Annotated in this window: 102 protein-coding genes, 4 tRNA genes and 1 pseudogene (2 of these 107 only partly in view); 57 read left to right on the top strand and 50 right to left on the bottom strand. The window is 70.7% G+C overall.

Going from position 1 to position 115,343, the window contains the following annotated elements; translation table 11 throughout:
- From UA74_RS22200 to UA74_RS22190, 3 genes are all read right to left on the bottom strand, one after another.
- Positions 1-819, bottom strand: the 5' portion of a protein-coding gene (locus tag UA74_RS22200; RefSeq protein WP_075765368.1) for an MFS transporter. It extends 399 nt beyond the left edge of the window; only the first 819 of its 1,218 coding nucleotides appear in the window; it begins with the start codon at positions 817-819; its stop codon lies off the left edge, out of view.
- Positions 820-1,164: 345 nt separating this feature from the next.
- Positions 1,165-1,635, bottom strand: coding sequence for a DIP1984 family protein (locus UA74_RS22195; protein WP_075741974.1), 471 nt, complete (start codon positions 1,633-1,635; stop codon positions 1,165-1,167).
- 212 nt (positions 1,636-1,847) lie between these two features.
- The gene (locus UA74_RS22190; protein ID WP_232237369.1) at positions 1,848-3,380 is read right to left on the bottom strand and encodes an MFS transporter; all 1,533 of its coding nucleotides are present in this window, start codon (positions 3,378-3,380) and stop codon (positions 1,848-1,850) included.
- Between UA74_RS22190 and UA74_RS22185 the strand changes: the two genes are divergently transcribed.
- Positions 3,276-3,842, top strand: a complete 567-nt coding sequence (locus tag UA74_RS22185; RefSeq protein ID WP_075741972.1) for a TetR/AcrR family transcriptional regulator — start codon at positions 3,276-3,278, stop codon at positions 3,840-3,842. The genes UA74_RS22190 and UA74_RS22185 overlap by 105 nt on opposite strands.
- 227 nt (positions 3,843-4,069) lie before the next feature.
- Here the strand turns inward: UA74_RS22185 and UA74_RS32320 are convergent, their stop codons facing one another.
- On the bottom strand, positions 4,070-4,261 hold the full coding sequence (locus UA74_RS32320) for a hypothetical protein (RefSeq protein ID WP_157434378.1): 192 nt from the start codon (positions 4,259-4,261) through the stop codon (positions 4,070-4,072).
- Between the two features lie 23 nt (positions 4,262-4,284).
- Between UA74_RS32320 and UA74_RS34205 the strand changes: the two genes are divergently transcribed.
- The 4 genes from UA74_RS34205 to UA74_RS22160 all read left to right on the top strand — a co-directional run bounded on the left by UA74_RS34205 (position 4,285) and on the right by UA74_RS22160 (position 10,342).
- Positions 4,285-5,895 carry a DUF4185 domain-containing protein gene (locus tag UA74_RS34205; RefSeq protein WP_318533264.1) on the top strand — a complete coding sequence of 537 codons (1,611 nt, stop codon included), beginning with the start codon at positions 4,285-4,287 and terminating at the stop codon, positions 5,893-5,895.
- Positions 5,896-6,171: 276 nt separating this feature from the next.
- Positions 6,172-7,875, top strand: a complete 1,704-nt coding sequence (locus UA74_RS22170; protein WP_075765362.1) for a hypothetical protein — start codon at positions 6,172-6,174, stop codon at positions 7,873-7,875.
- A gap of 38 nt (positions 7,876-7,913) precedes the next feature.
- On the top strand, positions 7,914-9,602 hold the full coding sequence (locus UA74_RS22165) for a hypothetical protein (RefSeq protein ID WP_157434375.1): 1,689 nt from the start codon (positions 7,914-7,916) through the stop codon (positions 9,600-9,602).
- A gap of 164 nt (positions 9,603-9,766) precedes the next feature.
- On the top strand, positions 9,767-10,342 hold the full coding sequence (locus tag UA74_RS22160; protein ID WP_075741967.1) for a GNAT family N-acetyltransferase: 576 nt from the start codon (positions 9,767-9,769) through the stop codon (positions 10,340-10,342).
- Between the two features lie 519 nt (positions 10,343-10,861).
- Here the strand turns inward: UA74_RS22160 and UA74_RS22150 are convergent.
- The 5 genes from UA74_RS22150 to UA74_RS22125 form a co-directional block, all read right to left on the bottom strand.
- Complete coding sequence (locus UA74_RS22150; RefSeq protein WP_075741966.1) at positions 10,862-11,236, bottom strand: DUF2255 family protein; 375 nt, start codon at positions 11,234-11,236, stop codon at positions 10,862-10,864.
- Between the two features lie 62 nt (positions 11,237-11,298).
- Positions 11,299-12,276, bottom strand: a complete 978-nt coding sequence (locus UA74_RS22145) for an aldo/keto reductase (protein WP_075766288.1) — start codon at positions 12,274-12,276, stop codon at positions 11,299-11,301.
- A 354-nt stretch (positions 12,277-12,630) separates the two neighbouring features.
- Positions 12,631-13,167 carry a hypothetical protein gene (locus UA74_RS22140; RefSeq protein ID WP_075765358.1) on the bottom strand — a complete coding sequence of 179 codons (537 nt, stop codon included), beginning with the start codon at positions 13,165-13,167 and terminating at the stop codon, positions 12,631-12,633.
- Positions 13,168-13,968: 801 nt separating this feature from the next.
- Positions 13,969-14,289, bottom strand: coding sequence for a TauD/TfdA family dioxygenase (locus UA74_RS22130; protein WP_157434374.1), 321 nt, complete (start codon positions 14,287-14,289; stop codon positions 13,969-13,971).
- Positions 14,290-14,340: 51 nt separating this feature from the next.
- Positions 14,341-14,691 carry a TauD/TfdA family dioxygenase gene (locus tag UA74_RS22125; RefSeq protein ID WP_075741961.1) on the bottom strand — a complete coding sequence of 117 codons (351 nt, stop codon included), beginning with the start codon at positions 14,689-14,691 and terminating at the stop codon, positions 14,341-14,343.
- A 133-nt stretch (positions 14,692-14,824) separates the two neighbouring features.
- Between UA74_RS22125 and UA74_RS22120 the strand changes: the two genes are divergently transcribed.
- The 4 genes from UA74_RS22120 to UA74_RS22105 all read left to right on the top strand — a co-directional run bounded on the left by UA74_RS22120 (position 14,825) and on the right by UA74_RS22105 (position 17,290).
- Positions 14,825-15,238, top strand: coding sequence for an NUDIX hydrolase (locus tag UA74_RS22120; protein ID WP_075765356.1), 414 nt, complete (start codon positions 14,825-14,827; stop codon positions 15,236-15,238).
- 134 nt (positions 15,239-15,372) lie between these two features.
- Positions 15,373-15,822 carry a hypothetical protein gene (locus UA74_RS34330; protein ID WP_404799999.1) on the top strand — a complete coding sequence of 150 codons (450 nt, stop codon included), beginning with the start codon at positions 15,373-15,375 and terminating at the stop codon, positions 15,820-15,822.
- Positions 15,771-16,298, top strand: coding sequence for a hypothetical protein (locus UA74_RS33065; protein ID WP_198042816.1), 528 nt, complete (start codon positions 15,771-15,773; stop codon positions 16,296-16,298). Before UA74_RS34330 ends, UA74_RS33065 begins: the two co-directional genes overlap by 52 nt.
- Before the next feature lie 305 nt (positions 16,299-16,603).
- A complete protein-coding gene (locus UA74_RS22105) occupies positions 16,604-17,290 on the top strand; it encodes a GOLPH3/VPS74 family protein (protein ID WP_075766286.1) in 687 nt (228 codons plus the stop codon).
- Positions 17,291-17,369: 79 nt separating this feature from the next.
- Here UA74_RS22105 and UA74_RS22100 read toward each other — a convergent pair whose 3' ends face one another.
- From UA74_RS22100 to UA74_RS22095, 3 genes are all read right to left on the bottom strand, one after another.
- The gene (locus UA74_RS22100; protein ID WP_075741957.1) at positions 17,370-18,023 is read right to left on the bottom strand and encodes a hypothetical protein; all 654 of its coding nucleotides are present in this window, start codon (positions 18,021-18,023) and stop codon (positions 17,370-17,372) included.
- A gap of 390 nt (positions 18,024-18,413) precedes the next feature.
- Positions 18,414-18,539, bottom strand: a complete 126-nt coding sequence (locus tag UA74_RS34055; protein WP_257787484.1) for a hypothetical protein — start codon at positions 18,537-18,539, stop codon at positions 18,414-18,416.
- Positions 18,540-18,601: 62 nt separating this feature from the next.
- Positions 18,602-19,327, bottom strand: a complete 726-nt coding sequence (locus UA74_RS22095; RefSeq protein WP_075741956.1) for an SDR family oxidoreductase — start codon at positions 19,325-19,327, stop codon at positions 18,602-18,604.
- 96 nt (positions 19,328-19,423) lie between these two features.
- Between UA74_RS22095 and UA74_RS22090 the strand changes: the two genes are divergently transcribed.
- From UA74_RS22090 to UA74_RS22080, 3 genes are all read left to right on the top strand, one after another.
- The gene (locus UA74_RS22090; RefSeq protein ID WP_075765354.1) at positions 19,424-20,023 is read left to right on the top strand and encodes a TetR family transcriptional regulator; all 600 of its coding nucleotides are present in this window, start codon (positions 19,424-19,426) and stop codon (positions 20,021-20,023) included.
- A gap of 92 nt (positions 20,024-20,115) precedes the next feature.
- A complete protein-coding gene (locus UA74_RS22085) occupies positions 20,116-20,466 on the top strand; it encodes a hypothetical protein (RefSeq protein ID WP_157434373.1) in 351 nt (116 codons plus the stop codon).
- Between the two features lie 192 nt (positions 20,467-20,658).
- Positions 20,659-21,144, top strand: a complete 486-nt coding sequence (locus UA74_RS22080) for a tyrosine-type recombinase/integrase (RefSeq protein WP_232237368.1) — start codon at positions 20,659-20,661, stop codon at positions 21,142-21,144.
- Between the two features lie 36 nt (positions 21,145-21,180).
- On the opposite strand, the gene UA74_RS22075 is transcribed toward UA74_RS22080, so the two are convergent.
- From UA74_RS22075 to UA74_RS22060, 4 genes are all read right to left on the bottom strand, one after another.
- Positions 21,181-21,255, bottom strand: a tRNA-Val gene (locus UA74_RS22075).
- A gap of 1 nt (position 21,256) precedes the next feature.
- A tRNA-Cys gene (locus tag UA74_RS22070) sits at positions 21,257-21,328 on the bottom strand.
- 55 nt (positions 21,329-21,383) lie between these two features.
- Positions 21,384-21,455: transfer RNA gene (locus UA74_RS22065), tRNA-Gly, on the bottom strand.
- Between the two features lie 136 nt (positions 21,456-21,591).
- Positions 21,592-22,017 carry an SsgA family sporulation/cell division regulator gene (locus UA74_RS22060; protein ID WP_075741952.1) on the bottom strand — a complete coding sequence of 142 codons (426 nt, stop codon included), beginning with the start codon at positions 22,015-22,017 and terminating at the stop codon, positions 21,592-21,594.
- A gap of 273 nt (positions 22,018-22,290) precedes the next feature.
- Here UA74_RS22060 and UA74_RS22055 point away from each other — a divergent pair, with 273 nt between their 5' ends.
- The 4 genes from UA74_RS22055 to UA74_RS22040 all read left to right on the top strand — a co-directional run bounded on the left by UA74_RS22055 (position 22,291) and on the right by UA74_RS22040 (position 24,564).
- Positions 22,291-22,965, top strand: a complete 675-nt coding sequence (locus tag UA74_RS22055; RefSeq protein WP_075765350.1) for an RNA polymerase sigma factor — start codon at positions 22,291-22,293, stop codon at positions 22,963-22,965.
- Positions 22,962-23,885 carry an anti-sigma factor domain-containing protein gene (locus UA74_RS22050; RefSeq protein ID WP_075765348.1) on the top strand — a complete coding sequence of 308 codons (924 nt, stop codon included), beginning with the start codon at positions 22,962-22,964 and terminating at the stop codon, positions 23,883-23,885. Before UA74_RS22055 ends, UA74_RS22050 begins: the two co-directional genes overlap by 4 nt.
- 94 nt (positions 23,886-23,979) lie before the next feature.
- A tRNA-Val gene (locus tag UA74_RS22045) sits at positions 23,980-24,051 on the top strand.
- A 288-nt stretch (positions 24,052-24,339) separates the two neighbouring features.
- Complete coding sequence (locus UA74_RS22040; protein WP_157442310.1) at positions 24,340-24,564, top strand: hypothetical protein; 225 nt, start codon at positions 24,340-24,342, stop codon at positions 24,562-24,564.
- Between the two features lie 91 nt (positions 24,565-24,655).
- Here UA74_RS22040 and UA74_RS22035 read toward each other — a convergent pair whose 3' ends face one another.
- Positions 24,656-25,342 carry a nitroreductase gene (locus UA74_RS22035; RefSeq protein ID WP_075765344.1) on the bottom strand — a complete coding sequence of 229 codons (687 nt, stop codon included), beginning with the start codon at positions 25,340-25,342 and terminating at the stop codon, positions 24,656-24,658.
- A gap of 88 nt (positions 25,343-25,430) precedes the next feature.
- Here UA74_RS22035 and UA74_RS22030 point away from each other — a divergent pair, with 88 nt between their 5' ends.
- A complete protein-coding gene (locus UA74_RS22030) occupies positions 25,431-26,030 on the top strand; it encodes a TetR/AcrR family transcriptional regulator (protein ID WP_075741947.1) in 600 nt (199 codons plus the stop codon).
- Positions 26,031-26,413: 383 nt separating this feature from the next.
- Here UA74_RS22030 and UA74_RS22020 read toward each other — a convergent pair whose 3' ends face one another.
- Positions 26,414-27,091: a TetR/AcrR family transcriptional regulator gene (locus UA74_RS22020; RefSeq protein ID WP_232237367.1), complete on the bottom strand. Its 678-nt coding sequence runs from the start codon at positions 27,089-27,091 to the stop codon at positions 26,414-26,416.
- A gap of 441 nt (positions 27,092-27,532) precedes the next feature.
- On the opposite strand from UA74_RS22020, the gene UA74_RS22015 reads away from it, so the two are divergent.
- From UA74_RS22015 to UA74_RS21990, 5 genes are all read left to right on the top strand, one after another.
- Positions 27,533-28,756 (top strand): FAD-dependent monooxygenase, encoded by a 1,224-nt coding sequence (locus tag UA74_RS22015; RefSeq protein WP_075741944.1) that lies wholly within the window; start codon positions 27,533-27,535, stop codon positions 28,754-28,756.
- Positions 28,757-29,182: 426 nt separating this feature from the next.
- Positions 29,183-29,515: a plasmid stabilization protein gene (locus tag UA74_RS22005; RefSeq protein WP_157434372.1), complete on the top strand. Its 333-nt coding sequence runs from the start codon at positions 29,183-29,185 to the stop codon at positions 29,513-29,515.
- Between the two features lie 338 nt (positions 29,516-29,853).
- Entirely contained in the window at positions 29,854-30,651 is a 798-nt protein-coding gene (locus UA74_RS22000; protein ID WP_075744094.1) for an ArsR/SmtB family transcription factor, read from the top strand.
- A 177-nt stretch (positions 30,652-30,828) separates the two neighbouring features.
- Positions 30,829-32,295, top strand: coding sequence for a hypothetical protein (locus UA74_RS21995; RefSeq protein WP_075741941.1), 1,467 nt, complete (start codon positions 30,829-30,831; stop codon positions 32,293-32,295).
- A gap of 93 nt (positions 32,296-32,388) precedes the next feature.
- Complete coding sequence (locus tag UA74_RS21990; protein WP_075741940.1) at positions 32,389-32,988, top strand: TetR-like C-terminal domain-containing protein; 600 nt, start codon at positions 32,389-32,391, stop codon at positions 32,986-32,988.
- 425 nt (positions 32,989-33,413) lie between these two features.
- Here the strand turns inward: UA74_RS21990 and UA74_RS21980 are convergent, their stop codons facing one another.
- Both UA74_RS21980 and UA74_RS21975 read right to left on the bottom strand, forming a co-directional pair.
- The gene (locus UA74_RS21980) at positions 33,414-34,364 is read right to left on the bottom strand and encodes a hypothetical protein (RefSeq protein WP_157442309.1); all 951 of its coding nucleotides are present in this window, start codon (positions 34,362-34,364) and stop codon (positions 33,414-33,416) included.
- 172 nt (positions 34,365-34,536) lie between these two features.
- A complete protein-coding gene (locus UA74_RS21975; RefSeq protein ID WP_075744093.1) occupies positions 34,537-34,923 on the bottom strand; it encodes a hypothetical protein in 387 nt (128 codons plus the stop codon).
- Positions 34,924-35,251: 328 nt separating this feature from the next.
- Here UA74_RS21975 and UA74_RS21970 point away from each other — a divergent pair, with 328 nt between their 5' ends.
- From UA74_RS21970 to UA74_RS21960, 3 genes are all read left to right on the top strand, one after another.
- Entirely contained in the window at positions 35,252-35,788 is a 537-nt protein-coding gene (locus UA74_RS21970; protein WP_075741937.1) for an AbrB family transcriptional regulator, read from the top strand.
- Entirely contained in the window at positions 35,785-36,309 is a 525-nt protein-coding gene (locus UA74_RS21965; protein WP_075741936.1) for an AbrB family transcriptional regulator, read from the top strand. Before UA74_RS21970 ends, UA74_RS21965 begins: the two co-directional genes overlap by 4 nt.
- Before the next feature lie 94 nt (positions 36,310-36,403).
- On the top strand, positions 36,404-37,231 hold the full coding sequence (locus UA74_RS21960; RefSeq protein ID WP_075741935.1) for a Rossmann-fold NAD(P)-binding domain-containing protein: 828 nt from the start codon (positions 36,404-36,406) through the stop codon (positions 37,229-37,231).
- A 39-nt stretch (positions 37,232-37,270) separates the two neighbouring features.
- Here the strand turns inward: UA74_RS21960 and UA74_RS21955 are convergent, their stop codons facing one another.
- The gene (locus tag UA74_RS21955; RefSeq protein WP_075744092.1) at positions 37,271-37,678 is read right to left on the bottom strand and encodes a PPOX class F420-dependent oxidoreductase; all 408 of its coding nucleotides are present in this window, start codon (positions 37,676-37,678) and stop codon (positions 37,271-37,273) included.
- 58 nt (positions 37,679-37,736) lie between these two features.
- Entirely contained in the window at positions 37,737-38,714 is a 978-nt protein-coding gene (locus tag UA74_RS21950; protein WP_157434652.1) for a TIGR03557 family F420-dependent LLM class oxidoreductase, read from the bottom strand.
- A gap of 150 nt (positions 38,715-38,864) precedes the next feature.
- Here UA74_RS21950 and UA74_RS21945 point away from each other — a divergent pair, with 150 nt between their 5' ends.
- Both UA74_RS21945 and UA74_RS21940 read left to right on the top strand, forming a co-directional pair.
- Positions 38,865-40,496 (top strand): alkaline phosphatase D family protein, encoded by a 1,632-nt coding sequence (locus UA74_RS21945; protein ID WP_075765338.1) that lies wholly within the window; start codon positions 38,865-38,867, stop codon positions 40,494-40,496.
- 132 nt (positions 40,497-40,628) lie between these two features.
- A complete protein-coding gene (locus UA74_RS21940; protein ID WP_075741932.1) occupies positions 40,629-41,492 on the top strand; it encodes an SDR family NAD(P)-dependent oxidoreductase in 864 nt (287 codons plus the stop codon).
- On the opposite strand, the gene UA74_RS21935 is transcribed toward UA74_RS21940, so the two are convergent.
- From UA74_RS21935 to UA74_RS21920, 4 genes are all read right to left on the bottom strand, one after another.
- Positions 41,473-42,438 (bottom strand): helix-turn-helix transcriptional regulator, encoded by a 966-nt coding sequence (locus UA74_RS21935; protein WP_075741931.1) that lies wholly within the window; start codon positions 42,436-42,438, stop codon positions 41,473-41,475. The two genes, UA74_RS21940 and UA74_RS21935, sit on opposite strands and share 20 nt — an antisense overlap.
- A 663-nt stretch (positions 42,439-43,101) precedes the next feature.
- Positions 43,102-43,893, bottom strand: coding sequence for a cupin domain-containing protein (locus UA74_RS21930; RefSeq protein WP_075741930.1), 792 nt, complete (start codon positions 43,891-43,893; stop codon positions 43,102-43,104).
- 84 nt (positions 43,894-43,977) lie between these two features.
- On the bottom strand, positions 43,978-44,886 hold the full coding sequence (locus UA74_RS21925) for a DUF6807 domain-containing protein (RefSeq protein ID WP_075741929.1): 909 nt from the start codon (positions 44,884-44,886) through the stop codon (positions 43,978-43,980).
- Between the two features lie 96 nt (positions 44,887-44,982).
- Complete coding sequence (locus UA74_RS21920; RefSeq protein WP_232237366.1) at positions 44,983-46,131, bottom strand: Gfo/Idh/MocA family protein; 1,149 nt, start codon at positions 46,129-46,131, stop codon at positions 44,983-44,985.
- A gap of 355 nt (positions 46,132-46,486) precedes the next feature.
- Here UA74_RS21920 and UA74_RS21915 point away from each other — a divergent pair, with 355 nt between their 5' ends.
- Positions 46,487-47,716, top strand: coding sequence for an ABC transporter substrate-binding protein (locus UA74_RS21915; protein ID WP_198042814.1), 1,230 nt, complete (start codon positions 46,487-46,489; stop codon positions 47,714-47,716).
- A gap of 100 nt (positions 47,717-47,816) precedes the next feature.
- On the opposite strand, the gene UA74_RS33060 is transcribed toward UA74_RS21915, so the two are convergent.
- The gene (locus UA74_RS33060) at positions 47,817-47,984 is read right to left on the bottom strand and encodes a hypothetical protein (RefSeq protein ID WP_198042813.1); all 168 of its coding nucleotides are present in this window, start codon (positions 47,982-47,984) and stop codon (positions 47,817-47,819) included.
- A gap of 779 nt (positions 47,985-48,763) precedes the next feature.
- Between UA74_RS33060 and UA74_RS21900 the strand changes: the two genes are divergently transcribed.
- The 9 genes from UA74_RS21900 to UA74_RS21860 all read left to right on the top strand — a co-directional run bounded on the left by UA74_RS21900 (position 48,764) and on the right by UA74_RS21860 (position 68,313).
- A complete protein-coding gene (locus UA74_RS21900) occupies positions 48,764-56,194 on the top strand; it encodes a type I polyketide synthase (protein ID WP_075765330.1) in 7,431 nt (2,476 codons plus the stop codon).
- Positions 56,191-61,098: a type I polyketide synthase gene (locus tag UA74_RS21895; RefSeq protein ID WP_157442308.1), complete on the top strand. Its 4,908-nt coding sequence runs from the start codon at positions 56,191-56,193 to the stop codon at positions 61,096-61,098. The genes UA74_RS21900 and UA74_RS21895 overlap by 4 nt, the downstream gene beginning before the upstream one ends.
- Complete coding sequence (locus UA74_RS21890; protein ID WP_075741924.1) at positions 61,095-61,400, top strand: acyl carrier protein; 306 nt, start codon at positions 61,095-61,097, stop codon at positions 61,398-61,400. Before UA74_RS21895 ends, UA74_RS21890 begins: the two co-directional genes overlap by 4 nt.
- Positions 61,400-62,284 carry an alpha/beta fold hydrolase gene (locus tag UA74_RS21885; RefSeq protein WP_075741923.1) on the top strand — a complete coding sequence of 295 codons (885 nt, stop codon included), beginning with the start codon at positions 61,400-61,402 and terminating at the stop codon, positions 62,282-62,284. Before UA74_RS21890 ends, UA74_RS21885 begins: the two co-directional genes overlap by 1 nt.
- A gap of 57 nt (positions 62,285-62,341) precedes the next feature.
- On the top strand, positions 62,342-62,764 hold the full coding sequence (locus tag UA74_RS21880; RefSeq protein ID WP_075765326.1) for a hypothetical protein: 423 nt from the start codon (positions 62,342-62,344) through the stop codon (positions 62,762-62,764).
- Positions 62,751-64,397: a sensor histidine kinase gene (locus UA74_RS21875; RefSeq protein ID WP_232237365.1), complete on the top strand. Its 1,647-nt coding sequence runs from the start codon at positions 62,751-62,753 to the stop codon at positions 64,395-64,397. Before UA74_RS21880 ends, UA74_RS21875 begins: the two co-directional genes overlap by 14 nt.
- Positions 64,394-65,053, top strand: a complete 660-nt coding sequence (locus UA74_RS21870; protein WP_075765324.1) for a response regulator transcription factor — start codon at positions 64,394-64,396, stop codon at positions 65,051-65,053. The genes UA74_RS21875 and UA74_RS21870 overlap by 4 nt, the downstream gene beginning before the upstream one ends.
- Before the next feature lie 231 nt (positions 65,054-65,284).
- Entirely contained in the window at positions 65,285-66,946 is a 1,662-nt protein-coding gene (locus UA74_RS21865) for an SLC13 family permease (RefSeq protein ID WP_083683475.1), read from the top strand.
- A gap of 182 nt (positions 66,947-67,128) precedes the next feature.
- Entirely contained in the window at positions 67,129-68,313 is a 1,185-nt protein-coding gene (locus UA74_RS21860; protein ID WP_075765322.1) for a glycerate kinase family protein, read from the top strand.
- Between the two features lie 508 nt (positions 68,314-68,821).
- On the opposite strand, the gene UA74_RS21855 is transcribed toward UA74_RS21860, so the two are convergent.
- Entirely contained in the window at positions 68,822-69,403 is a 582-nt protein-coding gene (locus UA74_RS21855; RefSeq protein WP_075744089.1) for a GNAT family N-acetyltransferase, read from the bottom strand.
- A gap of 200 nt (positions 69,404-69,603) precedes the next feature.
- Here UA74_RS21855 and UA74_RS21850 point away from each other — a divergent pair, with 200 nt between their 5' ends.
- Entirely contained in the window at positions 69,604-70,848 is a 1,245-nt protein-coding gene (locus UA74_RS21850) for a GNAT family N-acetyltransferase (protein ID WP_075765320.1), read from the top strand.
- Between the two features lie 154 nt (positions 70,849-71,002).
- Here the strand turns inward: UA74_RS21850 and UA74_RS33055 are convergent, their stop codons facing one another.
- The 5 genes from UA74_RS33055 to UA74_RS21825 all read right to left on the bottom strand — a co-directional run bounded on the left by UA74_RS33055 (position 71,003) and on the right by UA74_RS21825 (position 76,270).
- Positions 71,003-71,851, bottom strand: a complete 849-nt coding sequence (locus UA74_RS33055; RefSeq protein ID WP_075765318.1) for a type VII secretion target — start codon at positions 71,849-71,851, stop codon at positions 71,003-71,005.
- A gap of 74 nt (positions 71,852-71,925) precedes the next feature.
- A complete protein-coding gene (locus UA74_RS21840) occupies positions 71,926-72,579 on the bottom strand; it encodes a YbaB/EbfC family nucleoid-associated protein (protein ID WP_075741916.1) in 654 nt (217 codons plus the stop codon).
- A gap of 86 nt (positions 72,580-72,665) precedes the next feature.
- A complete protein-coding gene (locus UA74_RS21835; RefSeq protein ID WP_075741915.1) occupies positions 72,666-73,460 on the bottom strand; it encodes an ESX secretion-associated protein EspG in 795 nt (264 codons plus the stop codon).
- Positions 73,461-73,506: 46 nt separating this feature from the next.
- On the bottom strand, positions 73,507-75,477 hold the full coding sequence (locus UA74_RS21830; protein ID WP_075741914.1) for a PPE domain-containing protein: 1,971 nt from the start codon (positions 75,475-75,477) through the stop codon (positions 73,507-73,509).
- Between the two features lie 265 nt (positions 75,478-75,742).
- Positions 75,743-76,270 (bottom strand): hypothetical protein, encoded by a 528-nt coding sequence (locus UA74_RS21825; protein ID WP_232237364.1) that lies wholly within the window; start codon positions 76,268-76,270, stop codon positions 75,743-75,745.
- 959 nt (positions 76,271-77,229) lie between these two features.
- Here UA74_RS21825 and UA74_RS34325 point away from each other — a divergent pair.
- Positions 77,230-78,411 carry an endonuclease gene (locus tag UA74_RS34325; RefSeq protein ID WP_075741913.1) on the top strand — a complete coding sequence of 394 codons (1,182 nt, stop codon included), beginning with the start codon at positions 77,230-77,232 and terminating at the stop codon, positions 78,409-78,411.
- Positions 78,412-78,458: 47 nt separating this feature from the next.
- On the opposite strand, the gene UA74_RS32310 is transcribed toward UA74_RS34325, so the two are convergent.
- The 6 genes and pseudogenes from UA74_RS32310 to UA74_RS21795 all read right to left on the bottom strand — a co-directional run bounded on the left by UA74_RS32310 (position 78,459) and on the right by UA74_RS21795 (position 84,472).
- Entirely contained in the window at positions 78,459-78,611 is a 153-nt protein-coding gene (locus UA74_RS32310) for a hypothetical protein (protein ID WP_157434369.1), read from the bottom strand.
- 49 nt (positions 78,612-78,660) lie between these two features.
- Positions 78,661-80,976 (bottom strand): hypothetical protein, encoded by a 2,316-nt coding sequence (locus UA74_RS21815; RefSeq protein ID WP_075765314.1) that lies wholly within the window; start codon positions 80,974-80,976, stop codon positions 78,661-78,663.
- Complete coding sequence (locus UA74_RS21810) at positions 80,973-82,001, bottom strand: hypothetical protein (RefSeq protein ID WP_083683472.1); 1,029 nt, start codon at positions 81,999-82,001, stop codon at positions 80,973-80,975. Before UA74_RS21810 ends, UA74_RS21815 begins: the two co-directional genes overlap by 4 nt.
- 195 nt (positions 82,002-82,196) lie before the next feature.
- A complete protein-coding gene (locus UA74_RS21805; RefSeq protein WP_075741911.1) occupies positions 82,197-82,667 on the bottom strand; it encodes a hypothetical protein in 471 nt (156 codons plus the stop codon).
- Positions 82,668-83,157: 490 nt separating this feature from the next.
- Positions 83,158-83,610, bottom strand: a pseudogene (rnhA, locus tag UA74_RS21800) (ribonuclease HI); the annotation flags it as partial.
- A gap of 157 nt (positions 83,611-83,767) precedes the next feature.
- Complete coding sequence (locus tag UA74_RS21795; RefSeq protein ID WP_075741910.1) at positions 83,768-84,472, bottom strand: hypothetical protein; 705 nt, start codon at positions 84,470-84,472, stop codon at positions 83,768-83,770.
- 255 nt (positions 84,473-84,727) lie between these two features.
- Between UA74_RS21795 and UA74_RS21790 the strand changes: the two genes are divergently transcribed.
- Positions 84,728-85,450 carry a hypothetical protein gene (locus UA74_RS21790; protein WP_157434368.1) on the top strand — a complete coding sequence of 241 codons (723 nt, stop codon included), beginning with the start codon at positions 84,728-84,730 and terminating at the stop codon, positions 85,448-85,450.
- A gap of 114 nt (positions 85,451-85,564) precedes the next feature.
- On the opposite strand, the gene UA74_RS21785 is transcribed toward UA74_RS21790, so the two are convergent.
- Positions 85,565-86,242 (bottom strand): MBL fold metallo-hydrolase, encoded by a 678-nt coding sequence (locus tag UA74_RS21785; RefSeq protein WP_075741908.1) that lies wholly within the window; start codon positions 86,240-86,242, stop codon positions 85,565-85,567.
- 165 nt (positions 86,243-86,407) lie between these two features.
- Positions 86,408-87,154 carry a maleylpyruvate isomerase family mycothiol-dependent enzyme gene (locus tag UA74_RS21780; protein ID WP_075741907.1) on the bottom strand — a complete coding sequence of 249 codons (747 nt, stop codon included), beginning with the start codon at positions 87,152-87,154 and terminating at the stop codon, positions 86,408-86,410.
- A gap of 428 nt (positions 87,155-87,582) precedes the next feature.
- Here UA74_RS21780 and uvrA point away from each other — a divergent pair, with 428 nt between their 5' ends.
- Positions 87,583-90,435 (top strand): excinuclease ABC subunit UvrA, encoded by a 2,853-nt coding sequence (uvrA, locus tag UA74_RS21775; protein WP_075741906.1) that lies wholly within the window; start codon positions 87,583-87,585, stop codon positions 90,433-90,435.
- Positions 90,436-90,527: 92 nt separating this feature from the next.
- On the opposite strand, the gene UA74_RS21770 is transcribed toward uvrA, so the two are convergent.
- The gene (locus UA74_RS21770; RefSeq protein ID WP_075765312.1) at positions 90,528-91,904 is read right to left on the bottom strand and encodes a hypothetical protein; all 1,377 of its coding nucleotides are present in this window, start codon (positions 91,902-91,904) and stop codon (positions 90,528-90,530) included.
- A 165-nt stretch (positions 91,905-92,069) separates the two neighbouring features.
- Positions 92,070-92,432 (bottom strand): DUF1844 domain-containing protein, encoded by a 363-nt coding sequence (locus tag UA74_RS21765; RefSeq protein ID WP_075741904.1) that lies wholly within the window; start codon positions 92,430-92,432, stop codon positions 92,070-92,072.
- Between the two features lie 295 nt (positions 92,433-92,727).
- On the opposite strand from UA74_RS21765, the gene infC reads away from it, so the two are divergent.
- From infC to UA74_RS21745, 4 genes are all read left to right on the top strand, one after another.
- Positions 92,728-93,339, top strand: a complete 612-nt coding sequence (gene infC, locus UA74_RS21760; protein WP_075744086.1) for a translation initiation factor IF-3 — start codon at positions 92,728-92,730, stop codon at positions 93,337-93,339.
- A 112-nt stretch (positions 93,340-93,451) separates the two neighbouring features.
- Positions 93,452-93,646, top strand: coding sequence for a 50S ribosomal protein L35 (gene rpmI / locus UA74_RS21755; RefSeq protein ID WP_075744085.1), 195 nt, complete (start codon positions 93,452-93,454; stop codon positions 93,644-93,646).
- A 124-nt stretch (positions 93,647-93,770) separates the two neighbouring features.
- Positions 93,771-94,151, top strand: coding sequence for a 50S ribosomal protein L20 (gene rplT, locus UA74_RS21750; RefSeq protein WP_075741903.1), 381 nt, complete (start codon positions 93,771-93,773; stop codon positions 94,149-94,151).
- Positions 94,148-95,002 carry a TrmH family RNA methyltransferase gene (locus tag UA74_RS21745; RefSeq protein WP_075744084.1) on the top strand — a complete coding sequence of 285 codons (855 nt, stop codon included), beginning with the start codon at positions 94,148-94,150 and terminating at the stop codon, positions 95,000-95,002. The genes rplT and UA74_RS21745 overlap by 4 nt, the downstream gene beginning before the upstream one ends.
- A 118-nt stretch (positions 95,003-95,120) precedes the next feature.
- Here UA74_RS21745 and UA74_RS21740 read toward each other — a convergent pair whose 3' ends face one another.
- Positions 95,121-96,365 (bottom strand): type II toxin-antitoxin system HipA family toxin, encoded by a 1,245-nt coding sequence (locus tag UA74_RS21740; RefSeq protein ID WP_075741902.1) that lies wholly within the window; start codon positions 96,363-96,365, stop codon positions 95,121-95,123.
- The gene (locus tag UA74_RS21735) at positions 96,352-98,040 is read right to left on the bottom strand and encodes a DUF262 domain-containing protein (protein ID WP_075741901.1); all 1,689 of its coding nucleotides are present in this window, start codon (positions 98,038-98,040) and stop codon (positions 96,352-96,354) included. Before UA74_RS21735 ends, UA74_RS21740 begins: the two co-directional genes overlap by 14 nt.
- 328 nt (positions 98,041-98,368) lie before the next feature.
- Between UA74_RS21735 and pheS the strand changes: the two genes are divergently transcribed.
- On the top strand, positions 98,369-99,436 hold the full coding sequence (gene pheS, locus UA74_RS21730) for a phenylalanine--tRNA ligase subunit alpha (protein ID WP_075741900.1): 1,068 nt from the start codon (positions 98,369-98,371) through the stop codon (positions 99,434-99,436).
- A gap of 102 nt (positions 99,437-99,538) precedes the next feature.
- Positions 99,539-102,124 carry a phenylalanine--tRNA ligase subunit beta gene (gene pheT, locus UA74_RS21725; RefSeq protein ID WP_075741899.1) on the top strand — a complete coding sequence of 862 codons (2,586 nt, stop codon included), beginning with the start codon at positions 99,539-99,541 and terminating at the stop codon, positions 102,122-102,124.
- A 230-nt stretch (positions 102,125-102,354) separates the two neighbouring features.
- On the opposite strand, the gene UA74_RS21720 is transcribed toward pheT, so the two are convergent.
- Together UA74_RS21720 and UA74_RS32305 are read right to left on the bottom strand one after the other, a co-directional pair.
- A complete protein-coding gene (locus UA74_RS21720) occupies positions 102,355-103,233 on the bottom strand; it encodes a YeiH family protein (RefSeq protein WP_232237363.1) in 879 nt (292 codons plus the stop codon).
- A gap of 200 nt (positions 103,234-103,433) precedes the next feature.
- Positions 103,434-103,589: a hypothetical protein gene (locus tag UA74_RS32305; protein WP_157442307.1), complete on the bottom strand. Its 156-nt coding sequence runs from the start codon at positions 103,587-103,589 to the stop codon at positions 103,434-103,436.
- Between the two features lie 348 nt (positions 103,590-103,937).
- Between UA74_RS32305 and UA74_RS21710 the strand changes: the two genes are divergently transcribed.
- The gene (locus UA74_RS21710) at positions 103,938-104,480 is read left to right on the top strand and encodes an SgcJ/EcaC family oxidoreductase (protein ID WP_075741897.1); all 543 of its coding nucleotides are present in this window, start codon (positions 103,938-103,940) and stop codon (positions 104,478-104,480) included.
- Positions 104,481-104,695: 215 nt separating this feature from the next.
- Here the strand turns inward: UA74_RS21710 and UA74_RS32300 are convergent, their stop codons facing one another.
- Positions 104,696-104,869 carry a hypothetical protein gene (locus UA74_RS32300; RefSeq protein ID WP_157434367.1) on the bottom strand — a complete coding sequence of 58 codons (174 nt, stop codon included), beginning with the start codon at positions 104,867-104,869 and terminating at the stop codon, positions 104,696-104,698.
- 532 nt (positions 104,870-105,401) lie between these two features.
- Between UA74_RS32300 and UA74_RS21700 the strand changes: the two genes are divergently transcribed.
- The 7 genes from UA74_RS21700 to UA74_RS21670 all read left to right on the top strand — a co-directional run bounded on the left by UA74_RS21700 (position 105,402) and on the right by UA74_RS21670 (position 112,559).
- A complete protein-coding gene (locus UA74_RS21700) occupies positions 105,402-106,439 on the top strand; it encodes a sigma-70 family RNA polymerase sigma factor (protein ID WP_075741895.1) in 1,038 nt (345 codons plus the stop codon).
- Positions 106,440-106,669: 230 nt separating this feature from the next.
- Positions 106,670-107,698 (top strand): N-acetyl-gamma-glutamyl-phosphate reductase, encoded by a 1,029-nt coding sequence (gene argC, locus UA74_RS21695; protein WP_075741894.1) that lies wholly within the window; start codon positions 106,670-106,672, stop codon positions 107,696-107,698.
- Positions 107,695-108,906 carry a bifunctional glutamate N-acetyltransferase/amino-acid acetyltransferase ArgJ gene (gene argJ, locus UA74_RS21690; RefSeq protein WP_083683467.1) on the top strand — a complete coding sequence of 404 codons (1,212 nt, stop codon included), beginning with the start codon at positions 107,695-107,697 and terminating at the stop codon, positions 108,904-108,906. The genes argC and argJ overlap by 4 nt, the downstream gene beginning before the upstream one ends.
- Positions 108,903-109,823: an acetylglutamate kinase gene (argB, locus tag UA74_RS21685; RefSeq protein ID WP_075741893.1), complete on the top strand. Its 921-nt coding sequence runs from the start codon at positions 108,903-108,905 to the stop codon at positions 109,821-109,823. The genes argJ and argB overlap by 4 nt, the downstream gene beginning before the upstream one ends.
- Positions 109,820-111,040 (top strand): acetylornithine transaminase, encoded by a 1,221-nt coding sequence (locus UA74_RS21680; RefSeq protein WP_075741892.1) that lies wholly within the window; start codon positions 109,820-109,822, stop codon positions 111,038-111,040. The genes argB and UA74_RS21680 overlap by 4 nt, the downstream gene beginning before the upstream one ends.
- On the top strand, positions 111,040-111,972 hold the full coding sequence (gene argF / locus UA74_RS21675; RefSeq protein ID WP_075741891.1) for an ornithine carbamoyltransferase: 933 nt from the start codon (positions 111,040-111,042) through the stop codon (positions 111,970-111,972). The genes UA74_RS21680 and argF overlap by 1 nt, the downstream gene beginning before the upstream one ends.
- The gene (locus UA74_RS21670) at positions 111,969-112,559 is read left to right on the top strand and encodes an arginine repressor (RefSeq protein WP_083683466.1); all 591 of its coding nucleotides are present in this window, start codon (positions 111,969-111,971) and stop codon (positions 112,557-112,559) included. Before argF ends, UA74_RS21670 begins: the two co-directional genes overlap by 4 nt.
- 5 nt (positions 112,560-112,564) lie before the next feature.
- Here the strand turns inward: UA74_RS21670 and UA74_RS32295 are convergent, their stop codons facing one another.
- Together UA74_RS32295 and UA74_RS21665 are read right to left on the bottom strand one after the other, a co-directional pair.
- A complete protein-coding gene (locus tag UA74_RS32295; RefSeq protein WP_157442306.1) occupies positions 112,565-112,723 on the bottom strand; it encodes a hypothetical protein in 159 nt (52 codons plus the stop codon).
- Between the two features lie 507 nt (positions 112,724-113,230).
- The gene (locus UA74_RS21665; protein ID WP_157434365.1) at positions 113,231-113,386 is read right to left on the bottom strand and encodes a hypothetical protein; all 156 of its coding nucleotides are present in this window, start codon (positions 113,384-113,386) and stop codon (positions 113,231-113,233) included.
- Positions 113,387-113,411: 25 nt separating this feature from the next.
- On the opposite strand from UA74_RS21665, the gene argH reads away from it, so the two are divergent.
- The gene (argH, locus tag UA74_RS21660) at positions 113,412-114,845 is read left to right on the top strand and encodes an argininosuccinate lyase (protein WP_075741889.1); all 1,434 of its coding nucleotides are present in this window, start codon (positions 113,412-113,414) and stop codon (positions 114,843-114,845) included.
- Positions 114,842-115,343: the 5' portion of a DNA-3-methyladenine glycosylase gene (locus UA74_RS21655; protein WP_232237362.1), read on the top strand. It continues 179 nt past the right edge of the window; only the first 502 of its 681 coding nucleotides appear in the window; it begins with the start codon at positions 114,842-114,844; the stop codon falls past the right edge of the window. Before argH ends, UA74_RS21655 begins: the two co-directional genes overlap by 4 nt.

The following is a 115,343-nucleotide window of genomic DNA, read 5'->3' as shown; positions in this document are numbered from 1 at the left end:
GGCGACGAGGGAGCCGAGCAGGCCCCCGAGCGCGGAGACGGCCAGGATCACGCCGTAACCGGTGGGCGTCACGTCGAGTACGTCCGCCGCGTAGACCACCAGGATCGCGAAGGGCGCCATGTAGGCGATGCTCGTCACCCCGCCGATGATCGCGAGCGGGCCGAGGAGTCGGTCGCCCGCCAGCCTGCGCGCGCCCTGCATCGTGTCGGCCCAGAGCGAGCCGCGAGCGGGCCGTGCCGCCGGGCGCGGCCGACGCGGTGTCCGGGGCAGCGCCAGGAAGAGGAGCCCGGCCACCGCGTAGAACGCGCTGGCCACTGAGATCGGCAGCGCCACCGCGATACCGAACAGCAGCCCGCCCAGCGGCGGCCCGACGAACTCGTCGGCGATGAGCTGTGCCGCCGAGATGCGGCCGTTGGCGCGGTCGAGGTCTCGGGAGGAGACCAGCGCGGGCACGACCGCCTGCGCCGCGTTGTCCGCCGCGACCTCCACGATGCCCACCAGCGCGATCGCCAGATACAGCACCGGGATCGAGCCGAACCCGGCGAGCAGCAGGACGGACAGCCCGCCCAGCGCGACGGCCCGGATCAGATTGGTTGACCACAGGATCGTCCGGCGGTCCCACCGATCGACCAGCGCCCCGATCGGCAGGACGACGCAGAGCCGGACGGCCGCGTAGACCGTCGACAGACCGGCCACCAGCAGCGGGTCCTGGGTCAGCGTCGCGGCGATCAACGGCAGCGCGACGAACATCAGTCCGTCGCTGAGGTTGCCCGCGGCGTTTCCGGCCCACAGCGTGCGAAACGACGCGGTCAACGGCATCGGCGGACCCTACGCGACGCGATGGCGCCCACTCCAGCGGTTTTCCCGTGCGTGGCAGGCCGATATGCCACCCGAGTCGCGGCTCCTCGGGTGCGCCGCGCGCTCGGCATGTCCGACGTCGGCGGGCTGCCCCTGCCCCGCCCTCGTCGTCCGAGACCAGCACCTGGTGATGAGAGGTACGGCATGCGCCGTTCGCCTGTGCGAGGTACTGGGCTGCTGAGTGAAGAGGGGAGTTGAACCCCTGCGCTGCCCACCACGCACCAGGAGGAGTCGGAAGACCGCCGACCCTCGGCTGGTGCTCGCCTCTCGAACGACTACCTGCTGCCGCCGAGTCGGACATGCCGATCAGTCCAGCAGGTCGACCTCCCAGTTGCTGCGCTGGATCGCCACGTCCACTGTGCGGATCTCCTGGGCGACCCGGTCGGCCTGTGCCCGCAGTTCGGCGACGGGCAGAGCGGCGAGGAACAACAGCTCCGAACGAAGCTGTCGGCCGCCGCCTCGGCGATCCCGCCGCCCGGCTGCCGCATCGGCGGCGTCGGTGATGACGCTGTGGCGCAGCCGCAGGCCGTCGCGGTGTGCGAGCGCGTCGGTGATCGTGCCGTCGCCCAGTCGCGTCGCGGAGTTGGTGCGGTTAATCCGGCGGATCAGCGACTCCAGCTCGGCACAGGCCTGCTCAGCCTCGGCGAGCAGATCGGCCGCATTCTCCGCCGGGGTCTCGCCCTCCTGATAACGGGCGTTGTCGATGATGCGGGCCCGCACCTGTTCGATCCGGCGGGCCGTCTCGGCACGCACCGCGAGCGCCTCGCCCAGCTTCATCACGGCCTCCTCGGTCCTGGGGCGCCGATCCTGCCACAGCGCGAGGCCGACGGGCGGTGGCGAGGGCGACGGCCTGCGGCGCGGGTCGGCGCGCGTACCGCCCCGCTCGGCCGGAGTGTCGCGTTGGTGACGAGCGAGCCCGGCCCTGCTGCCGGGGCGCGTCGGCCGGTCCCGATGGACGAGGTCGGGCGGGTGCGCCTCGCGGCCCCGAATCACTCCGGCGCCGCCCCGACGTCGTCCTCGGCCTGCGGTCGGCTCGCGGGCAGGGCACTCGCGGGACGCACGGCCGGGGCGAGGAAGGCAGCGGCGCCCACGAAGACCAGGACGACGATCATCGCCCCGCGCAGGCCGTACTGATCGCCCAGGAACCCGAGCAGCGGCGGCCCGACGAGGAAGGCGACGTAGCCCGCCGTGGCCACGGCAGCGACCCGACCGGCCGGATCGTGCGGGGAGTCGCCTGCCGCCGAGATGCTGACCGGGAAGCCGAGCGAGGTCCCCAGGCCCCAGAAGACCACGGCCAGCCCGGCGAGGACCGGATTTCCCGCGAAGATCACCAGCGCCAGTCCGATCACGCCGAAGATCGCGCTCGCCCGCACCACGGCGACCCGGCCGAACCGGCTCAGGAAGAACCCGCCGGAGAAACGACCGATGGTCATCGACGCGGCGAAGCCTGCGAAGACGAGCGAGCCCGAGGCGGCGTCGAAGCCGTGCCCGTCCACCATGAGCAGGGGCAGCCAGTCGTTCGCCGCCCCCTCGGCCAGCGCCATCGCGAGCACGATGAGCCCGATCAGCACCAGCCGGGCGTCCCGCCAGACGGCCAGCGGAGCCCTCGGCGCCGTGGACGCGTCGGCGGCGCGCGGCTTGATGCCCGTGCCCGCCGGAATGGCGTGCACGGCCCAGATCGCGGCCGGGATCGTCACGAGCGCGACCAGCGTCAGGTGCAGCGCCACCGGGAAGTCGGTCGCGGTGAGACCGATGCCCACGACCGCGCCCGCGACGGTGCCGAGGCTGAAACAGCCGTGCAGCGTGGTCAGCAGCGGACGGCCCTGGATCTGTTCGACGACCGAGCCTTCGATGTTGACGGCGATCTCGGCGGAGCCCATCCCGCCGCCGAAGAACGCGAGTCCCGCCGCGACGACGACCGCGATCGAGGTCGCCGCGCCGACCGCGATCGTGGCCATGCCCGCGATCATCAGCGCCAGCCCGACGGCGGTGACCGGCCGAGTCCCGAAGCGGCGTACCAGGGGGCCCGCGCTGAGGATGCCCGTCATCGATCCGATGGACAGGCCGAACAGCACCAGACCCATCTCGCCGGTCGACGCGCCGAGGATGTCGCGGATCGCGGGCGTACGGGTGATCCAGGACGACATGGAGATTCCGGGAATGAAGAAGGCGAGGAGCAGGGCTAAGCGGCGTCTGCGCAGGGCGGAGTCCATGAGAGGCCTTCGGTCGCGGCGGGCTGGGTGGCAGGCAAGCCGGGTCGGGCCGGTCGGCCGAGTCGGGCGGGCCGGGGGGCCGGGGGGGGCAGCCGGGCGAGCGGCTCGGTGAGTGTACAAACGTACATTCGCGAGCGAAGGGTACCCGCGAGGGCGGCGCGTGAGAAGATCTCGGCGAGGTGCGACTGATCGAGGAGGGTCGCCGTGTCCAGTCCCGCGCGTCGCCCGCCCGACCCGGGACGTCGTGATCGGATCATCGAGGCGGCCCTCGACGTCATCGCCGAGCGCGGGGTGGCGGGCACGACGCACCGCAGGATCGCGGCGGCGGCCGGAGTCCCGCTCGGCTCGATGAGCTACTACTTCACCGGGATGGACGAGGTCCTGTTCGAGGCCTTCACTCAGCTGACCCGTTCGATGTCCCGTCGCTACCGCCGCCTGCTGGTCGAGGCGCGGACCCGCGAGCAGGCAGGCGCCGCCGTCGTCGAGATCATCGCCGGGACCGCGTACGGGACGCCCCGGGAACAGCGGCTCACCCTGGAGCTCTACGCGTACACCTCGCGACGGCCGCAGCTGATCGAGGTGATGCGGGACTGGATGGCGGCCAGCCGCGCCAGCCTGAGCACGCACTTCTCCGAACGCACGGCCCGTGCCCTCGACGCACTCGTCGAGGGCCTGACCATCCACGACTCGATGGACTCCACGCCGATGCGCCGCTCCGACGTCGCCGCCATCGTCGAGGCGATCATCCGGCTCGACGACGAGACAATGTGAGTGCCTGACGGCCCTGTCTCGGCGCGGGTGGTGGGCGGGCCGTTGTTCGGCACGGCGCCCCCTCGGCGTCGCCGCAGGCACTAGCCCTCATCGGCTCGATCAGCCTGACGCGGGGATCGCGGTGTTCCAGGTTTCCCAGGCCCGGCCCGGGGACCGGCGCGCTCCTCGCCGAGGCGGCTCACTGGGTCGACCACGGTGGACGCGAGTCGGTCGGACCGGGACGCGGATCACCGTTCCCGCGTGATCAGCCGCAGCGCCGTCGCTGCGGGGCGAGCCACCTGCGGGGGCCGCGAGGCCACCCTGCCCGACTTCGTGTAGTAGTTGTTTAGTTTCCCACGGTAGGAATCCGAAGTGTCCCGTTCACCGGCGGCGACGACCGGATCGCCTGCGGCGCCGCGGTGAACGTGGAGACGATTCACGCCAGCGACGGGAGAGTCCTGCCGTGCCACGAAGACCTGAGCCCGCACCCCGGCCTTCGACGATCGGACGACGCGACGTGCTTCGCGGCGCCGCGTTGACCGCCGCCTCGATGGTGCTGACCTCGACCGGCGCGGCGGCCGCCACCGCCGCGCCCACCACCGTTCCCGGCTGGGACGCCGCCGTTCCGTGGCAGCGTGTCTTCCCGGCCCGAGCAGTGGCCCTGCTCGCCGGGCAGGGTGCCGACGACGTCAATCAGACGCGGGACCGCTTCGCCGTGCACGCCACCGACCTCGGCGTGATGTGGCGCGACGGCCGAGGCCGGGTCGCGATCGCCTTCGGCGACACCTACGGGCCCGGGTGGGGCGGCAACGGTGCGGGCCCGCATACCGCCGACTGGCGCTGCAACGTCCTCGCCCACGCCTCGAACCCGAGCCTCGCCGACGGCCTGCGCATCGACTCGATGATCACCGATCGGCCGGGCCACGCTGCCCAGATCCTCGCCCGTGACACCAGCGTCGCCGAGGAGACGGTGATCCCCACGGCGGGCATCGCCGTCGGCTCCCGGGACGTCCTGCACTACATGTCCGTCCGCCACTGGGGAGCGGCGGGCACCTGGGTCACCAACTACGCCGGACTCGCCTATTCCGACGACGGCGGCCAGACCTGGGCGAAGCCGGTGAACAACCGCTGGTCCGCCACCGGCGGCGGGGCGAGGTTCCAGCTCGGCGCGTTCGCCGCCGACGGCGACACCGTCTACCTGTTCGGCACGCCGCAGGGCCGGTTCGGCGACGTCGTACTGGCGAGGGTCGCCACGGATCGCCTGCTCGATCCGGCGAGCTACCAGTACTGGACCGCTCAGGGCTGGGACCGCACGGGACTGGACCGGACGGTGCCGGTGCTGGCGGGCCCGGTCGGCGAACTCTCCGTGCTCTACAACGAACATCTTCGCCGCTGGGTCGCGCTGTACCTGGACGAGAGCCGCGCGGCGATCGTGGCGCGGACCGCGCCCGCGCCGAACGGCCCGTGGACGGGCGGGCGGATCGTCGCCCATGGGCAGGACTTCGGCGGCCTCTACGGCGCGTTCCTCCATCCCGCCAGCACGGGCCGTGAACTGTACTTCGCCATGTCCCAGTGGACCCCGTACCACGTGCGGCTGATGAGCCTCTCCGCCGACGAGCTGCCGGTCGAGTCGAACCTCGTGCAGGACGGCGGATTCGAGGATCGACCGCCGGGAGCGGGGGTCGGTCCGTGGCGGGTGAACGGACGAGGCGGCGTGGACCAGGGGCTGGGATACGCCCGTTCCGGCGAGAACAACGGCTGGATTCGGGCCGACGCGGGGTGGAACGACCTCTTTCAGAAGGTCGCGGTCCGACCCGGCGCCCGCCATCGGCTGACCGGCTGGGTGCGTAGTTCGGCCGCCACCGACGGCGGCTACTTAGGCGTCCGCCGTCCCGACGGCGGCGGCACGATCGCCGAGGCGCCCTTCGGGCATGTCGCCGACTACGCCCCGCTGACGGTGGAGTTCACCGCCGACGAGGCAGGCGAGGCCGAGGTGTTCTGCGGCGGATGGGCCGGTTCGGGCGGCGAGGTCTGGATCCAGCTCGACGACGTCGTCCTCGAGCCGCTCGACTAGAACTCCGCTGCTGCGCCTGGTGCGCGACCTGCGTGCGAGCCCGTCTCGGCGGGCCCATCCCGGTCGGCTCGTCGGTGCGAGCCCGGCCGCCTTCTGCGGATCCGCCGGTCGTCGGTCGGATCACCCCTGATCGACGTCGCCGCCGAACGTCCTCCTCGGCGGTCGACCCCCGGTCGCCGATCGACATCGGTGCGCCGTTCGGCGAGGAAGGAAACGTTCATGTCCGCAGCAGATCGACCTCCCCACGGCAGGCACAGACCCCGACCATGGCGGCTGATGATCGTGCCGATCGCCGTCCTGGCCCTGCTGGGCGGCACCCTGGGCACCGCCGTCGCAGGCGAGTCCACCGCACGACCGACCGGCCAGGCCGGACCCGGCCAGCCCGATGAGCAGACCGAGGATGAGCGGCCCAGGACCAACGCCCAGGACATCTCGCCGCTGGCCTGCCCCAGCATCCCGCCCAATCACGATCCCGCCGTGATCGAGACCGTCTACCGCGTCGGACTGTCCATGTCGGTGTCCGACAAGGTCATGCTCGCGGGCTTCGAGGCGGGCTGGGTCGAGTCCCACATGAACAACCTGCCCTGCGGCGACCGGGACTCCCTCGGCGTCTTCCAGCAGCGACCCTCGCAGGGCTGGGGAACCCCCGACCAGATCATGGACGTCTCCTACGCCTCCCGAAGCTTCTTCACTCAGGCCAAGATCATGGAGCCGCGACACCCGGACCTCAGCGCAGGCCTGCTCGCCGACAGCGTGCAGCGCTCCTGCTGCCCGTGGCGGTATGACGAGGCCGAGGGACGAGCCAGGGCGATGATCGAGGAGGCCAGGCTGGCGGTCGGACCGGGCATCCCGTCCGCCCAGGATCTTCGAGAGTTCACCACCACCGGCTCGGCGGTCGCCTCGGCGACCTCGGTGGACGGCCGGATCGAGGTGTTCGCCTCGAACGGCTCCGGCACGCTGCACCGCTGGCAGACCGCGCCCGCCGACGGCAGGCCCGGTGGCGGCGGCTGGTCGGAGTGGGTGAGCACCGGGGGACCGGCCGACGCCCGGATCGCTCTCTCCCGTGCGCCGGACGGCCGCATCGAGCAGTTCGCGCTCACTCCCCACGCACTCTGGCATCGTTTCCAGACCACTCTGGACGGTGCGTGGTCCGGGTGGTCGCAGTTCGGTCCCGGCGGTTCGGACCTCGCCACGGCCGTCTCGCGGGACGGTCGGCTGGAGGTCTTCGTCGTGCACGACATCGGCATCCGCCATCGGTGGCAGACGAGTCCGGCCGACGGCAGACCGAACGGCGGCGGCTGGTCGGAATGGGCGGAGACCGGCGGGCCGGGCGGGGCGCAGGTCGTCCTCGACGTGGCGCCGGACGGCAGGCTGGAGCAGTTCGCCGTCACCTCGGCCGCGACCTGGCATCGCCATCAGATCAACCTCGACGGCGCGTGGTCCTCGTGGAGCGAGTTCGGCGCGGGCGGCACGGACCTCACGACCGTCGCGGGCTTCGACGGCAGGCTGGAGGTCTTCGTCGCCGATGCGGGCGGTGTTCGGCATCGGTGGCAGACGAGTCCGGCGGACGGCAGACCGGGCGGCGGTGCCTGGTCGGAGTGGGTGGCGACCGGCGGGCCCGGCGCGGCGCGGCTGACGGTGGCCTTGGCGCCGGGCGGTCGGCTGGAGCAGTTCGCCACCACCTCGGGCGGCATCCGACATCGGTATCAGACGGACCTGGCGGGGAACTGGTCGGCGTGGACCGACTTCGGCCCCGGCGGCTCCGACCTGGCCGCCACCGTGAACGCCGACGGCCGGATCGAGGTCTTCCTCGCCGCGCATTCCGGGGCTCTGCAGGCGCGCTGGCACACGATTCCGGCCGACGGCACTCCCGGCGGCGGCACCTGGTCCGGCTGGGGCGCGTTCTCGGCCCAGGCCCGGTCTGCCCAGGCCCGGTCCACGCAGGCCCGGCCTGCGCAGCCGTCCGCGCAGACGCGGTAGCCGATCCCTCCCACTCCAGACTCGGCGAAGGAGAGTTCATGCGCACGACATCATCCCGCCTGCGAAGATCCGTGGCAGGCGCGGCCCTGGCCCTGCTGCTCGCCGCCGTCCCGGCCGAAGTACCGGGGGCGGCGACCGCGTTCGCCACGACGCCCCGGGAGTCCGCGCCGACCGGCATCGGCGAGCCCCGAGAACCCGCTGCGCACCAGGACATCCGCGAGGGTGACGTCACCCCGCTCGCGGCGAACCCGATCTCCCGCGAGGAGATCATGGCTCGAGGCAGGACCTGGGTCGACGCAGGCGTCCCCTACAGCATGAGCCGGTGGCACGAGGGATATCGCACCGACTGCTCCGGCTTCGTGTCCCTGGCCTGGAACACCGGCGCCTCGTACACGACCCGCACGATCTATCAGGTCTCCCACGAGATCACCAAGGACGAGCTGCTTCCCGGCGACGCGCTGAACTGGCGCCACTGGCAGGGCGACGGCCAGATCGGACACATCCGCCTCTTCGGGGGCTGGCTCGACGACGCGCGCAGCCGGTACTGGGTATACGAGCAGACCCCGCCGCGCGCGACCTACAACGAGTACACCTGGTCGCAGACCCAGGCCACCTACCAGCCGATCAGGTTCGACTTCGTCGCCGAAGGGCCGCCGCCCGCACAGAATCTGCGGGAGTTCACCACCACGGGCTCCTCGGTCGCCGCCGCGACCTCGCGGGACGGTCGGGTGGAGGCCTTCGTGTCCGACGCGGCGGGCGTCCACCACCGATGGCAGACCGCCCCGGCAGACGGACGACCGGGCGGCGGAGCCTGGTCGGACTGGGTGAACACGGGCGGACCGGCGAACGCGCGGCTGGCGTTCTCCCGCGCGCCGGACGGCCGACTCGAACAGTTCGCCCTGACTCCCGACGGCCTGCATCACCGCTTTCAGACGAATCTCGACGGCGCCTGGTCCGGCTGGAGCGTTCTCGGCCCCGGTGGAACCGACCTGGCCACCGCGGTGGCGCGCGACGGTCGGGTGGAGGTCTTCGTCGCACACGGCGGCGGCATCCGGCATCGGTGGCAGACGAGTCCGGCGGACGGGAGGCCGGGCGGCGGTGCGTGGTCGGAGTGGGTCGAGACCGGCGGCCCGGCGGGCGCACAGGTCATCGTGGACGCGGCCCCGGATGGTCGACTGGAGCAGTTCGCGACCACTTCGAACGGCACTCGCCACCGCTACCAGATGACGGTGGAGGGCGCGTGGTCCGGCTGGTCGGACTTCGGTCCCGGTGGGCACGACATCGTCACCAGCACGGCCCTCGACGGCAGGCTGGAGGTCTTCGTGGCCGATGCGGGCGGTGTTCGGCATCGGTGGCAGACGAGTCCGGCCGACGGGAGGCCGGGCGGCGGTGCCTGGTCGGACTGGGTCGAGACCGGCGGTCCCGGTGCGGCGCGGCTGACGGTGGCCTTGGCGCCGGGCGGTCGGCTGGAACAGTTCGCCACCACCTCGGCGGGTGTTCGGCACCGGTATCAGACGGACCTGAACGGAACCTGGTCGCCGTGGAGCGACTTCGGCTCCGGTGGATCGGACCTCGTCGCCACGGTGAACGTGGACGGCCGGATCGAGGTCTTCCTCGCGGCGACCGAGGGCGTCCTGGGTCGGTGGCACACCATTCCCGCCGACGGGACCCCCGGCGGCGGAGCCTGGTCGGAGTGGGCCACGTTCCGGGGTGGCGCCGGGGCCTGATCGAGGCCGAGGAGATCGGCAGGTGTGACGAGCGGGCCCGGCGACGTCGACGGGCCCGCTCGTAGCTCTCCGGCCGTCGGCGTCGGCCGGACGCGGCCGAGCCGAAGCGGTCGTTCGCGCAGGCCGAGTGGAGCGCCGCGTGTCGTTCGGGTGACACTCTCGCCATGATCTCCGAGGCCGACACCGACCCCCGACGACGCGACGTACTCGACCTGTTCACGGCCGTCATCGACAAGGTCGAGCCCACCGCCGTGCCGATGACCGAGCTGGACGAGCTCTACGCGCCGTTGGTGCTGCAGTACCACGACCCCGAGACCGGACGTCTGCTCGGCGCCGCTCTCAGCTGCCGCGCGCAGATCGCGGTCGGCAGCGCACTGCGGCTCATGTCCGGCCAGCGGATGCCCCGCGAGCTGGACTTCGGTCCGGTGCTCGACAGGCACAGTCAGCTGCAACTGCTGGCCGTCGTGCCGGAGGCTCGGGGGCAGGGGATCGGGGGACGGCTGCTGGAAGAGTCGAAGAACCGGCTGCGGGACCGAGGGGTTCGAGTCTGGTTCGGCAACGTCACCGTCGATCAGGAGGCGGATTCGCTGCGCCGCCTCTTCGCCCGACACGGCTTCACGGTGCTCGATGCCGGTGCCCCGCTGCCGATGCTGCTCGGCAGGCACTGGCGGACGCCGGAGCCGGAAGCGGTGGCCTATCACTTCTATCAGCAGCTCCGCCCGCCGCGCGACGGGTCGTGACCGGTCGCCACCGTGGCCGGTACGCCGCAGCGATGTGCGGGGAGTCCCGGCGGGACGCCGAACACGTCCTGGGCTTCGTCGCTGCGGAGCCTGCCGAGGAGCCGCCTGCCTTCCATCCGGTCGCGCAGGCGGCGGCAAGGGTGCACATGACCTGGTCGCCGACCTTGTGGCCGCGAAGGGGGGACGCGACCGCTGTCCGGCCTGGCGGGTGATCACCGGTTCGGGTGGTCGACGAGTGTCGTCCTGTTCCTGAACTGCGGAATGTCCCCGAACTGCCGACGAGAGCCTCTCCCCGAGGCGTGGTGAGCAGCCTCGCTGCGGCAGTGCGCCGGAACCGGTGACACCGGCCGTTCCGCCGCTGAAGATGCCACCGCCCGCCACGCAGGCTGCCGTCCCAGACCTTCCTGGCGTCGTCGTGGCAGGGCAGGCGACGCGGCCGATCTCGCCGACGTCGAGCGGTTGATCACGAGGAACCGCTGCTGTTCCGGATCGACGGACTCGGGGCGAGCATGGACGGCGTCACCGGGGCACGAGTCGGATGGTCGCGGCGCGTGCCTCGGCACTGGTGATGGAGTCGACGATCGAGGCGGCGTAGCGGCGGTACTTGCTGCGGTACTCGGCGTCGAGGCGCTCATCCAGCTCGTCGCCGACGTCGACGAAGGTCACGTCGCGGTCCACACCGCCCGCCTGGACCCGGCCCTCATGGCGGGTCCGGGTCCCCCGGTACCAGACTGATGTGACGCCGTAGACGGACCGGACGTAGAGGTCGTCGCCGTCGCGGACGACCCAGATGGTCCTCGGGCTGCGCGGCGATCCGTCACCGCGCAGCGTGGTGACCTGTAGTTCGTCGGCTCCGTCGATCCTGGCGAGTTCGTCCGGCGTCCACGTCGTCATCGTTCCTGCTCCTCGTCACCTCGGCGATGGCCGAGCCTGCGCGGCGCGGCGGGCAGGCTCGGTCAACGCTCGATCATCTTCATCTGCTCGTCGTTGTGGTGGTCGCCTTCCGGCGGTGTGAGGCCGTCGAGCGTGCGGATCTGCTCCTCGGTCAACGCGAGATCGTCCGCAGCGGTGTTCTCCTCCACGCGGGAGACCCGTTTCGTGCCGGGGATCGGGGCGATGTCCGTGCCCTTGGCCAGCAGCCAGGCCAGCGCCACCTGAGCGGGCGTCGCGCCTGCCTCGGCCGCGACGGCCTCGACTTCGTCGGCGATGCGCAGATTGCGCTGGAAGTTCTCCCCGGTGAACCTGGGGTTCGTCGCCCGGAAGTCGTCGGGCCCGAAATCCTCCGGCGAACGGATCTTCCCGGTGAGGAAGCCGTGGCCGAGCGGCGAGTACGGCACGAAGCCGATCCGCAGCTCCCGCAGCAGCGGCAGCACCGCAGGCTCCGGATCGCGCGTCCACAGCGAGTACTCGGACTGCAACGCGGTGATCGGATGCACGGCATGGGCTCGGCGGATCGTCGCCACCCCCGCCTCGGACAGCCCGATGTGGCGCACCTTCCCCTCGGACACCAGTTCGGCCAGCGCTCCGACGGTGTCCTCGATGGGCGTCTTCGGGTCGACCCGATGCTGGTAGTACAGGTCGATGTGGTCGGTGCCCAACCGCCTGAGCGAGCCCTCCACCGCCGCGCGGACGTTCGCCGGGCTGCTGTCGAGGATGTTCGCGCCGCCGCCCGCATGGGAGACCATGCCGAACTTGGTCGCCAGCACGACCCCCTCGCGGCGGCCGCGCAACGCCCGGCCGACGAGTTCCTCATTGACGAACGGCCCGTAGATCTCGGCGGTGTCGATGAGGGCGACGCCCAGGTCGAGCGCTCGATGGATGGTGCGGACGGACTCGGCGTCGTCCGTCCCCGCGCCGGTGTATGCGAAGGACATGCCCATCGCGCCCAGCCCGATGCGGGAGACGTCCAGATCCCTCAGCATGGCGTGCTTCACGATCACTGCTCCTCTGCTCGACACCGGGGTGACCCGGCGTCACCCGGAAGGGCACCCCCGCCTGCGGCCCTCCCGAGGTTCCTTGTCTGGCTGCCCCGGTCAGCAGCGACGAAACACCCCTCGGCGCTGCGGTGGGAGGGTCTGTCGAGCCCGGGGACGGCAGAACCTCCCGCCGTCGAGAGCGGCAGTAGCCTGGCGGCCACGCCCGACCTGCGGCGCTAGGCAGGGAACAACCGGATCGTGCCTGATCAGGCGGCATATCCTGCCAACGGGACACTCGGTTTCGGGACCGTCGACGCCGCCGACCTCCGCGGGCTGTGTAGCGGCGGGGACGACTGGTGCGCGCGTCGGCCGTCAGGAACGCGCTGACGGGTCGACGGCGGTGACGATCGCCTCCGCGAGTTGCGGCGCGTCCTCGATGAAGGTGTTGAACCTGATCCGTCGACCGTCGGTCAGCACCACGAGACAGGAGAAGTCGGCGCCGAAATGACGCGCGCCGCCACGGTCCGACACCGCCCCCTTGGGCCGGACCGAGGCGACGTCCGACCATCGGATCACCGAGGTCGCCCCGCTGACGTGGTGGATCATCCCCTGGCGATGGACCTCGAAGTACTCGTCCTTGGTGCGTAGGTACTTCAGCAGCGTGAGAATCCCGGCGCCCAGCGCGAGGACGCCCAGCGTCGTCAGCGCGCCGGGCAGCATTCCCGAACCCACCCAGGACCGCGGGTCCTGGCCTGCGGGACCCCAGGGCTGGAAGTGGGCGATGGTCAGCGGGATACCGACGCCGAGACTTACGGCCGCGACGACCAGGCAGGACACCGCGACGCGGAGCCGTCTGGGACTGTCCGTGTGATGCGTCTCGATCCGTTCGCCGAGTTCTTCGATCTCCATCGATCGCCCTTCCCTCGAACGTCAGACCACCGACCACGACGAAGAGCCGACAATGGCCCCGGCGAGCCGCGATCTGGCGTGTGGTGCGGATCGAGCCGGTCGAGCCCTGGCCGACTCGCCTGCCGGTTCGCCGATCGTAGCGAGACTCCCTGCTCGTCGTCGATCATTCATTCGCGCGTGCCACGGCCTTCGTCGGCGGGAGAGACGACCGGCTCGGTGGGCGAGGACCACCGCCGGTCCGTCCTCGCGAAGGCCGAGCGGCGGGTCCGGGTCGCTTGAGGAGGGGAAGCGTCGGGCGCCACGCCGGGGCACTCCGAACCGATATCCGAGCGTGTCCGTCACCAGTGGACAAATCATCAGCGGCTCGTCGGCGATCTCCCGCTCGTCGGCGGTCACCGGGCAGTCCTGGCGAGCCACGGGCCGATCATCGGTGCGATCCATGGGCGGCGTTGTCGGCGCTCGTGATCGCCGTGCGAAGTGTCACCGCGAGTCCCGAACGGTGCTTCCCAGCGACGATCCTCCGGCCGAGCGGGGCCACGGGGTCACTGATGATCACAGTGAGGGCGGCGTCACCGGCGATCTGTAGCCGACGCGCGGCGTCGTCCCACCAGCCGGGCTCAGACCCGGCGCATCCCGCGCCCACGTCAGCGAGAACATCCCGCGCGTCGGACGGCGCAAGGTCGATGCCCACTTCGCGTCCACCGCCCGACCGGCCGATGACGCGGACAGGTGCGGCTGCGGTGGTGACGCTGCTCGACGAGGAGACGCGCGCGACAAAGGAGACCCACTCCGCCGGGTAGGTCATCGTGGCCATCCCGCCGGAATCGGCGTCTGCGGTTCGAGGACGGCCCGGTACATCACGCGCTGCCCGGTGAATGCCCGCCGTCCGTGCAGCCACCTTCTGTTGTTGAGAACGTAGCCCTGCCCCGCTGCCAACGGGATGATGTGTTCGTGACGCCGAATCGTGGCGACGAGCAGATCGCGCCACCGAGCGGCCTGCGGCGACCAGCGAGCCAATCCATCAAGTCTGAGCCGCACACCAAGTAGTCCCGGACCCGTCGGCTCGAAGATCGCGCCGAGGTGGCCCGCGCTGCCGCCGAACAACACCGATCGACTTGTCATCAGATCGCGCACCGCCTCGGGCTCTTCGGCAGCGAGGTCCCGGTACACCGCCTAGCCGTCGACGAGCACACACGCGCCGCCTCGAACGGCGGGAGTTCGGCAGGCGAGCAGGAGGAGCGGCGGCGGCACGGCGACACCCGACCGGTCAGTGTGCGGGGCGAGTGCGGCGGAGCTGAACCCGGCGAGACCCGCACCCGCAATCATGGGCCGGTCGGCGATCACGGTGATGCCGTCGGCGTCGCTGTCGCGATGCGGCACGATGCGGCCGAGGGAACGGGCAGCCGACAGAACGGTGTGCCGGTCGTGCAGTCCCGTGAGAAGCAGGGCGCCGGCTGAGGCGAGGCAGGCCGCGACGGTGTCGGTGTCTTCCGCCTTGACGCGGGGGATACTAATTGTGTTCATCTGGTACCTCCGAGCACAGCTCACCGCTGGTCACCGAGGATGTCCACTGACAATCTGTCATCCCTGTATCCGCAGCCATGGTGCCCCTTACCTGCTACGTTCCGCATACGGCTATCCACTGTGGAGACACTCGATGACGATCCCCGGCATGTACCCCGTTTCGATCAAGGGCGTCGTCCTCCGAGAGGGGCGCGTACTCCTGTTGCGCAACGAGCGCGACGAATGGGAGTTGCCCGGCGGTCGCCTTGAAATCGGCGAGACCCCGGAAGAATGCGTGGCGCGAGAGATCGCCGAAGAGGCGTCGTGGCCGGTCACGACGGGGCCGATCCTCGACGCCTGGCCCTATCACATCGCGGTGGCGCGCAAGACCGTGCTCATCGTGACCTATGGGTGCTATCCCGACACCGATGCAGCCCCCGTGCTCTCCCACGAACACAAGGAGATCGCGCTCATTCCAGTTGCCGGGGTCGCCGATCTTCGGATGCCAGAGGGCTATAAGCGGTCGATCGCCACTTGGTCCGCGCGCCTCCACACCCCAACGTCGTGACCCTCGTCCGGCGTCCCGCCCCCTGGCTCTGGGCCGAACGCGACAACGCCGTCGCTGCGGCGACCCGCGACCTCCCGACCATCCTCCGCGCCTGGCGCCGCGCAGCTGGCTTGAGTCAGGAACAGGCTGCGGTGATGCTGGGCTACGACAAGAGTTACGTTTCGATGATCGAGACCGGTCGCCGAGCCATCACCGATGTCCGATCCCGGCGCCACATCGCCCGCGTTCTCGGCCTACCCGCCCACGCTCTCGGCGTCACTGAGTCCGATGATGCTGACGTCGCCGCGATGCTCCAGTTCGCTGGCTCGACTCTTCGACTCGCTACCCTCGCCCGCCAGGCAGGCCGCGCCGCTGACGCCGCTGCCGAGCTGTGGCCCCTTGTCGCCAGACTCGAAGCCGCGCAGCCGAGGGCAGGATCGACCGGGCGACGGCCGTGTTCTTCGGACGCGCGCGTGTCGAACTCGGCGTCGCGCTCGGCACGATCCTTCCCGAGGAGCGACTGTCCACGGCCGCCCGGTGGACCGGTGGAGGTGTGCGTGTCGCTGAGCGGATCGGCGATACCGACATGCTCGGCCAAGCCCTGACGAGGCACGGCAACGAGCTGCGGAAGGCTGGTCACGTGAAGGCCGCAGTCGTGCGCCTTCAGCACGCCGCGACCGTTGCAGCTGTGGCCGACGCTCGTGGTGCGGCCTTGATCCTTCTGGCCCGTGCGGCTGGCGAACTAGGTGCCACACCAGCGTTCGACGAGGCGTTGCGCAACCACCGCCCGCTCCTTGAACGCCATGCGGGCGAATCGATGCTGTTCAACCCGTTCACGACCCGCGAGGTCGAGTTGCGTGGCTTGCTCGCCACGGGTCGCACCGACCTCGCCGTCCGCTTGGCGACCGTCGGGCCGCCACCCGTATCTGGGCCGGTCGCGCCACAATGGGCCGTCATCGAGAGAGTCACGGTGGGCGCCGTCCTGGTGAGCGCCCGCTTGTCGCGGGCCACCGATCCACCGGGCCCGACAGGTCGACCGCCGGTCGATCTCCTGGGGTGCCGAGGAATCCGGTCGACCTGACCTGCGTCGATCTCACCAGCCGACCTGCTCGTCGGCCAGTGGAACCACGTCATCACCTGACCATGACATTTCTCGAGGTGAGGTCATGACGTGGTGTCACTGGCGATGCCGCGCGGCCGGAAGGACACTGGCGGCCGACTCCCCGTCTCTCGTGGCGAGAACCGCCTTCCGCGCGAGGCGCACGACTCGGGATCTTCCGCACGACGGGTGCGGAATGCGCCGGGCCGGGCCGGTGACAACCCCGACTTCGATGGATGACGAATTCCGCCGCCCGAACCGGCGATGACAGGGAGGAAGAAGCGACGATGCAGAGCGACATGCTGATCATCGAGGATCTGATGCTCCTCATGCTCGACGACAAGACGGGGGTCCCGGCAGGCGCAGGCACTCTCTACTACACCCTCGGCGGCGCGGTGCTCCTCGAGCTGGCTCTGCTCGACAGAATTGAGGCGGACGAGGGACCTGCCCTGAACGGTCCGAAGATCACCACCGTCGGGGACGGGCCGCTCGCGGACCCCCTGCTGCAGTCCGCCTACGACAAGATCGCCGAGAAGACCCAGCGGGTCCAGCCGTTGCTCAACGCCGTCGGCAGCGGCCTCTACCAGCCCGTGATCGAGCGGCTCCTCGAGCGTGGCCACCTCCGTCAGGAGCGCAGGCGGGTGCTGGGACTGTTCCCCACGACGAGACTGCCTGCCGAGGACAACGGATACGAGGCCGAGCTGCGGCGGAAGGTGTGCGCGGTACTAGAGGACGGCGGGAGCCCCGATCCGCACCTCGGGGCCGTGATCGCGCTGCTGTCGGCGAGCGGGACCCTGCCGACTCTCGACCCCGCGCCGAAGTGGTCGAGCAGGACCTACCACCGTGCGAAGGAACTGGAGCAGGGCAGCTGGGCAGCCGGGGCGGTGAACGACGCCGTGGCCAGGACCGTCGCGGCGATCGCGGCGGGCAGTGCCGCCGTCAGCATCGCCACGATCACGGGGCCCAGCTCGTAGTCGAGGCTCGCCCGATCCCGGGGAGTTCGGTGCCGGGCACCGTCTCCACGGGGCGGGCGCGACCTGCACACAGCGGGCGTCAGAAGCCAGACCAGATCGTCTCGACGTCGAGCAGGCGGTGGTGCCGCAGGGTGAGAATCCGTTCCACTGCGGCGAGGACTCCCGCGACGAGCAGCGTGATGTTGAGCCACGCAGGCAGCATGATCGGCGAGGTGAAGGTGCCCAGGTTCTCGGCGATCCTGGGGATGCGGGTGGCGATCTCCAGTGCCTGCGGAACGGCCAGGAGGAGGTTGACGATCAGGATGCCGATCGCCAGCCGTCCGATCGACCGGCTCAGCCCTGGATGTCGACGGGCCAGCCTGCCGCGCAGGTCCTCTGCGGTGCCCCGTACGGGGGCGAGTCGTTCTTCCCGGCCGTCCTCGTGAACGAGATGCATCCGAGTGATCCCGTAGAGAGAGGCGTTGACCTCGATCGTCCCGCCCGGAACCGGGAAGGCGGCGGGCATCTCGCTTCGCTGCTGCCGTTCGCCGTCGAGGTACAGCTCGGCCGCCCATTCCTCGTCGGTCATGTCGACGTCGACGGTCCAGACGTGTCCGGGGCCGTCCGGACCGTGGTGGGTGAGGGTGTAGAGCCAGCGGTGGAGCAGTTCTCGGCGCCGGAACGGCCGAAGTCGTCGTCGCTCTCCCGGTGTGCCTGCTCCGACCGCTCCTGGCGAGCCGGAACCGCCGCTCATGATGCACCCCGACGAAGACAGCTCTCTCGACAGATCATGGTTCCTCCCGACCAGCGGGTTCAGCACGGTGAACGAGTTGCCACCAGCAGAACCCCTGCCGTAGCGGCACACTCAACCCCGCAGTGCTATGAGTCGCGCCACTTCCTCGGGCCGGGTGTCCGGTGAAGAAGTCGGATGCCGCGGCGAGGCAGACGCCCTTCGTCCGGCGTCACGCTCGCCGTCCTCCCGAACTCCGCGACGACCCGGCGGCCGCAGCGGCGCTGCTTGAAGAGTCCGACAGACAGGCGGCCGAGAGCGAGCGGCTCACCGGCCGCCGACCGAACTGCCTCGTCCGCTGTTCGTCGATCGATCACGGCGGTCGATCGGCCGGTCGGTCGCCCCAGTGTTGGATCAGGCTGCCGACGCGGTCAGACCGATGCCGACCAACGCGAACCCCGACCGGACCCCGCCCGCCGGACGAGGCGGGGAGACGTCGGGCGCGACGTGGTAGCCCGCCACCCCGACAGTGCTCCCCACCGGGGAGGGTCAATGCCGTGGACAGATCACTTTTGTGACGCCGGGCTCGTCGGCACGCTCGGTCAGCCTGAGCTCAGGATGAGGCCCCCGTCGACGGTGAGCACGGTGCCGGTGACGAAACCGTTCTCCATCAGGTACAGGTTCGTCGCAGCGATCTGATCTGCCGTGCCGATCGACTTGGTCAGCGTTCGTTCCGTGAATGCGGCGACCATCGCGTCACGGTGCGGCTGCGGAATGCCGTCCCACATCGGCGTGCGGATCGAGCCCGGCCGAACCGTGTTGACGCGGACCGGGGCCAGATCGACGGCCAGGCCACGGGCCAGGCCCTCGATGGCGCAGGCGGAGCCGGCCGCGAGCGCCGCGCCGGGCGTCGGGCTGACACCGATGATCCCAGACGTCAGCACGATCGAACCGCCCGGTCTGATGCGGGGCGCTGCGTGTTTGACCGCGGCGATCACGCCCCAGAAGCGGACGTCGAACAGGTGCCGGGCCTCATCGAGCGGGAGGTCCTTCAACGGCCGCTGATTCAGCGCGTCACCCGCCGTGTACACGAGATGGTCCAGTGTGCCTGCCCGTTCGAACAGGTCGGCGACGTCCGCCTCGACGCGCGTGTCGGTGACGAACCCTTCGCAGGTGTCCGGTAGTTCGGCCAGAGCCGCGTCCAATCGCTCTCGCCTGCTCGATGCGATCGTGACGGACGCACCTGCCGCCGCCGCTGCGTGGGCCGTCGCCAGCCCCATGCCCGAACTGCCACCGACGATGACGACGCGCTGGTCAATCAGAGACATGAACCATCCTCCAGGGAGTAGTGCCGCTACGATGTCTCAGTGAGACATCACCATAGCAGTGATGTCTCGATGAGACATCACTGCTATGATCGCGGCATGCCGCGGTGGGACCCGAGAGCTGAGGAGCGGCTTGGCGATGCCGCGCTGGAGCTGTTCGTCGAGCACGGATACGAGAACGTCACCGTCGAACAGATCACCGAGCGGGCCGGGCTGACCCGGCGCACTTTCTCCCGCTACTTCACCGACAAACGCGACGTGCTGTTCGCCGGATCGGAGCAGATCCCTGGCGTCCTGTCCGGCGCCGTCCGGCGCGCCGACGCCGCGCTCCCGCCCTTCCAGGCTCTACTCGTCGCTCTGGTTGACATCGGTGAATGGTTCGCTGACCTGGTTCCGCACGCCGCACGACGACGCGCGGTCATCGCGTCCAGCCCCGAGCTGCAGGAACGCGAGCGAACCAAACTGGCGGCCGTGACCGACGCGCTGGCCGAAGCACTGCGGGAACGAGGTACCCCCACGTCGAGAGCGACGCTGCTCGCACAGGTCGGCATCGCCGTCTTCCGCACCGCGTTCGAGCGGTGGACAGACGAGCCCGAACCCGCGGACTTCGCAGCGCGCGTTCGCGAGGCTGCAACCGAGCTCGCCGCCAGCCTGGCCCCTGCGGCCGGACTCGCCACGGTCGTGCCTGAGGACCACTAGTCCCCGCCCGCACCTGGAGGGTTCTCGTCAAACCGGACGACCTAGTCAAGCCAGATCGTCACCGGGCAGGGGCACTCCCGCAGGCCGTAGCCATGATCCGAACGACGCTGCCGAAACGCCAAGGCTGTCATGGATTTTCCGGCGCGGTGCGGATGGTGGATTCGCTGCTGGAAGAGATCGATCTGCGGACGGCCCGGTCGGTGAGCATCTGGGCGAAGCTTGGATCCAGCCCCGAAAACCAGGGAGCGGTCGGCTGGTTCGCGGTTAGCCCGATCTCGCGCCTGGGTGATTTGCAGGTCGACGAGGTAGCGCATGAAGCTCGCGTCGCCGAGGAAGGCGACGACGAACCGCTCGAACTCGCTACTGGCCTGCGGGACTGTGGTGATGACGACGAGTTTGCACCGCTCGCCTGCGAGGCCGCCTGTCGTAGCGTCCAGCGGTGATCAGGTGTTTGAGATGCCCACGTGCGAGGGCGAGACACTGCTTGCCGCACGTTGTGCTGACCTGGCCAACGGCGGGCCAGCGCCAGACCGGAAGCGAGGATCAGTAAGGCCAGCAGGATTGCCCCTGCCAGATGGCAGCTGGGGATCGCCGCGCGTTTCGAGGCCCTGCACGAGATCGGCGGTCATGTGGAGTTGGATCCGCCGAAGACACCCGCGTCGGTGCTGCGTGACTCCCTGCGTGCCCACCGAACCGAACAGGACCACGAGCACGTGTTCACCGGGGCCGACGGGGGTCTGCTGCGCCGGTCGAACTTCCGCGACCGGTTCTGGGTCCCCGCCGTGGCGGGGCTTCCTCGACGGGGATGGGCGCCACTGCTGCCCGGATTCCACTTCCATGATCTACGCCACACACACAAGACGTGGCTCATCGAGGACACCGTCCCGGAGGTTCTGCAACACAAGCGACTCGGACATCGCATGCGCGGCGTCGCAGGCATCTACTCGCATGTGACGCAGGGCATGATCGACCGGATGCTCGACGGACTCCAGCGACGGTGGGAGCGTTCCACGGTGAGCACTACCGAGACCGACTCCCCAGAACACATACCGAGAGCAGAATCACCCCATGATCAGTTGCTCCCACAATGCTCCCACCAACGCAGAAAACCCCGCCGGTGATGAACACCGACGGGGCATCTGACCAGTGCATATAACTGGTGGGCGATACAGGGATTGAACCTGTGACCTCTACCGTGTCAAGGTAGCGCTCTCCCACTGAGCTAATCGCCCGAGGCGGAGACGGGAATCGAACCCGTGTACAGGGCTTTGCAGGCCCTTGCCTAAGCCACTCGGCCACTCCGCCGAATCCCAGAGCCAGGCCTTGACCCTGAGACGTCGGCCTCGTCAAGGCCGAGTCGAGCGGACGACGGGATTCGAACCCGCGACCCTCACCTTGGCAAGGTGATGCGCTACCACTGCGCCACGTCCGCAGAAGCAAGGCGCTTGATCTCCGAGCCTTTCGGCTTTTCGACCACCGCCGTGCTGTTGGGCAGAACCTTACCCAACGCCGCGTTCCAGGATCAAATCGGGGTCCCGTTTCGCGGCGCCTCCCGTCGTCTTCGCAGCTCAGGACCGGTCGTGCGGCAGGAGCCGAGCAAGCGCGTCGTCGACGTTGACCCACAGGTTCTCGTTGCCCGGCATGACGACGTCGTAGGTCCGGTCCAGGAAGTCGGCGAGTTCCTGTGCGGAGGCCTCGAACATCGCGTGTCCGGAGGGCGAACTGAGTTCGACCACGACCACCTCGGGGTTGTCGACCGCGGGGCGGATGCGAACGTCGCCGTCGCCGACCTCCGCGATGAGGCCGTCGGCCAGCAGATCGCGGGCGAACACCCACTCCACCGAGCCGCCTCGTCCGGTCTGGAAGGCGGCCACGACCGCGTAGGGGTCGCGGGTGTCGTACCTGAGCTCGACGTTGACCGGCACCGCAGGTGTCCTCGGAGCGAGGAGGTCAAACACGGCTCGTGAACAGAGTGTTACGTGATCATTGCGCATTGTCGTCGCCCTTTCCTTCTCCCTACTGGCCATGAAACGTTCGACCACAACAGTTGTGACGCCCAGGCACCCTCGAATGCTTGCCTTTGGGCCAGACATCACCCATACGGGTCAGAACTAATTCGTTGGGCTACCGTCTCGCTGCGCTCCGTGTCCGTTCCCGGTGGGTGGGGCGGCGACCTGAGGGCGATACTCTTCACGGTCCGCTCTGTCGGCGGGACATGAACCGAAACGTACCCGTTGTGCGAACGCTGGGTTGTGAGGGCTCTCGTAGTGGCCGATCCACCAACATCTTCCTCCTGGTCTCGGACCGAGGAGGAGCCGACGACGGCGCCGCAGGCACGGCGCCGACCTACTGATGCCGATCTGGTGGAGCTGGTCACGCAAGGTGACGCCCAGGCGTTCGCTGAGCTGTTCGACCGATACTCCCGGCCCGCCTACTCACTGGCCCGCAGGCTGTGCGTGGATCCGGAGATCGCCGAGGACGTCGTTCAGGAGGCGTTTCTCAATCTGTGGCGCAGGCCACAGGGGTTCCGTGCCGATCGCGGCTCGTTCTCGACCTGGCTGCTGACGCTGGTTCACCATCGCGCCGTCGATGCGGTGCGGCGTGAGAGCGCCGTACGCCGCCGTACGGCTGCCGAAGGCGACGCGGTGGCAGAAGAGGCCGCCGCCGGGCCCGACGTCGACCAGGAGGCGATGGGACGGGTCATCGGGGGCCAGGTTCAGGAGGCGTTGCGTCGTCTTCCCGACGAGCAGCGTCAGGTGATCGCGCTCGCCTATTACGGCGGTTACACCCAGGGCGAGGTGGCCGCGATGACCGGCGTGCCGCTGGGCACGGTGAAATCACGCACCTTCGCCGGGGTGCGAAGACTGCGCGGAATGCTCTCGTCCCTGTTGGGCACCGACGACGACGCTCCGCGACGGAACCGGAAGGGGGGACGGACGTGAGCGAGCGGGAGCAGGACGGGCAGTGTCCGCAGCACGAGACTGCGGTCGGATGGGCGCTGTCCTCGCTGGAAGCCGACGAGGCCACGAGGTTCGCCGAGCATCTGCCCTCCTGCGCGGAGTGTCGCGAGACCGTCGCCGAGACCGAGGAGATCGGCGCTCTGCTCGGCGCGGCAGTGCCGCAGATCGAGCCGCCGAGCGGCCTGCGGGACAGGCTGCTCGCGCAGATCGAGCAGGTCGAACAGGAGGTCGAGCCACGCGGGCAGGCTCCCGTGGTCGCCACGCCTGCCGCCGGGCGACCAGAGGAGTCTGCCGCCTCGGATCGGGCGGGCAGGGTGGCCGGGGCCGAGGTTCGGCCGCCGGGCAGTCCCGGCGAGCGAGCCAGGCGACCCGGCGGAACCCGACGGCCGGGGCGGCGAGGGCGGGTGGTCATGGCCCTGCTCACCACCGCAGTCGCGGTGCTGGCGGCGGTGTCGGCCGGGCTGGGCATTCGGCTCGTCGAGGTGGTTCGACAGCAGGATGTGCAGGCGCGGCAGAGTGCGGCGATGGAGACGGCGCTGCGCATGGCCGCGGACCCCGACATGCATCGGGTCGTGTTGCACGATCCCGGTCAGCAGACTGCGGCCGTCCTGTTCGCCACGGGCGCGCACGGCGCCGTGGTGTCCACGGGCCTGCCGCGTAATGACGACGACGAACAGATGTACGTGCTCTGGGCGCTGCAAGGTGACCAGCCGGTCCCCATGGCGGGCTTCGACGTCGGGATCGAGCGGGAACGGGTGCCCGCGCAGACGCTCCGGTGGTCGCACGACATGACCGAGGAGATGGGTTCCGTGACGGCGTTCGCGATCTCGTTGGAGTCCGGGCGGGACATGCCGGACGCCCCGTCGGGCGACATCGTCGCCAGCGGTCCTATGAACGGCTGACCTGGGCGGAAGCGGAGAACGCCCCCCGGTGCGAGACCTCTGTCCCGTGGTGATGTATGGTTTCCTCGCTGCCGGGGGACGCCCCGAAAGCCCAGGGCGATTAGCTCAGGGGGAGAGCGCTTCGTTCACACCGAAGAGGTCACTGGTTCGATCCCAGTATCGCCCACAGAATGTCTTCCCTGGTCAACGGCCCGTCGACGATCCTTGTCGGCGGGCCGTTGCTCGCTGGTGGGAGCAGTATGGGAGTAGGGGTGCCAGCCACGCCTGCGGTGCCGAAGTGGTCAGTGAGGGTTCTGCCCCCATGGTGCTGCCCGCGGGTGTCGAGCGCGGTGACCATGGTGTCGATCACGGGTCGGATGCCCCTTGAGAACAGGCGCCCATGACGCCGCCGAACCTGTCGCCGATCCATTGGTGTCGCAGCACTTCGGGACGGGGTCTCTGCCGTGGAGACACGGTGACCACCGCACTGGCAGGGTTGCTGCTGATGTGCACGGCAATGAGCGAAGGACGCGTCGCGATTCCGGTCGTTCGGCTCGGTATTGCTGACGGATCGTTCCCGCCGGAACCTCGCGTGGAATCCGGCGACCTGTTCATCAGGATCGGCGGGCTCTTGCGTGAACCTGCCGGGATCCGGCTCGACGGTGACGAGAATGAAGCAGGCGTAGCGGTGCGATCCTGAGCGGATCCGGAGGGAATCCGGGGCTGTCAGGCGAGCGGCTCCGGGGCAGTGGCCGGGGACGGTCTCCCTGCGGCAGCCTCAGGACATCCGGTCAGTGATGGAAGCGCGTCGTCTCCTCGAGGGACTCGCGGCCGACAGTGACCGCGTTGATCGCAGCGGCGGGATCGGCGTAGCCGAACGAGACGCCGAACAGCAGCTTCCCGCCAGTGACGCCGAGCGTCTCACGCACCGTGTCGGCGTAGAAGCTCAGCAGTGCCTGGGGACAACTGGACACCCCGTATGCGGTCATGGCCAGCAGCAGCGTCTGCGCGTACATGCCGACATCGGCGGTCAGTCGCGCGTCGCCTGACTCCGGCGCGTACAGCAGCGCGACGTGGGGAGCGTCGTAGAAGCGAAGACTCTGGGCGTCGTAGGCGGCCCGCAGATCATGGGTGTCGCGGCCGATCCCGAGCGCGCTGTACACCGCCGCACCGAACGCCGCCCGTCGGCGGTGGTGCACCGAGGAGTAGATGTCCTCGCTGTAGGGGAAGTCGACCGTCCGCCTGCCTGCCCGATCGGCGGACATGAGCGCCTCGGCGAGGTCGTCTCGTGCGCCGCCGCTGACCACCTCGACCTGCCAGGGCTGCGCGTTGGAGTTCGACGGCGCTGCTCCGGCGAGGGCGAAGACGGCCTCGATCGTCTCGTCCGGAACAGGGTCGGGCAGGAACGCCCTGGTCGCGCGCCGACCCCGGATGAGCTGCTCGGCCGCATCGGGGAGCCCACTCGTCACCGTTGTCACACCTTCTCCTTAGGTACACGGTATCGTTTACCTAAGTGACCATAGTGGACTGACCGTCCTATGTAAACGCTGTCGTATCGTTGGGTTCATGAGTGACGAACCCGTGCGGCGAGCAGGGCGGGGCGGCCGGGAACGCGTGCTCGCCGCTGCGAGCGTCCTGTTCGCGACGCGCGGCATCACCGCGACCACGATGGAGGACGTCGCCGCGAAGGCTCCGGTCTCGAAGCGGACCCTCTACGCGCACTTCCCCACCAAGGAGGACCTCGTCCTGGCGCAACTGGACCACCTCCTGCGGTCCGGGTACACGCTGCTGGAGACCTTGCGGCGAGCCGATGTCCCGCCCCGTGACCGGCTCCTTGCGATGTTCGTCGCGCAGCCCTGGCCGGATGGAACCGTCCGGGGATGCCCCTTCATCCACGCGGCGGTCGAGCACCCCGACCCCGCCGGTCGCGTGCGCGCCCTCGCCCGCGAGCAGAAGCTCGTCATGCTGGCGCTGGTGACGGATCTGGTGGACGAACTCGGCATCGACGAGCCGGAACTGCTCGCCGAGCAGCTCGCCACGCTCGCCGACGGCGTCGCGAGCCGTGCGATGGTGCTCGGCGACCCCGATTACGGCCGCCATGCCTGCGCGGCCGCCGAGACCCTCCTCGAGCACGCACCACGCAGGCTCCCGCGCGACCGGCCGTGACGCGACGTCAGCCGGTGCCCAGCTGGCCGAGGCTTCGCCGGCCCGCTGGTCTCGATCGTGCTGGGGTAGTAGTCGTGGGCGCGGTCGCCAGAACGGCCGCTGCCGAGGCGGCGGCCGGCAGGGCGATCACGACGAAGGGCGTTCAACCGGTCCGGAGGAACGGGTGCGACGTTTCCCGGGTACTCCGTGAGCGCAGGCAGGGGCCGGGTTTGCTCTGCGCGGAGCGCGTGGCAGTCCAGCGTGAACGGCGTCCCGGCTCGGCGGTGCGGCAGTGTCGTGCGATCGCGGAGATCCGGCACGACCTCGTGCTCACCGGGCTGCCTGCGCCCGCCCGTCTGAGCGTGCACACACCTGGCTGCCGGGGTCGAATCGTCTACAGGTGATCAGCCGATTCCCTCGGCGGCCCTGCTGGTCAGGTGGTGGGCGATGCCGTCGAGGAGGCGGGCGAGGCCGAACTCCAGCATCCGGTCCACATCCAGTGCGGCATCGAGTGACGTGATCAGGCCTGCCTGCAGCGGGTAGTTCTTCGCGCCGGTCCGCTCCAGGATCGCCGGAACCTCCGTGGTCCGCCATCGATGGGTCAGACCACGGCGGTCCGCCCTGTCGGTGCCTGCCTGGAGCAGGGCAAGACCTTCGACGAGCCCGCTGGCGCTCTGGAAGGCCTGGTGTGCGGTGATCGGGTCCAACCCGGCGTCGACCAACGCCGCGAGGACGCGTTCGACGTCGGCGAGCAGGCCGGGCGGGAGCAGCGGTGGGAAGTCGGTGATGACCCGCAGCAGCCACCGATGGCGGGACAGCAGCCTCCATTCCCGCCGTGTCCATGCTTCCAGTTCGTCGCGCCAGTCTGCCCCGGAGGGATCGACGTCATGCCGTACCGTGCTGCCCTCGCCATGCGCGGCGTCGGCGTCCTCGCGGAACACGGCCTCCACCATCTGCTCGACCAGTTCGTCCTTGCCCCGGACGTGGTGATAGAGCGACATGGTCGCCACGCCCAACTCGGCCGCCACCTGTCGCATGGACAGGGCATCCAGGCCGTGAGTGTCGGCGATCCACACGGCCACCGCGACGATGCGGGGTGTCGACAGGCCGCCGTCGGGATGCGCCTGTTCAGTGTGAGACGTGGTGCGGGCCGCCGTTCCCCGCGTGCCTTCCGCATCGACCTGGTCCGCGGTCGGCTCGGCACGGGTCCTGACGCGGGTTCGGTAGGCCCGGGCCTGACAGGATCGAGAGCAGTAGTGTCGCCGCCGCCCGCGAGCTGCGGGCGTAAACCGTTGTCCGCACTGGACGCATGCCGCCATCGCGTCGCCTCGCATCATTTCGTCACGCTTGCCGCCTGGTCATGAAATCCTATCATGACCATTGATTCGTGATGAAATAAAGCGCAGTCCGTGTGGCGAGTGACGTAATTGCACTGGTAGTGCGAAAGAATTGCGAGTAGGGGTTCTCTGCCGGATAGGGTGCGGGAAACCGTCGTACGACATACGAGAGCGCGAGGGCGACCCATGACCGACCGACACCCGACCAGTGTGCTCATCTCCGGTGGCGGTGTGGCCGGTCCTGCCCTGGCCTTCTGGCTGCGGCGGTACGGCTTCGAGCCGACCATCGTGGAGCGAGCTCCGCGCCCGCGCTCTGGGGGGCAGCGGATCGAGCTGTCCGAGGCAGGCCAGCACGTCCTGCGCCGGATGGGCCTGCTGGACCGGGTACGTGCGGCAGGTGGACCGCAGCCGCAGGCCACCATGTACGTCGGTGCGACCGATCGACCGGTGCGTGTCCCGGCTGTCGGCGTGGGCGCGGCCGACCAGTCTCCCCGCAGTGATCGGCTGGCCGTCAGTCGGACTCGGCTCGGCGAGATTCTGTACGAAGAAGTCCGTGACCGGATTCCCTACCTCTTCGCCGATTCGATCACCGCGATCCGCCAGCGACCCGCCGGGGTGGAGGTCGATCTGGACAGCGGCGAAACCCGACACGTGGATCTGGTGATCGGTGCCGACGGGCTCTACTCCCAGGTGCGGAGACTGGTGTTCGGCGAGCATGACCGGTTCCTGCACTATCTCGGGGCGGATCAGGCCTATTTCACGATGGACAATCATTTGGGTTGGCGGAATGTCTCCCGCTTCCACGCCTGGCCTTATCGGGGTGCGGCCATCACCACCTTCCCAGGGAACACGGAACTGGAGGGGCTGTTCCTCATCCGCCGCGCCGAGTCGGCGGTGAGCCCCGACCTGAGTCGCGAGGAGCAGTGGGCGCAGGTCGACCGTGTCTTCGCCTGCGACGAGTGGCTGGTGCCGAGCCTGCTGCGGGCAATGCGCTCGTCCGAGGACTTCCGCCTGATGCCGTGCGTGCAGGTCCGGATGGAGTCCTGGCGGGACGGCCGGGTCGCGCTGGCGGGGGACGCCGCGCACTGCCCCGACCCGATGTCCGGGCAGGGGGCCACCTTGGCGCTGGCGGGCGCCTATGTGCTGGCAGGCGAGCTCAAGGCAGCGCGCGGAGACCACGACGTGGCCTTCGCCGCCTACGAACGGAGAATGCGCGAGTTCGTGGTCGGCAGCCAGGAGCTCGGGGAACTGGACATCGCGATGGCGGCACCCCGCGCAGGACGGGCAGGCGTCTGGCTGCGTGAGCAGTCGTTGCGCATGCTGCTTCCGGCGGTGGATCTGGGGCTGCGGCTCAACCTCCAGCCCCGCTGGCTCACGGCCACCGCGCCCATTGCGCTCCCGGACTATTAAGCGGCACGGCAGGCTCTCCCCGGCCACGGAACGGCCGTCCTCGGTCTAGAGCCGAACCGGCGTCGGTCGACGGGCATCCGGCGGCAGGATGATTCCGGCCGTCCCGATGCGCACGTTTCACCGAAGAGGCCGCAGGGAACGCGATGGGCAGGACGCGGAGGTGCGCGAGTGATGCCGTCATACGCGGTGAACAGGGACGACGATGCCGATGGCGGTCGCCGTGCCCGCCTGTCGAAGGAGGCTGACGGGCGTGGTCCATCGCGGGACTCGCCGACACCTGATCGATCGGGCACGCCACCACGACACCGCCGCCGGTCTCGGCGTCGGCGTCGGCACCGTGCGGTCCGCATCCCGGCGGCGTAGCGACGTCTGTCGCGAATCCGTCACCGCCACGGATGTCGTCCATCCAGCGAAAGGATGATCATCGTGCCTCAGCAGTCGTGGAACGACCGGCGGGAACGTCAGTATCGCCACATCAAGGACTCGCAGCGGGAGCGCGGCACGGGAGAGGGCCGCGCCGAGGAGATCGCGGCGCGGACGGTCAACAAGAACCGGGCCCGCTCCGGCGAGTCGCGCACCAGGAGCAAGACCTCGGTGCAGGACATGTCGCCGCAGAAGCGCGGCGGTCAGCGATCCGGGAAGAGGCTGGGGCCGGGCGGGCCCACCAAGGCTCAGCTGTACAACGACGCCAGGAGGCGCGGCATCCGGGGCCGCTCGACGATGAGCAAGGCGGAACTCGGCAGAGCCCTGGGACGGTGACGACGTCCCCGGCCCGGCACGGTCGGGCCGGGACGAGACATGCCGTCGACAAGCCTGCCCGCCGCGACGGAGACGACGGCGGCGTCGCCGTCCCTGGCGGGGCCGGGCAGGCGTGGCCGCTCGAGACACTCGTCGATTCGACGTCTTTCGCAGGCATCCCGGATTTCGTCGTCCGCTCCCGTACGGCGGTGCGCTCGATGTGGCGGTCGTCGAGGCCCGCCGAACGCGAGCCGGGATTCGCCTGTCGCCTCGCTCGACTCCGCCTTCCGTTGACATGCAGCCTTTCGGCTGCCTATCTTCATGCAGTCAGAAGGCTGCATGAAGCGGGCGGGGCGGACGTGGACGAGGTGTTCAAGGCGCTGGCCGATCCCAGTCGCCGTCGGCTCCTGGACAGCCTGAACGAGCGCGGCGGACTGAGCCTCAGTGCGCTGTGCGTCGGATTGACCATGACCAGGCAGTCCGTCAGCAGGCATCTCGAGGTCCTGGCCGCCGCAGGCCTGGTGACCACGTTGTGGCGAGGCAGGGAGAAGCTGCACTACCTCAACGCCGCGCCGATCAACGCCGTCACCCGGCGCTGGATCAGTCAGTACGACCACGGGCGGCTCCAGGCGCTCGCGGATCTCACGACAGCATTGGAGCGGCCGCCGATGGGCGCGACGGAGTTCGTCTACACCATCTACGTCCAGACCACGCCGGAACGACTCTGGCAGGCGTTGACCGAGCCGGAGTTCACCCGTCGCTACTGGGGTGTCGCCTACGAATCGGACTGGCGGGTGGGATCGCCCGTCAAGGTGCAGATCGTGCCAGGCGAGGAGTTCCGCGATCTCGGCGCGGTGGTCCTGGAGTCCGAGCCCCATCATCGACTGTCCTACACCGACGGGACGCCGCCGCCGGAGCATCTCGATCAGCTCGGCTGGGACGAGCGGCAGCGTGCCGACGCGCTGAAGGAGCCGCAGACCAGGACGACCTTCCTGATCGAGGCGGCCGGACCGACGGTACGGCTCACGCTGATCCACGACGGTTTCGAGTCGGGCAGCGAGAAGCTCGCGGTCTACGCCGAGTCCTGGCCGGAGCTGTTGTCCAGCCTCAAGACCCTGTTGGAGACCGGCGAGGTCCTGCCTGCGTCGAGCGACTGAGCGGGCCTGTTTCGGGCTCGTGGCCCGGTCGGCGCGGTGGACCGACGTCCGTTGCGGGTTGCACTGCGCGCGAGAGGGCTAGGCGCACACCATCGTAGCTACACTTGTGTAGCTACGATGGTGTAGCTATTGTGGCGTCCGTCCATATCGGACACTCCTTGACCTGAGGACGGACACATGTCTGCGAACAACGCCCTGCCCCCGATCCCGGTGCGCGTCGACTGGGATGACGTCACGCGGGTCTCGCGCACCACGTTGACCACGCATGCCTGGGCCGCGCCGCCCCTGCGCCGCAGCTCGCCGATCAGCGAACGTGCCTTCGCGGCGCTGCGGGACCTTCGAGCGGACAAGGCCCGGTTCCTGTCGTTCTGGACCCATCCGCACCTCGGCGTGCCCGCGCTGCATGCACCGACCGAGACCGGCACGTCCTGGGACTTCGCCCACCTCGATCCCCTGCTGGCCGACTTCATGACCGCCGCAGAAGGCAGGCCCGTGGTGGCGAATCTGGCGGCGATCCCGAGCTGGATGTTCCAGGACTCCGCACCGGAGCTGGGCACCGATCCGGACGCCACGATCTGGGACTACGAGCAGGGCGGCCCGCCGAGGGACGAGTCCCTGACTGAGATCGCCGACTACTTCGAGCGGATCGCCAGGTGGTACATCGACGGCGGCTTCACCGACGAACGCGGCCGCCGTCACGTCTCCGACCACGACTACCGGTTCGCCTACTGGGAGGTGTTATGCGAGCCGGACGTGGGCCACGCCTGGGAGCCCGCCGCCTACACCCGCCTCTACGACCTCGTCGTGCAGCGCCTGCGCGGGCTCGACCCGGACATGCGTTTCGTTGGCCTGTCGCTGAGCCCGATCACCCGCAACGCCGACTACTTCTGGCACTTCCTGGACCCGGCGAATCACGCGCCCGGCATCTCGGTGGACGCCGTCTCCCACCACTTCTATGCCTCTCCCGCCCTGGGCAACGCCGTCGGCACCGAGGGCAACGCTCCGTTCGACACCTGGCCCGCGACCTTCTTCGCCCAGGCCGACGGGTTCCTGGACAAGGTCGAACTCGTGGAGTCGATCAAGCGCAGGCTGAGCCCGCACACCGAGACGCACATCAATGAGATCGGCAGCTTCGCCCCCGACGTGATGGCCGCCGAGCCCGACATCCCCGAGGAGTACTGGGCTCTCGGCGGGGCGGTGATCGCCTATCTGTGGTCCCGGCTGGCGGACCTGGGCATCGAACTGGTGGGCGCCGCGGAGTTCCTCGGCTACCCGACGGTGATCCCCGGCGTCAGCCTCGTCGACTGGAAGACCGGCGAACCCAACGCGCGTTATCGGGTTCTCCAACTGCTCCTGGATCAGTTCGGTCCCGGCGACCGGCTCGTGACGACGAGCGCGGGCAGCGAGCTGGCACCCGAGCCGCCCGTGCACGCTCAGGGCTTCCAGACCGGGAGCGGCCGCCGCATCCTGCTGGTCAACCGTTCGACCGAGTCCGTCACGGTGGACCTCGCCGACGCGGGACGCCCGGAGCGGGTGACCGTCGTGGACACCGGCACGGGAGACGGACCGGCCAGGACCTCCGTGACCGAGGGTTCTGTGGTGGTGCTCGGGCCCTGTGCCACGGCCGTGGTCGCCCTGGCCTGACGTCGGCACGTCGGCCGCGTGTGCCGCCTGTCTCGGCGTCGGGCCGCCCTCCTAGGTTGAGCAGGTACCCCGACCGGTGAGGAGCACGTGACGATGAGTGCCAGGGCCCGTCGCAGCCAGGAGGACATGCTGGCCGCCATCCGCGCCGCCGTCCTGGCGGAGCTCAGCGAGGTCGGGATCGGCCGGATGAGCATGGCGGGCATCGCCCAGCGGTCGGGCACCGCCCGTACCTCGCTGCATCGTCGCTGGTCCAGCCCGACCGAGATTCTGCTGGAGGCGCTGGAGCACAGCTATCCACAGGAGACGGTGTCACCCGGCCTTGACGACCTGCGCGGCGATCTGATCCGAGCACTGGGGTTCCTCGTCGAGTGGCTCGCCACCCCCACCGCGCGGGCCGTGGAGTCGATCGTCGTCGAGCGGGGCCGCCACCCGGAGCTGGCTCGGGCGCTGTACGAGCGGGTGTTCGACCAGAAGGGCGGGCGGTTCACCCGCACCGTGCTGGTGCACTACGCGGAGCACGGGCACCTCGACCCGGCCCGGATCACCGACGTGGTCACCGACATCGGCGAGGCGCTGGTCCTGAAGCACCTCGCCGATGCAGGCAGCCCGCCGGACGAGGCGATGTTGGCGCGCATCGTCGACGAGGCGGTGCTGCCCGCGGTCGGTCATCCGCCTGCCGGGAACAGGTCGTGATCGGGCTTGCGGCGGCCGCTGCCTGTCGGATCGCAGGCGAGGAGGCACTGCCTGCGCCGGGACGGCGACCAGACGCACCCGGCCGTCTCGGTGCCCGAGCGCGGCAGGCATCCGGCGCGATGATCGGCTGGTCGGGATGCGTCCTGACCGAGGGCGGGTAGCCGGGGCGGCGACGGGACCGGGCGACGGGACCGGGCGACGGACCGGAGCCGTTCGCGGTGGGGCGAGGCGACGGCGACCCCCTTCGCCGCCAGGCCGGGCAGGGCGATGCCGTAGCCGCAGCGGGCGGGCATGGCGGGTCGTGACGGCGGCGACGGCGCCCGATCACTCGTCCCGGACGCCGCCGGAATCGTCCGGCTGTCCACTCTGACCTGGAGGGCGGACGGTCCCGGGTTCGGCGCACGTCTCCAGGACCGCCGAGCGGCTCAACGGCGCTGCGGATCGTCGTCGCCGAGCGCATCGAGATAGCCGCCGATCGCGTCCATCGACACCCGGAAACGCGAGGATCGCCGTCGCCGCCGAAAGTGACGCAGCAGTTCCTGGCGGGCGGTTTCGGTCAGCTCGGCGAGGGCGGCCTCGTCCAGCGCCTCCCCGTCGGGCCTGGCGCGGTGACTGCGCAGCGCGCGCACGGCGGGAAGCTCGGCGGCGGAGACCTCCTGATCGAGGTAGTAGCTGGTGCGATCCTCCTGCGTCGTCTCCCAGGCCCGGCGAGTCGCCTCGGGTGGTGACATGGCGGACGGCGGCGGGAGGTAGGCGGGGCCGAGGCTGTCGAGGGCCTTGCGGATCTTGTCCTGCGATTCGCGGACCCGACGCACCGCATCAGCCCTGGTGGGCCTGCGGAATCTGGCGGCGGCTCTGGCTCGGGTGCCCGGCGCCGCGACGGGGCCCACGGCCTGATGCTCGTTGCGGGCTCGCCGGTGCAGGGCCTCGGCCAACTCCTCGATGGAGCGGAAGCCCTCCATCGGCGGGCGGGACCGATTCCAGTCGCCCAGCCGAGAGCGGACGACCCGTTCCAACGGGGTGAGCCTGCGATCGTCGGCCTGCCTGCCACGAGACGAACCCTGGCCCGCATGGCGTTCTCGACGATCCTGTTCGGCCAGCCGATCGGCGGCGGCGCCCGCGCCCATCGGATACGGACGCTGCTCCGAGTTGCGATCCAGCGCGGTCAGGATCGCCCGTGGACACCACAGCGAGTGGTAGTACGGCCGGAGCAGGGCCGTGTAGGCGGCCACCACGGTGGGTGCGGGGGAGGCCTCGCCCAGCGCGGCCAGCACCGTCCGCGTCCCCGCGTGCTGGGTGCGCTCGTCGTCCCGGTGCGGCACCAGGAAGACGTGTCCCAGCAGCGACTCCTCGGACGGCGGCGGCACGGCGCTCATCCCGTCAGTATGGCCGTCGACGACCCGGCGCCGGCCGAAGGTGTGCGGCGGCACGGCGGCGGAATGCAGGATGCGGCTCGCCTGCCGGCGGCGCGGCTCGGCCACTGGAGGTATGGCGCGGCTCGGCCGGCGGCGGTATCGCGCGGCTCAGCCGCGGAACGCACCGCGCGGCTCAGCCGCCGAAGGTGATGCCGCCCTGGATGTCGCGAGCCTGCACGACGTTGCCCTGCACCCGACCCGAGATCTGGTTGACGACCCCGCCGCCGGTCGCGGTGCCCTCGGTGCGGGCGGCCTCCCAGAGCGTCTGCACGCGCCGAGCGAAGGCGGCGTCCTCTTGGGCGGCCCGGTCGATCGTCTCCGCGAGTCGCTCGACGCGCTGGTCGTCCTGCGGGTCGTCGGCGGCCGCCGTCAACGCCGCCGTCGCCTGCGGATCGTCGGCGAAGCGATCTCCGATGGTCTTCGCCAACGCGGCCACGGCGCTGCGTGCTCCGGATGCGAGGAGACCGGAGGCCTGCCGCGCCACCGCTGCGGCGATCGCCACCAGAACCGAGTCCACCATCGTCGTGCTCCTCCCGAACGTCGATCTCTGAGCGTCGGTGATCGTCTCTGCACTCAACGTAGCAGCGTCGTCACCGTCGACGGGACTCGGCGACGGCCGCCGTCATGCCTCGGCTGCCCAGGACGGGTCGGATCGAGACGCTCGGCCGCTCCCACTCGCAGGCAGGCGAGGCCGCTGACGCGGTCGAGGGCTGTCGCGTTGGCCACGAAGGCACGCACCGGACCCGCGGCGCGTGAAAGTCTCACCTCTGCCTGCCTGCCTGCCTGCCTGCCTGCCTGCTGAATCCGGACCGGTCAGGTCCGCCACACCGACGGAGGAGCCGCGCTCGATGACAGCCGACGACGGGGCGCGGGGGGCCGGGGCCGTGCGCCGCCTGCTGCCGACGCTGCGGCTGCTGCTCGGCGGATCGCTCGGTGCCGCCGTCGCCCTGCTGCTTCAGGTGCCCGCAGGCGGCATCTTCGGCGCCGTCGCGGGCAGCGCCCTGGTGAACATCCGCTGGTCCGGCCACCGGCCCGCTCGGTGGCTGAGCCGAGTGGGCCTGCTGTTACTCGGCTGCGTGGCCGGGGCTCGGCTCGACGGCGGCAGCCTGGCCGCCCTGGCGAACCTGGCGCTGCCGGTGCTGATCGGCATCCTCGTCCTGCTGGCGGTCGACGTCGGCCTGGCCCTGCTCCTCTCCCGCCGCTTCGACATCGATCTGCGCACCGGCCTGCTGGCCTGCTCGCCGGGTGGATTCAGCGAGATGGCGGCGGTCGCGACGGAGGTCGGCGCGCGTGCCGAGGTGGTCGTCGCCGTCCACCTCGCACGGATCGCTGCGGTGGTGCTGGTCGTGATGCCGTTGCTGATCTGGTTCTCGGGGCCCGCGTGACGGTCATCGGACTGCTGGCCGCCGCGCTACTCGGCGCACTGCTCGCCAGGCTGGGGCGGGTTCCGCTCTGGCCGCTCATCGGAGCGATCGCCGGGGCAGGCGCGTTCCACGCGATCACCGGCACGCCGGAGAACCTGCCGAGGGCACTGGAGATCGCCGCCCAGGTGGTGGTGGGCACCGTGGTCGGCTCGGCGCTGGGACCATCGCTGATCCGGGTCTTCCGCAGCCTGCTGCTACCCGGCCTGCTCGCCGTGGTGACGATCCTGGGCGTCGGGGTCGGCCTCGGCGCCCTGCTGTCGCACTGGGGCGACGTCGACGAGACCGTCGCGGTGTTCGGCATGGTCCCGGGCGGCGTCGGCGAGCTGGTGGCGGCGACCGCGAGCCTGGGCGGCGACAGCGCCGTGGTCGCGGGCATGCACCTCATCCGGCTGGTGGTGCTGTTGACGGTCCTTCCGCTGCTGATCCGATGGCTGGACCGCAAGGCGGGGGGCGGTGAGGCGGCGCCCGGTGCGGGATCGTGATCACGATGCACGCCGGATCGGTCCTCCCGGATGCCACCTGCCGACTACGGTGGCCTCGTCGTCGCCACACCCATCGAATCGGGGGAAGTCCGTCATGATCGTCGTCGTCGGTGCGGATCAGCTGCTGGGCGTCGCCGCCCTCGCCCGGCTGGGCGGGGATGGGATCGCCCATCGCACCGTGAATCTCGGCGTCTCGACGGCAGGCGGGGCCTTCTCCGGTGACGAGATCGAGAAGACACTGGCCGAGGACGCGGTGTTCGACGGGGCCGAGGGCGTGCTCATCGCTCCGGTAGCGAACGGGACCGGCGCAGCGGACGGCGGCGCCGCACTGCTGGCGGGCCTGATCGACCGGGCCGTCGCGGCGGGCGTGTCGCGGGTCGTCTACCTCAGCGTCGTCGCGGCGCAGCTCTCGCCGATGGTCTTCCACGCGCGGACCGAGGAACATCTTCGATCGATCGGCGTCGAGCACACCGTGCTCCGGCTGGGCCTGGCCCTGGAGACGTTCCGCCCGCTGATCCGGCACGCGGCCGAGACGGGCGAGCTGCCCGCTCCCGAGGGGTCCGCCCGGTTCGCGGCGGCGGGGCGTTCGGATCTCGCCGCGGCGGCCGTCGCGGCGCTCACCGGCGACTACGCGGGACCGATGTTCGAGGTGACCGGCGACCGGAGCTTCGACCTGGTCGAGCTGGCGGCGGCCGTGGCGGCGGCGGCCGACCGGCCGGTGCGGCGGACCGTGGCGTCCGACGCCGAGCTGCTGCCGGTCCTGACCGCCGCCGGGATGCCGGAGGCTGCGGCGGGCGCCCTGCTCAGCATGATCAAATTCGGCGAGAACGGCGTCTTCGCCACGGCGAGTCCGCACCTGCGTGCACTGCTCGGCGGGCCGGGAACCGATCTGGCCGACGCCGTCCGGCCGTTGATCGGCTGAGGCGGGCGACGTCCACCGCCACCCGCCTCGGCGCCGGGATCATGACCCGGAGTCGACGTTCCACGCGTGCCAGCGGTCGATGTCGATCCAGACGCTGACGCGGGGACGGGTGCGATCCGGATAGGGGCCGCCCGTGTATCGGGTGGCCAGCCGGTCGATGTCGGTCATCTCGGGATCGTCCTCGATGGAGGTCGCCCGCCCCTGGATGCTCACGTGCTTGTACCAGTTCCCGTCCTCGATCACGGTGAGCGAGACCCGTGGATCACGACGGAGGTGGGTCAGCCTCGTGCGTTTGGCATCGAGGTTGACCAGGATCCGGTCCTTCTCGAACAGGTACCAGGTGGCGACCGAGACGGGCGTGCCGTCTGAACGGAGGGTGGCCATCACGGCGGGGTTTGCGCCCTCGAGCAGGGCGATGACATGCGGCGGAAGCGGTTCGGCTGCCATGATCGTCATCCTCGTCTCGGTCGGTCGGCTTCGCAAGGCGGCGGGGTCGTTCCGGACATCAGCCGAATTCCGATCGCAGGGCGGGCAGCAGCCGGTCGCGGGCGAAGGGGAAGAACGGCTCCTGATGCGCTCCGCCGATCTGCACCAGCGCGACGTCGGTGAAGCCCGCCTCGGCGAACGGGCGGATCGACTCCACGATCGCGCCGACGTCGTCGCCGCAGGGGATCGACTCGGCCACGTCGGACGGCCTGGCGAACTGGCTGGCGGCGGCGAACGCGGCGGTGGAGGGCAGCTCAGAGTTGACCTTCCAGCCGCCCGCGAACCAGCGCATCTGATCGTGGGCCCGGTCGATCGCCGCCGAGCGGTCGGCGTCGAAGCACACCGGCTGCTGGCCGATCTTGCGGCTGCGGGCCGCCCCGCTGGGCCGGGCCTTGTCCCAGCTCTGGACGAGTTCCCGCTTCGGCTCCGTGCTCACCAGGTGATCGGTCAGCGCCGCGAACCGCCGGATCGACTGTCCGCCGGAGACCGCGACGGCGATCGGCACGCGCTGCTCCGGCAGATCCCAGACCCGCGCCGAGTCCACCTGGAAGTGATCGCCACGGTGCGTGACGTAGCCGCCGTCGAAGAGCCCGCCGATGATGTGCAGCGCCTCCACCAGCATGTCGTGCCGAGTGTTCACCGGCGGCCAGCCGTGCGCCACGATGTGCTCGTTGAGGTTCTCGCCCGCACCGACACCGAGGGTGAACCGACCTTCCGACAGCAGTTGCAGCGTGGCGGCCTTCTGGGCTACCACCGCCGGGTGGTAGCGGATGATCGGGCAGGTCACATACGTCATCAGCTCGAGGCGGCTCGTCGCGTGCGCCACGGCGCCGAGCACGCTCCAGCAGTACGAGGAATGGCCCTGAGAGTCGAGCCAGGGGAAGTAGTGATCGCTGGAGACCGCGAAGTCGAAACCGGCCTTCTCGGCAGCGACGGCGTCGGACACCAGCTGCCGGGGCGGTGCCTGCTCGGTGAACAGAGTGTAACCGAAGGAGATCATTTCTCGACGATCACACGGTGGAGTGGTCGCCGCACCTCGGGCGACGGGCCGCAGGCGGGGCGGTCCGCGCGTCGCACGCCTGGTGCCGAGCATCGCACTCTGCGCGCAACCCTTGTGGGTGACGACTTCCTCCGCTAGGCAGTGCGAGTGACGGGCTTACTGCTGGGACCGGTACTGCGTTACGCGGATGCCGACTCCGCCACGGTGTGGGTGGAGACCGACGCGGCGTGTGATGTCGAGGTGCTGGGCACCACGACGCCGACCTTCGGGGTGGGCGGCCACCACTACGCGCTGGTGGTGCTGCGAGACCTCCCCTCGGACACGGCGACGCCGTATGAGGTGCGCCTCGACGGGGAGCTGGTCTGGCCGCCGCCGGGTTCCACCCTGCCGCCGAGCCGCATCCGCACCTCGGCGCAGCGTCCGGAGCACTTCACGCTGGTCTTCGGCTCCTGTCAGCACCCGCGCGTCGACCCGGTGGACCGTCCCGACACGCTCGGTCCGCACGCGCTGGCTGCCTACGCACAGCGGATGGCGACCCAGGACCAGCAGGACTGGCCGGACGCGCTGCTGCTGCTCGGCGACCAGGTCTACGCCGACGAGACCAGCCCGGCGACTCAGGACTGGCTGGCGACCCGTCGCGACCTGACCACGCCGCCGGGCACCGAGGTCGCCGACTTCGAGGAGTACACCTACCTCTACCGCGAGGCGTGGTCCGGCGAGCTGCTGCGCTGGCTGCTCTCCACCGTGCCGACGGCGATGATCTTCGACGATCACGACGTCCGCGACGACTGGAACACCTCGCAGGCCTGGCGCCGCGAGATGGCCGCCACCCCGTGGTGGCGGCAGCGGATTCGCGGCGGACTGGCCTCGTACTGGATCTATCAGCATCTCGGCAATCTCCGCCCGGTCGACCTCGACGAGGACGAGGTGTACGCGCGGGTCCTGCGCTCCGGTCGCGACGGCGATGCACTGGAGCTGCTGGAGGACTTCGCCGAATGGGCGGACTCCGAGGCGGACGGCGCCACGGCCTACCGCTGGAGCTACCGCCGCGACTACGGGCCGGTGCGGCTGGTGGTGATCGACAATCGGGCGGGCCGCGTCGTCGCGGAGGGGGTCCGCAAGATGGTCGGTGACGAGGAGTTCGACTGGATCGAGCACAACGCCGTCAGCACGCCGGATCACGTCGAGCACCTGTTCCTCGCCAGCACTCTGCCCTGGCTGCTGCCGCCCGCGATCAGCGACGTCGAGTCGCACAACGAGGTCGCCTCGGCGCGTCCCGGCAGCCGGGGCGAGCGAGGGGAGCGGATTCGGCAGGGCCTGGACCTGGAGCACTGGGCGGCCTTCCGCGAGTCCTTCGACCGGCTCTCGGCGCTGCTGCTGCGCTCGGTGCGCAGCGGCACGGCGACGGCCTCGGTGCTCTCCGGCGACGTCCACCACAGCTACATCGCCAAGGCCCGGTATCCCGACGCCCCCGACGCGCCCGTCTACCAGCTCACCTGCTCGCCCCTGCACAACGCGGCACCCAGGAAGATGCGCTGGCTGTTCCGGATGGGCTGGTGGCCCGCGCTCGTCCGCCTCACCCGATTCGCCGCCCGGCGAGCCGGCGTCGCCGACCCGCCGCTGAGCTGGGATCGACTCGCGGGGCCCTACTTCGGCAACGAGGTGGCGACGGTCTCGATCCGGGGCCGCCATGCCGAGGTGCGCCTCGAACAGGCCACGACGGCCGACGGGCGACTCGGCCTGCGCCCCATGACCCGGCAGGTGCTGGCGAACGGCTGAACCCGCCGTCCCGGCCCCTGGCCCGGTCGGGTGCCGGGGACGGTCGCGATCCGGCGGACAATCCAGACAGCCGGTGTCAGGTTTCGCTGTCACCCTCGATCACGTTCGGATTCGACGTGAGGAGACAGGACAGTGCAACTGCGGAACACGATCGCGGTCGTCACCGGCGCCAGCCGGGGCGTGGGGCGGGGCATCGCCGAGGTGCTCGGTGAGAACGGCGCCACCGTGTACGTCACCGGCCGGTCCAGCCGGGCCACCGGCAGCCCCACCGGGCGCCCCGAGACCATCGAGGAGACGGCGGAGCGGGTCACGGCGCGCGGCGGCACCGGCATCCCGGTGCGCTGCGATCACACCGACATCGACCAGATCCGGGCGTTGTTCGACCGGGTGCGGGCCGACTCGGGCAGGCTCGATGTACTGGTCTCCAACGCCTGGGGCGGCTACGAGACCACCGAGGACGACGGGATCGTCCCGCAGCCCTTGTGGGAGTCCGATCCGCGCCAGCTCGACGCGATGCTGATCGCCGGGCTGCGGGCGCACGTGCTCACGGCCCAGTTCGGCCTGCGATTGCTGGCCGAGACCGGGAACGGACTGCTGGCGGTCACCACCTGGGCGGTCGGCCCGGAGTACTACGGCCAGCTGTACTACGACGTCGCCAAGACGGCGGTCAACCGGATGCCGCTCGGCCTGGCCGAGGACCTCCGCCCCTCCGGCGGCACGGCGCTGGCCGTCTCGCCCGGCTGGACGCAGACCGAGAACATGCCTGCGGAGGCCGCGCCCTACACCGAGTCGCCGGAGTTCATCGGTCGTGCCATCGCGGCGCTGGCCGCCGACCCCGATCCCAGCCGCCACACCGGCGCGCTGCGCACGGTCGTGGAGCTGGCCGCCGACTACGGCTTCACCGACGTCAACGGCCGCGCGAGCAGTCCGTTCTGGGACGCGTTCGCCGAGGGACGCAACCTGCCGTTCGAGCTGTTCAGCGGTACAGAAGGCTGAGGCGCCTGGCCGAGTCGGCCATCAGCTCGCGCACCTCCGGCGGCGCGAGCACCTCCGCCTCTGGCCCCATCCCGAGCAGGAGATCGGCACCGATCTCGATCGACTCGACGGGCAGGGTCACCGTGATCCAGCCCTGCTCGTCGGGTTCCGCCGCCTCGGCCAGTGCCTGCCGTACGGACGAGGGGTCCAGGACTCTGGGCAGCGCAAGCCTGCCTGCCGGGGAGACCCGGAGCGTCACCGGGACGGTGAGCATCTGCTGGACGAACTCCGCCGAGCAGTCCCGCCAGAACGTGGTGAGGTCGAAGGAGCCCGCGCGGTCGAAGGTCTCCGCGAGCAGCTCGACCGTCACGAACCGGTCCACCCGATACACCCGGTGGCCCTCGTCGATCTCGGCGACCAGATACCAGCGGCCGTTCTTCAACACCAGCGCCGTCGGCGCCAGCTCCCGCCGGACCTCACGCGCGCCTCGACGGTATCGCGTCGCCACGCGCCGGTCCTCCCACACGGCGCGCGCCAGCTCGGCCAGCAGCGGGGGAGTCACGGCCTCGTCGAACCAGCCCGGCGCGTCCAGGAGGAAGCGCCGCGCCGCGTCGTCCGCGGCGTCCCGCAGCGTCGGAGGCAGCGCTGCGGACACCTTGCGCCGCGCGCTGCCCGCCTGTGCTCCGAGCCCCAGCTCCTCCAGGGTGCGACCGAGGCCCGAGAGGAACAACGCCTGCGCCTCGGCGGAGTTCAGGCCGGTGAGTCGCGTGCGGTAGCCGTCGAGCAGCCGGTAACCGCCCGCAGCGCCGCGCTCCGCATAGACCGGCACGCCCGCCGCATTCAGCGCGAGCACGTCGCGGTACACCGTGCGTTCGGAGACCTCCAGCTCGGCGGCCAGCTCGCCCGCCGTCATGCTGGTCCTGGCCTGGAGGAGCAGGACCAGCGAGATCAGCCGTGCGGCCCGCATGCGTGCTCCCTCGTCGAGCTGGTGTGTGGTCGGGGGTCAGCAGGCGGCTGTGCCGGCGCCCGCCTGCGGCCCGGCTGTTCTCGGCCGGTCCTGGCGGCCCGACGTGGGGCCGGTCGTTTCGACCTTAGTTCGGTGGTCGGACGCCGAGGCAGCTTTCGCACTCGCCTGGGCCGGCTCAGCGTCGTTCTCGGGGCGGGCGGGCCGTCCCGACGTCGTGAGCGCCGACGGGCGCGCGCCGGGTTGCGGCGTTTCCTGACGGCTGCTCCGCGCCATTCCATCGACGTGGCTGAGTCCCCACGGCGTGGCCTCGCCGTGCCCGGATCTCCGCTGCCGGTCGCAGCCCAGCGTTCGGCGGGCGAGCCGCCGCACACCGCGCACGCCGCACACCGCGCACGCCGCGCGCCGGGCCATGCCCTGCCGGGTGGCGCTTCCCGGTCCGGCCGCGCGGGTTCGTCGTCGGACGAGCCGAGGGCGCGCGCCTCGACCGGCCGGACCCGGATCGCTGCATGAGACACCGCCGTGGTCCGGACTCGGGCACCGACCGATCCCGCCGGGTCGCCCGGACGCCGCTTCCCGCCCGGCCCGCAGACGCTGCGGCGGGCCGACGCCCGAGCCGCCGCCTGCCCGCCGGGCGGGCGGCGCGCCCGCTCCTGGATCAGCCGGTCAGCCTGCGTCCGGCCGCGTGCCGCCCACCTCGTTCGCGCGCTCCACCGGGTAGGTGGTGAGCCTGCCGCACATCCCGAGTCTGCGGTCATCACGGGGAACGATCTGCCGGATCTCGGCGGCCCGCAGCCGCGAGACGTCCCCCGACTTCAACGCGGCGAGCTGCGCCCCGGTGCGCTCGGCCTCCGCCAGTGCACCGGCCCGCCAGCGCTGCTCCCAGTCGGCGAGCTTGCCGCCCACCAGGGCCAGCGCCTGCTCGTGGAAGCGGAGCAACGCCTCGTCCCGTCCCGCCGCGATCTCGTCCCGCAGCCGACCGAAGCCCTCGATGGCGAGGTCTCGTCGGGCCCTGGCCGCCGCCTCGGCCGCCGCATGGCCCTCGACCGCCGGGCTGGGCAGCGTCGCCGCCTGCGCGTACGCCGCCGGGTCGTCGAGGATCTCCGGGGGGAAGGTGAAGACCGCATCGCCTGCCTCGGGCAGCCCGTTGTTCTGCATGACGACCACGATGCGCAGATCCGCCGAATTGATCAGCCGATGGATGGTGCCCGGCGTGAACCACAGCGTCGTCCCCGGCCGCAGCTCGCTCTCCTGCTGCCCGCCTGCCGTCAGGGTCTGCACCGCACCCTCGCCCCCGACGACGACATAGGCCTCCATACAGGTCAGATGCATGTGCGGCGAGCCGCCATGACTGTCGTCCGCGGTCGGCCAGTCGTAGACGTCCAGCTGGGACACTCCCACGCCGCCGGGCAGCAGCAGGGCGTCCCCGTCCCGATACGGACTCGATTCGGCGGTCATGTCGTCTCCTCTCGTTCGGGTCCGGCCGGTCGTCTTCGTGCGCGTCCGACCGTCAGGCTGTCATCGCGGCGACCTGACTCGCCGTCAGGACCAGGTTTTCGCCGCCAGCGTGTCTGCGATCCGCTCCGAGGTCCAGGCGCCGTCGGCCACTACCACGCGGTACTCCCGATCGAGTGCCGCGCCGGGTGGCAGCGCCAGCTCCTCGTAGAAGGCCCAGCTCGGGTTGACCACGGCGAACGGGTCGGAACGGACGAACCAGTGCGCCGGGGTCGCCGCATTGCGCGGCCCCTCCTGGAAGACCAGCGTCGAATGCCGGTCGACCTCGTCGTGCTCGCCCGAGTACGCCACCCAGTCCGCGTGCTGCCCCATCACGCCTGCGGCGTCGAGGCCGCCTGCGGTGAGCACGGTGCCGTCGCGGAAGGCGCGCGGCCCGCGCCAGGCCAGCCCGGTGTAGCCCGCCATCGGCCTGCCCTCGGTGGTGGGGCTGCCGAAGTGCAGATCAGCGCCCCGCACGTTGGTGATCGTGCTGCGCCAGGTCAGCGTCCACGAGCCGTCCTCGACGTCGACGTCGTGCACGGAGATGCGACGGACCTCCTTCGCCCAGGTCTCCTCGCCGGAGTTGATCCAGGTGAGCCGCTCGACCAGGTCGAGTCGGTCCTCGGCAGCGTCGACGGCGTCGAAGCCGTCATGCCGCATCCGGCCGATGTTGTCCTTGACCACATATCCCTCGTCGCGGACGTAGCTGACGCCGCCCCAGAAGTTGTCGCCGGAGACGTGCGACGCTGTCAGCTGGAGTCCCTTGTGCCAGCGGTGGTCGTTGGGCCGGTAGTCGGTCACCACGTCGCCCGCCAGCGTCCGCAGCGGATGGCAGTAGGGCTTGGGGGCCTCGAAGGCGATCGGGTCGGGCCGGTAGACGTAGGACAGGATCGCCACGCCCGCCGCCTCCACGACGATCTCCGCGCCCAGGTCGTGCCGTACGTGCAGGATGCCCACGCTCGTCGTCCTCTTCCTGTCGTCTTCGGATGTCGCCTGCCGCGACACCGCCGCGTCTCGCGCTCGACCGCCGCCGCCGGGTGACGGTGGTCGAATTCAGCCGGTCGACTGTGCGGCGAGTGTCCAGTCGGTGCGACCGCCGCTGGGATCGGTGTAGAACGGGTCGCCCTCGACGATCTCGCCCGCGCGCACCGGACGTCCCGTCACCGCGGCCTTGTACATCGCGGTGGTGAACTCCAGGCTCCGTCTGCCGTCCACGCCGCTGCACCTCGGCCTGCGACCGGCCCGCATGTCGGCGAGCAGGCTGGCGAGCTGACCGGCGTGCGAACCCGTCTCGTCGGTGGTAGGCGTGCCCCAGCCCTCGGCCTGCTCCGCCGTGACGTGCCGGGCGGGCGTGTAGGTCCAGTCGTCGTTGGTGTAGCCGTAGACGTGGGCCAACTCCACCGTGGCATCGGCGAGATCGACCCGGATGCGGCTCGCCTCCTGCGGCGAGAGCACGCTGTTGATCACCGAGCCCATGGCCCCGGAGGTGAAGTGCACCAAGGCGGTGGAGACGTCCTCGGTCTGCACGTCCCTGGCGAGTCGACCCGCCATCGCTCGCACCTCGACCCAGTCGCCCATCAGCTCCAACAGCAGGTCCACCTGGTGGATGCCGTGGCCCATCGCGGGTCCGCCGCCCTCGGTGTCCCACCGGCCGCGCCACGGGACGGCGTAGTAGGCATCGTCGCGGTACCAGGTGGTCTGACACAGCGCCACGTACGGCGCACCGAGCCTGCCCTGCGAGATCAGGCTCCTGGCGTGCTCGGCGCCGGAGCCGAAGCGGTGCTGGAACACGAAGGCGGCGTACGGGCCTGCCGGGGAGTGGCCGTCGCCTTCGGCAGCCGAAGCGTGACAGTCGCCTTCGGCAGCTTGAGTCTGATCGCTGCCTTCGGCAGCCGCGATCTCGTCGTACTCAGCCAGCGACCGACACGGCGGCTTCTCGCACAGCACCCAGGCGCCCGCGCGTAGTGCGGCGACCGCCTGTTCCCGGTGTAGGGCGGGCGGTGTGCAGATGACGACGAGATCGGGCTGTTCCCGCGTCAACATAGTCTCGACGTCCGAATAGGACGCCGGAATGCCCCACTTGGCGGCGCAGTCGCGGGCTCGATCCTCATCGACGTCCACGGCGGCGACGATCTCGACGTCGGGCGCGTCCTGGAGCGCGGGCAGATGCCTGCCGTCGGCGATGTTGCCGGTGCCGATCACGGCGGCGCGGATGAGGGTGGTTCCTGGGCGGTACGTGGCGCGCTCCTCACCTCGGCTGCCGCAGCGTCGCCGCCGGGCAGGGATCGACGCGGCGTCGATCGAGACCTCGCGATCCCGCCGAACTGCGGGAAACGCTTTCCCTCGACGGTATCGGCCCGTCCGGCGGGACTCAACGCCTGCGACGAGGCCGGGCCGGCGTCGGCCGGTTGCGGCCGGCGACGGCCGCTGTGACGCGGCTCTCGCTTAACGTGCGAGAACGACGGGCGGGTCGTCGCTCGGCTGCGGGCCTCGGCATCCGTCGGCGGACTCGGAGGTGCTCATGATCCACCGCTCTCGACGCGGACGACCAACCTCGGTGGCAGCGGCTCTCGTCCTCGCCCTCGCGCTGGGGGCATGCGGCTCGGGTGGCGACGACGGTCAGGTCGAGCTGCGCTACACCTGGTGGGGCAACGATCAACGCGCCGAACTGCTCACCGAGGCGGTGGAGATGTTCGAGCGGGAGAATCCCGGCATCACCGTCGCCACGTCGTTCGCCGAGTTCGGCAGTTACTGGCAGCGGCTGGCCACCGAGGCGGCGGGCGGCAATCCGCCGGACGTCATGCAGATCGACTACAGCTACCTGCGGGAGTACTCCGAGCGCGGGCTACTGCGCGACCTGACGCCGTACGAGGGCGAGATCATCGCCGTCGACGAGCTGCTGCCGGGCATGGAGGCGGCGGGCCGGGTCGGCGACGAGTACTTCGCCGTGCCGGTCGGCCGCACCTCGCTGTCCTTCCAGTACGACCCCGAGGTCTGGGCCGAGGCGGGCCTGGCGCCGCCGGAGGTCGGCTGGAGCTGGGCCGACTTCGAGGGCGCGCTGGAGACCCTCCAGGCACATCTCGGCGAGGAGCGGTTCCCCACCACCTCGTGGAGCCAGCACCTGACCTTCTTCGAGAACTGGCTCGCCCAGCGCGGGGCCAGCCTCTACACCGAGGACGGCGACCTCGGATTCGAGGAGGCAGACCTCACCGAGTACTGGGAGATGGTCGTCGACCTCCAGGAACGCGGGCTCGTCGTGCCGCATGACCGGGTGGTCGCAGGCGACACGGTCACGCCGCTCGGACACGGCCTGTCGGCCTCGGAGTTCGGCTGGGACACGCTGATGCTGAGCACCGAGAACACCTACGGCTCGCCGCTGGCGCTGGGACCGATGCCCACCGGCACCGACGAACTCGGCACCTACTTCAAGCCCTCGGCACTCATGGGCGTCTCCGCTCGCAGCGAGCATCCGGAGGAGGCGGCGATGCTGATCGATTTCCTGGTCAACGATCCCGAGGCCGCCGCCCTGCTCGGGGCCGACCGGGGAATGCCCGCCACCGTGGCTCAGCAGGAGAACGTCGACCTGGCGGGTCCGGCGGGTCTCGTGGGCGAATACGAGACCTCGATCGAGGAGCACGTCCGGGACACCCCGCCGCCGCCCCCGCCGGGCGGCTCGGCCGTGGAGCGCACCCTGATCCGCATCGACGAGGAGATCGGCTACGGGCGGGTCACCGTGGCGGAGGGCGTCGAGCGCTTCTTCGCCGATGCGCGGGACAGCCTGGACTGACGGCCCTGGCGGGCGGCCCGATCCGGACCCGAATTCGGGTCCGGGGTCTCGACTTGACGAGTCGGCTGCCTCCTGGCCGAGACGGCCGTCGCGACGAGGCTCACCGTCGTCGGGCCCGGCGGTTCGAGCCCACACCGCCCAGGTGCAGGGCCAGACATAACAGGCCTGCGGTCGTCAGCAGTCCACTGCTGACCAGCCCGAGTGAGGCGCCCGCGATGTCGAGGATCAGGGCGAGCCCGAACAGCACTGCGGCGATGATGGCGATCATGGGTGCCTCCTGGAATCCGTGACCTCGGAGTGCGGTCATCTGCCCTGTACCCAGCCGGAGATCAGCTGACACGGTGATCGACCCGACACCAGGGACGCCTGCAGTCGGTTCCGGAGTCCGTCCGGGACGTCCTGGCCGTGATCGCTCGGCCGGCTGGCCGCGTGCGCGCCCCCACGTCAAGTTGGGTGCAGACCGCTGACCGGACCGCCCGAGACGCTGCCGCCCGCCGACCTGCGTCGTCGGAACCGGCCGCAGACAGCGGAGTGCGCGAGCCGCGAACCGGGCGCCTGCCAGCGGCGCGGCTCGACGAAGACCGCCACTCGCCACGCGCGGAGTCGGTCTCGGGAATGGTTCGGCCACCAGATCACGGAATGATTCCGGACGAATGCGCCGTACTTCGCATCCGCGACCTGCGACATTGTTCGGAACACGCATTATCGGGTCCGTGGTGAGACCACGGCGGGCTTCTCGGGGTGGCGATGTAGACGGGTCGTGGGTTCTCGGATCGAACGCGAGCGATGCCGCGCTGCGGGCAGATGCCAATCTATCGGGTCGGTAAAAGCCGAGGAAGAGGGGGGTTATATCACTCAAAATCACGAACTATCACTCGATGGAGTGGTGGCTGGCGTAGAATTTTGTGTTCCGAATCTGACGTCGAGTACTTTGCTGAACCGCCGGGTATATCCGGCGGGAATCCGGTGCCGCCGGGTGCGGAGCCGTTGCTCGCCCGGGTCTCGCGCCGGGAAGTGCAGAATCGCCGGACGGCGGGGGTCAGAACAGTGCTCGACGACGCAGCGATCATCGGGGTCACTCCACTCGGCGCACCCAGCGCGCGACTGGTGAGCGCCGTGAGCCGGGCCGGGGGTGTCGGAGTGCTCGACCTCGGCGCCGGGGTCGGCCGGGCGCGGACGGCGCTGGCCAAGGCCAGAGACTGGGCCGCAGGCCCATGGGGCGTCCGGGTGTCGTCGGAGACGGTGCTGGACGCCGAGATGCTCGTGGGCGTCGACCTCGTGATCGCCGATCTGCCCGCGCTGGACCGGCTCCCGGCCTGCGGGGCGGTACCGAGGCTGCTGGTCGAGGTCACCGACATCGCCGAGGCACGTCGCGCCGCGTGGGCGGGCGCGAACGGCCTGGTGCTGCGGGGCAACGAGTCGGGCGGCCGGGTGGGGGAGCTGAGCTCCCTCATCCTCCTGCAACGGCTGCTGGCCGAGCCGGATCTCCGCCTGCCGCTGTGGATCTGCGGCGGGATCGGCCCGCGCACCGCCGCCGCCGCGCTCACCGCAGGCGCGGCGGGGGTGGTGCTGGACGTCCAGCTCGCCCTGCTCGCGGAGGCCGAGACGTCGGCATCGGTCGCCGCGCGGCTGCGGCGGCTGGACGGCTCCGAGTCGGTGTACCGGGCAGGACATCGTTTCCTGCCCGCTTCGCTCGCGCCGCCCGGTGCGGGACGGAACGCCGCCGTCGAGCCGACCCGGCCCGTCGAGGCGCCGCCGGTCGACTCCGCCTCGGCAGTGGACGACCCGGCAGCGGTCGATCTACCGGCCGCCTGCTCCGCGCCCGGCCCCCTGCGGGAGTCCGAGGCCTCGTCCTCGGCTGCTCCTCGGCTCGCCTCGCCGCCGCCGGACTCGCTCCCGATCGGTCAGGACGGTGGGCTGGCCTCGGTGTTCGCCGAGCGCTACGGCGACGTCGGCACGGCCGTTCGTGCGGTGCTCGCCGCCACGATGGAGGCCGCCGTCGAGCCGCCGCCCGCCCGGGTCTCCTACGAGGACGGCGCCTTCGGCACCCGACTGCCGATCGCCCAGGGGCCGATGACCAGGGTCAGCGATCAGGCGGGCTTCGCTGGCGCCGTCGCAGCCAACGGCGCGCTGCCCTTCGTGGCGTTGGCCCTGGCCGACCGGGAGCGGAGCCGGGCGCTGCTGGAACAGACCAGGGACGCCCTCGGCGATCGGCCGTGGGGGGTCGGCGTCCTGGGATTCGTCCCCGACGAGGTCCGCACGGCCCAGTTCGACGTGATCAGGGAGATCAGGCCCACCCACGCGATCATCGCGGGCGGCAGGCCCTCGCAGGCCGCCGCGCTGGAGGAGGCGGGCGTCCGCGCCTTCGTCCACGTCCCCTCGCCGACGCTGTTGACGCAGTACCTCGGCCGAGGCCTCCGGCGGTTCGTGTTCGAGGGTGCCGAGTGCGGCGGACACATCGGACCGCGCAACAGCTTCCCGCTGTGGGAGGCGCAGGTCGGCGTGCTGCTCGATCAGCTCCGCGCGGGCGTGGCGCAGGCCGCCGACATCGCGGTGCTCTTCGCGGGCGGGGTGCACGACGACCGATCCGCCGCCATGGTGGCCGCGCTGGCCGCCCCGCTGACCTCGCTGGGTGTGGAGGTCGGCGTGCTGATGGGCACCGCCTACCTGTGCACCGAGGAGGCGGTGACCCACGGCGCCGTCACCCCGGTCTTCCAGCAGCAGGTGCTCGTGGCCGAGGGCACCGAGCTGCTGGAGTCCGCTCCCGGCCATGTGACCCGCGCGCTGGCGACGCCGTTCGCCGAGGAGTTCGGGGCCGTGCGTTCTCGGCTCGTCGCCGAGGGCGTGCCGGAGCGGCAGATCTGGGCGGAGCTGGAGGGGCTCAACGTCGGTCGACTGCGCATCGCGGCCAAGAGCGTCCGCCGGACGGCGGAGGGCCTCACCCGCGTCGACGCCGACGAACAGCTCCGCGACGGACTGTTCATGGCGGGTCAGGCCGCCGTCCTGCGCTCCGAGCCGACGACGATGGCCGACCTGCACGAGGCGGTGACCTCGGGCGCCGAGGAGTTCCGCCGGGAGCGCGCCGCCTGCCTCTCGGCCGGTGCCGAGCCGTCGGAGACCGAGACAGCCCGACCGCTGGACATCGCCGTCGTCGGCATGGGCTGCGTCTTCCCCGACGCCCCCGACCTCGATCGATTCTGGGTGAATCTGCTGGAGGGGCGGGACTCGGTAGTCGAGGTGCCCGACGATCGTTGGGACCCTGCGCTGTTCCACCGATCCGACGCCGTGGTCGGCGACGGCCGCTCGGTCTCCAAATGGGGCGGCTTCCTGCCGCCCGTCCCCTTCGATGCCATCCGGCACGGCATCCCGCCCGCCGCCCTGGCCAGCATCGACCCCGCCCAGCTGCTGGCGTTGACGGTCGCCGAGGCCGCGCTGGTCGACGCCTTCGGCGACCGGGACTTCGACCGGGGGAGGACCTCGGTGGTCTTCGGCGTCCAGGCGGGCGGCGACCTGGGCAGCGCCCTCGCGATGCGGTCGCTGCTGCCCGCCTATCTCGCCGACGTCCCTGCCGAACTCGACGCCGCGCTGCCGCGCCTCACCGGCGACTCGTTCCCCGGCGGGCTGGCCAACATCGTCTCCGGGCGCATCGCCAACCGCCTGAACCTCGGCGGGATGAACTACACCGTCGACGCCGCCTGTGCCTCCTCGCTCGCCGCGCTCGACGTCGCCTGCAAGGAACTGGTCGAGGGCACCAGCAACGTGGTGTTGTGCGGCGGGGTCGACGTGCACAACGGCATCTCCGACTATCTGATGTTCTCCTCGGTGGGCGCGTTGTCGCCGACCGGCCGATGCCGGTCCTTCGACAGCACCGCCGACGGCATCGTGCTGGGGGAGGGCGCGGCCTGCGTCGCGCTCAAGAGGCTGGCCGACGCCCGCCGCGACGGCGACCGGGTCTACGCCGTGATCAAGGGCGTCGGCAGCGCCAGCGACGGCCGTGCGCTCGGGCTGACCGCACCCAGGGCGGAAGGTCAGCAGCGGGCGCTGCGACGGGCCTACACCCAGGCGGGGATGTCCCCCGCCGAGGTCGGCATGATCGAGGCGCACGGCACCGGCACGGTGGCGGGCGACGCGGCGGAGCTCACGTCGTTGACCGCAGTCTTCGGTGCGGCGGGCGCACGGGTGGGCGGCACCGCGCTCGGCTCGGTCAAGTCGCAGATCGGGCACACCAAGTGCGCGGCCGGTCTCGCGGGCCTGGTCAAGACGGCGCTGGCCCTGCACACCGGAGTGCTGCCGCCCACCCTCCATGTGCGCAGCCCCAACGTCGCCTACGACCCCGAGACGAGCCCCTTCACCCTGAGCGGCCGGGCCAGGCCGTGGCCCGTTCCCGCCGCCGAGCGGGCGGGCGCGGTCAGTGCCTCCGGTTTCGGCGGGATCAACTTCCATGCGGTCCTGCGTGCCGATCCGCTGGGGCCGCCGCCCGCCTCCGGCCGTGCGGAGTGGCCCGCCGAGCTGTTCCTCTTCCGGGCCGCGGACGAGGCCGGGCTGCAGCGCGTGCTGACGCGGCTGCGGGAGCACCTCGAGGTCAACGATCGGGCGGGCAGGCCGTGGAGCCTGCGGGACCTCGCGGCCACCGCCGCCGCCTGGCAGGACGAGCACGATCGTCCGGTCGGCCTCGCGCTGGTCGCCTCGGACCTCGACGAGCTGGCCGAGTTGGTCGGGCGGGCCTCGGCGGGCGAGGACGACCCTGCCTCGGGACTGTTCCGCGCCACGGAACTCGGGCGCACCGGCCCGCCGCCGGAGGTGGCGCTGCTCTTCCCCGGACAGGGCAGTCAGCGTCCCGGCATGCTGGCCGCGCTGCTCATCGCCTTCCCCGAACTGCATCGTCATCTGCGCGGCGTGCCCGACGGCGCCTGCGTCGTCTACCCGCCCGCGCCGTTGACCGAGGCCGTCGAACAGGCCCAGCGCGCGGCCGTCACCGACACGACCGTGGCGCAGCAGGCCCTCGGCGGCACGGGACTGCTCGTCGCCGAACTTCTCCAGCGCGTCGACGTCGTCCCGACGATGGTCGCGGGCCACAGCTACGGCGAGCTGGTCGCGTTGTGCGTCGCCGGGGTGCTCAGCCCGGACGACCTGGTGACGGTGACCCGGCAGCGGGCCGAGGCGGTTTCCGACGCCGCCCGCGACGTCGAGGGGGCGATGGCGGCGGTGTCGGCGGGTCCGGCGGAGACGGCCTCGGTGCTCGAGGCGGCCGCCCTCGCCGGGCAGGTCGTGGTGGCCAATCACAACGCCCCGGCCCAGACCGTCGTCTCCGGTCCGGCCTCGGCGATCGGGGAGGCCGTCGTCGCGCTGCGCGGTGCAGGACTCGGCGCCCGGCGAATCCCGGTCGCCTGCGCGTTTCACAGCCCGCTGATGGACCCGGCGAGTCGCGCATTCGGCGCGGCGCTGGCTGATCGGCGGTTCGGGCGGGCGGAGCTTCCCGTCTGGTCGAACCGCACCGCGGACCGCTACCCGGCGGACCCCGCCCGGGTGGGCGCGGAACTCGCCGCGCAGCTCGCGGCCCCGGTGCGCTTCGCGGACCAGATCGAGGCGATGTACGAGGCAGGCGCCCGAGTCTTCGTCGAGGCAGGGCCGGGCACCGTCCTCACCCGTCTGACGGCGGCGGTGCTGGGTGACCGACCGCATCTGGCGGCGTCCGGTGCGGACTCGCGCCCCGGCCTCGGCGGCTTCCTCGTCCTGCTGGCCCGGCTCGCCGTGGCGGGCGTCCCGGTGCGCGCCGCCGGGCTGACCGCCGGGCGTGGTGCCCGCGTCATCACGCCCGCCGCTGCGGTGCGGGGTGCGCGGGCGGGCGACCGCGCGGTCGCCGCGAACCTCCGAACGCTCATCGGGCCCGGAGCCGGGACCACGAGTGACGTCCCGCCGCAGCGCCCCGGCTGGGCCGTGGACGGGCGTTCGGTCCGCACGATCGAGGGCGCGCACCTTCCCGACGGGCTTCGACCGGCCCGACGTATCCAGGAGGACGTCATCACCATCCAACGCGACCCAGCACCCCGAGGCGATGCCGAGCGGCTCGTCACCGACTTCCTCAGGTCGAGCCGGGAGATGCTCGCCGCGCAGCGCGACGTGCTGATGACCTATCTCGGGGCAGGCTCGGCTGCCGGACCGGCCGCACCGCCGAGCGTCACCTGGGCTCCGCCCGTGATCGTTGCTGCACCGGTCGGCAGCGCCTCGGTCGCCGCCGCTCCCGCCGCCGTCGGGACGGCGGAGGCCGGTCCCGCCGCTGTCGTCTCCGCCGTCGGGCAGGCGCAGGTCGCTCCCTCGGCCCCGCTCACGGCGGTCGTCCCGGCGGCCGCCGTGCCCGCGACCGAGCCGGTGGTGCCGCCCGCGTCGGTCGACGTCCATGCGCTGGTGCTGACGGTGATCAGCGAGCGGACCGGCTATCCGGTGGATCTGATCGATCCGGACCTCGACCTGGAGGCCGACTTCAGCATCGACTCGATCAAGCGGACCGAGATCGCGGGCGAGCTGATCGCCCGGCTCGGCCTCGACGTCGACGCGCTGCCGGAGGAGGACGTCGACGAACTCGCCAAGGCCAGGACGACGGTCGCGATCGCGGCCTGGCTGACCCGGCGCCGAGACGGCGAGGCCGGCTCGGTGAGCCCCGAACCGGCGGGTACCGAACCGGCGATCACCGGAGGGTCCGCGTCTCGCGAGCCCTCGACGGGCGCAGCCCCGGAAGGAGCAGACCTCGCCACGTCTCGTCGCACCGGCTTCGACCCCGCCGCGTTCGACCCCGCCGGATCGGGCGACTCCTCGCCTGCCGGATACATCGCGATCACTGATCCGCAACGGCGGTCGATGGTCGCGGCGAGCCCGACGGCCCCGGACACGCTCGAGGACCGCACCCCGCTGGTCGGACACCCTGCCGACGGCGTCTCGACGAGCGACGATCGGAGTGCCGCTCGGCCGATCGAGACCACTCCGTCCGGCCGGGAGCCGGTGCGGCACGTGTGGGGCGCCGTCGAGCTGGCCTCGCTCACCGAGGTCGATCCGCAGGCCTTGGCGGGCGCCCGGTTCGCGGTCTTCGGCGCGCCCGGTGCGGTGCGAACCGAGCTGCACGGCCTGCTGGAACGGCACGGGTGCTCGGTGTTCCTGGGGACGGCGGGCGGTCGGATGCCCGACGGGGAGCCGCCTGCCGACGGAGTGATCCGACTGGACGCGGTGGACATCGGCGATCCCGTGCTCCCCGATCTGTTCGGTCCGGTCAAGGCCGCGCTGGCCCGGCCGCCGAAGTGGTTCGCGCTGCTGAGTCATGCCGATGACGACGACCGGACGGCCACGGTCAATGCGGCGGGGCTGCGAGGCCTGATGCGCACCGTGGATCGGGAGTACCCCGAGACCGTCGTCCGGCTGATCGAGTTCGCGTCCGCCGCCGACCCGGCGCAGATCGCGGCCTCGGTGCTCACCGAGCTGCTGGGCGAACGCCGCACGGACCCGCCGGTCATCCGGCTCGACGGATCGACCCGCCGGGCGCAGCTGCCCATCCGGGCCGACCTCGGACTGGTCGCGACGACGGGAGCGGGGCCGGGCGCGGACGCGAGGCGAGAGGCCCGGCTGCTCGGCCTCGACGACGACGCCGTCCTGCTGGTCGTCGGCGGCGGCCGGGGCATCACCGCCCGCTCGGCGACCGCGCTCGCCGCGGGCGGGGCGAAGGTGCACCTCGCAGGCCGCACCGCGCTGTCGACGACGCCGGAGTCCGCCGCGACGGCGGGCGTCACGGACCTCCCCGGGCTACGGGCCGCACTGGCCTCCAGCGGCACCGTGGGCTCCCCGGCGGAGGTGGACGCGGCGGCCAGGGCGGTGCTGGCCCGACGCGAGGTCGACGCGACGCTCACGGAGCTGCGCCGCTCCTCGGCGGACGTGTCCTACCACCAGCTCGACGTCCTCGACCCGGAGTCGGTGCACCAGCTGGTGAAGGAGCTGTACACCCGGCACGGCCGCATCGACGGCGTCGTGTTCGGCGCGGGCACCATCGAGGACCGGCTGCTGGCCCACACCGACGGCGCCGCGTTCCGGCGGGTGTACGACACGAAGGTGTCCGGCGCCTCGACGCTGTTGTCCTCGCTCGCGACGCTGCCGAGGTCACCGAGGTTCGTGGTGCTGTTCGGCAGCATCTCCGCCGTGCTGGGCAATCGCGGCCAGGCGGCCTACGCGGCGGGCAACGACGCGTTGGAGGCCCTCGGCAACGCCTATGCGGTGCGGACGGGTGCCAGGACGATCACCGTCCACTGGGGACCGTGGGTGCCCGACGGCGTGCATCGGGGGATGGTCTCCGACGAGCTTGGTCGCGAGTTCGCGCGTCAGGGGCTGGACATGATCGACCCGGACGCGGGTGTCGACGCGCTGACCCGTGAACTGCTGTGGGGCGACCCCACCGCTCGCTCGGTCTTGTACGCGCCGCAGGGCTGGGTCAATCCGTGACGCTCTCGGCGGACGGCGTCGCGATCGTGGGCATGGCCGTGCTCTTCCCGCAGGCCGGGAACCTGGACGCCTATTGGCGCAACCTGGTCGACGGAGTCGACGCGACGAGCCTGGTCCGGCCGGGCCGCTGGGGCGAGGACTATTACGACCCCGCCGCCGTCGGCCGGACCCGCCCCGACGCCATGTACTGCAGGCGGGGCGGCTTCATCGACGACCTCGCCGAGATCGACGTCTCCCGCTTCGGAATCACGCCGATGTCGGTGGCCGACACCGAGCCCGATCATCTGATCGTGCTCAGCGTCGCCGCCGACGCGATCACCGACGCGGGCGGTGAAGGGGCGCTGCCGGATCGGGATCGTGTGGGCGTGGTCCTCGGTCGCGGCGGCTATGTGTCCACGAGGCAGACCGACCGCAGCGACCGGATCACCAGACCCGCGCAGTTCGCGTCGATGATGCGCGAGATCTTCCCCGAGCTCGACGACGTCGCGGTGTCCGAGCTGACACGCCATGTTCGAGCAGGCCAGCGTCCGGAGCAACCGGAGAACGCGATCGGGGTGGTCTCCAACCTGATGGCCTCCCGCGTCGCGAACCGACTGGATCTGCGGGGACCCGCCTACATCGTCGACGGCGCGTGCGCCTCGTCGCTGATCGCCGTTGACCACGCCGTCGGCGAGCTGCAGCGGCACCGCTGCGATCTGATGCTCGCCGGGGGCTCCCACCACTCGCACCACATCGCGTTCTGGAGTGTCTTCACCCAGATGCAGGCCCTGTCGTCGAGCGAGCACATCCGGCCCTTCGACCGGCGGGCCGACGGCACGCTGATCGGGGAGGGCACCGGGGTCGTGGTGCTCAAGCGCCTCGCCGACGCCCGCCGGGACGGCGACCGGGTGTACGCGGTGATCCGAGGCACCGGCCTGGCCAGCGACGGCCGGTCGTCCAGTCTGGTCAACCCCACCATCGCGGGCCAGGCGCGCGCCGTCCGCCAGGCGTGGCGCGAAGCGGGGATCGATCCGAGTTCGCCGCACTCGATCGGCCTGTTGGAGGCCCACGGCACGGCGACCCCCGTCGGCGACACGGTCGAGATCGGCACCCTCGCCGAGGTCTTCGGCCCCGCTGCGGGCGATCCGGCGGTCATCGGCTCGGTGAAGTCGATGATCGGCCACACCATGCCTGCCGCCGGGGTCGCGGGACTGGTCAAGGCCGCGCTGGCCGTGCATCACGGGGTTCAGCTGCCTACCCTGCACTGCGACCAGCCGCATCCCGACCTCGCCGCGACCCGGTTCCGACCCCTGGCGGAGGCACGTCCCTGGGAGTCGCCCGCAGGCGTGCCACGTCGGGCCGCGGTCAACGCCTTCGGCTTCGGCGGAATCAACGCCCACGTCGTCTTGGAGCAGGAGGCGGATTCGGTCGGCCGGTCCGGGTTCGCCGCGATCACGCGCACCCAGGACGCCGGAGCGGGCGAGCGGACCCTGCGGCTCGTCGCCTCGGATCCGGCCGCCATGGCGCGACTCTTCGAGGCCGACGACGCCGAGGTGCTGCGCGTCGGGCTGTCACCGGAGGCCGAGACGTCGGCAGGCGGACCGTGCAGGCTGGCGATCGTCGACCCCACACCGAGACGACTGGCCTTCGCCCGCCGGGTGATCGCGGCAGACCGGGCCTGGCGGGGCCGCAACGACATCTGGTTCGCTCCGACACCGCTGCTCGGGCCAGCCTGCTCCGGGCGGCTCGCCTTCGTCTTCCCCGGCCTGGACAGCGAGACGGAGACCGGCTTCGAAACCGAGACGTCCACTCCGATGTCCCGCATGCTCGAGATCCTCGGCGCAGGCCGAGAGCTGGATCGAGGCCTGCGTGCCGAGGGGGTGGTGCCGGACGCGATCGCCGGTCACAGCCTCGGCGAATGGAACGCCATGTCCAGCGCCGGGGTGATCGGCGAGGATGCGACCGCGTCGCTGGTCGAGGCCGTCCAGCGCGATGACATCACGCTCATGGACCTGACGTTCGTCCTGGTCGGCGAACCGGTCGGCGAGGTCCGCACGCTGATCGAGGCCTATCCCGGTCTGGTGATCTCGCATGACAACAGCCCTCGGCAGACCATCGTGTGCGGCCCGGCCCAGGACGTCGAGCCGTTCCTGGCCGCCTGCCGCGATCGTGGACTCATCGCCTGGGCACTGCCGTTTCGGACCGGTGCACACACCCCGATGTTCGCGCCGCTGGCGGAACGCCTGAAGGCCTACGTCGATCAGGCGACGCTGCGCCCCGCCAGTGTCGAGGTGTGGTCGGCCACGCTCGCCGCACCGTTCCCCGCCGAGACCGAGCAGACGAGAGAGCTGATCATCCGGCACCTCGTCGAGGCCGTTCGCTTCACCGAGCTGGTGGAGGCGATGTACGCGGCAGGCGTTCGGGCGTTCGTGCAGCCGGGAATGGGACAGGTGCCTGCGCTGGTCGACGACATCCTGGGCGAACGCGAACATCTCGCGATCTCCGCTGCGCAGAAGGGTCGGGACGCCGAGCCACAGCTCCGCCGGGTACTGGCCGCGCTCTGGGCAGACGGCTATCCGACGGCGCGCAGGCCCGTGACGGACACACCGCCGTCGTCGACCCGTTCCCTCGCTCCGGTGCCGCTCGCGCTGGGTCCGGAGCCGTTGGTACTGCGGGCCGAGGGCCGGGCCGCCATTCGCGACCTCTTCGACCGGGCTGTTCTTCCTCACGCGGGCAGTGCGGCGGACATCGGTACTGCGGCAGGCATCGGTACTGCGGCGGGCATCGGCGGTCGACCGGCGGGAACGACGGCCTCCGCGACGGAGTTGACCGCCCTGCTCGGTGAGATCGAGCAGTCTGCGGAGTGGGCCGCGTCCGTGCTCGACTCCCTGAGCCACGACCGACCGGTGGCTGCGGCCTCCGCCGTCCCGATCGGCTCGGCACCGGAGCAACCGCAGGCCGGTGCCTCGGCGACGTCGTCGAGTCCCGGTGCACTCTCCTCGGTCGCGGCCGGGGCGCCTGCCACCGACTCTTCCGGTGTGGACGGAGTCGTCCGCTCGCCTGCTCCGGGGCAGCATCCGGCGATCGGGGCTCCGGTGGCCACCGCGACCCCGTCCGCCGCCCCGACCCTCCTGCCGCCGCTGCCGCCGTCGCCGAGTGAGCAGGAGCCGACTGGGCAGCCGCCGGGCGCCGCCGAGGCCCTCGCCCGCGAGACCGGTCTGGTGGCGACCACGGCGCAGGCTCGGGCGGCGCAGGGCGGCACCGACATCACCGCGATGCTGACGGTGTCCACCGAGACGATGCCGCATCTCCGGGATCACTGCTTCTACCGGCAGCGTCCCGGCTGGCCGGACGACCGCGATCGACAGTCGGTCCTGCCCGCCACCGGGATCGTGGCGCACATCGTCGACTTCGTCCGGCAGGCCTGTCCCGGCCGCCAGGTCGTCGAGGTGAGCGGGCTGCGGCTGCGACGACTGATCAACGCAGCACCACCGACCGACGTGCAGCTCGTCGCGACCGCGCTGGAGACTGATCGCTATCGCGTGGAGGTCAGCGGTCACGCCGAGGCGGTCGTCACCGTCGCCGACGACTACCCCGCAGCGACACCGCCGATGACGCTGCGCTCTCCGGCGGAGTCGGAGCCCTGGCATCGCGCCGAGCAGCTCTACACCGAACGGCTGATGTTCCACGGACCGGTCTTCGCCAAGGTCAGCGAGATCCTGGCGGTCGGCGAGCGTCACATCAGGGGGGTGCTCACCGCTTCTGACGTGCCGGGGGTACTGCTGGACAGCGCGGCCCAGCTGCTCGGCTATTGGATTCAGCAGAGTCCGACGGTGAGTCGGCATACCCTTCCGATGGCTGCGGACTCGATCCGCTACCACGCGCCGTTCCCCGCTCCGGGTACCAGGGTCGACTGCATCGCCCAGTTGACCTCGATCAGCGAGACCGAGTCCGTCGCGGATCTGCGCCTCACGGTGGCGGGCAAGCTGATCGTCGAGATCATCGGCTGGCGAAATCGGGTCTTCGCGGACAATCGACGGACCCTGGAGTACCTGCGCAATCCGCAGCGGGACCTGCTCTCCGAACCGCGTCCGGGCGGCTGGGTGCTGCTGCGTGAGCAGTGGTCGGATCTGCCCACCCGGCAGATGGTGCTCGGCGGCGTCCTCAACGCCGAGGAACGGGCGGAGTACCTGGAGCGGCCCCTGCGGGTCAGGAGGCAGTGGCTGCTCGGCAGGGTGGCGGCGAAGGACGCGGTGCGACACCGGCTGCGGGCCGTCGGCACCGACGGGGTGTTCCCCGCCGAGATCCGAGTGGCCAATGAGGCGAGCGGCAGGCCGTACGTGACGGGACTGCACGGCCTGACGCTGCCGGAGCTGTCGCTCTCCCTCGCCCACAGCGGCACGATCGCGGTCGCCATCGCCGAGCCGGGCGACACGCAGGTCGGCATCGACGTGGAGCAGGTACTGCCGCGATCCGATGCGACCGTCGAACTGGCTCTGGACCCCGTCGAACGCGGACTGCTCGCGGATCTCGTCGGGCTGACCGGCGAGTCGGCGGAGGTGTGGTTCACCCGGTTCTGGACCGCGAAGGAGGCCGTGGCCAAGGCCGAGGGCACCGGCCTGACCGGCGGTCCTCGTCGGTTCGCGGTGCGGACCCGGCCGGACGGCGACCTGGAGGTGACGGTGGGCGGCCTGGACGGCGACCGCCGTGACCGTGAGATCGCAGCCGACGAGCCCGCAAGTGGTGAGCCCGCAGGTGACGACCGCCCGCGTGCGGGAGCGGACGCTGCGGGCATCGACCAGCACCAGCCTGCCTCGCGCAGATATCGCGTACGCACCGCGATGATCGACGAATCCGGCACGGATCGACAACTCGAGACAGCGCCACGCTATGTGGTCGCCTGGACAGTGAAGGAGAAGACATGACGGGACACCTCGCCGTCGACGCGGATCAGGTGCTGGCCGAGGTGATCTCGGGCATCATCCAGGCCTGCCCCCGGATCGACCCCGAGATCGACGAGATCACCATGACGACCGACCTCCGCGAGGATCTGGCCCTCTCCAGCGTGGATCTGGTCACGGTGTTCGCCCGGCTCACGACGGTGTACGAGACGCGAGTGAACTTCGTCGACCTGGTCGTCGAAGGCAGGCTGGCCGACACGTCGGCGTTGACGGTCGGCTCGTTGGTCGAGTACATCGTGCGCAGGCTCGCGGCGGCGGCGACCTGATGGCCGTTGCCGTGCTGAGCGGCCTGCGCTGCAATCTGGAACTGCTCTCACCTGCCGAACCCCGGCCGGAGCAGCCCGCGGTGGTCTGCGTGCACGGCATGGGGGTCGACAGCCTGGCCAGCTACTACCTGACGATCGGCTCACCACTGGTCCGGGCCGGTGCCGAGGTCGCCATGTACGACCTGCGTGGCCACGGGAACAGCGAGCGGCCGCCCACCGGGTATCGCCTGGACGACTTCGGCGCCGATCTCGCAGCGGTGATCGCCCACCTCGGCTGGCAGAATCGCCCGGTCCAGCTCGTCGGCAACTCCTTCGGCGGGACGGTGGTCTTCCATTACGCGACGGCCCACCCGAGGCGGGTGGTGTCGGTGACGGCCGTGGAGACCGAGCCGCCCACCGAGTCCTGGTCGGGGTGGATGGCGCGGGTGCTGCACGACATGGCGACGGAGATGACGGCCCCCGACGCCGTCGAGCGGCTCGGCGCGGGTCGCGGCCGGGTCGGCCTGCGACAGGCCGAGGCGATGCGCGCCCTGGTGCGAGACACGACGCTGGTCGCCGACGTGCCTGCCGGGCCGTTGCTGAGTGAGCGGGAGCTGGCCGACTTCCCGATTCCGGTGCTCGGCCTGTACGGCGCCCGGTCGGAGATCGCCGACCGGGCGCAGCTGCTGCCGAGGCTGCTCTCTGACTGTGTGACGGTGACCTTCCCCGACCACGGCCATCGGCTGCTGGTGGACGCCCGGCGTGCGGTGACGGATCTCGTCGTTCCCTGGATCATGGCGGGCCGCCGCCCGAGCGTCGTGGCGGACGGGGCCGTCGTCCTGCGTAGCGGGAGTCCGACGCCGTCCACGGTGCGGTCGACCGTGCCTGCTGAACCGCGAAGATGAAGAACTCTTCATGTCGGCTTCAGTCGCGGGTGTTCGCGATCTGAGAGAGTCCAGGCCATGAGCCGCTCCTCCACGGTGCTCTCCCTGGTCGCCGCCCTCGCGTTGCCGTTGTGTGCGGTCGCGACCATCAGCCTGCTCGACCGCCCGACCGAACCGCCGCCCCACCCGCACGTCGTGCGGATCGGCGAGTCGTACTCGTCGCCGAGCGCCGCCGCCGAGTCGGCACCCGAGGGCGGGTCGGGTGAGCGGCCCGCGCCGCCCGAAGACGATGACGCGGGCTCGTCGGATGCCGACGATGCGCCGGGTTCCGCAGACGGTGATGATGCGTCGGGCGGCCCCGACGATGATGATGCGTCGGGCGGCCCCGACGAGCCAGGGCCGACGCGACTGCCGCCGCCACCCCCGGTGGACGCCGACGACGATGACGACGATCGGCCGGACTCCGACGACGACGATGACGACGACGATGACGATGACTGAGCCCGTCCGGCCCGGCGGGACTCGAACCGTCGGGCCGGTGCCGGACGACATTCCGGCCTCGGCGGGCCCCGGTCCCGGCTTCGCAGGCGCGGCGGATTCACCCGCCGAGGCGGCCCGGCCCGACGGCGACCCTCGGGGCGCCGAGCCCGCAGCGGTGCCGCCCGCCTCGGCGGCCCGCAGGCGCGGGCCCTCGGCGCGGGTGCGGATCATGGCCTGGCTGGTCCTGGTGATGGCCTCCGGACTGATCACCATCGTCCTGGTCGTCCGGCAGCTGCTGCTCAACGACATCGACCAGCGGGTGATGCGCGTCCTGAACCAGGAGTCCCAGGAGTACGCCGCCTTCGCCGCCGTCGGGCGGGATCGGGCGGGCGCCGTCGTCACGGACCCTGCCGAACTGCTGGACCTCTATCTCGGCGCCCAGTATCCCGACGAGTACGAGACGCTGATCGGCATCGTCGACGCCCCCGGCGGGCTCGACGCGGTGAAGCAGCCGCACGAGTCGGTCCGCGACGTCGCCCTGTCCGACGAACTGCTGCGCTCCGTCGTCGAGGACCCCGCCGCATCGGGGACCGCCGTCACCGAGGAGGGCGAGCTGCGGTGGGCGAAGGTCGGGACCCTGCCCGTCGACGCCGCCGAGTCCGAGGCGGCGGCGGCCTGGTTCGTCACCGGATACCTCGTCGAGCCCTCCCGCAGACAGGCCGATGACACGCTGCGGGCGCTGACGCTGGTCGGCGCGGGCGCGCTGCTCTCGGGTGCGGGGGTGTGCTGGCTGGTCGCCGGGCAGATCCTCGCTCCGGTACGACAGGTCCGACTCGCCGCCGCCGCTCTCACCGAGCGGGACCTCACCCATCGGCTGCCGGTGCACGGTCGGGACGACATCGCCGCCCTCACCGAGCAGTTCAACGCGATGCTCGACCGGCTGGAACGGGCGTTCCGCACCCAGCGAGAGTTCCTCGACGACGCGAGTCACGAACTACGCACGCCCATCACCATCGTGCGCGGGCACCTGGAGCTGTTGGGCGATGATCCCGCCGAGCGGGCGGAGGCGATCCGCGTCTGCACCGACGAGCTCGATCGGATGTCTCGGATGGTGGACGACCTGTTGCTGCTGGCCAGATCCGAACAGCCCGACTTCGTGACGCCTGCCTGGGTGTCGGTGCCCGAGCTGAGCAGTGACATCGACATCAAGCTGCGCAGCCTGGCCGATCGGCGCTGGCATCTGGAGGCGATCGGTGAGGGGGAGGCCTGGCTGGACCCGCAGCGTGTCACCCAGGCGGTCCTGCAACTGGCGCAGAACGCCGTCTCGCACAGCGGACCGGGTGACATCGTCCGATTCGGCTCGGCCCTCACCGAGGACACCGCCTCGTTCTGGATCACCGACACCGGTCCCGGCGTGCGTCCGGAGGACGCCGAGCGGATCTTCCGCCGGTTCTCCCGAGGGCCGGGCGAGGGACGGGTCGGTGGCGCCGGGCTGGGGCTGGCGATCGTGACGGCGATCGCCGACGCACATCACGGCCGGGCCCATCTGGTCTCCCGGCCGGGGGAGGGCGCCACGTTCGGACTGGCCCTGCCCGCCAGGCCCGCCGAGGAGGACGGCGTCGACGGACACCACGACGAGGGAGGCCGGACATGACCCGCGTGCTGATCGCCGAGGACGAGGCACGCATCGCCGCGTTCATCGACAAGGGCCTGCGGGCCAACGGATTCGTCACCACCGTCGTCGGCGACGGCGAGGCGGCGCTCGCGAGTGCGAGCTCGGGCAACCACGACCTGATGGTGCTCGACATCGGCCTGCCCGGTCGGGACGGCTTCGAAGTACTGCGAGCACTGCGACGCGGCCGGATCACCCTTCCGGTGATCATCCTGACCGCCCGCGACTCGGTGCACGACACCGTCGCCGGTCTGGAGGGCGGCGCCGACGACTACATGACCAAGCCGTTCCGCTTCGAGGAACTCCTCGCGCGGGTGCGGCTGCGGGTGCGGTCGGTCGATCGGGTGCCGGACCTGTCGGTGCTGCACGCGGGTGATCTCTCGCTGGACCTGCGCACGCGGCGGGCACGGCTGCCGGGCAGGCTGGTGGACCTGACCGCCAGAGAGTTCGCGCTGCTGGAGTTGTTCCTTCGCCATGCGGGCCAGGTGTTGGCCCGTGAGCAGATCCTGTCGCACGTCTGGGGTTACGACTTCGACCCCGGCTCGAACGTGGTGGACGTCTACGTGCGGACCCTGCGACGCAAACTCGGGGCCGATCGCATCGTCACGGTCCGAGGCATGGGCTACCGCTTTCACTAAGCGCGGGCGGCCCGTGAACCCCGCTCGTGCGCCCGGCAGGCCCGGCCCGCCTCGGGCCGCCCGCTCCCCTCTGGTGCGCTGCCGTGCCGCAGGCCGCCTCGACCGAGGTGACCAGCGGACGGCGCGTCCGCGTCCTGCCCGGCAGACGAGTCCTGTGCGGCGCCTGGACCGTCGCGCCGCACATGAGAACTCCTTCATGATCCGTTCACCCTGACATCAGTCTGCGGACAGATGCTGGTCAACGTGACCGAACTCGACACCGACCGGGAGCCTCCGCTCACCGTCTACGCGACCACCCCGCCGCCGAGACCGGTGGCAGGTCGCGCGGGCGCCTTTCCGGCCGCCGCGACGTCGAGAGTGTCTCCACGGTCCAGAACCACCACCACGGCGACGAGCGGGAACGCCGCGACGAGGCGCACCCCGACGGCTGCGTCGACACGGCGGGCGAGCGGTGTGCGCCTCGTCGGTCTGCTGGTCCCGGTCGCAGGCGCGATCACGCTGACCGTGCTCTACACGGTGCTTCCCGGCCCGGACGCCGGACTGCCCGCCGAGGGCAGGGTCACCCTGGTGGTGTTCGCGGGTGCCGTTCTGGCCTGGACGTGCACGCGCTGGGACGACACCTTCGTGGCGCTGGCCGCCGCGCTGACCCTCACGTTGATCGGCGTGTTGACCGCCGACGAGCTGTTCGGCTCGTTGGGCGGCGACGTGATCTGGCTGCTGATCGCCGCGTTCGTACTGGCGGCAGGCCTCACGGCTGCCGGACTGCCAGAACGCCTCGCCGTGGCGCTGCTGACCAGGGCCAGGACGGTGCGCGGGCTGGTGCATCTGCTCACCGCCGCCCTGGTGGGCAGCGCACTGCTGGTGCCCGCCACCTCCGGGCGGGCGGCCCTGGCACTGCCGGTGTTCCTCGCGGTCGCGCGAACCCTGTCCGGACGGGAGCGGGTGGTACGGGCGTTGGCGCTGCTGATCCCCACGGTGATCCTGCTGTCGGCGGTGGCGACGCTCACCGGAGCAGGGGCACACCTGATCACCGTCGAGGTCTTGCGCACCGCGACGGGCAGCGGCATCGGCTTCGGCGCCTGGCTGCTGGCGGGCCTGCCGCTCGCGGTGCTCAGCTCCCATCTCGCGGCCGAACTGGTGCTGTTACTGATGACCAGGCGGGCCGATCGGCGGGAGCGGCTCGTCGTCCGCCGAGCCGATCTCGTCGAACAACGCGGAGCGGGATCGATCGGACCGGACCGGATGCGACCGGACCGCCGGGCGAAGTACGTGCTGGTGCTCGTCGGTCTGGTCGCCGTCGCCTGGTGCACCGAGACCTGGCACGGGGTGGAACCCGCCGTGATCGCACTGATCGGAGCGCTCGCCGTCGCCGCTCCCGGCATCGGCACCGTGTCGCTGACCGCAGCCCTGCGTTCGGTGCCCTGGTCGCTGTTGATGTTCATGGCCGCGACGGCGGTGCTCGGCGGCGCGCTGCTCGACTCCGGCGCGGCCGACTGGCTGATGACCGTCCTGCTGAGCGGCATCGCCGCCGACGAGGCATCGGCGGCGGGCTTCCTGGTGGCCGTGGTGGCGCTCAGCACCGCCGCTCATCTGGTGCTGCAGTCGCGATCGGCGAGATCCTCCGTGCTCATCCCGTTGCTGCTGCCCGCCGCCGTGGTCTTCGGTCTGAACCCGGCCGCCGTCGCCTTCGCCTCCACGGCGGCCGCCGGGTTCTGCCACACGCTGCCGTCGTCGGCGAAGCCGGTGGCGATGTTCGCCGACCTGGGCGACGTCCCCGGCTACGGCCGCCGCGACCTGCTGCGGCTGTCGGTCTTCCTCGCCCCGCTGCTGGCAGCGCTGGTGATCGGCTTCGCCTGGTTCGGCTGGCCGTACCTCGGCCTCCCGCTGCGGTGATCGGCCGTGCGGTCGGCGGCCGTGCGGTCGCGCGGTGATCAGGCGCCGTGGCCAGACGGTCCATCGCATTCCCTCGTCGAGTCGCGCCGCCCGGTGACGTTCCCGGCGAGGTGACTCCCCTCCTCCGGCCGCCCCGACGGCCGGACCCACACATCTCACCCACCCCCGCAAGGAGACGTCTCATGATCGCCATCAGCACCGCCGCGCCGCTGCGCATCGTCGTGGCCCCCAGCGGATTCAAGGAGTCCCTCGACGCCGAATCGGTCGCCGAGGCCATCGCGGCAGGCGTTCGCCGCGTCGTGCCCGACGCGGTCATCGACTCGATCCCGCTGGTCGACGGCGGTGAGGGCTCGGCGCGGACCCTTGCGCGGGTGACGGGCGGCGAGATGATCCCGGTGACGGTCACCGGTCCGCTCGGCACACCCGTCGACGCCCACATCGCCATCCTGGGCGGCCCCGGGGAGCGGACGGGCGTGGTGGAGATGGCCGCCGCCGCAGGACTGCGCCTCGTACCGCCCGCATTCCGCGACCCGGGCCGCACCACCACGCGGGGCGTCGGCGAGCTGATCCTCGCCGCCCTCGATCACGGCTGTCGTCGCATCCTCGTCGGCTGCGGTGACTCCGGGACCTGCGACGGGGGAGCAGGCGCCTTACAAGCCCTCGGCGTCGAACTCACCGATGTCCGGGGCGAGTCGATCCGACCGGGCGGAGCCGCGCTGACCGGGGTGCATCGGATCGACATCGGCAGGATGGACCCGCGCCTCGCGGACACCGGCATGGTGCTGGCCTGCAACCCGCACAACCTGCTCACCGGACCGGCGGGCGTGGCACGGGTCTTCGGACCGCAGAAGGGCGCCGACGCCGAGCAGACCGCGCAGCTGGCCGCCGCGATGGATCGGTGGGCGGCCGTGCTGGCCGAGCACTGCGGAACAGAACTCGGCAGGGTGGCGGGCAGCGGCGCCTCCGGCGGTCTGGGAGCGGGGCTCGCCGGTGTCCTCGGCGCGCGGCTGCGACCCCGGTTCGAGGTGATGCTCGACCACGTCGACCTCGACGCGGCGCTGGCCACGGCGGACCTGATCATCACCGCCGAGGGCGCGATCGACTTCCAGACGCCGCACGGAAAGGTGCCGTCCGAGGTCGCGCGCCGGGCCAAGCCGTACGGCAGGCCGGTGATCGCGCTGGCGGGCACCATCGGGCGGGGTGCCAGGGACAACTATGCGGCCGGGATCGACGCCTTCGCGGGCATCCTCGCCGCACCGGTCGAGCTCTCCGAGGCGATTGCCAGGGCAGCCGAGCTGATCACCGACGCCACCGAGCGGGCGCTTCGGCTGGTCCTGGTCGGTGCCGCGATGGGCCGTGCGGCCTGAGCGCCTGTCTGTGATCCCCACTGTCCTGTTGCGCGGGGCAGGCGCGGCGATCTGCGGCGTTGTCGTCAGTCGACATCACTTTCGTTATGCCTCTTTCCTCCGCCTGTCAGCTCAGCCACGCTGATCCCCGCTCACGACTCCAGGGGGACCACAGACAGGCTCTAAAGGGGCATCTGATCAGGTTCGGCGTCGGAGCCGGTCGGCGTGCAGACCGGCCGCTCCGGTCCGGCTGTGGGCTGTGAACGGGCCGCCGGGGCCGTCGGCAGGCCGGTGCCGTCGCGCCGGGACTCGATCAACTGCGCGGCGCGGCCGAGTGGCACCTCGTGGAGCAGGCCTGCCGCGCCGCGACTCGTCGGCGTCGCCGCTCCGACGCAGGCGACGGCGGCACCCGAGCGGAGTCCGCAGGCGGCAGTACCCGGCAGGGCCGAGACCCGGACCTCGACGAGACCCGCTCGGCACGTCGGCCGTGCGCGCTGCCGCCGCAGCCGTCGCGGTGTCGCGGTGTCGTTCAGCGCGGACGGCCTCGGCGAGGTCCGCCCTCGGCGCCGCTCGCCTGTTCCTCGTCGCGCAGCTCGCCCTCGAGCAGGCCCATCAGGATCATGTCGTGCCAGCGGCCGTCCCGGCGGAATCCGTCGCGAATCCGACCCTCTTCGACGAAGCCGAGCTTGCGGTAGACGTGTCGTGCCGACTCGTTCTCCGCGACGACGGACAACTCGACGGCGTGCAGCCGCATCTGGTCGAACCCGTAGCGACAGAGCAGCCGCGCGGCCTCGGTGCCGTAGCCGCAGTTCCAACGGTCACGCTCGCCGAGATAGATGTTCAACTCGGCGCGACCGGTCTCCGGCCTGCCGTCCACCAGCATCGCGACCCCGACGAGCGCGGAGTCGGCGATCACCTCGATGCCGAGCAGCAGGAAGGAGTAGTCGTTGCTCGGCCGGGCGGCCGCCCGCTCCTGCGCCTGAGCCAGCGACTCGGGGTAGCGAGCGGTCAGCCACCGCATCACCTCGGAGTCCTGGTTCCAGCGCCACAGCGACTCGACCTCATGGGGCTCCATCGGCCGTAATCGCACCAACCTGCCGGACAGCCACATCGACCTCACCCGTATCCCACTCGCAGCCGGACCACCGACGTCGGATGTCACCATGGCAGCGAGCGGTGCACCCGCGCCAGCGAATTTCGGGGCGCACGCCCGACGGGGCGGCGGTCCAGGGCAGGTAGGTCCTATCCGACCGCCCGGTCGGCCCGAAGAATCAGTGGTGCGAGCGAGCGTCCTCCAGCAGAGTCTCTCGGATGGACCATGGACGCGCCGCGCCGCCCGAGACCACTGCGCTGCCCGAGGGGTTCACGCTGCGCCGGGCGACCTCGGCCGATCTCGACCAGATCCAGGCCCTGCTCGCCGAGCGCGGCGAGGTGGCCGACGCCGTCGATCTCCGACTGATCGTCGAGGACTCCGACGCGGGCTGGGACTCCTGCGCGGTGGTCGTCGCGGCGGACGGGCGTGTGGTCTCCACCGCCACGCTGCTGGACGAAGAGCTGATCCTCGGCGGAGTCCGCATCCCGGCCGGGCAGGTGGAGCTGGTGGCGACCAGCCGTGATCACGAAGGTCGAGGGCTCGTCCGCGCGCTGATGGCCTGGGCGCACGAGCAGTCGGCGCGGCGTGGGCACCTGGCGCAGGTGATGCTCGGCATCCCCTACTTCTACCGGCAGTTCGGCTACTCCTACGCGATCCCGTACCACCCGGTCCGGCCGGTGCACACCGCCCCGCCGCCGGAGCCCGGCCACCACGTGCGGGCCGCCACGATCGAGGATGTCGAGGCGATCACCGCCCTCCAGGACGCGGTGCAGGCGACCGCCGACCTGCGGATGCCGCACTCGCCGGAATGTCTGCGCCGGCTGCTCGCCCGGGACGGCAGTACACAGTGGATCGTGGAGCGCGAGGGACGCGCGGTCGCGACGGGACGCAGCACACCGCCGGAGGACGACGTCCATCTCGGCGAGCTGGCCGCCGTGGACGAGGCCGCAGCCCGTGCACTGCTGCGGCAGGCCACCGACCTGGCCGCGCCGACGTCGGCCTCGGTCCGGGTGGGCGACCGGCCGGGTACCATCGCGAGCCGGGCACTGACCGAGTTCCTCGGCGCGGCACCCGAGGCCGCGGAGATGTACTACGTGCGGGTCGCGGACCCCGCCGCGTTGCTCGACAGGCTGCGCCCGCTGCTGTCGGGCAGGCTGCGCGCCGTCGACCATGCGAGGGTCGACGGCGCGGCGGTGCTCTCGTTCTTCCGCTCGCACGTGCGCTTCGACGTGACCGACGCCGTCGTCGGACCGATGGTCACCGGTGGGCCGCTCCAGTCGCCCGCCTCGGTCGGTGGAGCGGGCATCGCGCCGGACCTGGTGCCCGCACTGCTGTTCGGCCCGCATGGGATCGTCGGGCTCTCCCACCGCCATCCCGACGTCTATCCGGGCCCGAACGTCGACGTGATGGCCGCGTTGTTCCCGCCCGTTCGGGCTGACCTGTTGACGTTCTACCTGGTCTGAAGACGGCAGCGGCCGGGCAGGCTGCTGCGCTGGTCGATGGGGGGGACTGCCACGCCGAGTGTCCGGTCTCGCTCCCCCTCCCCGAGACGTCGACCGCCGGATGCCGTGACGACATCCGGCGGGAGGTGATCCGGGAGAACGAGCCAGCCCGGACTCAGGCCTCAGGGCGCTGGAACCTAGCCTCGTTGAGGGCCTCTGCCTCGGTGCGTTGCATCGACGAGTTCTGATACACCTCGGCGGTGGCGAAGGGCTGTGCGGCGAAGTTCTGGGGCGTGGGCTGGACGTAGTCCTGTCGAGCGGCGAAGTTCTGGTGGGTGGGCTGGACGTAGTCCTGTCGGGCGCCGATGTTCTGGTGGGTGGGCTGGACGTAGTCCTGTCGGGCGCCGATGTTCTGGGGCGTGGGTTCGACGTAGTCCTGTCGGGCGGAGTTCTGGAGAGTGGGTTCGGCGAAGGCGCGGGGGGCGAAGGCCTGCTGAGCGGGTTCCCCGTAGGACTGCGGGGTGACGCTCTGCTGAGCGGGTTCGGCGAAGGCGCGGGGGGCGAAGGCCTGCTGAGCGGGTTCCCCGTACGACTGCGGGGTGACGCTCTGCGCCGGTTCCCCGACGGAGGCGGGCATGGCGGCCCGCTGGAATGCCGTCGGCCCGCCCGCGGCTGCGGCCGCCCCACCACCCGCGATCGAGGGCGGCTGGATGTGGTCCAGCGAGATCTTCTGGAACGACTGCTGATTCGCGTCGTCGGTGTCGAGATACTGGTCGGCCGTCGCCCGTACGTTCTCCGCACTGGTCGTGACGCCCTCGACCGCCGCGTTCAGTGCCGCGATCCCCTCCTCTTCCATCGGATTGATGGTCGGAGGAAGGAACTGGCAGATCAGACCGTAGGCGTCATCGGACATGCTGACGGTCTCCGCCGCAGCGATCGCGGTGTTCAACCGGTCGGTCAGCGCGTCGAGGTGACTGGCGTGGGCCACCAGGTCCTCGGTCACGACGTCATAGGCTTCGGCCATCGTGGGGCTCCTCTCACGAACGTGTGGCGGCGACTGGGGTCTCGCCCCTGCTCAGCGTGCTGTCGGTCGAGACGTCAGTCCCGCAGCGGGTCGGACTCCTCGTCGAAGTCGTCATCGTCGTCGGGTCGACGACGTGGTGCTGCCGGCCGCTGCGGAGGTGGTGCAGGGGGTGAGAATCCCGCAGGGGGCTGGAATCCGGTCGACGGCGACTGAGCCGAGAGCCCGGGGCTCGTGGCAGGCGGCGGAGTCGGCTCCTCGCTGGACTCGATCGACTCCCACTTCTTGCCGGTCTCTTCGTCTGCCGCCTCGACCTCGTCTTCGTCGGGCGGTTGAGGGAACCGCTCGCGGAGGTTGCCCAGCAGCTCGGCCCGCGTCTCGGCGTCCTCGTCACCCAGATGCTCGGCCATCGTCTCGCCGACCTGGGTGGCGATGTCGGCCTGCGCCCGCTGCATGGTCGACAGGACCAGACTCGCGATCGTGGGCAGCGGCATCGTGCGGATGCGCTCACTGAAGACCAGGTCGGTCAGGCTGCCGTCGGCCCGCACCGTGGCCTTCACCGCGCCGTCGCCGCTGGTGGCGGTCAATCGAATCTGTTCGGTCTCGACATGCGCGGCCTGGTAACGCTGTGCCTTCTCCGCAAGGCCCTGCGCCCACTGGCCGATCCGCGCCTCAATCTCGGCGGGATCCTTGCTCATGCCCACGAAGCCACCCGTACCGGGGCCGGTCATGTGAAACCTCCATCAACACTGCTCGACATCGGGTCGTCGGGCCGGGCCGTCGAAAGGCCCGGCCTCTGTCAAGACGGTCGGTGTCGTCACCGACCGTTGGGCGCGCCTGCGGCGCGTGACAGCACCTCCATGACCCGTCCCTCGATACGTTCGCCGTCGGCGGGCGTCAGGCTGAGCCACTCGTCCTCACGCACCATCAGGTATCGACCTTGATGGGTGTCGAACCAGGTCACGAGTGTGGAGGACCGCCGCGCCTGTCGCTGCGTCGCTCCCCCCACCGTCACGCCGAACTGGCCGCCGCCCTTCCGGTTCGCCGCCAGCTCGCTCAGCGCCGCTGCGTCGTCGGCGCTCATCCCCGCCTTCCGCAGGGCGCGTTCCTCGTCGTCGTCGTCGCTTCCCCAGGGGTCGTCCTCTTCGGCGGGCTCCACCGCCGAGGTGAGTGCGTGCAGCGGGGCCGACATCGCCCAGCCTGGCCCCGCCTCCTTGACGGGCAGCACACCGACGATGGAGCGAGCCAGCGAGGTCGGTCGGATCTCGCTGACTCGCAGCTCATCGCCGACCAGCGTCGCGAGCACGCCCAGTTCCTGATCGGTGGCGGCCAACGCCCGCAGGGCACGTCCGACGTGCCCCACGGCGTCCACCGACAGCTTCGGCTGCGACAGCAGCCGAAGCAGCGCCTCCAGCTCGGTCGACACCGTGCCTGCGGTGACCAGGCCCCGATCGGTCAGTTCGCGGTACACCTCGGCCCTGAGCTCCGCCCGTTCGGCCATGGTCTTGCCGCTGCTGGGAACGTCCAGCGGATAGGGGATTCGGCCGAGGCCCAGATCAGTCCACACGAACTCGAACTCGCGGGCCGACAACACGAATTCAGTGTCGCTCATCGTCCTTCTCCCGTAACCGACTCTCGGGTGCGCCGTCGCCTGCCGATCATCCCTGCTTCTTCGGCTTCCGATCACCGATCACCGCGGGCGGCAGATCATCGCCGAGACGCTCGAAGACCTTCTCGCCCTTGAGGTACGAAGCGACCCGGTGCTCCTTGTCCTCGGTGTCCTGGGCGCCGCGGGCGGGTGCACCGCCACCACCGGCCATGCCGCCCGCGCCCATGCCGCCTGCGCCGACGCCACCGCCCATTCCGCCGGGCATGCCGCCCATCCGGCCGCCTGCGCCGCCGCTGCCGCCGACGCCGGTCGCTCCGCCTGCGGCCAGGCCTGCGGCGCCACCGCCGATGCCGCCCGCGCCACCACCGAAGCCGCCTGCGCCGCCGCCTGCACCACCGGGAATGTTGGGGATGCCGCCGGGGCCGAACCCTCGAGCACCGCCGCCGATGCCGCCTGCGCCGCCTGCGCCGCCGCCGCCGATGCCGGGCATCGATCCGCTGCCGCCGGGGATGTTGGGGATTTGCGGAGTGGCGGGGCGACCGCCTGGGCCGCCCGTGCCGCTGCCGATGCTGGGCATCGATCCGCTGCCGCCGGGGATGTTGGGGATTTGCGGAGTGGCGGGGCGACCGCCTGGGCCGCCCGTGCCGCTGCCGATGCTGGGCATCGATCCGCTGCCGCCGGGGATGTTGGGGATTTGCGGAGTGGCGGGGCGACCGCCCGTGCCGCCGCTGTTACCGCCTTGATTCGGGCGCGGCATGGTCGCGCCGGGCACGCCGCCGCCGATACCGCCGATGCCTGGCATCGTGCCGCTGCCAGGGGCGCTGCCCGTGCCGCCGGGGCGATTGGCTCCGGGGATGTCAGGGATGTCGGGCATGCCCTGCGGAGAGATCTTCGGCGAGTTCTGCGGGCTGACCGACGGCGGTGTGCCGATGCCGCCGACGCTGCCGACGCCGCCGATGCCGGGCATCGCGCCGCCGACGCCGCCGACGCCGCCTGCGCCGCCGCCGGGGATGTTCGGGATCGCACCCGGGTTCATACCCACCGTGCCGCCTGCGCCGCCGGGCCGGTAACCGGCGGTGTCGGGCATCGAGGCCGCAGGCGCGAGGTTGGGCGGGCTCTGCGGGTTGGTGCCCAGCGTGCTGCCGCCGGGTCCGCCCGGGCCGCCGGGGATGTTCGGGATGCCGCCGGGTCCGCCGGGGGCCCCGGGAACTCCACCGGGTGCGCCGGGCACGCTGCCAGGGCCGCCGGGCATGCCGGGCGCTCCGCCCGGGCCGCCGGGAATATTGGGAACCTCACCGACGCCGCCGCCCGCCAGTTGCGGGTCGAGCGCGGGAGCCTCAAGCACTCTGCTCTGCTGCATCGGGGCGAGCCGGCTCGCCGTCTCGTCCATCGGGGTGCCCTGCTGCATCGGAGTGAGCTGGCCTTCGCCGCTCATCACGCCCATCGGAGCGTTGCTCGCCGCCGTCATGGTGCCCCGGACCGGGTTCGGCGGCGGCGTGAACTGCGGGGTCTCCTGGTCGATGCTGCGTGAGTCCTCTTCCATCGTGGACATGACGGCCACGGCCTGTTCATGCGCGAGGTTGGCCTCGGCGCTCTTGCGCTCCACGTCGACGACCGCAACCGCGAAACCCGCGAGCCCGCCGGTGGCGAAACCCCTCGTGAGCATCTCCTCGTAGTCGAAGTCGACGGGTTCCGGCATCGCGGACCGGGCGACCTCCATGACCTGGGCCTGCGCGGCGATCTTGGTACCCACGGTGGCGGCGGTCACCGACGCCTCGTTGCTCCAGTCGGCGAGTTGGGTGATGGCGCCCCGTGCGGACCTGGCCGCCGATCCGGTCCAGCCGTCCTCCACCGCGACGAGCCGATCACCCATCGACTGTGCGGACTCGGAGATCTCGTTTGCCATCTGCGACCACTCGGAGGAGAGCTCGCCTGCCTGACCGGGATCGTTGTCGGTGTGGACCGCTTCGTAGAGCGTCCGATGGTTGTAGGCGCTCCAGTTCTGCGTGTCCGTCAGCATGAGGTGGTTCTCCGGCGCCGGGGCGCCGGGAGTCCCCGCGTGGCCTCGCGGCACTGCTGAGCCTTCTACGTACATCGGATGTTCGCCTCTCGCTACAGGAGGTTCGCTACAGGAGGTTCGGTGCCGATGATCGCCGCGGTCGCGGTCGAGTCGTCACGGTCGGTGCCGACGCGGCGTTGCGGCATCGACGAGCCGATGATCCCGGTGCGCGCGGACGCGGCGCCGAATCCGCCTGCGTCGCCCGAGATCGTCCTCGGCGTGGCGGTCAGACCGCCTGGTTCTCGTCGGGTCGGATTCTCTTGAAGGAGTCGACGTTGTCCTGCTCGATCTGCTGGTAGAGGTTCATGGCCTGCGACACGGCCTCGTGAGCCTCCTGCAGCACCTCCCGATACGGGGTGAACACGCTTCGGAAGGAGACCCCCTCGCCGCCCGCGCGGTCCTCGAACTTCAGGGCCATCGCCTCGCCGACGGGATTGGCACCGAAGGGCGCGCGGCGGGCAAGTGCGTTGGCCCGCTCCAGCCAGGTGTCGACCCGGTCCATCTGGTCCTGGAGCATCGTCTTGATCTCCTCGCCCGCAGCGGGGTCGAGGAACAGATCGCCTGCCTCGATGTCCTTCTTGAGCGTGCCGACCTGCTGCGCGAGTTGCGCGACCCTCATCGCGGCCAGCACGGGCTGCTGTTCCTGGGACGCGGAGACGCTGGTCATCTGCGCGGCTTCCATGGGAACGGCCTGGCCCTGCCCCATCATCACCGGCGACATGGCGGTGCCGCTTACGAACTCGGAGTCGCTCATCGGTTCCCTTCGCGGTCTGTTCCTACCCCGATGCCTGGCCCTCGTCCTCCCACGCTCGGCTCGTGACCACCGTTCGGGGCCGCCGGATCGGTGCTCGGTTCAGGCAGAGCGTGACGGAGGATGGAGCGTGATAGACCTTAGACTTCTGGTGTCGGCCAAGATAGTCCGGCCCCAGGTGGGAATGCCTGGTCCCAGGTATACCTGGGGTCGAGAGGGCACAAAGAGGCAACTCTTGAGGTACGAAAGGGAAAGCGCGTCCGACGTCGAGGTCGGAGCCTTCCTCGCAGGCGCTTCCAGGCGGCCGAGGGGCCGAGGTGATCACGGTCGTGTCCACTTCGGCCGGTGATCTACGACACGCCGGATGTGCAGCTCGAAGACATGGCGCGGCGGGGATGCTCACTTGCAGACCTCCCGGGCTGCGATCGTCCGATCAGCCCTCCATCCGGGTGGCCCGGCGGACTTGCGAGCGCGAGGCGTGGCGGTCCGCCCGGATTGTCTGTACTGGATTTCACGCACCTTCTGGGAATACTCCAGCCGGGGTGCTGGAACTCGCCCTCCGAAGGAACCACGGGCAATGCGGCTCGCTTTGCCGTCTATCTCGGGTCGATCTCGTCGGAGCGGTCGAAACCGATCGGTCGAACTCTTGACGCCACCCGGTGAACGATGTCCGCAGCCTGCGTGCAGCAGGGGCTGCGGCTCGCCGCCGTCGCGTCACAGGACACGCCCAGGACGACGCGCACACGCGGCGCTCCGGGCGGTCGCCGCTGGCGGCCGTCGACGCGTCGACTGTGGACCCGCCCGGGTGGCGCTCCCGGCACGACGTCATCGCGCCGACATCAAACCGCCGCTCAAATTTCACTAACGGGTGGTCATTTTCTGACAGCCTTCTCGAGATCACCATTGTGTGATCACGCTGCGTCACATATCGGCTGGCGCACGAACCTGGGGAGGACATCGTCGTGACAGCAACCCGTGTGAGTCGGTGGAGGTCCTTAGCCGCGCTGGTCGGCGTCGCGGCTGCGGTGGTGGCATTCCAGGTGCCGACCGCCGCGTTCGCCGCCGACCAGCTCACCGTCGCCGAGGCGATCTCGCAGCAGGGCGGCACCGGCACCGTGCGCGGTCACGTGGTGGGGCAGCCGACGGCGACCACGACCGTGGTCCGATCGGGCTTCCCCTCCGACTACGCGCTCGCCCTCGCCGACTCGGCCACCGAGACCGACCCGGCCGAGATGCTGTACGTGCAGATCACCGCGTCCTTCCGGGCGGACTACGGCCTGCGCACCAACCCTGACCTGCTCGGGACGACTCTCGACGTCACCGGCCCGCTGCGCAGCTACTTCTCACACGCCGGTCTCACCTCTCCGACCGCATTCTCGCCTGCGGGTGACACCCAACCCCCGACTGAGCCCCCGACCGAGCCGCCCACCGAACCGCCCACGGACCCCGGCGACTACGACGAGACGTACTACCGCACCGCGCTCGGCCTGAGCGGGGATGCCTTGAAGGACGAGCTGCACGAGATCATCAGCACCAGCACGAGGCTGTCCTACAGTCAGGTCTGGGATGCGCTCAAGGCCACCGACGAGGACCCGGCGAACTCGAACAACGTGATCCTGTTCTACAGCGGACGTTCGCAGAGCAAGAACTCCAACGGCGGCAGCGTGGGCCAGTGGAACCGCGAGCACGTCTGGGCCCAGTCCCACGGCGACATCGGCACGGCGCCCGGCCCCGGCACCGACATCCACCACCTGCGCCCCACCGACGTGCAGGTCAACTCCGCGCGGGGCAACAAGGACTTCGACAACGGCGGCTCGCCGGTGCCGGGTGCGCCGGGCAACCTCACCGACGGCGACTCCTGGGAGCCGCGCGACGACGTCAAGGGCGACGTCGCTCGGATGATCTTCTACATGGCCGTGCGCTACGAGGGCGGCGACGGCTTCGCCGACCTTGAGCTCAACGACACCGTGTCCAACGGCTCCAACCCCTACATGGGCCGCCAGTCGGTGCTGCTCGACTGGAACGCCGAGGACCCGCCGGACGCCTTCGAGGAGCGTCGCAACCAGGTCGTCTACGACGACTTCCAGGGCAATCGAAACCCGTTCATCGACCATCCGGAATGGGCCGACGCGATCTGGAACTGACGAGGCCGGTTCGTCGGCGACGTCTGGGACGTCGCCGACGAACTCCGTCAGGCCTGGGCTACTGCCAGGGCGTCCAGGCGGGCGCTGAGGTCCCCGCGCTGGTGGGCGTCGAAGAGCCGCCGCAGTGTCGTCCCCACGCGATGATCCGGGCTGGTGCCCCCGACGAGTGCGCTCCGGGGATGCCGACTTCGCAGCCGCATGATTCTCTCCGCCATCCTGGTCGTTCGACAGGTCGTGGTGCGGGGCCGGTCAGATCTGTCCGGGATCGATCTCGTCCAGCCGGGTCCAGACCAGCTGGACCAGCGCGTTCACCGGGTCGTCCTCGACGAAGGCCGGATCGAGGGGGATGGCAGCCACCCGGCTGGCCCATTGAAGGCGGGCCATCCGCTGTGGACGTCCCTCGGTCGCGGCGACGAGTGTCTCCACCGAGTCGCCTCGAACCGACGGTGAGGCCGAACGTGCGCCATGACGCAGCCAGGCGCCGACCACCCGGCGAATCTCGTGCATCGGCATCGCGTCCAGTGCCCGACTCCAGAACTCACGTACGCCCTCGCCGGTGACGTTGCGGGGCTCGGCATCGAGCAGTCGCTCGATGCTCGAGGCCAGTAGTTCCATGCGATCGGCGTCCGGTCGGTCGAGCCAGCCCTCGACATAGCGCAGGAAGGTCGCGAATCCCGACTCACGGCCGACCCGGACCATCGCGGCCGACGCGTTCTCTCTTACCAGTGGTTCCGTCGCGGTCGCGAGGTGTTTGATCCGGGTCAGCGCCACCCGGGGGAAGTCCGGGCCGATCTCGCCGCAGACGATCGCCACCAGGAGTTGAAGGTCGGGAGACGATGTCCTGGACCACTCCCAGAGCTTCTCGCGAACCGCCCTGCCGAGGATCGGATCGACCGCCGTCCTGGTCAGCAGGCGTACCGCGACGGACCGACGCGTCTGGTCCTGTCGACTGTTGGGGATCGCCGTCGACGGGACGTCGCGGTTCCGCCTGCCTGTCGCCCAGTCCTGGGCCAGCTCGGTGATCACCTCGACCCCCGCCTCCGCCGCGAGGTCTGCCGCGCGGTCGGCGAGGCGTTCCAGTTCGGCTTGTCCGAGGTCGTCGATCGTGAAGGGGAGTGCTTTCAACCATTCTCGGATCGTCCGCCGCAGCGCCGGATGCTCGTTCCAGAAGTACGTGAGCACCGAAGAGCCGAGATCCGGCAGCGTGAACGTCCGTCGGCGCACGTTGAACAGACCGGGACTGAGCCGTTTCAACGTCGTCGTCACGCCCGGCCGGAGCAGCGGATCAGGGTGGCGGACCTGAGTCTTCGACATGCCCAGCACCAGATCCGAGGCGGCGAGGATGCGGTCTGCGGGGGCGCCCTCGAACAGGCCACAGGCCAGGAGCAGGCCGATGGCCTCCTCGTCCTCCTGCGCCTGATGCCGGGTGATCTCCGCACGGAGTTCCTCGGCGAGCACGTCGGTCGGATCGGCGATTCGCTCGGCGATCTCCTTCGCCGATTCGATGCCCGCCCTGCGCGCCTCGGACACCGCGTCGGCGAGTTCCTTCGCCTCCGGCGGCCATGCCTCGGCGACGCGGGCGAGGAGTCCGGACTCGTCCAACAGGTGCTGCGGGTCCTCCACCAGTTCCACGTGGCGGGCGAAGACCTCCTCACCCGGCGGTCGAGAAAGGGTGTGCAACCTGCCGGGGAACCGCTCGTCGAAGCGGCGTCGCTGGGCGACGGGCAGGATGACGACGAGATAGCTGTGATGCGCTGTCAGGTGGTGGCCGAACTCGACGAGGTGGTTCCTGACCTCGATGACGTCCGGGCCGGACGCCTCGCGCAGGTCGAGGATGACGACCGCAGGGGTGTCGACGTCGAGGATCAGACCCGCATCGAGGCGGAAATCGAGATCGAGGACCTCCTGGCGGACGATGAGCGAGGGGTCTTCGACCCGCCGGAGTTCCTGTGCCAGCCGGAGCGCTGCCGTGAACTGGCCGCCGGTCTTCGCCTCTGCGGTGATCAGAACCAGGTGCCAGTGGGTGAGGATCTGGAGCGCGGACCGCTCTCCCGACGCGTCGAGCAGCCCAGCCGGAGTCACGAAGCGTCCGGCCAGTGCGGACAGCGCATCGGAGTCCCACTGCCCGCTCCTGGCCCGATTGCGCGGACGGGCGATCTCGGCCGCCTGTTCGCCGGGCTGTGCGGAGAAGACCTGGTGATAGTTCTGAAAGATGGTCGTGTGGGACTGGTCGATATCCCTGCCTGCCACGGAGTTCTCGTCCCCAGCGATCCCGGTGACGGACTCGGTATGGCGAGGCGGGTGCATCGACTCGGCGACCGGTGAGGTTCGAGCTGGTGCGAGCGGTTCCGCAGACGGCTCCACCGCCGGATTCGGCGCCTGGTTCGGCGCACGCTCTGCCGGGTCGTCGCCGAGTGCGTCGGCACGGCCGTCGGCTGGCTCCTCGGCGAGAACCCGGCCGAGTCCGCCGACGCCCTCGGCACCGAGGTCTGTTCCCTTCGTCGCGGTGTCGAGCATCCCGAAAAAGTCGACGTCGTCCTCGGGGCGCCCCTCGGCGCCGGTCACGAGTCCCGCTCGGTCTGGTCGGGGATGCCGAACCGGCGCCCGCTGTGGCTGCCGAAACTTCCGTCCCCGCCGACGTCGAACGTCCCGGAGAAGTCCTGCCTGCCGGTCGACTGGTCCAGATCGCGTCCCGCGATGTTGTTGTTGTTCCCGCTGACCGCCACCTCGGACAGGCCTGCCTCGACGGCGGTGGAGTGGTCCTCGATGTGTCCCACGTCCCGGCTCTGCGCGATCAATCGCTGGTGTCCGCCGTTCGTCGTGGTCGTATTGCTCGTCCAGCCTGTCCCCGACCGAGCGTCGGCTGCACCCAGGCCCGGTGTCGAGATCGGAGCGGGCCTCTCGGCGTCGGACGCCTGCTGCCGCGGGGTGAGCAGTCCGGCGGTGAGCAGCTCACCGGAGGGCACCGGCACCCGGAGATGTCCGATGCACGGGAAGTCCTCGGCCGCCACGCTGAGCGCGGTTCGAACGAACTCCGAGGGCCGACGGACGGTGTGGCCCGCCTGGATGACGTCCGCCATCACGGCATCGGAGACGACGGTCGCCAGGAACGTCGCCTGTGGATCGGAGCGCTCCAGCAATGCCCGTACCTCCGCTGCCCCGACCATGCGGTGACTGTCGATCACGACCCTTCCGGTGGGCGAGTCGACGAACAGCGAAGTGAACGACGGCACCGGCCCCAGGTGCAGGCTTGCCCGCATCCGAAGGGTGATCCCGTCGGCCCGCAGGTCACGAGCCCTGGTCCGCAGCTCACCCTGCAGTGCGTCCATGAGGCGGTCGACGGCCAGCGGAAGCAGCTCCGCGTCGAATCCGAAGAGGAGTCCTTCACCGCTGGGAGTCCCGACCGGCGGGTTGAGCAGGAGACGTTCCACGCCGCCTCGTCGTGCCGCACTCGACACGATCTCCGGGATCAGGGTCGTCAGCCTGTCTTGTCCGACATCGTCGGGTGCGCTGATTCGATGGGTGTCGATCACCATCACGCCGAGGTACGTTCCCGGAGCAGAAGCCTCGTCGGTGTGCTGACTGGTCACGAATCGCCCTTTCGCATCGATCTGGTGACTCGATGTTCCCCGGCGCACGACCTCGGCACTGTCCAGAACTGGACACAGCACGAGAATTCGCCGAACACACTTCCCGGCCTGCACTCCTGGCCTGCCGCTCGACGTCGTCGACCTCGATGCGTGCCCGCCCCGGTCGGTCGACTCCGACGTCTTGCCACGCTGGGATCAACCGGACCCGTCGCTGATGGTCACGTCGGCCGGGGCGTCGCAGGGGAAGCGCCAGACCTGGCCCGAGGTGCTGGTGGCACTGAGAACACGGTCGTCCAGGGTGACGGACGAGAACGGGTCGGAGTAGCGCGACACCGCGAGCCACTCCAGGGTGTCTCTGCCGTCGGCACTGGTCAGGGCGACCCAGCCGACGCTGCCGTGTGCCGCCGACTCGCCGGCCGACGCGCGTCGGCGGCCGTGAGTGCAGGAGGCCAGCACGTCGTCCACCTCGAGCCAGTCCATCGGCGTCCACGCCTCGGCCCGGAGGGTCTCCCACCACCGGAATCGGACCGGTTCGACGAACCGCTCGAACTCCATGGCCGACAGACTGCCGTCGGCGAACACGATGAAGTCGCCGTCCGGCGCCTGCCGCGCCTGCCAACGCTGCTGCACCTGAGCGGGAGTCGAGATCCGGTGTGACGCTGCCATCCGCCCATTCTGCGACAGGGTGCCGACGAGTCTGGACGCCGTCGGCGGGCCGCCGACGAGGAGAAGCCGGTGCGCCCGCCTCCTCCGTCGTAGGCCCGTGTCCGGTGCGCCGGTTCCGCCTGCGGCGACGAGACGGTCGAGGCCGCGAGACTGAGTGCGGGCCGGCCCGATGGCGAACCGACGTGCCGTCCGGACAGCCGGACCGTCAGAACAGCCCCGGCGTCGACTCCTCGCCCACGGCATGACGCTCGCACCGGCCGCCGCCGGTCGCCACGGCGCAGGGCTTTCCGCTCGTGAGGACCGCCCCGCACTGCACGGCGGGATCGTGCACGTGACACAGGCCGGACGGGCGGGCGACCGTCGGGCAGTTCGTACCGCCCCGCGTGATCGCCTGACAGCGCGGTCGCGTCTCGCCTGCGGCGGGCCGGGGCGATCTCGGCCGGGACCCAGCGGGTTTCGCGACGACGGCCGAAAGCTCGACCTCGGGGCCGCGGGCCTCCCGCACGCCTTGGACGGCGAGTCGATCGGCGCGTTCGTTGTCGGGATGTCCTGCGTGTCCCTTCACCCAATGCCACTCGACGCGATGCGCGGCGGCCGCCGCGTCCAGCAGCCTCCAGAGATCGGCGTTCTTCACCGGTTCGCGCGCGCTGGTCTGCCACCCGTTGCTCTTCCAGCGGGGCATCCACTGGGTGACGCCGTTCTTCACGTAGGTGCTGTCGGTGTACAGCCGCACCACTGCCGGGCGGGTCAGGCTCTCCAACGCCCGGATGGGCGCGGTCAGCTCCATCCGGTTGTTGGTCGTCACCGTGGACTCGCTGCCGTACAGCTCTCGCTCGTGTCTGCCGTACCGCAGCACGGCTCCCCAGCCTCCCGGACCGGGATTCGGGCTGCACGCCCCGTCGGTGTAGACCTCCACGACCTGCTCGGGCTTCTCAGTCGGCACTCGGGAACGATACCGACGGCCGTGCCGATCCGTGTCGTACAACGGCGAATTCGGCCACGCCGCCCGCTCTGCCGTGCTTCGGAGTCGGGCGAGTTCCGCAGCCGATCAGCAGGCCTGCCGTGCCGGCTCCGCCCTCGGCGACCGAGCTGACACGCCGTCAGGGCCGAGGCAGCTCCGAGGCGACGTCGGCCGCCGCCTGCAGGACCGCCGCGTCGACCCGTCCGCTCGCCGGCTCGGTCTCGGCGATGGTCACCGTCGTGCCAAGAGATCGGGACCGATAGTTGTCGGCGGTGAAGGTGACGTCGGCCATGCCGAGCAGACCCGCGCCCAGCGGCCGGATGTCGCCGGAGCCGTGGACGTCGATGAGGTCGACGAACTCTCGCGTGCTCTGCCTGCTGGGGAGGTCGACCCAGGCGACCGAGACCAGGACTGTGCCGCCGTCGGCGGCGAGGGTGAACAGCACGCGGTCCAGCGAGCGACACGGCGTGTGCAAGAAGAACGTTCGCACCTGACCGAACGATGCGCCGACGCACTCCGGGTCACGCCGGATCGTCTTCTTGGTCGAGCGCAGGCCCAGCCGCTTCCATGCGGTGTCGGCGTCGCCCTTACGGGCGGAGGTCCTGGCCTGATTGGTCCGGGTGCGCAAGGACTGACTGAACGACGAACCGCTCACCGAGCCGGAGCCGCTCGCGATGCCCGAGCCGCCCAGTGTGCCGGAGCCGCTCAGCACGGCCCCGCCGCCGAGCGTCGTCCCGCCCGCGACCGCCGTGCCCAGCGCCAGCACACACGCGGCGGCCACCACGTTGCTCTTGCGGTCGCCCTTGTCCGAGCCGCCGCCTGCTCCACCGATCCTGCGCGCCATTCCGCTCCTCACCACGTCCGCCGGTTCCGGTCCGCAGGAGATAACGAGACGACGACGCGGGCGTGACGCAGCAGGCGCGGCCCGCCGGTCCGACACTGTTCACACTTCCGGCACCGGCGTCGGCACCGACAGGCGATCACGCCGCGTCCGCCCGCCGTGCTCCCGTCCGGTCTGCGGCGGGTCGCAGACCGGCCCGGCGTGGCACAAGGACCGACACATCGTCACGCGGAGCAGGCGGATGGCTACTCTTCGTTGGTGACCAAGTCCAGTCGTGGCCTGCTCGGCCTCTGTGTCCCCCTGTTTCTTCTCACGCTCAGTGGATGTGGCGGGGGCGTGTCGTCCGGCGACGTCGCCGCGGGCCCCGCCTCGACCGCCCCGTCGGCTCCGACTGCCGTACAGGTCCGAGACGGTGCGACGGCGGACGTTCAGGAGGCGTTCGACATCTACACCGAGGCGGCCCTCGCCCGAGACGGCGAGCGGGCGACAGCCGTCCTGGCCAGTCCGGTGCACAGGTTCTATGACGAGGCGCGTCATCTCGCCCTGAGCGCGACCGCCGACGAGCTTCACGGCCTGAGCCCGACGACGCAGATCACGGTCTACGTGTTCCGCGCGGAGGTCGACCCGGAGCTGCTGCGGAGCGGATCGGTGACCGAACTCCTGACGGAGGCCTTCGTGCGAGGGCTCATCGGTGAACAGGCGATCGACAGTGCCGAGCTGGGCTCCATCGAGGTCGACGGCGACACGGCCTCGGCCGAGGTGTTCAGCGACGGGGAGGAGATCCCCTATCGCTTCCAGTTCCTGCGTGAGGACGAGGTGTGGAAGGTCGACATCGGACCGATCGTCGAGATCGCCGATGAGACCTTCACCATGATGGCCGAGCAGCAGGACATCCCCGTCGAACAGTTCGTCGAGGACATGCTCGTGCAGCAGTACGGCCCCGAGGAGGCCGCAGCCCTGGCGAACCCGCTGGACGGCTGATCGGCGAGAAACACGTTCCGGCCCGTCCGACGGCGCGTTCGTCGGGCGGGCACGTCGTCGAAACAGCCTGCGCCGGGCAGGCTCGCGACTTCTGCGCAGCAGGCCGCCTGCGGTTTACCAGCCCCGCGCCCGCCACTCGGCCAGGTGCGGACGCTCCGCGCCCAACGTGGTGTCGTCGCCGTGGCCGGGGTACACCCGGGTGTCGTCCGGCAGAACGGCGAAGACCCGCTGCTCCAAGTCGTCCATCAACGAGGCGAAGTCCGCAGGCGAGCCCGTCTTCCCCGGCCCGCCCGGAAACAGCGAGTCGCCGGTGAACAGGTGCGGCGAGCCCTGCGGGTCCCGGTACAGCAGGGCGATCGAGCCGGGGGTGTGGCCGCGCAGATGGATCACCTCGAGTTCGGACTGCCCGACCTCCAGCGTGTGACCGTGTTCCAGCAGGAAGTCCAGGGGCACCGGCAGCGCCTCGGCGTCGGCCGGGTGCGCCGCGAGGTTCGTCCCGTAGGCCCCGGCCACCGCTCCGAGGGCCTGCCAGTGGTCGGGATGGCTGTGCGTCGTGACGATGGTGCGCAGGCGAGGCCTGCTGTCATCGTGGCCGAGGAGGTCCGACAACCGCTCCGGGTCCGCAGCCGCGTCGATCAGCACGGCGTCGCCGCTGCGCGGACAGTGCAGGACATAGGCGTTGTTGTCCATCGGACCGACCGACACCTTCGTGATGCTCAGTTCTGCCAGCTCACGGCGCGCGGCCGGGCCGCCGGGCTCGACATGACCGGTGTACTGCTGCGACACGTCCACCCCACGAGCCTAGAACCACGGTGTTCGCCGGACGGAACGGGCTGCCTGAGGCAGCTGGCCGAACGTGTCACCGGCCGACGAGGACCGACTCACCGCAGACCCTCGCGTGACACCGGCTCGACGGGGGGGTGGGCCTGGCCGCGCCGGTTCACGGGTCCTGCCTGGTCAGTCCCATTCCGGCAGTACCGGCAGCGTGCCGAGCAGGTCGGCGCCGTCCTGGCGGCCGATGAGCCACCCGAGCACGGCCTTCGCCTTCCCACGCACGGCGGGCGGGCCGTCGTCGGTGGCCGAGCCGATGAAGAAGGTGCGCTCGGTGCCGTCCGACAACTCGACCAGCAGGCCGAAGCGGGGCGCGTCGTCCCTGGCCCGATACCGGGTGATGACGTCGACGAGCATCAGCTCGATCTGGTCGTCGGGAATGTCCTCGATGCTCGGGCCCACGTCGAGGTCGACCAGGTGGATCCAGACCTCGCGCTGCCGAATCCAGGGGATCTCGTCGGCCTGGAACGTCCTGCCGCGTCCGACGACCTGGGCGGCCCAGGCACTGTCGTCCAGGCCCGCCGCCGCCGCGTCGAAGCGTTCCGTCGCCGCGCGGACGTCCTCGACGAGGAGCCGCGCGGGTCGGTCGACGCCCTCCTCGATGTCGGCGTTGCGATCGGCCGCGCTCTGATACATCGGATGCTCGACGTCGGTGCGAGCCCAGGTGAGCAGGTTGACCAGGCCGTCTGCGTTCCGTGCCAGATGGGTGAGCACGTGTGCCCTGGACCAGTTCGGCAACAGACTGGGCCCGGACACCACCGTGTCATCCAGTCTCTCCACCACCTCCAACAACGCCCGGTTGGCGACCTCCAGGGCGCGCAGGCCTTGCGCGGCGCTTGCTGCCGCGCCGCCGACGCTCGTCCTGGGTGCCACGAGGCTCTCCTCGAGAGGCTGTGGATGTGAAAGGTGGATCTCTGCCATGACTGCTTCTCTCCCCGACTTCAGGGGACGTGCCTTGCACCTCCAGCGTATGCCTGATTCGACTGACGTAGGAAGCACCCGATCGGGGACTTGCCCACTACTTCGAGTCGTCTCAATTACAGAGGGTCGCAATCTATGTCGCTGATGTGAGGCTAGGCACTCCAACGGCGGGTTGCCCCTCTGCGCGCAGTCACGAAGACCGGTTCCTGTCAGTGCTCAGACCTAGCATGGAGGCTGACCTGCGCCCGCTCGGGTGTACGACTCGCCGAGCGCGATGCCCCAGGTCTGCGGCGGGTGCGCAACCCTGTCGCACAGAAAATCTCGACCGACTCGGGCCGGTGACATCTCGCTCGGGCACGTGATCAGTTGAAGGGACCACAGTGTCAGACCGCCTCGTCGTTCGCGGCGCTCGCGAACACAACCTCCGCGGTGTCGACCTGGACCTGCCCAGGGACAGCCTCGTCGTGTTCACCGGACTGTCCGGCTCCGGGAAGTCGAGTCTCGCCTTCGACACCATCTTCGCGGAGGGTCAGCGTCGTTACGTGGAGTCGCTGTCCGCCTACGCGCGGCAGTTCCTCGGGCAGATGGACAAGCCCGACGTCGACTTCATCGAGGGCCTCTCGCCCGCGGTGTCGATCGACCAGAAGTCGACCAACCGCAACCCCCGTTCCACGGTCGGCACCATCACCGAGGTCTACGACTATCTCCGGCTGCTCTACGCACGTGCAGGCAAGCCGCACTGCCCGACGTGCGGCCACGCGATCAGCAGGCAGACCCCGCAGCAGATCGTCGACCAGGTCCTCGACCTGCCGGAGGGCACCCGGTTCCAGGTGCTCGCCCCCGTCGTGCGTGGGCGCAAGGGTGAGTACGTCGACCTCTTCGCCGAGCTGCCCACCCAGGGCTACTCGCGAGTGCGGGTCGACGGCGCGGTGCACCCGCTCACCGACCCGCCCAAGCTGAAGAAGCAGGAGAAGCACGACATCGAGGTCGTGATCGACCGGCTCGCCGTGAAGGCCTCGGCGAAGCAGCGGCTGACGGACTCGGTCGAGACGGCACTGCGGCTGGCCGACGGGCTCGTCGTGCTCGACTTCGTCGACCTCCCCGAGCACGACGCCGGTCGGGAGCGCCGGTTCTCCGAACGGATGGCCTGCCCCAACGGCCACTCGCTGGCCGTGGACGATCTCGAACCCCGTTCCTTCTCGTTCAACTCGCCCTACGGCGCCTGCCCCGAGTGCACCGGACTCGGGGTGCGCAAGGAGGTCGACCCCGAGCTGGTGGTGCCGGACGACGAGCTGTCGCTCGCCGAGGGCGCCATCGCGCCATGGGCCTCCGGCCAGACCGCGGACTACTTCACCCGGCTGCTGGAGTCGCTGTCGGAGAAGGTCGGCTTCCGCATGGACCTGCCGTGGCGCGGCCTGCCCGCCCGCGTGCAGAAGGCCGTGCTGCACGGCATCGACGAGCAGGTACACGTCCGCTACAGCAACCGCTACGGACGGGAGCGGTCGTACTACGCCGCGTTCGAGGGCGTCATCCCCTTCCTGGAGCGCAGGCAGGAGCAGACCGAGTCCGAGTTCATGCGGGACAAGTACGAGGGCTACATGCGGGAGGTGCCCTGCCCGGCCTGCCGGGGCACGCGGCTCAAGCCGGAGATCCTGGCCGTGACGCTGGCGCACCGTGACCAGGGCGACAAGTCGATCGCCGAGGTCTGCGCGATGAGCGTCGTGGAGTGCGCCCGCTTCCTCGAAGGACTCGCCCTGGGCGAACGCGAGGAGATGATCGCGGGCCGCGTTCTCAAGGAGGTCGCCGCCCGACTGGGCTTCCTGCTCGACGTGGGCCTGGACTACCTGTCCCTGGACCGGGCGGCGGGCACGCTCTCCGGCGGCGAGGCCCAGCGGATCAGGCTGGCCACCCAGATCGGCTCCGGGCTGGTCGGCGTGCTGTACGTGCTGGACGAACCGTCCATCGGCCTGCATCAGCGGGACAACCACCGGTTGATCGAGACGCTGAGCAGGCTTCGCGACCTGGGCAACACGCTGATCGTCGTGGAGCACGACGAGGACACCATTCGCGCCGCGGACTGGGTGGTCGACATCGGCCCCGGCGCGGGGGAGCACGGCGGGAAGGTCGTGCACAGCGGCTCTTACCAGGAGCTGCTGGCCAACGAGGAGTCACTGACTGGCGCGTACCTGGCCGGTCGTCGGGCCATCCCGGTGCCGGACAAGCGGCGGGCGATCGATCGCAGGCGACGGCTCACCGTCGTCGGCGCGCGCGAGCACAACCTGCGCGGCATCGACGTGTCCTTCCCGCTCGGGTGTCTGGTCTCCGTCACGGGCGTGTCGGGCTCGGGCAAGTCGACGCTGGTCAACGACATCCTGGCGCGGGTGCTGGCCAACAAGCTCAACGGGGCGCGCCAGGTGCCGGGCAGGCACACGCGGGTGACCGGACTCGACAACGTCGACAAGCTGGTGCAGGTCGACCAGTCGCCCATCGGACGCACGCCGCGCTCGAACGCCGCGACCTACACCGGGGTCTTCGATCACGTCAGGAAGCTGTTCGCCGCGACGACCGAGGCGAAGGTGCGCGGCTACCAGCCGGGCCGGTTCTCGTTCAACATCAAGGGCGGCCGCTGCGAGGCGTGTGCGGGCGACGGCACGATCAAGATCGAGATGAACTTCCTGCCCGACGTCTACGTGCCCTGCGAGGTCTGCCGAGGCGCCCGGTACAACCGGGAGACGCTGGAGGTCCACTACAAGGGCAAGACGATCGCCGACGTGCTGGACATGCCGATCGAGGAGGCGGCGACGTTCTTCGAGCCGATCACCGCGATCCACCGGCATCTCAAGACGCTGGTGGACGTCGGCCTCGGCTACGTGCGGCTCGGCCAGCCTGCCCCGACGCTCTCCGGCGGCGAGGCACAGCGGGTCAAGCTGGCCACCGAACTCCAGAAGCGGTCGACCGGACGCACCGTCTACGTGCTCGACGAGCCGACCACCGGCCTGCACTTCGAGGACATCCGCAAGCTGCTCGGCGTGATCAACGGACTGGTCGCCAAGGGCAACACGGTGATCGTGATCGAGCACAACCTCGACGTCATCAAGACGTCGGACTGGGTGGTCGACATGGGGCCGGAGGGCGGCTCCGGCGGCGGCACCGTGGTCGCCGAGGGAACGCCGGAACAGGTGCGGGCCGACGAGGCCAGCCACACCGGCCGCTTCCTGGCCCAGGTGCTCTGATCGGCGTCTCACCGGGTCGGGTTCCCGACTCGGCCCGGTGAGATCGCACCGTCGGCTGTGACTGCCCGCGGGCGGCAGCACGCGAGCCCGACTCATGCTCGGCGTCGCGGCCACGACAGCGCGATCACCGCCGCACCGCCGAGCAGGAGCAGCCCGATCGACACGGTGGGCGGAGGCCCCGAGATCGTCGCCACGAGCTCGTGGTCACCGGGGAACACCGTGTCCAGCGGCGTGGCGTAGGCGCGGCTCAGCTCGACTCCCGGCATCGCCTCCACGTTCTGCGCCTGCGCGGCCGCCGAGATCGCGGCGACGATCGCAGCGGCGGCGACGCCGAGGCAGAAGACCACCGGCGTCCCGTCGACGGGACGCACCCGGCGCCGAGCCTCGGCGCGCGCGACCACCGGCGCAGCGAGCGCGAGCAGCGTCATGCCCGCCAGGACCAACGGCCAGTCGTCGGGCAGCGCCCAGCCCGTCTCGGCCGAAGCCCGGCCTGCGTGCAGCAGCCCGGCCGAACCGATCATCATCAGGAGCGCCGCCGCGAGGAATCCGGTGCGAAGCCCGGAGCCGGGCCGCCAGACGGCGGCCGCCGTCGCCGCGCCCGCCGCCACCAGGAGGTACCCCCAGGCGGGCGGGCTCGGCGGTGCCGTCAGCGTCCCGATCGACACGAGGGCCAGCAGCGGCGACCAGACCGCGAACCGGGCGCCAGGCCTGGGGGAGCGGGCGGGCTCGGCGCGCCCGAGACGCTCCGGTCGAGGTTCTGCCTCGGCGTCGGCTGTCGCCGTCGTGTCCGGTGCGTCGATTCCGGTCGACGCCGCCTGGTCGGTGCTTGTCTCCGCCCCGGTCGACACAGCCGCAGGCGCCTCGGTGGTCGCCCCAGCCGCCGAGCGCCGCGTCGAGTGCCGGGCCCACGCCGCGCAGCCGAGGGCGGATGCCGCCACCCCGAGCGAGACCAGGGGCGTCTCGGCCGGGACCCACGAGGACGTCCCGCCCAGCGTGGTCGCGGCCAACGCGATCACCGGCAGGATCGCGCCCCGCCACGACGCATCGTCCAGGATCGGCGACCACGCCGACCGCAGCGCCGCGCCGAACACGAGGCAGGCCCCGAAGGCCACCAGGAACGAGGCCGAGGAGATCAGCGCCCCGCCGGGCTCCTCGGCGAACAGGACGTGGCCGGGATCGGCGGCCAACGGGGCGGGCAGGACGGCGAGGGCGCCGACGAGCAGCGCATCGGCCCCGGAGCGGAACAGCGCCGTCGCGATTAGGCCTGCCGTGCCCGCCAGCACCAGGGCCAGCCCGGCGGTGTCCAGCCCGTGCTGGAGCAGGCCGAGGCCGAAGTACGGCGGCAGGGGCAGTGACAGCGGCAGGGCCGCCGAGGCGAGCAGCAGCACACCTGCTGTCGCTGCCCAGGTCAGCAGCGTGACCCGGAGCGGCCGGAGTCTCGCGTCGGGCAGGGGGTCGGTCGTCGGCACGCGACGGAGGGTAATGACGGTGCCTGACGATCTCGCCGGTCGACGTCGCGGATCAGGGAGAACACGCGGTCGCGCCTGCGGATTCCAGACGGCGCGGTCGTCGCCCGCCGACGATCCGCCGCCCGAGCCTGCCCCGTGGCTCGCAGGCCCGTCGGGGACGACAGCTCAGTGGACGGGGCCGGTGTACTTCTCGCCGGGGCCCTGACCAGGTGCGTCGGGGTGGAGCGAACCCTCGCGGAAGGCGCGTTGCAGCGTCTGAAGGCCGTCGCGCAGCGGTCCGGCGTGCGGGCCGAGGTACTCGACGGAGGAAGTGACCAGTCCCGCCAGCGCGGTGATCAGGCGCCGCGCCTCGTCCAGGTCACGGTGCGGGCTCGTCGTCGGGTCGGCCTCGGCCAGGCCGAGTCGCTCCGCCGCCGCCGACATCAACATGACAGCCGCGCGGCTGATCACCTCGACGCTGGGCACCTCGGCGAGTTCCCGAACCTCGTCCGTCTCCACTGCCGCCGAGGCCTGGTCCTGCCCGTCCACTGGTCGCCGCTCATCCACGGCTGGTACCCTTCCACGAGCGACCAGCCTTCGCGTCAGCGGGGGCGGCAAGTGGAGCCCCGCTCCCACCCGAGTCGCCGCCTCAGGCGGCCGGGTCCGGTCCCGATGCCGACCAGATCGGTGTCGGTCTGTCGTGGTTCGTCGTGCAGACGTCGAACCGAACGGACAGCGTGCGACGACTTCGTCGTACGGATCGGTCGGATACGGGCCCCGATCGCCTTTACCGGCGGCGGGGCCTTCGTCATCCGAAGGGTGCTCCGCCTGCCGTGGCGCAAGTCTGAACGTCACGAACCTAGGAGGCCCCATCAGCGCCGAGACGCGCATCAACGACCGTATCCGCGTACCGGAGGTCCGGCTCGTCGGACCCAACGGCGAGCAGGTGGGGATCGTCCGCATCGAGGACGCGCTCCGACTCGCCCAGGAAGCGGATCTGGACCTCGTCGAGGTCGCACCGCAGGCCCGGCCGCCGGTCTGCAAGCTCATGGACTACGGCAAGTTCAAGTACGAGAGCGCGCAGAAGGCTCGCGAGTCCCGCCGTAACCAGCAGCTCACGGTCATCAAGGAACAGAAGCTCCGGCCGAAGATCGACTCGCATGACTACGCGACCAAGCGTGGCCACGTGGTCCGCTTCCTCGAGCACGGGAACAAGGTCAAGGTGACCATCATGTTCCGTGGTCGTGAGCAGTCCCGCCCGGAGCTGGGCTACCGCCTGCTCCAGCGACTGGCCGAGGACGTGGCCGAGCTGGGCTTCATCGAGGCGACGCCGAAGCAGGACGGTCGAAACATGATCATGGTGCTTGCCCCGCACAAGAAGCAGCCGCCGAGGGGCAGGTCCGGCGACGGCGCCGATGCCGATGCCGACGAGACCGTCGCCGAGGGCGGCCAGTAGTCGGTTCATGTGGCCGTGGGACGGGCCGTCGGCGAACGGCCCGCCCACGCCGTGTGACAGCCGGCCGTCGATCACGGCGGCGAACAAGACGAAGAAGAGACAAGGACAGGACATGCCGAAGCAGAAGACGCACAGCGGCGCCTCCAAGCGGTTCCGGGTGACCGGCACCGGCAAGATCCGCCGTGAGCGGTGCGGTCACCGGCACTACCTGGAGCGCAAGGAGAGCAGGCTCGCCCGCCGTCTGGAGGGCACCGTCGAGGTGTCTCCCAACGACGCGCCCCGCATCAAGCGGATGCTCGGACGCTGAAGCCCGCGGCGGGACGGCGAACGCGAGGTCGGAACGATCTCACGCCGCAGTCCGCGAGCCGTCACCTTTACTAGCCACCGGGGCACCAGCACCACTCGCCCCTAGAGATTGACAGGACGGAACCGTGGCACGCGTCAAGCGAGCTGTGAACGCCCACAAGAAGCGCCGTGCGATCCTCGAGCAGGCCAGCGGCTACCGGGGGCAGCGCTCCCGGCTGTACCGCAAGGCCAAGGAGCAGATGCTCCACTCGCTCACCTACGCCTACCGGGACCGCCGCGCGCGCAAGGGTGACTTCCGCAAGCTGTGGATCACCCGGATCAACGCTGCCGCCCGGATCAACGGCATCAGCTACAGCAGGCTGATCCAGGGCCTGCGGCTCGCCGAGATCGAGGTCGACCGCAAGATCCTCGCCGAGCTCGCGGTGAACGACCCCGAGACGTTCGCGGTGCTCGCCGAGGCCGCCAAGGCGGCGCTGCCCGCCGAGGATCAGGAGAGCCTGGCCTGAGTGCGGACCCGCGCACCGCTCGACCCGAGGCGGTTCCGGCTCCCTTCACGGAGCGGACCCCTCGGGTCGCTGCCGCGCGCCGACTGACGACGAGGACCGGCCGGGAGCGCGCAGGCAGGTTCCTCGCCGAGGGTGCCCAGGCCGTGCGAGAGGCGCTCGACTGGGCCGAGCGCGGCGTGGGCCGGGTGTTCGAGCTGTTCGCCACCCCGGAGGCCGCGCAGCGGCACGTCGAGGCGTGGCAGCGAGCAGGCGTCGCAGGCATCCCTACCAGCCTGATCACCGAGAAGGCCGCCGCCGGGCTCTCCGAGACCGTCACCCCACAGGGCCTCGTCGCGGTCTGCGGGCTCGTCGACGTGCCGTTGGCGACCGCGCTGACAGGCAGTCCGAGGCTGGTCGCGGTGCTGGTCGAGATCGCCGATCCGGGCAACGCCGGAACGGTGCTGCGCGTGGCCGATGCGGCGGGCGCCGACGCGGTGATCTTCGCGGGATCGGCCGTCGACCCGCACAACGGCAAGTGCGTCCGGGCCACCACCGGCAGTCTGTTCCACCTCCCGGTGGCCAGGGAACGTGACGTCGACGCGGTCCTGGCAGCCTGCCGGGCCGCAGGCCTACGACTGGTCGCCGCCGACGGTCGAGCGGATCAGGACCTCGACGCCGCCGACCGGGCAGGCGATCTCGCCGCGCCCACCGCCTGGCTGTTCGGCAGCGAGGCGCATGGACTGTCGTCCGAGGTGCGGTCGTCCGCCGACACGACGCTGGCCGTCCCCCTCCACGGCCGCGCGGAGAGCCTCAACCTCGCCACCGCCGCGGCGGTCTGCCTCTACGCCACCGCCAGGGCGCAGCGGGCCTGAGCAGTTGGCGGCGGCCGGAGTTCGTCGAGCGCGCGGTCATCGGCCGACTGGCGGTGCGGGACGTGGCAGCCTTTCCACCTCTACCGGCCTGAACAGACCTCGGCGATGAACGCCGAGGTCAGTGCCCGGTGCGCAGTAGGGACATGCTGTGCTCGGCGATGCTCGCCGCCACCTGCCGGTGCAGTTCGGGGTGCTTGGCGATCTCTTCCCCGCACCTCGGCCAGTGCTCCCGCATCCGGTCCACGACGGTCACGGACTCGGACACGAGGTCGTCCGCGAGGTCGGGGGCATGCAGCTTGTGTGCGAGCCGCGCGAAGGTCGTGGCGTTCACGGCGCTGAAGCGCCTGCCTCGGCCGAACTTCAACGCCAGGTTCTCCGGCTCGTCGACGTGGTCTCGATACGGTGCGGTGGCGACGAGGTCATACGCTGGTGAGAGCGTCGGCACCCGTCGGTCGGGGTAGATCAACGACCAGTTCTTCAGGTGTGCATCGCCGTTCGAGATCAGGATGCAGAACGTGAGCCTGCGGACGAACTCGCGGAGCGCGGCCGGGTCTCGCCTTCGGTAGATCAGCGCAGCGACGGTCTCGTAGGCGCCGTGGTACTTGTCGTCCGGATAGAAGCCTCGGACCTGGGCGAGGTCTTCGATATGAACCGGTCTGCGGTTCTCGTCTCGATCGAAGCGACGGACGGCGAACGCCCACTCCTCCCGTCCCGGCCAGGTTCCCGGTGGTAGCCCGGTCAACTCCTCGCGGTGTACCAGCCTGCGGTCGGGGACGTCGATGCCGACGGCTGCGGCGAGCGTCATCATCGTGTACTCGTTGCTGGGCACCTGTGAATGGTGTGCGTCCGGAAGTTTGACGATCCAGTCGCCACCTTCACCGAAAGCAGGCAGGGTGAAGCGCTCGCCCTGCGCGAGCATGGAGAACTTGAGGCCGACCCCGGCGAGGGAGAACCGCCAGGCAGGGTGCGTCGTGACGGGCGAGCGTGCCTGCTGGGCCGCCTTGTCCCACTCGGACAGATCGGGGGGTTCGTCGTCGGCGAGTACCCGGACGGCGCCAGGAAGATCGTGTCCGACCTGGGCGAGCAGTTCCATCTCCCGATCGGCTGACACCCGCCGGTCCACTGCGATCCACTGGCGCAGCCTGCCCTCCGGAAGCAGGTTGGAGAACCAGGGCGGCAGTCGGAGGTGTGCGGCATGTCTACGGGTCAGGTCCTGCTCGAAGTCGAGCCCGAGCACCGCGCGATCGGGATCTTCCCGGTAGGCCTCCTGCAGGACGAACCGGGTGTGGTCCCCGCGTTGGAACAACGTGCCGACCCGCTGGTCGTGCAACCAGACCGCGTGCGCTGTCTCACGAATCGTCATTGTCTCCCTCGTCATCCAGATCGAATTCCGCGAGCGGCGGGGTGTCTTCGAATCTGTGCTCGCACTGGTGTCGGAGGAACGAGGCGACGACGTCGTCCAGCGTTCGTTGTCTGATCTCGAGAAACTCGGTGTGGTGGCCGCCGGCGACGGCTTCGGCGGCATCGACGGTGATGCCGTGCGAGCGCGCTGTCTCAGCCCACTGCTGATCGCTCTGCATCGGGTGTCGACCACCGAGGACGGATTCGGGCTCGATCAGTTCCGAGTCGAGCAGCAACAGCTGATTAGCCGACCACGACAGCTTCGCGTTGTCGATTTCCCCCCGACGGAACAGCGGGGCGATGGCCTGGCCTGCCGTGGTCCTCCCGTCGAGCGTGGCAGCGAGATCGGTCTGTTCATAGGGCGCACCGGTCGTCCAGGAACGCGGGGCGAGCGCCCACCAGCCACAGAGCATGATCTTCGTCGCCGCGTTGTTGGTCCGGAAGCTGCGGCCGTCCGGAAGAGCGATCTCGGCCGGGTCGGTGACGGTGAGCAGCCGCTGTATCGAGCCGCTGGGATCACCTGGTCTGATCTGCGTGTTGAGCTTTCTGGTCGCACCTGCAGTTCCGCCGGGCCAGGCCCTGGTACCGACCAATGCGGCCCGCCAGTACCAGCGACGAAGCAGGACTCGATCACGGCCGACGGGGTCGGGGTGGTGGGCGAAGTACCGGCTGAGCACGACCAGGAGATAGCGGTAGGGCAGCATGCCGACGTGAGGGACGCCTGCGTCATGCTGGAGGAACGACACCGCACGAGCCAACGCCGAGCGAGTCTCGCCGTATGCGGCATCTCGATCCTCGTCGGGAAATTCCACCTCGGCTCGGCGCCGGTGATCATCGAACTCGAGCCGGATATCGCGCTGGGTGTCGACGCCGCGTCGTGCCAGGATCGCCTGCAACACCGTGTTGTCGTCGATTCGTCCGAAGCGGAGTTCTGCATCGATCTGCTCGGAGATCGCCTGGATGTCGAGTCGTCGATCAGCCGTCTCATCGCCTGCATTGAGCGCGCTGAACACCTCGGCTCTGCGGAGTGGCTTCCCGTAGTTGTTCATCCGGTCGAAGATGTCCTGCAGCGCCTCGACCTCGCCGTGCTCGACCTGGTACGCCGGGATGCTGAACTGACGGATCAGCGTCGCCACCTCGCTCGCCTCATTGAGCAGATGGCTGATCTCGGGCCTGGCCGCGAACCACTGAAGCAGCCGTTGCAGGTCGAAGATGACGGAGAGGGGAACCAGCCAGGGGCTGTCAGGGGCCGCCTGCCGGGACAGGGTCCGCTCGCGGAGGTCGTAGGCCAGTCGGAAGCGGGGGTCTTCACCGCCGTCCGGGTGCAGGGTGTTGGCGAGGCTGGTCAGACGCTGTTGCCCGTCGACGACCCAGAGCGCCCGATTCTCCGCAGGGGCTTCGATCTCTAGTGCGCCCAGCCGAACCGGCCCGGCCGGTGCCGGACGAATCCACAACAGCAGGCTGCCGATCGGATAGCCCTTGAGGATGCTGTCGAACAGGCGACTCACATCCTGCGAGCCCCAGCGGTAGTCGCGCTGGAAGTGAGGGATACGCACGTTGCCTGCCCATGCCTGGCGCACGAGTGCTTCCAGTTCATAGATCTTGGTCGTGGGTCGCGCATCGAGTCGGTCGGTCACGGGTCGTCTCCCTGTCGGTATCTGGCAAGGCTCTCAGATCGCGCCAAGCCGATTTCGGGCGCTCCAGGTGTTCGCGTGACCACGGACGGTGTCGCCAGATCTCGGGTGTCGACCGGACGGTGATGCAGCTCATCCAATGGTGCCGGGCGGAATCGTGTCCGGTCGCCCGCCCCGCCCGGTTCCGCGCGCCTGCCGGACTGCTTCGGCATCTGCCGGAAACAGGGTGCGGGCGGGTCGGGCTCGTCGGCTAAAATCGGGCCGCTGCCTGCGGCATCGACGTCGCAGGAGGAGATCAGCCGTCTGGCAACCCTGGGGAGTACCCGCGCTCATGTCCGGAGTCAATGACAGCTACGACCCGAAGGAGGTCGCGGCGCTCGCGCCGCAGACCCTGAACCTCGCGGTCGATGCGGCCCGCGAAGCCTTCGAGAAGGCCGTCGACCTGGACGAACTCGGCGCCGTGAAGCCGGCTCACCTCGGCGATCGATCGCCGTTGCTGCTGGCCCGCCGCGAGATCGGCGCGCTGCCGCCCGCTGCGCGTTCCGAGGCGGGCAAGCGGGTCAACGAGGCTCGCACCGCGATCGACGCCGCCTTCGAGAGCCGCCGGAGCGCGCTGCTCGTCGAGCGGGACGAGCGGGTGCTGCGGGAGGAGACGGTCGACGTCACCCTGCCCGTCGACCGGCACGCCCCCGGCGCCCGGCATCCGCTGACCGTCCTGGCCGAGCGGGTCGCCGACGTCTTCCTCGCGATGGGGTACGAGATCGCCGAGGGCCCGGAGCTGGAGGCCGAGTGGTTCAACTTCGACGCGTTGAACCTCGGCAAGGACCACCCGGCGCGCTCCATGCAGGACACCTTCCACGTCGCGCCCGCCGACTCGGGGCTGGTGCTGCGCACTCAGACCTCGCCGATGCAGATCAGGACGCTGCTGTCTCGTGATCTTCCGGTGTACGCCGTCGGCCCCGGTCGGACCTTCCGCACCGACGAACTCGACGCCACCCACACCCCGGTGTTCCACCAGACCGAGGGGCTGGCGGTGGACAAGGGCCTGACGATGGCCCACCTCAAGGGCACCTTGGACGCGTTCGCCCGCGCGATGTTCGGCGAGGGTGCTCGTACCCGACTCCGGCCGTCGTTCTTCCCGTTCACCGAGCCCTCGGCCGAGGTCGACGTCTGGTTCGAGGAGCGTAAGGGCGGCGCGGGCTGGGTCGAATGGGGCGGCTGCGGCATGGTCAATCCCAACGTCCTTCGTGCCTGCGGCGTCGACCCGGAGGTGTACTCCGGCTTCGCGTTCGGCATGGGTCTGGAGCGGACCCTGCAGTTCCGCAACGGTATTCCGGACATGCGTGACATGGTCGAGGGTGACGTTCGGTTCACCCTGCCCTTCGGCGTCCAGGCGTGAGACGCCGACAGCAGTCAGGCGTGACCCGCCGAGACGGTCTCGGCATGATCCGCCCAGACGGAGCAACCCGGACGACCCGGTCGACAAGAGAGGCCTGAGCTAGTGCGTATCCCGGTTTCCTGGCTGGTCCAGCATCTGGTGGAGCCGCCAGAGGACATCACACCGGAGCAGTTGGCTGAGGCGTTCGTGCGGATCGGCCTCGAGGTCGAGTCCGTCGACACCCTCGGTCCGGTCAGCGGGCCCCTGGTCATCGGCCGGGTCGTCGAGATCGAGGAGCTGACCGAGTTCAAGAAGCCGATCCGCTTCTGTCGCGTGGAGGTCGGCAGGCTGGGCGGGCCGTCGGCCGACGCGAGCGACGGTGAGCAGGCGGAGGACGCCGATCGGCCGTTCGAGGGTGACCCGAATCCCGTGGTCCGGGAGGCCACCGGCGAGCCGGACATCCGGGGGATCGTCTGCGGGGCCCGCAACTTCGTCGAGGGCGACCTGGTGGTCGTGGCGCTGCCCGGCGCGGTGCTCCCCGGCGACTTCGTCATCAGCGCCCGCAAGACCTACGGCCGGGTCAGCGACGGCATGATCTGCTCCGCCAAGGAGTTGAACCTCGGCGAGGATCACTCGGGCATCCTCGTGCTGCCCTCCGGCACCGCGGCGCCCGGCGCCGATGCGGCGAAACACCTGGAGCTGAACGACTCGGTCATCGAGCTGGCGATCACACCGGACCGAGGCTACTGCTTCTCGGTGCGCGGCCTGGCCAGGGAGATCGCCTGCGCGCTCGACCTGTCCTTCCGCGATCCCGCCGTGCTCGAACTGCACGAGTCCGACGGCGACGCCTGGCCGGTGCGGATCGAGGACGAGAACGCCTGCTCCCGCTTCGTGTTCCGCCGCGTCACCAGCGTCGATCCGACGGCCCCTACCCCGTGGTGGCTGCGTCGTCGGCTGATGCTCTCCGGCATCCGGTCGATCTCGCTCACCGTCGACCTCACCAACTACATCATGTTGGAGGTCGGTCAGCCGCTGCACGCCTACGACGCCGCGAAGGTGCGCGGCACGGTGGTCGTCCGCAAGGCGGCGGCGGGCGAGAAGCTCGAGACCCTCGACGGGCAGACCAGGACGCTGGACCCCGACGACATCGTGATCTGCGACGACACCGGGCCCATCGGTCTGGCAGGCGTCATGGGCGGTGCGAAGACGGAGATCGGCGCGAAGAGCACCGACGTCCTGATCGAGGCCGCCTCCTTCGACTCCGCGACCGTCGGACGCATGGTGCGCAGGCACAAGCTGCCGAGCGAGGCGGCCAAGCGTTTCGAACGGGTCGTCGACCCTGCCCTGCCCGCCGTCGCCGCGGAGCGCACCGCGAAGGCGCTGGCGCACTACGCCGAGGGCAGCCTGCATCGTGGCCTGACCGACGTGGGTCATCCGCAGGTGCCCGCGCCGGTGACGATGCCGCTGGCCCTGCCGGACGAGGTCGCAGGCGTCCGCTACGAGCGCGGCGTGACGGCGCGGCGGCTCCAGCAGATCGGCTGTCGGGTGGAGGTGGGCACCACCACGGAGGGCACGGCGGTCGTCAAGGCCACCCCGCCGACCTGGCGTTCCGACCTCGTCCAGCCCGCCGACCTGGTCGAGGAGGTGCTGCGGCTGGAGGGCTATCACACGATTCCCTCCGTCCTGCCGTCCGCGCCTGCCGGTCGGGGACTGACGGACGCCCAGCGGCGCAGGCGGGCCGTGTCCAGGGCGATCGCCTCGGCCGGGTACGTCGAGGTGCTGCCCTTCCCCTTCGCGGGCCGGGCCGACTGGGACGCGCTCAACCTGCCTGCCGACGATCCGCGCAGGCGCACCATGCGGCTGGCCAATCCGCTCGAGGCCGATCGCGGCGAGCTGGTCACCACGCTGCTGCCCGGCCTGCTCGATGCCGTGGTGCGCAACGTGGCTCGCGGACATCGCGACGTGGCCCTGTTCCACATCGGACAGGTCGTGCGGCCCGACGAGCAGCTGGCTCCGATGCCCGAGGTGAGCGTCACGCAGCGGCCGTCCGAGGCCCAGGTCGCCGCGCTGCTCGCCGCGCTGCCCGCGCAGCCGGTGCACGTGGCCGCGGTGCTCGCGGGCAGGCGGGAGTTGTCCGGCTGGTGGGGGCCGGGACGGGTCGCCGACTGGTCCGATGCCGTGTCGCTCGCCCTGCTCGTCGGGGAGACCGCAGGCGTCGAGCTGCAGGTCTCCTCGGACGACCTCGCGCCGTGGCATCCGGGGCGCTGCGCCCGATTCACCGTGGGCGGCGAGGTCGTCGGCCATGCCGGCGAGCTGCATCCGAAGGTCGTCGAGGCGCTGGGACTGCCCAAGCGGGCGTGTGCGCTGGAGCTGAACCTCGACGCGCTGCCGCTGACGGACCCCAGGCCCTCGCCGAGGATCTCCGCCTACCCGCCGGTGCTGTTGGACCTCGCCCTGGTGGTGGACGCCGCAGTGCCTGCCGCCGACGTGACCGAGGCCGTGCGGTCCGGTGCGGGCGAGCTGATCGAGGACGTCCGACTCTTCGACGTCTACCGAGGGGAGCAGGTGGGCGAGGGCAGGCAGTCGCTGGCCTTCTCGCTGCGGTTCCGCGCCGTCGACCGCACGTTGACGGTCGAGGAGGCCACCGCAGGGCGGGACGCCGCGGTGGCTGCGGCGGCCGACCGGGTCGGCGCCGAACTCCGGTCCTGATCACCGAGGGTGCCGGGCAGCCCGATCGGGTCTGCCCGGCAGCCCTGGTGATGTCACCGATCTCTCGTCGCAGCCCTAGACGCTGAGCGAGCTGAACGGCAGTGTCGCCAGGCCCAACCCGGCGAGCAGGTTGACGCCGGTCGCGGCGGCGAAGACTCCGATCGGCCGCCAGCCCGCCTCACGCAGCGCGGCGACCCGGAACTCCAGTCCGATGCTGATGAAGGCCAGGATCAGGAACCACGCAGGTCGTTGACGATCCCGATGACGTCAGCCGCCGTCGCCGGGTCCGCCGCCGACTGGTACCAGGTGGCGATGACCGAGGCGAGGATGACGCCGAGCACGAACTTCGGGAATCGCTGCCACAACGCGGAGACGCCCGGTCGTGGTGCGTCCGGATTCCGCTCGACCTTCAGCGTGAAGTACGCGGTCAACGCCACCGCGACGACGCCCATCAGCGCGTTCTGCGTCACCTTGACGATGCTCGCGATCTGCAGGGCCTCCTCGCCGACGATCGCGCCTGCCGCCGTCACGGCCGCGGTCGTGTCGATGTTCCCGCCGATCCAGGCGCCCGCCACCTCGGTGCTCAGCCCGAAGGCCTCGGCGAGTGCGGGCAGGATGAAGATCGACGGCAGGGCGAAGAGGATCACCAGGCTGGCCGTGTAGGCGAGCTGCTCGCGTTTGGCCTGCACCGCCCCCGCTGCGGCGATCGCGGCGCTCACCCCGCAGATCGACACGGCGGAGGCCAGCAGCGCACGCAGCTTGTCGGCCAGTCCGAGTCGTCCGCCGAGCCACCAGGTGAACCCGAAGACGATCGTGATCAGCAGGACGGCTTGTGCGATGGCGGGGCCTGCCGCACTGACCACCACCGCGAGGTTGGTGGAGGCGCCCAGCAGGACCGGGCCGGTCTTGATGAAGAACTCGGTGCGGAACGCACCGCTGAGGCGGTCGCGGATGCGCAGTCTGGTGAGCACCAGATTGCCGAGCAGGCCGAGCAGGATCGCGTAGACCGGGTATTCGACGGCGGAGAGGAACTCCTCGGCCCAGGTGCCCGCCATCGCCTCGGGCACACCCTGTTCGAGCACGCGGACGAGGGTTGCGAGCAGCAGCACGGTGAGCAGCCCGGCCGCCGTTCAGCCGATCGTCCCGGCGCGCGATGCGGCCGGTGGCTCTGTTGCGGTCGACCCGTCCGACTGCGGTGCGTCCGGCGTTCGCTCCGCTGCCGCGCTCCGGGCGGCATCGGCGTCGGAGCCTGCGGTCGGTCCCGAGTCCGGGGTTTCGTCGATCTCGCCTGGGGGGAGCTGCCGTTCGCTCATCGCGGCACCAGCCCGACCGGGATGACGCCGAGAAGCGTCAGCGCCAGCAGGAGGAGGCCGAGGCCGGTGGCAGCCCGGTCTTCGTTGATCGTGATCCGTCGGGGAACAGGCCGGTCGGCAGGCGCCTGGGCTGCGTCGTCTGCACCACTCATGTCGTTCCTTCGCCGAATAGCGTGGAGTGCTGGATGCGGGTGAAACTACTGTCGAACAGGTGGCTGCCCAGAACCGCATCGGAACGACCACATCGTGGAATTCCTGCCGAATCGGCCTTTCGCCGGGCGAGAACGGCAGGCACGTCCTCGGGCAGAACGTGGTGGGCGCGCGATCGGCTTCGTCACCGCCCGTATGGCCGTGTTGCGCGGGAACCTCGGCGGCGTCGACCCGGTTCGCGAGGGCGATTCCCGGGTGCAGGCCGCCCTTCGGCGCGACTCCGGGTGATCGCGGGGCATCTCGGGGAAATTCCGGAGGCGTGTCGCGAGCGGAGCTGCTGAACTGGGAACATGACCGAGACGCTGACCCGAAGGATTCCGCCGTCGGCCACCGACGGTCCCGCAGCCGACGACGATGAGATCAAAGCCCTGCTGGCCGAGGCCACCGACGCCTGGACACGAGGGGACGCGGCAGGCTTCGTCGCGGTCTTCGCCCCGGACAGCGAATTCGTGGGTGCCGACGGCGTGCTTCGCCGAGGCAGACTATCGAATCAGCGGTGGCATTCCCGGCTGTTCTCCGGGGTGTTCCGAGGCAGCAGGCTCGTCTTCGAAGTGGAATCCATTCGATTCCTGAGTGCGCATGTCGCGGTGGCCCATGCGCTTTCCTCGGTCGTCTATCCCTGGCAGGCCGAGCCCGGTCCACGGACGTCGTCTCGGGGCACCTGGGTGTTGATTCGGCAGGACGGGCGATGGCTGGTGAGTGCGGTGCAGCATTCCCGCCTGCGTCCCACGACCGGGACGGGTGCCTCTCGGCTGTCCACCACGGTGGTGAGTCTGCGCGGCAGGCTCACTCGGCGCCCCCGTCGGCGGTCGCATCCCGGTCGGGCCGCCTGATTCGAGGACTCGTCCCGCTGCTCGCAGACCGCCGCGGTCCGTGACGGCGCGTCGCCTGCCGCGCTGGGGTCCGAGCGCGGCGCACCTGTCGTCGCCGGGGCACCTGCTCGATGCTGCTGCCCGTCATCGACGCTGCCCGTCATCGACGCTGCCTGCCCGGACTCGGCGGGCGGGCTCGATCGGGCGGCTCGCGACGCGGCCCGACCGTCGCCGCCTCAGGCGAGCGAGTCCAGGACGGCGGCCGGTTCGGGTGCCCGGGGGAGGAACATCGGGTGACCGGCATGGCGGGTGTGCACGTCGAATCGGTCGTCGGGGGTGAGCGCGTCGGCCTCGGCGATCATCCGATCCCGCATCGCCACGGGGATCGAGCGGTCTTCGGCGAGTCGCACCTGGCTGCGTGGAAGCCGGCGCCCCGCGTCTCGGCGCGAAGCCGAGCGTCGGTCGTCGCGATCGACATCGTCTCGTCGGAGTCCATCGTGTCGAGCACCGCGCGGAACGCGTCGTGAGCACAGATCGCAGGTCGGTGATGTGCGAGACGACGGCGAGTACGGCGGTCTGCCCGGAATTCGGCGGCGGTCGGACGGACGTCGTCGCATGGCAGGACCCTGCATCGAGGTCCAGCCCCGCCTGCCGACGTGACGGCGGGCGAGTAGGTCTGTGGCCGCGATCATCCGTGTAGTGCGCCGGAGCTCGCCCACGCCCGGTCCCGATGCTCACCGACGGACGACGACAGGAGGGCGGCGCAGGCCCCCGTGTTCTCCTCCCGATCGCGACGCCGTCGTCTCGTCTCGGTCTGTTGTGCTCGCCGTCGGAACGCGCCGAGCTGGTGATCAGTCGGTGGGCGCGGCTATACAGGGCCTCGGCAGCAGGCCGCCGAGCCCCGGCAGCGCGGGACCCGACCGAGACAGAGGACGACTTTCGATGACCAGCCGGCTCCGGCAGCTCGAGGAGAACAGCGATACAGAGGGCTGCTTCCTGCGGGAGGTCGAGTCGTTCCGTCGTGAACTGCGTGCGCACTGCTACCGGCTGCTGGGCTCGGTGCACGATGCCGAGGACCTCGTCCAGGAGACGGTGCTGCGTGCCTGGCGTGGGCGGGCGGGATTCGACGGGCGGTCGAGCCTGCGGACCTGGCTGTATCGGATCGCGACGAGGGCCTGTCTGACCGCGTTGGAACAGCGTGGCAGGCGGCCGCTGCCCGTCGGGCTCGGCGGCGCGAACGCCGATCCGCGCGGCCCGCTGGACTCCCGACCCGAGGTGCCGTGGCTGGAACCGATGCCGGATGCGCTGTTCGCCGACCCCGCCGAGATCGTCACTGATCGGGCGGACGTCCGCCTCGCCTTCATCGCCGCGCTCCAACACCTGGCTCCTCGGCAGCGCGCGGTGCTGATCCTCCGGGATGTGCTGTGCTGGCAGGCCTCGGAGGTGGCGGAGCTGCTCGACGTCACGACGGTCGCGGTGAACAGCGCACTGCAGCGGGCCCGCGAGCGGCTGGCTCGGCTCTCGATCGCGGAGAAGGAGCTGGTCGAGCCGTCGGCAGCCGAGGAGCGCGCGACGCTCGCGCAGTACGTCGCGGCCTTCGAGGCCAAGGACGTCCCGGCCGTCGTGCACCTGCTCGCCGCCGACGCCGTCTGGGAGATGCCCCCGTTCGCCGCCTGGTATCGAGGCAGGCGAGACGTCGGCCGCCATCTGGTCACGAGGTGTCCCGGCGGTCCCGGTGACCTTCGCCTCATCCAGACGAGGGCGAACGGGTCGCCCTGCGTCGCGCTCTACCTGCTCGATGCGGCCCGCGGCGATCACCGGCCGTTCGCCCTGCAGACGCTGACTCTGGCGCGCGTCGGGATCGTCCATGTGGTCACCTTCTTCGATCTGCGGCTGTTCCGGACCTTCGGCCTGCCCGCGAGCCTGCCCGCCGTCTCCGCCGAGTCGTGCCGGAGCGCCGCGCACCTCCCGAGGGGGTGACGCCTCGCGGGAGACGGCCGGGCGCGTGGTGAATCACGGGGGATCGGGCGGGGGCCACGGCGCTGCGACGCGGTGGCGGTGCGACTCCGGCGGCGCGAGTCCGACGGCGGCTCGGCGGCGAATCCGCAGGTGTGACCACGGGCACGCGCCTCGAGGGGCGACCGTGTCGCCCACTCGTGTCACCCGAAAGTCGGTTGATTGACTTTGCATGGCTGTGCATAATCATTCGCATGACGGTTCGAGTGGCGGTCGCCGGAGCCAGTGGGTATGCGGGTGGGGAGCTGCTGCGGCTGCTCCTCGCCCACCCCGAGGTCGAGATCGGCGCGCTCAGCGCGGGCGGCAGTGCGGGTACGACGTTGGGCAGACACCAGCCGCACCTCGGTCCCCTCGCCGAGCGCGTGCTCGTCGACACCACCCCGGCGGCGCTCGCGGGCCACGACGTCGTGTTCCTCGCGCTGCCCCACGGCCACTCGGCCGCCCTCGCCGATCAGCTCGACCCGGCGACGGTCGTCATCGACTGCGGGGCGGATTTCCGGCTCGCCGATTCCGCCGACTGGGAGCGCTGGTACGGCGGGCCGCACGCGGGACGGTGGCCCTACGGCCTGCCGGAGCTGCCCGGCGCTCGCGAATCGTTGGCAGGCGCCCGCCGGATCGCCGTGCCCGGCTGCTTCCCCACCACCACGCTGCTCGCGACCACCCCGGCCTTCGCCGAGGGCGTGGTCGAGCCGGACCTGGTCGTGGTCGGCGTCACCGGCACCTCCGGTGCGGGCCGCGCACTCAAGCCGCACCTGATCGCCTCCGAGGTGCTCGGCTCCGCGTCGGCGTACGGGGTCGGCGGCGTCCACCGGCACACCCCGGAGCTGACCTCGAACCTCACGGCGGCGGCGGGCAGGCCGGTGCGGGTGTCCTTCACCCCCGTGCTCGCCCCGATGTCGCGGGGCATCCTCGCCACCTGCTCCGCCCCGATCGTCGCCGGGCTCGACGAGCAGGCGGCCCGCGAGGTCTACCGGAAGGCCTACGCCGATGAGCCCTTCGTCCGTCTGCTGCCTGCGGGCACCTGGCCGACCACCGCCGCGACGATCGGCTCCAACGCCGTTCACCTTCAGCTCGCAGTGGACCAGGAAGCGGGCCGCCTCATCGTCGTCGCCGCGCTCGACAACCTCACCAAGGGAACGGCGGGCGGCGCCGTCCAGAGTATGAATCTCGCACTCGGCCTGCCGGAGACCACCGGCCTGAGCACCGTGGGAGTCGCACCGTGAGCACCACATTCTCCGCTGAACTCGGCGACCTGCCCCTCGACCGCGAACTCGGCGTCACCGCCTCGGCGGGCTTTCGTGCCGCAGGCGTCGCCGCCGGCATCAAGGCAGGCGGCGCCAAGGACCTCGCCCTGCTGGTCAACGACGGCCCCGCCGACGTGGCGGCAGGCGTGTTCACCACCAACAAGGTCGTCGCCGCACCGGTCCGCTGGTCGCAGCAGGTCCTGACCCATCACCGGCTCCGCGCCGTGGTGTTGAACTCCGGCTGCGCCAATGCCTGCACGGGGCCGGCGGGCTTCCAGGACACCCACGCCACGGCGGAGGGCGTCGCCGAGCTGCTCGAGATCGGCGCGATCGACGTCGCGGTGTGCTCCACCGGGCTCATCGGCGAGCGGCTGCCGATGGACGCGGTGCACGGCGGGGTCCGCACCGCAGTCGAAGCGCTCTCCAGTGCGGCCCGGTCCGGGCTCGACGCCGCCACCGCCGTGATGACCACCGACACGGTTCCCAAGCAGGTCGCCTACCGACACCCGGCCGGGTGGAGCATCGGCGGGCTGGCCAAGGGCGCGGGAATGTGCGCACCGAACATGGCGACGATGCTCTCCCTCATCACCACCGACGCGGTGGTCGACGCCAAGCTGCTCGACTTCGCCCTGCGTGCTGCCGTGGAACGCACCTTCCACCGTCTCGACGTCGACGGCTCGACCTCCACCAACGACACCGTCCTGCTCTGCTCCTCCGGCGCCTCCCGGATCAGCCCTGCTGCGGGCGTCTTCACCAGCGCACTCACCGAGGTGTGTGCCGACCTGGTGCAGCAGCTGCAGATCGACGCGGAGGGTGCGACGAAGCGGGTGCGCATCGAGGTGAGCGGGGCGGACAGTGAGGGCGACGCGACGAGGGTCGCCCGCACCGTCGCCGAAGACCACCTGGTCGGCACCGCCCTGTTCGGCTCGGACCCGAACTGGGGCCGGATCGCCATGGCGGTCGGCCGGTCGGGTGCCGACGTCGATCCGGATCTCCTCGACATCAGCATCAACGGCATCCTGCTCTGCAAGAACGGGGCGAAGGCCGCCGAACGGGACACCGCCGACCTGTCCGGGCCGGAGATCGAGGTCCGCATCGATCTCAAGCTGGGCGAGGAGAGCACCACGGTGCTCACCACCGACCTGTCCCATGCCTACGTCGAAGAGAACAGCGCGTACTCGTCATGAGCACGCCAGGCGATTCAGGAGACGCCAAGGACCGGCTCGCCGACGCGGGTGCCAAAGCCGCCGTCCTGGTCGAGGCGTTGCCGTGGCTGCAGCGTTTCAACGGCGCGACGATCGTGGTGAAGTACGGCGGAAACGCCATGATCGACGAAGACCTGAAACGGACCTTCGCACAGGACATGGTGTTCCTGCGGCTGGCAGGCCTGCATCCGGTCGTCGTGCACGGCGGCGGCCCGCAGATCAGCACGATGCTCGAGCGGCTCGGCATCGCGGGCGAGTTCCGGGGCGGACTGCGCGTCACCACGCCGGAGACGATGGACGTCGTCCGCATGGTGTTGTTCGGCCAGGTGGGCCGGGAGCTCGTCGGGCTGATGAACGCCCATGGTCCGTACGCGGTAGGCATCTCCGGCGAGGACGCGCAGCTCTTCACCGCCCGGCGTCGTGGTGCCGTGGTGGACGGCGTGTCCGTCGACATCGGCCTGGTCGGCGACGTGGTGTCGGTCAACCCCGACGCGGTGCTCGACATCGTGCGCGCGGGGCGCATCCCGGTCGTTTCCACGATCGCGCCCGATATCGACGGCGTGGTCCACAACGTCAACGCCGACACCGCCGCCGCCGCTCTCGCGGTCGCCCTGGAGGCAGCGAAGCTGGTGGTGCTCACCGACGTCGAGGGCCTGTACGCGAACTGGCCCGACCGCTCCTCGTTGATCGACCGGCTGAACGCGGCCGAGCTCGCCCGGCTGCTCCCGGATCTGGACAGCGGGATGCGGCCGAAGATGGAGGCGTGCCTGCGGGCGGTGCGCGGCGGCGTGCCCCGGGCCCACGTCATCGACGGAAGGCTTGCTCATTCCGTCCTGCTGGAGGTCTTCACCAGCCAGGGCGTCGGAACGATGGTGCTCCCAGAGGAGGGTGACCGGTGACCAGTCGACAGTCCGGCAATAAGACAGGGGCACGGCGCTGGGACGCCGCCCTGATGAACAACTACGGCACCCCCGCCGTCACCCTGGAACGGGGCGAGGGCAGCCACGTCTGGGACGCCGACGGGACGCGGTACCTCGATCTCTTCGGCGGGATCGCGGTCAACATCCTGGGGCATGCCCATCCGGCGATCGTCGAGGCGGTCACCCGCCAGATCGGCACGCTCGGCCACACCTCCAACTTCTTCGCCACCGGCCCGGCCGTCGAACTGGCCGAGACACTGCTCAGGCTGACCGGATTCGGTGATCAGGGCCGGGTGCTGTTGTGCAACTCGGGCACCGAGGCCGTCGAGGCGGCCTTCAAGATCACCCGCCGCACCGGTCGAACGAAGATCATCGCTACGGAGAACTCGTTCCACGGCCGCACGATGGGAGCCCTCGCACTCACCGGCCAGCCCGCCAAGCGGACCCCGTTCGAACCGCTGCCCGCAGGCGTCACCCACCTGCCCTTCGGCGACGTCGAGGCCATGCGCGCGGCCGTGGACGACCAGACCGCCGCCGTGGTGCTCGAACCCGTGCAGGGCGAGGCCGGGGTGGTGCTGCCGCCGGAGGGCTACCTGCGGGCCGTCCGTGAGATCACCGCCGAGCACGGCGCGCTGCTGGTGATCGACGAGGTGCAGACCGGGATCGGCCGCACCGGCTCCTGGTTCGCCTTCCAGAGCGAGGGCATCGTCCCCGACGTCCTGACCATCGCCAAACAGCTCGGCGGCGGCCTGCCCATCGGCGCGTGCATCGCGGTCGGCCCGGCCGCGCGCCTCCTCGCGCCGGGACAGCACGGCACCACGTTCGGCGGCAACCCGGTCTGCTGTGCCGCCGCCCTCGCCGTGCTCCGTACCGTCGACGAGGACGGACTGCTGGACAACGTGAACCGGGTCGGCAAGGCGCTCACCGCCGGGATCGAGAATCTCGGCCATCCGCTGCTCGCCGGAGTCCGAGGCAGCGGCCTGCTGATCGGCGTTCTGCTGAACCGGCCGGTGGCGGCGCGCGTCGCCGACGAGGCCCGTGCGGCGGGTTACCTGGTCAACCCGACACAACCCGACGTCCTGCGGCTCGCCCCGCCCCTGATCCTGACCATCGACGAGGCAGAGGGCTTCGTCCGTGACCTTCCCGCAGTGCTCGATGCGAGCGATCCGGCGGCCGAGAACGAGAGTGGTGACTGATGCTGCGGCATTTCCTGCGGGACGACGACCTGAGCCCTGCCGAGCAGACGGAGGTCCTCGATCTCGCCGACGAACTCAAGAAGGACCCACTCGGACACCGGGCACTGGCCGGGCCGCAGTCCGTCGCCGTGATCTTCGAGAAGAACTCCACGCGCACCAGGCTGTCCTTCGAAGCAGGCATCGCCCAGCTCGGCGGACACCCCATCACGGTGGACGGCCGGAACATGCAGCTGGGTCGGGAGGAGACGATCGAGGACACCTCCCGGGTGCTCTCCCGTTACGTCGCCGCGGTCGTCTGGCGGACCTTCGCGCAGGCGAGGATCGAGGCCATGGCCTCGATCTCCGCCGTCCCGGTGATCAACGCGCTCACCGACGACTTCCATCCCTGCCAGGTGTTGGCGGATCTGCAGACCATCCGGGAACGGCACGGCACGCTCGCCGGGCTCACCATGACCTTCCTGGGCGACGGCGCGAACAACATGGCCCACTCGCTGATGCTCGGCGGGGTCACGGCGGGCATGCATGTGCGGATCGCCGCGCCGAAGGGGTTCGACTCGAACGCCTCGGTCGTCGCCGACGCCCGACGGCGCGCTGAGCAGACCGGCGGCTCCGTCACCCTTTCCGACGATCCGGGGTCTGCGGCCGAGGGCGCGAACGTCCTGGTCACCGACACGTGGAGCTCGATGGGCCAGGAGAACGACGGAAAGGACCGCGTCGGACCGTTTCGGCCCTACCAGATCGACGGCGCGCTGCTGGCCAGGGCCGACTCCGACGCGATCGTCCTGCACTGCCTTCCCGCGCATCGGGGCTGGGAGATCACCGATGAGGTGATCGACGGCCCGGCGAGCGTGGTGTGGGATGAGGCGGAGAATCGCCTGCACGCGCAGAAGGCGCTGTTGTGCTGGTTGTTGGCGGAGGAGAGACGGCGATGACCGAGTCTCGGGGAAGCACGGCCCCGACCCGCGTCGCCCGACAGGCACGGATCGTCGCGCTCGTCACGCAGCGCGCGGTGCGCAGCCAGGCGGAGCTGGCTCGACTGCTCGCGATCGAGGGCATCGAGGTCACGCAGGCGACGCTGTCACGCGATCTCGACGAACTGGGCGCAGTCAAGCTGCGTGGTGCCGACGGGGGCGCGGCCGTCTACGTGATTCCGGAGGACGGCAGCCCGCTGCGGAGCCTGGAGGGCGGCACCTCTCGGCTGGGCAGACTGTTGAACGAACTGCTCGTCTCTGTCGACTCCTCCCAGAACCTGGCGGTGCTCCGTACTCCGCCCGGCGCCGCGCAGTTCCTGGCCAGCGCGCTGGACCGCGCCGCCCTACACGATGTGGTCGGCACCATCGCGGGCGACGACACCCTGCTGGTGGTCGCGCGGGAGCCGCTGAGCGGTGCCGAACTCGCGGGGCGGTTCGCCGAGTTGGCGAATCGTGCGGACAACGGGGTCGCCGTCGCCTCCCAGGTGGAGCGCGGGCTGGCGGAGGAGCTCAGAAGACACGACGACCGGGGTAGGAACCGAAGCTGACCTGATCAACGGGCCCGGCGGGCGGCGGCAGGGCCGATCGTGGTGTCGACGGCCACCACTCGGCCTCGGACGCTTGCCTGCGTCGCCAGGTGCTCGACGTCGCGGGCGCGGGACTTCTCGCCCAGCGGTCCGGGCGATTCGCTGGTGGCGCTCCGCCGCACCAATCGCCGCTGCTGCCCGATCGTGCTGCGGCTCTCGGGTGCAGAAGACCGAGAGCAGGGCGGGCGGCGGCTGGTCGCGTGGCGGCCTGCCCGCCTTTCGAACCCGGCGATCGGAGTTGTGGCCCGGGCGCGTCGCCGCCTCGGGCAAGTGTCTCGGCGGCGAAGTGCCCGACGGCAGGGTGCTAAGACGGCAGGTGTTCCGGGGGCAGGTGTTCCGGCGGAGGCAGGCACGCCGATCCCAGGCGTGCCTGCTGGAACGGAGTTCGGCAGGTCGGGGCGAGATTCGACCAACAGGCACCGGCCCGCCGCGACCGGTGGTGCCTGCCGATCGCCGCCCGCGACCGGCTACGGTGCCGGACCGACCGACTACCGTGTTCGACGGTCAATCGACCATCGTGTTCAATTGATCATGGTGACCGAGGAACCGTGGCTGCCCGACCACCATGGCAGGCAGCGACGGCTGTTCGGCCGCCGCCCTGTTCGGCCGCATGATCGAAGCCGAGCGGACGGTCATCGCTCCGCAGCCGAGGGGAACGCGGGCAGCCCGTGCGGTCGGGCCGCTCCGGCCCGTCGGTCGTCGGTCGGCGCGACCCGCTCGACCGCGACGGTCGGTCGGCTGTGATAGTTCGACAACAGCGTGTTCAGCGTGGTCCACCGCGACCGCACGGCGTGAGAAGACGAGGTCTGCACTGTGAGTGACTCCAGCGGCTCGACGGGTCGTCTCTGGGGCGGCAGGTTCAGCTCCGGCCCGGCAGAGGCCATGGCGGCACTGAGCGATTCCACCCACTTCGACTGGGTGCTCGCGCCCTACGACCTGGCAGGCTCCCGCGCGCACGCACGAGTGCTGCACCGGGCAGGCCTGCTCAGCGCGGACGAGTTGACGCGCATGCACGAGGGTCTGGATCGGCTGGCCGTCGACGTCGCCAATGGCGACTTCACGCCGACCCGCGCTGACGAGGACGTGCACACCGCTTTGGAACGCGGCCTGCTGGAGCGGGTCGGTCCAGAACTCGGCGGCAGGCTCCGGGCCGGTCGGTCGCGAAACGACCAGGTGGCGACGCTGTTCCGCATGTGGCTTCGCGACGGCGCGCGCCGGGTGGCGCTGGGCACCCTCGACGTCGTGGCGGCGCTGCTCGACCAGGCAGGCGCCCACCCGGACGCGGTGATGCCGGGACGAACCCACCTCCAGCACGCTCAGCCCGTGCTGCTGGCCCACCACCTGCTGGCGCACGGACAGGCGCTGGTCCGCGACGTCGCCCGGCTGCGCGACTGGGATCTGCGCACCTCGGTGTCGCCCTACGGCTCCGGCGCGCTCGCAGGCTCCTCGCTCGGGCTTGATCCGGCGGCGGTGGCCGAGGAGCTCGGCTTCGACGCCCCGGTGGAGAACTCGATCGACGGCACCGCCTCGCGGGACTTCGCAGCCGAGGCCGCCTTCGTGCTCGCGATGCTCGGCGTGAACCTCTCCCGCATCGCCGAGGAGGTCATCGTCTGGACGACGGCGGAGTTCGGCTATGCGGTCCTGGACGATGCCTGGTCGACCGGCAGCTCGATCATGCCGCAGAAGAAGAACCCCGACGTCGCGGAGCTGACCAGGGGCAAGTCCGGTCGGTTGATCGGCAACCTGACCGGACTGCTGGCGACGCTCAAGGCGCAGCCGCTGGCGTACAACCGCGATCTCCAGGAGGACAAGGAGCCACTGTTCGACTCCGTCGCTCAGCTGGAGCTGCTGCTGCCCTCGGTCGCCGGGATGCTGGGCACGCTGCGCTTCGACGTGGCACGGATGGCGGACCTGGCTCCGGCGGGTTTCACCCTCGCCACCGACGTCGCCGAGTGGCTGGTGCGGGCGGGTGTGCCCTTCCGCGTCGCGCACGAGGCGGCCGGTGCCTGCGTGCGGGCAGCCGAAGCGCGCGGGGTCGGCCTGGCCGATCTCACCGACGAGGAACTCGTCGAGATCTCGCCCGCCCTGACCCCCGAGGTTCGTGAGGTGCTCAACGTGGCGGGCTCGATCGCCTCGCGGGACGCACACGGCGGAACGGCGCCGCAGCGAGTAGCCGAGCAGTTCTCCCGACTCACCGCCGTCGTGGCTGATCACCGCGCCTGGGCGGCGGTCCCGGTGATCAAGTGACGCTGAGCTCCGGCACGCCGGGCACGCCCGGCGCCCTGGTGACCAGGGATGAACTGGCGATCGATCCGGTGGTGGCCGCCAGACGCCTGTTGGGCTGCGTGGTCGAGTCGCGGCTGCCCTCTGCCGTCGGCGACGCCGAGCCGGTCGTCGTTCGGCTGGTGGAGGTCGAGGCCTATCGGGGCGCCGACGACCCGGCCTCGCACTGTTACCGAGGCCGGACGCCCCGGAACGATGTCATGTTCGGGCCTGCCGGTCATCTCTACGTCTACTTCGTCTACGGCATGCACTTCTGTGCCAACGTCGTCTGCCTGACCGACGGGGTGGCCGGGGCCGTTCTGCTTCGTGGCGCCGAGGTGATCAGCGGGACCGCGACCGCTCGCGCGCGGCGGCCCGCCGCCCGCAGCGATGCCGAGCTGGCTCGGGGACCCGCCCGGCTGACCTCGACATTGGGCCTGCACCGCGACCATGACGGCCTCGACCTGACCGACCCGGACTCCC

Origin of the sequence: Actinoalloteichus fjordicus, assembly GCF_001941625.1 — a bacterium.
In the GTDB taxonomy this organism is placed as follows: domain Bacteria; phylum Actinomycetota; class Actinomycetes; order Mycobacteriales; family Pseudonocardiaceae; genus Actinoalloteichus_A; species Actinoalloteichus_A fjordicus.
Note: the sequence above shows the minus strand (reverse complement) of the source record. Positions and strands in the feature narration are given on the sequence as shown.

What these genes read in the sequence shown, in the direction of transcription:
- UA74_RS21880 (WP_075765326.1), top strand. Translation starts at nt 62,342, where the DNA reads ATGAGCCGCTCCTCCACGGTGCTCTCCCTGGTCGCCGCCCTCGCGTTG.
- UA74_RS22105 (WP_075766286.1), top strand. Translation starts at nt 16,604, where the DNA reads ATGCAGAGCGACATGCTGATCATCGAGGATCTGATGCTCCTCATGCTC.
- UA74_RS21840 (WP_075741916.1), bottom strand. Translation starts at nt 72,579, where the DNA reads ATGACCGGCCCCGGTACGGGTGGCTTCGTGGGCATGAGCAAGGATCCC.
- UA74_RS21975 (WP_075744093.1), bottom strand. Translation starts at nt 34,923, where the DNA reads ATGGTGGACTCGGTTCTGGTGGCGATCGCCGCAGCGGTGGCGCGGCAG.
- UA74_RS22015 (WP_075741944.1), top strand. Translation starts at nt 27,533, where the DNA reads ATGACCGACCGACACCCGACCAGTGTGCTCATCTCCGGTGGCGGTGTG.
- UA74_RS21955 (WP_075744092.1), bottom strand. Translation starts at nt 37,678, where the DNA reads ATGGCAGCCGAACCGCTTCCGCCGCATGTCATCGCCCTGCTCGAGGGC.
- UA74_RS34330 (WP_404799999.1), top strand. Translation starts at nt 15,373, where the DNA reads ATGCTGGGCTACGACAAGAGTTACGTTTCGATGATCGAGACCGGTCGC.
- UA74_RS21835 (WP_075741915.1), bottom strand. Translation starts at nt 73,460, where the DNA reads ATGAGCGACACTGAATTCGTGTTGTCGGCCCGCGAGTTCGAGTTCGTG.
- UA74_RS21865 (WP_083683475.1), top strand. Translation starts at nt 65,285, where the DNA reads ATGCTGGTCAACGTGACCGAACTCGACACCGACCGGGAGCCTCCGCTC.
- UA74_RS32310 (WP_157434369.1), bottom strand. Translation starts at nt 78,611, where the DNA reads ATGCGGCTGCGAAGTCGGCATCCCCGGAGCGCACTCGTCGGGGGCACC.
- UA74_RS22195 (WP_075741974.1), bottom strand. Translation starts at nt 1,635, where the DNA reads ATGAAGCTGGGCGAGGCGCTCGCGGTGCGTGCCGAGACGGCCCGCCGG.
- UA74_RS33055 (WP_075765318.1), bottom strand. Translation starts at nt 71,851, where the DNA reads ATGGCCGAAGCCTATGACGTCGTGACCGAGGACCTGGTGGCCCACGCC.
- UA74_RS21670 (WP_083683466.1), top strand. Translation starts at nt 111,969, where the DNA reads ATGACCGAGTCTCGGGGAAGCACGGCCCCGACCCGCGTCGCCCGACAG.
- UA74_RS21860 (WP_075765322.1), top strand. Translation starts at nt 67,129, where the DNA reads ATGATCGCCATCAGCACCGCCGCGCCGCTGCGCATCGTCGTGGCCCCC.
- argC (WP_075741894.1), top strand. Translation starts at nt 106,670, where the DNA reads ATGACGGTTCGAGTGGCGGTCGCCGGAGCCAGTGGGTATGCGGGTGGG.
- UA74_RS22130 (WP_157434374.1), bottom strand. Translation starts at nt 14,289, where the DNA reads ATGACAAGTCGATCGGTGTTGTTCGGCGGCAGCGCGGGCCACCTCGGC.
- UA74_RS22165 (WP_157434375.1), top strand. Translation starts at nt 7,914, where the DNA reads ATGCGCACGACATCATCCCGCCTGCGAAGATCCGTGGCAGGCGCGGCC.
- UA74_RS21795 (WP_075741910.1), bottom strand. Translation starts at nt 84,472, where the DNA reads ATGGCGCGCAGGATCGGTGGAGCAGGCGGCGGCTCGGACAAGGGCGAC.
- UA74_RS21995 (WP_075741941.1), top strand. Translation starts at nt 30,829, where the DNA reads ATGTCTGCGAACAACGCCCTGCCCCCGATCCCGGTGCGCGTCGACTGG.
- UA74_RS22150 (WP_075741966.1), bottom strand. Translation starts at nt 11,236, where the DNA reads ATGACGACGTGGACGCCGGACGAACTCGCCAGGATCGACGGAGCCGAC.
- UA74_RS21890 (WP_075741924.1), top strand. Translation starts at nt 61,095, where the DNA reads ATGACGGGACACCTCGCCGTCGACGCGGATCAGGTGCTGGCCGAGGTG.
- argB (WP_075741893.1), top strand. Translation starts at nt 108,903, where the DNA reads ATGAGCACGCCAGGCGATTCAGGAGACGCCAAGGACCGGCTCGCCGAC.
- UA74_RS21805 (WP_075741911.1), bottom strand. Translation starts at nt 82,667, where the DNA reads ATGGCAGCGTCACACCGGATCTCGACTCCCGCTCAGGTGCAGCAGCGT.
- pheS (WP_075741900.1), top strand. Translation starts at nt 98,369, where the DNA reads ATGTCCGGAGTCAATGACAGCTACGACCCGAAGGAGGTCGCGGCGCTC.
- UA74_RS22085 (WP_157434373.1), top strand. Translation starts at nt 20,116, where the DNA reads ATGATCCGAACGACGCTGCCGAAACGCCAAGGCTGTCATGGATTTTCC.
- UA74_RS21935 (WP_075741931.1), bottom strand. Translation starts at nt 42,438, where the DNA reads ATGCGGGCCGCACGGCTGATCTCGCTGGTCCTGCTCCTCCAGGCCAGG.
- UA74_RS21830 (WP_075741914.1), bottom strand. Translation starts at nt 75,477, where the DNA reads ATGCTGACGGACACGCAGAACTGGAGCGCCTACAACCATCGGACGCTC.
- UA74_RS22140 (WP_075765358.1), bottom strand. Translation starts at nt 13,167, where the DNA reads ATGGAGATCGAAGAACTCGGCGAACGGATCGAGACGCATCACACGGAC.
- UA74_RS21870 (WP_075765324.1), top strand. Translation starts at nt 64,394, where the DNA reads ATGACCCGCGTGCTGATCGCCGAGGACGAGGCACGCATCGCCGCGTTC.
- UA74_RS22125 (WP_075741961.1), bottom strand. Translation starts at nt 14,691, where the DNA reads ATGAACACAATTAGTATCCCCCGCGTCAAGGCGGAAGACACCGACACC.
- UA74_RS21825 (WP_232237364.1), bottom strand. Translation starts at nt 76,270, where the DNA reads ATGAGCGACTCCGAGTTCGTAAGCGGCACCGCCATGTCGCCGGTGATG.
- UA74_RS22170 (WP_075765362.1), top strand. Translation starts at nt 6,172, where the DNA reads ATGATCGTGCCGATCGCCGTCCTGGCCCTGCTGGGCGGCACCCTGGGC.
- UA74_RS32305 (WP_157442307.1), bottom strand. Translation starts at nt 103,589, where the DNA reads ATGAGTGGTGCAGACGACGCAGCCCAGGCGCCTGCCGACCGGCCTGTT.
- UA74_RS21990 (WP_075741940.1), top strand. Translation starts at nt 32,389, where the DNA reads ATGAGTGCCAGGGCCCGTCGCAGCCAGGAGGACATGCTGGCCGCCATC.
- UA74_RS21855 (WP_075744089.1), bottom strand. Translation starts at nt 69,403, where the DNA reads ATGTGGCTGTCCGGCAGGTTGGTGCGATTACGGCCGATGGAGCCCCAT.
- argF (WP_075741891.1), top strand. Translation starts at nt 111,040, where the DNA reads ATGCTGCGGCATTTCCTGCGGGACGACGACCTGAGCCCTGCCGAGCAG.
- UA74_RS21930 (WP_075741930.1), bottom strand. Translation starts at nt 43,893, where the DNA reads ATGACCGCCGAATCGAGTCCGTATCGGGACGGGGACGCCCTGCTGCTG.
- UA74_RS33060 (WP_198042813.1), bottom strand. Translation starts at nt 47,984, where the DNA reads ATGATCGCCATCATCGCCGCAGTGCTGTTCGGGCTCGCCCTGATCCTC.
- rpmI (WP_075744085.1), top strand. Translation starts at nt 93,452, where the DNA reads ATGCCGAAGCAGAAGACGCACAGCGGCGCCTCCAAGCGGTTCCGGGTG.
- UA74_RS22160 (WP_075741967.1), top strand. Translation starts at nt 9,767, where the DNA reads ATGATCTCCGAGGCCGACACCGACCCCCGACGACGCGACGTACTCGAC.
- UA74_RS21710 (WP_075741897.1), top strand. Translation starts at nt 103,938, where the DNA reads ATGACCGAGACGCTGACCCGAAGGATTCCGCCGTCGGCCACCGACGGT.
- UA74_RS22060 (WP_075741952.1), bottom strand. Translation starts at nt 22,017, where the DNA reads ATGCGCAATGATCACGTAACACTCTGTTCACGAGCCGTGTTTGACCTC.
- UA74_RS22120 (WP_075765356.1), top strand. Translation starts at nt 14,825, where the DNA reads ATGACGATCCCCGGCATGTACCCCGTTTCGATCAAGGGCGTCGTCCTC.
- UA74_RS22030 (WP_075741947.1), top strand. Translation starts at nt 25,431, where the DNA reads ATGAGTGACGAACCCGTGCGGCGAGCAGGGCGGGGCGGCCGGGAACGC.
- UA74_RS21700 (WP_075741895.1), top strand. Translation starts at nt 105,402, where the DNA reads ATGACCAGCCGGCTCCGGCAGCTCGAGGAGAACAGCGATACAGAGGGC.
- UA74_RS21875 (WP_232237365.1), top strand. Translation starts at nt 62,751, where the DNA reads ATGACGATGACTGAGCCCGTCCGGCCCGGCGGGACTCGAACCGTCGGG.
- UA74_RS22100 (WP_075741957.1), bottom strand. Translation starts at nt 18,023, where the DNA reads ATGAGCGGCGGTTCCGGCTCGCCAGGAGCGGTCGGAGCAGGCACACCG.
- UA74_RS21960 (WP_075741935.1), top strand. Translation starts at nt 36,404, where the DNA reads ATGATCGTCGTCGTCGGTGCGGATCAGCTGCTGGGCGTCGCCGCCCTC.
- UA74_RS21850 (WP_075765320.1), top strand. Translation starts at nt 69,604, where the DNA reads ATGGACCATGGACGCGCCGCGCCGCCCGAGACCACTGCGCTGCCCGAG.
- UA74_RS21980 (WP_157442309.1), bottom strand. Translation starts at nt 34,364, where the DNA reads ATGAGCGCCGTGCCGCCGCCGTCCGAGGAGTCGCTGCTGGGACACGTC.
- UA74_RS22095 (WP_075741956.1), bottom strand. Translation starts at nt 19,327, where the DNA reads ATGTCTCTGATTGACCAGCGCGTCGTCATCGTCGGTGGCAGTTCGGGC.
- UA74_RS21740 (WP_075741902.1), bottom strand. Translation starts at nt 96,365, where the DNA reads ATGACGATTCGTGAGACAGCGCACGCGGTCTGGTTGCACGACCAGCGG.
- UA74_RS21970 (WP_075741937.1), top strand. Translation starts at nt 35,252, where the DNA reads ATGACAGCCGACGACGGGGCGCGGGGGGCCGGGGCCGTGCGCCGCCTG.
- UA74_RS21885 (WP_075741923.1), top strand. Translation starts at nt 61,400, where the DNA reads ATGGCCGTTGCCGTGCTGAGCGGCCTGCGCTGCAATCTGGAACTGCTC.
- UA74_RS22090 (WP_075765354.1), top strand. Translation starts at nt 19,424, where the DNA reads ATGCCGCGGTGGGACCCGAGAGCTGAGGAGCGGCTTGGCGATGCCGCG.